The organism is Hymenobacter metallicola (assembly GCF_004745645.1).
GTDB classification, from domain to species: Bacteria; Bacteroidota; Bacteroidia; order Cytophagales; family Hymenobacteraceae; genus Hymenobacter; species Hymenobacter metallicola.
Window position 1 is genome coordinate 402146 of record NZ_SRMB01000003.1, and the last position, 115343, is coordinate 517488.

Here is a 115343-nt window from a genome sequence, read left to right on the forward strand (position 1 = left end):
GGCCAGGCTACCCGGGGGCACACGCTGATTGGCGCGCTGGGCTACTAGTTGCTCGGCATACTCCTGGGCTACCAGCAGCCGCTCCCGGGGCACAGTTCCTAGGGCTAGGTCCATGGTGCGGGCTACGTCCTGCTCCAACGCCAAATCGGGCCGGTCTTCGTTTTCTTCTTCCTCTTCCTCTTCACCTTCGAGGCGCTGCTCGAGGCTTTGAGACGCGGCCGTAATACTACCGCGCTGCCAAAAGAATAAGGTACTGCCAAAAGCGGTGATAATGCCCAGCAATAGCAAGGCCCACCATTGTCGGGTGCGTGAAGGTGATGATTTCACAAGTTAGAGAGTAAAATAGAACAAAAGGAAGGTGATTTGAGCAGTGAAAAACATGGCTAATCTAAGCCTTTACTGGAAATAAATATAATGCTTTTGGTAGTTTTGACGTTCTATGAACAGCTCATTAATTTTTTATTAATACTTGAACAAGCTGATAGCCAATATATTATCTGGTATATTTCACCCGTTACTGATTCCTTCGTATCTATTTTATATGATATGTTATCAGTTGCCGGGCACGATAATACAGCCTGATCCGGCCGACCGATGGGTTGTATTAGCTATAGTTTTTGCTTTTACATTTCTGCTGCCGTCTTTGGGTACAGGTGCCCTCTACTGGTTTGGCCACGTCAATTCTCTACTGCTCCGGGAACGGGCGCAGCGGCCTTTACCCCTGCTGCTGGGGGCTTTCAGTTTTGGGGTAGCTACTACGGTACTCTACCAGCCCCGCATATTCGATGTGTTGCTCAGCCAGATTATGGTTGGGATGACGCTAGCCGTATTCCTGACCTTTCTTATCTCCCTGCGTTGGAAAATCAGTGCGCACGGGGTAGGTATGGGCGGGGCCCTAGGGCTCGTGCTGCTGTTTCATCTGACGGGCCCTAGTACGTATACCGTCTGGGGTTTACTGGTACTGGTGCTGCTAGCCGGCAGTGTCCTGAGTGCGCGCCTAGCCCTGGATGCGCACACACCAGCTGAGGTCTGGGCAGGGCTGAGCTTAGGCATTGGGCTGGTATTTGGGCTGAGCCTCGGGCTGTGGCTCGCTCATTGACACGCTGACCTCGCCCGGCCGGCCGGTATCTTTCTTCCAACGGTGTAGAGCCTGGAGTTGGGAGCCAACGGCTACTACTACCTGCGCTGAGCCATTTCCTGGTGCACTAGTGCCTGTACTTCGGGCCGGTCGTAATCAGCTTCGGTATGAATGTGCGCCATCAGGCGCTGCATGATGCTTTCCTGCTGCTGTCCGCTCTGCCAGGCCTGCGCATACGGAGTGTGGGAGAAAGTCACCTGGGAGTAAAGCGGCGTCCACTTGCCCGGGTACTGAGCGGCAATCTTACTTTCAATCTTCTTTTGCAGCAAAAACCGCGGGTCCCCGACCCGGTCGCGCATTTCCTGGAAGTTATAAACGGCCAGGTCGGCAATGGCGTCGGTATCAGGCTTGCGCTGCTGCTGAAACTGGCTGAATATAGCGTGCCAGTCGGTGCCCAACTGTTCCATCAGCTGATCGAGCACCCGGCAGTCTTCAAAGCCGGCGTTCATTCCCTGCCCGTAGAACGGCACAATGGCGTGGGAAGCATCGCCCAGCAAGAGCACGTCGTCGTCGAAAGCCCAGGGAAAGCACCGGATGGTGACCAGAGAGCCGGTGGGGTTGCGGAAAAACTCGTCGGCCAGCTCCGGCATCAGTGGCACCACATCGGGAAACACGGCCTGGAAAAACTGCTCTACCTGCGCCGGCGTCTGCAGAGTGGCGAAGGAGTGCGGCCCTTCGTAGGGGAAAAACAGGGTACAGTTGAACGAGCCGTCGAGGTTGGGCAGGGCTATCATCATGTACTGCCCCCGTGGCCAGATGTGCAGCGCATTCTTCTCCAGCAGCCACTCCCCTCCGGGACCAGGCTCAATGTTCAGTTCCTTGTAGCCGTATTCCAGGTAGCTTTGGGAGTAGTTGTACCGTTCCGTTTTCTGCAAGGCGCTACGAACGGCCGAAAAGGCCCCGTCGGTCCCGAACAGGCGGCGGAAGGTGAGGTGCTGCTCCTCCCCCGTCGTTGCATCACGCAGGTCCAGTTGCCGGTTCCGCACATCGAGGCCCACGCACTGCTGGTTGAAGTGCAAGCGAATTTGGGGATTTGCCTCGGCCAGACTGAGCAAGGTCCGGTTCAGACCAGCCCGCGACACGGAGTAAATAGCCTGATTATCCTGGCCGTAGGGCTGGTAGCTCAAGTTGCCGTGAACATCGTGCATTACCCGCCGGTACATCGGAATAGCCACCTGACGAATTTGCTCGCCGATGCCCACTTCCTCCAAAGCCCGCCAGCCCCGGTCCGACAAGGCCAGGTTGATGGAGCGGCCTTCCACGGAGCCACTCTGCCGCATGTCGGCCCGGCGTTCGTACACGTCGACCGTATGCCCCCGGCGGGCCAGAAATAGGGAAAGAAGCGAACCGACCAAGCCGGCGCCCATAACGGTAAGTGCTTCAGGAGAAGTGCTATTGGAGGAAGAAAGAGGTTGGACGGGCATACAGGGGTGGAGAACTGGAGCAGACGAGGAGACTAATAAGAACGAAAGTAAGCCTTTCCGATTAGTTGATTGGGCCGGTAATTATCCAGCTTCAACGGGTAAGGACCTGAGGTTGGACGGAAATACGAAAAGTCGAGCTCCCGACGGCAGTACCTTGCGCTGTTTAGCAACGGACAAGTAGGGAGCAGAGCAGTGCGGATGAGTTGCTTCTTGCTCTTCTTAAGTACTGGTAACAGGCTGCTAAAGTATTTCTTGGTAGTGGGCTTGTGGGCTGGTACTAACTTACGCGGACTGTTCAGGCCACTACCGATTTCAGGCGGGGCGCCCTCTACGAGTATAATTGAACTTTTACCTCTCTTCCTTACCCTTGCCGGGAGGCTACAACAAGTCCGCTTGTTGAAATTATTCAACTTCTTCATTCAACAAACCCTAAGATACCCAACATCTTGTTATTTGGATGTTCGGCATGGCTACGTTAATTTTGTCAGATTCTTTGCGCTGTTTTTTCGCTTTCCCCCACCTTTTGCACACTTTTCTATGAAGCAACCTTACCATTTTCTACTTATCCTCTTTGCTCTGCTCTTAACTGGCACCAGCGCCCGGGCCCAGGACGATATTACCGTCAGCGGAGTAGTACAAACGGAAGCCGGCGAAGCGTTGCCTGGCGCTACGGTATTTGTCAAAGGCACTTTTATTGGCAGCAGCACCGACCGGGAAGGCAAGTTTCAGCTGCGTGCCGACTTCAGCACGCCACCGGTAGTGTTATCCGTTTCTTTTGTAGGCTACGAAAGCCGGGAAATTACCCTGCAGCAGCCTGACGCGGCCGTGAAAGTGCAGCTCAAATTAAACTCGGTGCTGACCAGTGAAGTAATTGCTTCGGCCTCGCGGGTAGAAGAAGGTATTTTGCAGGCTCCGGTAACGGTGGAAAAGCTCAACGCCCAGCAAGTAGAGCGCATCACGACGGCCGATTTGCAGGGTGGCCTGAGCCAGTACAAGGGAATTGACGTGAACAGCAGCAGCCTGCTGATGAACTCTATCAGTACCCGGGGCTTTAACTCGGCTAAGTCGGAGCGTCTGATTCAGCTAACCGACTACTTCGATACCCAAAGCCCCAGCCTGAACGTGAATGCAGGTAACCTGACGGGCCTGCCCGAGCTGGATGTGGAAAGCGTGGAAATCATCCACGGGCCCGCCTCGGCCCTGTACGGTGCCAACGCCTTCAACGGGGTGCTGCTGCTGAACTCGAAGGATCCTTTCGTTAGCGAAGGCCTGAGCGTACGGGTGCGCGGCGGTGAGCGGAGCTATTTCGATGGACAGCTGCGCTACGCAAAAAAGCTCGGCGAGAAGTTTGCCTTCAAAGTAGTCGGCTCCTATACCATGGCCGATGACTGGCTGGCTGCTAACTACTCGGCTACGAACACTGTAATAGAACGCCGCAACAACGCCGAGGGCTCAACGCTGGGCTACGATGCAGTAAACCGTTACGGTGACCTGGGCAACACGTTCACCAGCACCCAGCCGTTGCCAGGTGGCGTATCGTCCGAGTTGGTTGGCAAGACAGTATTTCTGCCGGGCTTCACCGAATCGACGCTGATTGCCGACGACAACAAGGCCAAAGCCGTTAAAGTCCATCCCAGCCTTTCGTACCTGCTGACTGACAACGTAAAAATGACGGTAGGCTACTCCTACGCGCGGGGCACGGCCAGCTACCAGAGTGCCAGCCGTTACCGCCTGCGCGACTTCGGCATCAACCAGCTACACGGCGAAATCAAGGGCAGCAAGTGGTTCTTGCGCGGCCAGTCGGTGCAGGATTTCGGCGGCGAATCATACGATTTAACCTTCCTGGGCTCGTTTATTCAGACTTCGCCGGTAGCGGAAGGCAGCTCCGTACGCTACATCGACCAGTATCTGGGCACCTACAATGCCGCCTACAAAGGCGCCCGCAGCCAGGGCCAGAGCATGGAGGCAGCCCAGGCTTTTGCCCAGGCCCAGGCCAATGCCACGCAGCTTGACCCGAGCAGCCCCCGCTTCAACGAGCTTCGGTCGCGCATCATCAACGACCCTCGGCCCGGCCTGGGAGCCAAGCTCAGCCCGAGCTCCTATTTGAATGAAGGCAATGCCCAGTACAACTTTACCCTGGCCCCAAGCACGAACCTGATTGTTGGCGCGGCTTACCGCAAATTCCGCCTGGGCTCGAACGGCAACTTCTTCTCCGACGACAACGCGCGTATTCAGAATGATGAGCTCGGGGGCTATGCCCAGCTGACCCACACCATGCTGGGCGACCGGCTGAAATTAGCCCTGGCCGGCCGCGTGGATGCGTTTAAGAACTTCGATGCCGCCTTCTCGCCCCGAGCGTCGGCCGTGTACTCGGCGGGTGCCAACAAGGAGCATAACTTCCGGGCCAGCTTCGGCCGCGCCTTCCGCTCGCCTACCCAACTCGACCAGTACGTGCGCATCGACGTGGGCCAGGTACTGCTGCTGGGCAACGTCGGTGGTGGCTTCCAAGGCTACACGCTGGCGGCAGCCAACGGCCAGGTAATTGGCGCGGCCCAGTCCAACCCCGGTATCCTGACGCAGTATGAGTACACTGCTGCCCCCCTGAAGCTGGAGCGCCTGGGTACCTACGAAGTAGGCTACAAAGGGACTTTCAAGGACAAGGTGGTCGTGGATGTGAATTACTTCCGCAGCTACTACAACGACTTTATCGGGGCCCAGCGCTTCGTGGGCAACCGCGACGGCAGCCGCCCCTCGGCCCAGCAGCTGGGCGCCAGCGCCACTACCCTGCAAACGCCGGGTGCGGGCAACACCCGGATTCTGCAGGTGTGGACCAACGCCAGTCAGGAAGTACAGACGCAGGGTGCCGCCCTGGGCCTGAGCTACAACGTAACCCGGCCCTTGACCATTACGGCCAACTACTCGCTGAATGTAATTAACGAAGACAAGCTACCCGAAGGCTTCCAGACGTTCTTCAATACGCCCAAGCACAAGTACAACATCGGCGCCAATGGCTTGGTAGCCCGCCACTTCAACTACTCGGTAAACTACCGCTGGGCCCAGAGCCACCTCTACGAAATGCCTTTCGCCGTAGGTACGCTCAATGACTACAGCTCCGTGGACGCTTACGTGGGCTACGTGATTCCCAAGGTTTTCACGACCATTCAGGTAGGTGGATCCAACCTGTTTAATGCCAACAACACGCAGGTATACGGTGGCCCCAACATTGGCCGCCTGCTCTTCGCCGGCCTGCTGATTGACATCAAATAGGCTTGGCTTAGCTTTACAAAAAAGGCTCCTTGCAATAGCAAGGAGCCTTTTTTATGTATTTATAATTCGCCGAAACGTCAGATTTAGCCGGGGGCCGACGGGCTGGGCCGTCTTCGGCACGGCGTGCAGCCACTGCTGTTGGGTAAGGCCGCGCATTACTAGCAGGCTACCCGAAGTCAGCTCCAGCGTGAGAGGCGGGTGCGGCGTCTGCTGGACATCGCGGGGCTTGAGGCGAAACCGGCGCGTGGAACCCAGGCTCACCGACGCAATTACGGGCTCAAGACCCAATTCAGGCTCATTATCAGCGTGCCAGCCCATACTATCCTGCCCCGTACGATAAAGGTTCAGCAACACACTGTTAAACCGGGCATTGGTAGCGGCTTCTACTTGCGTGCGCAGAGCCTGCAGGACGGGTGTCCAGGGTTGAGGTACCCACGCCAGGCCCGAGTAGGTATAGTGCGCTGTCGGTTCGCCGTGCCAGGCCGTAAGGCGGGGTTGGGGCACCGCTTTGCCAAACAGCTTAATAGATTCCTGCCGCCAAGCAATGCTGTGGGTCAGTTCCAGTAACAGCCGCTGGGCTTGGGTGGGAGGCAGAAAAGCAGAATCGAGCAGCACCTCGGCCGCCGGCAACGGAAGCAGGGTAAGCGACATCCCCCCTATTGTTTCATCATCTGCTCCATGTCCTTCTGCATTTTCTGAACCTCCTTCGGCTGCTGCTGCATCAGGTAAGGAAGAGCTTTTTGCAACCCCCAGACAATTAGAAAGCTCACCAGCATGGGAATGATGATGCCGCGGCTCCGGTAGTTGTTGGTATGCACATAGCGCGGCCAAAACCAGCGCAGATACACCAGCAAGGCTGGTACATTAAACAAGAGGCTGGCCAGAAACGGGTGTAAGCCCTGCTGGAAAATCGCCCAGGCCAGTACTTGGGAGGCCACAAAAAAGTAGATGAGTATGAAGCCGATCAGGCCCAATAAGGCCCGCTTGTGCCCCAGCCGGAACAAATTCATTCCCAACAGGACGCCACCGCCTATCATCATGGATATCGGTAGCACGGAAAACAGCACAATGGTACTCTGGGAGTACAGCTCGGGCACAGCCGTCGGCGACTCCGCCTCGGCCTCCTCCCGCTCCATCAGCTGGCGGGCTTCCAACTCGCGACTAACCTGGGCTTGCACGGCCGCCTCCAACTCCGGGCGCACCAAGGCTTCCTCGGGGTGAGGCTGGCCCCGACGGCTTAGCTCGTCAAAAGCCGCCAGTACGGCGTCGTCGCGGTACTGGGCCCGGCCCTCCACGTACTGACGCAGCTCGGCATCGGTTTTGCGGGCCATTTTCTCCGCGTATTCTTCGGCCATGACTAAAGGAAAAGGGAACGTACTAGAAACTACTTCCTGCTTCTACGTAGAACCCGTAATTAAAATTGAATAACTATTTGGCTTTTCCGGCCCACTGCGCCAGCACTTCCCCGGCCCGCTGCACATCAGCAAACGAGTTGTAGAGCGGCACCGGCGCCAGCCGAATCACATTGGGCTCCCGCCAGTCGGCAATGATGCCCGCGCCGGCCAGGTAGTCGAACAAAGCCCGGCCGTTGTGGTGCACCAGCATCGACAGCTGACAGCCGCGGGCGGCCGGGTCGGCGGGCGTAATAATTTCCAGGGTTTGGCGGGGCAGCTCCAGGCTGCGCACCAAAAACTCCAGGTAAGCAGTCAGCTTTTCACTTTTTTTGCGCAGGGCCGGCATGCCCCCGGCCTCGTCCACAATGGCTAACGAAGCCCGGTGAATAGCCATGGGGAAAATCTGGGCATTGGAGAGCTGCCAGCCCGCCGCCCCAGCCATGGGCCGAAAGCCTTTTTTCATCTGAAACCGGTCGGTCGGGTCGTGGCCCCACCAGCCAGCCAGGCGCAGCAAATCGGGGCGGTGAGCAAACCGTTCGTGCACAAACACGCCGGAGGTGCCGCCGGGCCCCGAGTTCAGGTATTTGTAGGTGCACCAGCAGGCAAAATCCACGTCCCAGTCGTGCAGCTGCAGTTCCAGGTTGCCGGCCGCGTGGGCCAGGTCGAAGCCGACGTTGGCGCCCACGGCGTGCCCGGCTTTGGTAATAGCTTCCATGTCGAAAGCCTGCCCGGTATAGTAATTCACCCCGCCCAGAATAATGACGGCCAGGGACTCGCCCAGCTCCCGAATTTTGGCCTCAATGTCTTCGGTGCGCAGCGTATGCTCGCCGGGCCGGGGCACCAGTTCCACAATGGCCTCGTCGGGCGCGAGGCCGTGCAGCTTCACCTGCGACTCCAACGCGTACTGGTCGGAGGGAAACGCCCCGCCTTCCATCAGCACCTTATAGCGCGTGGCCGTGGGCTGATAAAAAGAAATCAGCAGCAGGTGCAGGTTGGTGGTCAGGTTATTCATCACCACTACTTCCACCGGCTTGGCGCCCACCAGGCGGGCAGTGCTGTCGGTCAGGGTTTCGTGGTAGTGCATCCAGGGCGAAGTGCCGTGAAAGTGCCCTTCCACGCCGTGTTTTTCCCAGCTCTCAAACTCCTGCTCCACGGCCGCCCGGGCGGCTTTGGGCAGCAGCCCCAGCGAGTTGCCGCACAGATACACGCTCGGCTGCCCATCCGGGGCCAGCGGAATGTGAAACCGGTTACGAAAATCGCGCAAGGCATCCTGCTCGTCAAGAGCAGCGGCAAATTCGGGCGTGGACTGAAAGTTCATAGCGGTAAAAAGGTGGCGGGCCGGGTTGGGCCACCACACCAGTAAAAGCGGACAGCCCCGTGGGCGGGCTCAGAATAGTCGGGCCGATAGATGCTTCCACTTCTATCTGCGGCCCCTAAAGGTAGACGCAAAACTTACTTGGCAGCCATTATCTTGGCAAAGGAGTGCTGGGGCAGTCCCAGCCAATCCAGGGCATTGGCTCCCAGCATCCGGGCTTTCATCTCATCGGGGAAGGGCATGGACTCAATCAGTTGGCCGGGCTCCAGCTCCCCCAATGGGAAGGGGTAATCGGTACCCAGCACAATCTTATTCGGCCCCAGGGTTTTGACCAAGTACTCGAGCATTAGCGGGTCGTGCACCAGGGAGTCGACCCAAAAACGGCCCAGGTACTCGCGCGGGTTCACCGGATTGTCGACGGCGCACAAGTCGGGCCGCACGTGAAAGCCGTGTTCGATGCGCCCAATGGTGGAAGCAAAGGAGCCGCCGCCGTGGGCCACGGCCACGCGCAGCTTGGGCAGGCGCTCCAGCACCCCGCCAAAAATCAGGGAGCACAGGGCCAGAGTACTTTCGGCCGGCATACCGACCAGCCAGGGCAGCCAGTATTTCGGCATTTTCTGCTGGGCCATCATATCCCAGGGGTGTACAAACACGCAGGCACCCAGCTCCTCAGCGGCCGCAAACACCTCGAACAGCTCGGGCGCGTCCAGGTTCCAGTCGTTGACGTGGGAGCCAATCTGCACCCCGGCCATGCCCAGCTCTTTCACGCAGCGCTCCAGCTCCTTCACGGCCAGATCGGGCGCCTGCATCGGAATAGTGCCCAGGCCCACAAACCGGTCGGGGTAGCGGGCCACCACGCCGGCAATATGGTCGTTGAGCAGCCGGCTCAGGTCCAGGGCATCGAGGGGCTTGGCCCAGTAGCTGAACATGACGGGCACCGTGCTAAGCACCTGCACATCGACGCCGAACTGGTCGTACTCGCGCATGCGCACCTCGGGGTCCCAGCAGTTGTCCTGAATTTCGCGGAAAAACTTGTCGTCCTGCATCATGCGGGCACAACAGGGCTTGTGGTGTTCGAGCCGGATAAAGCCGCCGTAACCGTACCGTTCGCGCAGGTCGGGCCAGGTTTCGGGCAGAATATGGGTGTGAATATCGATTTTGAGCACGGGTGGGATGCTGCAGGTAATAGTAGGTAAAGCCGGCCAGCAGGGGGTTAGTCAGCTTTCACCGGGGCGGGCGGCGCCATCACGGTGCCGCAGTTCGAGCAGGTCCGTTTCTCTTCCGAGGCCCAGAACCGGTTCATGATGGGCGGCAGCTGCTGCACGATGTCGGTAATTTCGGCAAACTCCTCGTAGAGTTTGGTGCCGCAGTTTTCGCAGTACCACTGAAAGCCGTCCAGCTCCCCGGCCGTACGGTAACGCTCCAGCACCAGCCCCACCGTTCCGGCGGGCCGGCGCGGCGAGTGGGGCACGCCCCCGGGCAGCAGAAACATTTCCCCAGCCTTGATTTCGATATCGACCGGTTTGCCATCCTCGATAATCTTGACGACGATGTCGCCCTCAATTTGCAGGAACAGCTCTTCGCCCTCGTCGTAATGGTAGTCTTTGCGGGCATTGGGCCCGCCTACCACCATGACGATAAAGTCTTTGTTGTCTTTGAACACCTGCTGATTACCCACCGGCGGCTTGAGCAGGTGGCGGTGTTCGTCAATCCACTTCTGGAAATTAAAGGGGCGAGCGACGGGCATATGCGGGGCGGTTGGGAGGATAATAAAGCGGCCGGAACCGTTGCCCAACTTACGCAAAACCCCGCAACTGTGGCTAGCAGCCCACGGAAACGACTATTTCCCTACTTTTAACCCGATGCAACTCGACCTCACTTCCCATTACGCCCTGGTAGGCGGCAGCACGCAGGGCATTGGCCGCGCCGTAGCTGAGGAACTCGCCCACCTGGGTGCTACCGTTACGCTGCTGGCCCGCAACGAAGCCAGCCTGCAGCAGGCCGCGGCCGAACTGCCCCGCCCCCAGGGTCAAGCCCACGACTACCTTGTGGCCGACTTCAACGACCCGGCTACGCTGGCCAGCCGCCTGCACGACTACCTGCAAACCCACCCCGCGGGCTTTCACATCTTGGTCAACAACACCGGGGGCCCGGCCGGGGGGCCGATTCTGGCGGCCCCAGTCGACGCATTCCGGGCAGCTTTCGAGCAGCATCTGATTTGCAACCACCTTCTGGCTCAGGCCGTGGTGCCGGGTATGCAGGCCCGGGGCTACGGCCGCATCATCAACGTTATCAGCACGTCGGTGAAGCAGCCCCTGGCCGGGTTGGGCGTTTCGAATACCATTCGGGCGGCGGTGGGCAACTGGGCCAAAACGCTGGCCAACGAGCTGGGCGGCAGCGGTATTACCGTTAATAATGTGCTACCGGGCGCTACCGTAACGCAGCGCCACACGTCGTTAATCGAGAAAAAAGTAGCGCAAACGGGGCAGTCGGTTGAGGAAATTGAGGCCGGTATGCTACGTTCCATTCCCGCGGGCCGCTTTGGGCAGGCCCAGGAAGTGGCCGCCGCCGTGGCCTTCCTCGCGTCGCCAGCGGCGGGCTACATCAATGGGATTAATGTGCCGGTGGACGGGGGGCGCACCGGCAACCTGTAGGTAGATTCTGCTCCTACTACTGCACCTGTGCCGTGGGGCTGGTAAACTCCATTTGCTGCTGCGCGGTAGCCGACACCGTAAAGCACAGCCACATAAACAGCCCGAAGCCAAGGCCAACGAGCAGCAGCTGCGGGAGCTTGACCCGTCGCCAGGTCCATTCCGTTGGCCAGCCAAAGAAAGCTACGGCATAGAGCAGCAAGTGCAGCGGAATCAGAAACCGGCATTCGATAATCAGCGGCACCGAGGCCAGGCAGGTTATCAGAATAGCGGCCAGTAGCAGCCAGTGCCGCGGCTGCACGGCCCGGATGCGCCGAACGATAACCAGCAGCGCCACAAAAAGCACGGTGTACACCACCAGGCGGTTTAGCAACGTAGAGCCGAAGATGTTGTAGATGTAAGGTCCCGAGTACAGCAAGTCCAGGCCGTTGAAGAAGTGCCGCACGTACACCTTCAGCATGCCCACCGGATGACGACCGACAAAGGCGAAATACTCGCCGTAGGTATCGAAGTTGTCCCGGCCTTCCTCAGCCAGCATGGCCTTGCCTTCCGGGTCGAAAAAGGAAACCTGGGGCTTGGGATACGTGGGCCCGACATTGGATTCGTACCGCTGCCGGCTCACGCCCTCTTTCAGCAGAAACAAGTACAGGCTCTGCTTTTTGCCGGAGTACACGTCGCCGGCGCCTTCGGCCAGCACCAAGTAGCTGTTCGAGTTGTAGCTGTTGGTATTAATCAGGTACTGGGGAGCCCCCACCAGAAGAAAGGCCGCGGCAAAGACGAGAATCCGGCTCACTGCCGCTTTCACCAACCCTGGGCTAGTGGCCTGCCGGTGCTGCACCCAGAGTTGCTGTACCAGCAAAGCCAGCACAAAAGGCACGCTCAGCAGATACAACGGGCGCATATAAACCGCGGCGGCCACCAGTGCCCCCACGGCAAAAATGGTCGGTAGGCTTGTGGATTGGTAGAGCAACAGCAGGGCGGTAAACAACACCAGCGTGCTCGGAAAGTCGGTTAGGGTGAAGTTGAAGTAGTCGCGCCACAGGACAAAGCACACCACAATAAAGAGCAGGCGCCGCAGGGCAGTAACGGGCCGCCCGGTGACTTTCTCCCACAACGCCGGGCACACTACGCCAAACAGAGCCCCGGCCCACAGCGCCCCCAGGAACTTGATTACCCCCGCCGACTCTCCTTCCAGCGACTCCCGCACCAGCACTGTGGCCGGGTAATTCAGCAGCGGATACAGGTAGCCGCGCAGGGCGGTGTCAAAATTATAGATGGAAAATTGTCCCCCGCCGTCTACATCAAAGCTTTTGGCAAGTAGCCAGTAGAATTCCGCGTCGTAGTACTGGTCCTCGAAGCGGGAGGTTTGCAGATGGACGGTGAATAGGATGAAGGTCAGTAAAAACCACAGCCACTTGTTGCGGCTTTCCCACCAACGCACCCGCAAGGAGTTAGAATCAGGCATATTGAGGTAAGCTAAAAGCCACTGGCCGCTTTGCCCACTGCAGGAGTGAATAGCCGCCACTGTTTTTGTAATACGCGCCGCAAAAAGCAGCTTCAATTATCTTTCTGCAAGCCGGCACCCGAGCTGCTCATAACTCACAAATGACAGACGGGGCAGCCAGTCAAATTCGGGCAAAGATAGACGGGCCGCCTGATATCCGACTAGCGGTTGCCGGGCTACCTAGCGGCGCAACCGGCCAGGGCAAAAGTGCTGCTGGTAGCTCCTGCTCCCCGGTGCAGAGCAATCCTATAAGCTGAGCGGGCAAAGAAAAAGGCGGATTTCGCTCGCCTTTTTCTTTGCCCGCTCAGTTTGGCTAGCCAATGCTTTTCTATCCCTCGCTGGTAATTTCCAGGTCGTCGAGATAAATGTTCTGGCTGCTATTTGCCCGCCACATGTACACGTTCAGAAAAGAAGTATAAGCAGCAGTAGCCGGGATTTCGATTACTTTCTCAATCTCAACCCATTTATTTACTGTCTTGGTTTGCTTGCCAATTTCCAAGCCTTCCCAAATCAGATTTTTGCCCGTTGCCGGATCTTTAATCTCCGTAACAACGACGCCATTTGATTGCTTGTCGGGCAAATAAGCCCAGCCGTGAATCTTGATTTTTTTAACCCGGTTGGCGCTAAGCTTGCCCAACTGGTTGGAATATCCCAAGCTGTACTCTACAGCCGGCCCCACTTTGATAGAATAGCGGCCGGAATGGGCTTGCTCTTTGGTCAAGGATGGAGCGGGCACACCACTTGTCCAGCCTTCCAGCGACTCGAAGTCGTTTTTAGCCAATAAGTTAGCAGGTGTTTCGCTTTTGTTATCACCGCAGGCAACTACGCCTAAAGTAAAGACGGCGTAAAGCAATTTTTTCATAAAAGTAAGGAAGCTTTAGTTGGGGCAAAATTAGAACATTTTTCAACACTATGCTTAGTACTCTATCATATTTCTCCTATTCTTAATGCCTGCTTAAGGCTAGTATAGACTAGACAGACAGAATGGAATACCACCCATTTCGGCCAGTATCGGCAGACACCAAGTGTTCATGCAAATTGAATTTTTCCTAGTACACTGCATCGTAATCCGCAGGAGTTTGCTTGGCAACGCAGCCCTGCCTGCGGGATACGTCAGAAACCCTCAAGGCCTGCAAACCACGCGCGACGGGAGTTTCTACCAGCAGTTGGTTCATTACCTTTGCTTGTCATTCTATTGTAGGCCCAGCGGTGCTGGGTTTCGTCAAGTCAGTTTATTTTTATCAAGGACTGGATACTAGCTGCTTTGCTACCACTCCAACCCAAGCCGGCGGACCAGAAAACCAGTACCGGCGACTACCGGCTTCCCCTGCTAATGGAGTATCTTGCCACCTTCGCTAGTCCAGCTGCTTTATTTGATGATCCTCGTTTCAGACTGCGCTGGCTCAGGAAGAGTCAGCGGCTTTCTTGGCGTGCTACTTTCTAGTTCTTACCCAGCCATCTTGGCTTTCTCCGGCTACTTTGCTTTCCAATGAATCACCTCACTGCTCCAGACAGGTCTGTAGTAACTACTAAAGCAGAATCCAAGCCCCCCCGCTACCTGCAGCTGCTGCGCGTAGCCGGATTGGGCGTGCTGCTGGGCGTTATCTTGTTTCCGCTGGTGTTTGATTTGCACCGGATTCCGATTCAGACCTGGGATGAGTCGCGCTTGGCCGTAAATGCGCTGGAGATGCATGATTCAGGCAGCTTTCTCGTCACGACTTTCGACCAGAAGCCGGACCTGTGGAATACCAAGCCGCCCCTGCTTATCTGGCTACAAGCCGCCGCAATCGGGCTGCTCGGCCCAACGGAAGTAGCTATCCGAACTCCTACTACGCTGGCCGCTATAGCGACGGTACTGCTTCTGATCGGCTGTAGCGCCCGGGCGCTGCGCAGCTTGGGCGGCGGGCTGGCGGCGGCCTTTATCCTGGTAACTATTCCGGGGTATATGGCCCCGCACGTAGCCCGGACCGGCGACTATGACGCTATGCTCATCTGGTGGCTGGTACTGGGAGTGGCCAGCTTTTTCCAGTACCTGGAAACAAACCGCCCCCGCTACCTGGTGGTGTGGGGCATAGCCTTGGCCGCGGCCATCATGACCAAGGGTGTGGCAGCGCTGCTTGGCAGTCCGGCGCTGGTGCTCTATGTTCTTTTCAGCGGCAAACTGCTCTCTTTGCTGCGGCAACCACGCTTTTGGCTTGTGTTGGCGGCCAGTTTTGCCGTGCCAGCCCTGTATTACACCGCGCGCGAAGCAGTCTTACCCGGCTACTGGCAAGCCGTGATGATGAATGAGTTGGGAGGGCGTTTTTCCGCTGCTCTGGAAAACCACACCGGCCCCTGGAACTTGTACCTGCTCAACCTCTGGGACTATACGTTAGCGCCCTGGACGCTGTGGCTGCTGCCCGCTGTTGGCGTACTGGCCTTCGATTCGCGCCCCGTAGTTCGACGGCTAACGCTGTTGCTGACCCTGTTTATCGTGTGCTGGATGGCAGTAATCAGCAGTGCTCAAACCAAACTGGAATGGTATCCGGCGCCTATCTACCCGATGGCCGCCTGGCTGTTGGGTCTGGCCTTGGAATCGGTTTACCGCCGCGTGCAGCAGTGGCTGCCGGCTCGTACCCGGGCTTGGCAACCCATTGTTGGTATTCTGGCTTTGCTGGCAATGGTAGCCGTGCCGTATCAGAACACGGTAGAAACTATCATCAATCAGCGCACGGACGGCTTTTCCTGGGAAGGTGACCATGCTGCCGGTTCCTTTGTGCGCAACTACCTGCGGGAGCACTCCGACTACCGCCAGGTAACGCTGGTGGTGCCGGGAGGCTACCAGCCAACGATTATCTTCTACATCAAGGCGTTTAGAAGCCGGGGAATCGAGATTTTGACCACTCAGCCCGATGGGCTGCAGAATCTGGCTCCGGGCACTGAGGTTCTGGTATACAGCCCCGAAATGCGGGACAAGATTCTGGCAAGCTACCAAGCCGTTCTGCTTCACGAGCAGGAGCCGGGCACCGCCCTCCTACTTCAGGGGCGGAAGTAGCGCGTACAGCCGAAAAAACAGCTACCGCCGGGTCTTACCATTGTATTGGCACCACCCGGCGGTAGCTGTTTTCGGTCGTAACGGACGGACGCGGCCTTAGGGAGCGACTGTCAGCTCAATGTCATCCAGGTAAACCGGCCCGGTAGCATTGGCCCGCCACAAGTACACCCGCACTTGGCTATTGGGGTCAACCACGGCAGGCAGGGTCAGGTCCTTCTCCACCAGAGTCCAGGCATCTACTTTTTCCAGGTCAATCTTCTCGTAGAAAGCATTGGTGCCGCTCTGGTCCGGATTCATGATTTGAAACACCAAGGCAGCATTGCCGGGCTTGGTCAGAAAGGTCCAGGCTTTGAGGTGAAACTTATTGATACGCGTCGGCGACAGGCGGCCCAGCTTGTTGATATAGGTGACCCCGTATTCAATATTCGAGTCGACCTTCACCGAGTACTTGCCGGTATGGGCTTTTTCCTGCGTCAGGGAAGGATTTTCCGGTAGCCAGCCTTCCAGGCCCTCAAAGCTGGAGGAAAACAATACGGAGCTTTTCGCACTGTCGGCCTCTTCGGTCTTTTTTTGCGAACAGGCTGTGGCTACTACAAGCAGCAGAAAATAGAGTCGAAAGGAGCGCATAAGCAGAAGGAGTTGCGGAAAGCAGGGTTTGGGCAAAGATAGGCTCAGCAGCGAATACCCGAACCATTAGTATGCCGCCAATGCCGTAGTTTTGACTGCGGCATCCTTGGATCAGACCGTCGCGCCTTACTTTTGTCTTTTATCCGCGCCTTGGCCGGAGTTGCTACCTTCTTTATTTCTCGCATGATTTTATTTCGTCGCAACACGCAGCACTGGTTGGGCATGGCCGGCGTTGCCCTGGCGGCTGCGGTGCTGCTGGTAGTGCTATTCTCAGCCGTGCTGGCCAACCCGGATGACTATTTCTTTGCCGCCGGCGGCGACGGGCTGCAGAGCTACTTTGCCACGGCCTACTATGCCTTTTACGATTCCGGGGTGCATTTCTCCGGAATGAACTACCCGGCCGGCGAGAACTTCAACTACCCCAACCTCCAACCCCTCATTGCCTGGGTTATCGGGGCTCTGCAGCGCCTGGGCATCCCGGCCGCGCAGCACACCATCGGCATTGTCAACGTGCTGGCTCTGGTCAGTGTGTTTTTCACGCCGGTTATCCTGTATGCCATCCTGCGCCGCACCCGCATGTCGGTGGGCTATGCCATGGTACTGGCCCTGATTATCGGCTTTTTGTCGCCGCAACTCCAGCGCCTGGGCGACCATATGTCGCTGAGCTACTCCTGCTTTGTGCCCCTGTTGTGGTATTTCATTATCCGGATGCAGGAAGCGCCGCGGCAGCTGCGCTGGTACGTGCTGTTTGTGGTCAGCAGCATGCTCATGGGCCTGGTAATGCTCTACTTCCTGGCCTGCGGCTGCTTGTTTTTGCTGGGCCACGTGGCTATTCTGGCCTTGCGGCGGCAGCGCCCCCTCGACCTGCTGTGGCGCATGGCCGTGGCCGCCATCCTGCCGTTGGTGCTGATGCGAACCTGGCTCTGGGCTACCGACGTCGTCACGGACCGCCCCCCCAACCCGTACGGGTTCTTGGTGTACATGGCGACGCCCCGGGGCGTATTTACGCCCTATCTGGAGCCTTTTCACAGCCTGTGGCAGGCCGTATTCCCGACCGAGGAAATCAGCTTCGAGTCGATGTCGTACGTGGGTCTGGTGTGCACCGGCGTGCTGCTCGTATCGGCGCTGCTGCTGGTGTCGCGCCTGTGGAAGCGGCGGCAGCACCCGAGCCGCCTACTGGGCCGTAGCCTTCCCGACCATCTGCAAACCGGCCTGTGGGCGGCCACCTTGCTGCTGTTCTTCTCCTTTGCCGTACCCTTCATTTTCCCCGGGTTTGCCAGCCTGATTGATTACCTGGGCCCGCTCAAGCAATTCCGGGCCTTGGGGCGCTTTGCCTGGCCTTTCTACTACGCGCTGAGCGTCTACACGGCCTATTACCTCTACCGCCTGCTGCGCTACCAACTGCAGCACCGCGTACCGCTGCTGGCCTTGCCCTGGCTACCTCTGCTGCTGGCTTTCTGGGGCCTGGAAGCCTGGATCAATATTTCCTCCAAAGCCAAAGCCGCGGAGCAAGGGGCGGGAGCTTCTGCCTTTATGGACCCGGCCGCCGGGCCGGTGCAGCGCCTGAGCTGGGCTAGTCGCACGGCCGCCGATTTTCAGGCCATTATGCCCCTGCCCTACATGAACAAAGGCAGTGACCGGATCGACCTGAGCGGCTCGGGCAACTCGGTGTACCAGGCCCACCGGCTGGCCGTCACCATGGGCCTGCCCGAGCTGTCGACCTACGTTTCGCGCCCCTCCATCGAGCAGACGCTGCGCCACGTGCAGCTGCTGAGCAGCCCGTTGGTGGAAAAGCCTCTGCTCCAGCAGTTCTCTTCCGACAAGCCCATTCTGCTGGTAGTAGCCAACGACCCGCTGACCCCGGAGGAACAACGCCTGGTGAGCATTGCCAAGCTGCTGCTGAAAGAAGAAGGCTTCTCCCTATACGAGCTGCCCATTGCGGCCCTGGCCGCTACCACCCTGGAACAGGAACGCGCCAAGGCCGCCACGCTGCTCCCCACCCTGCCCAAACGGGCCGGCGACATCTACACCACCACCGACCGGGGCGTCATTCGGCAGTCGTATGACGACAGCCCGGACCGGCGCGGCCGTCTGGCCCCGGGCGCTTTGTACGAAAAAGCCGAAACGGTTACCACGCTCTACGACGGCCCCCTGCCGGCGCCCGCCGACACCAGCCGCTACGAAGCCAGTATCTGGATCAATGGCAAACTGGACTACGGCTACGGCTACATGCGAGTGCAGCAGTTCAGCAACGGCAGCCAGGTCGATGAGCAAACCTCCGATGGGCGCCTGCTCACCGAAATTCAGGGCGACTGGCTGCGGATGCGGGTGCTGTTCCGGCCGAAGCCAAACGTGGACCGCATCATCGTGCTCTACGGCAGCCGCGACCTGCTGGCCGACGACCTGCTGATCCGGCCGCTGAATACGGATGTGTACTGGTACGACGCCAAGCAGCAACCCGTGCTCAACGGCTACCCCCTGGCCCGGTAGCCCCGGCGGCTCCTCTTTGCCCGCGGCCAAGACCGACATCGTTTAGTTCGTATCTTTGTTGCCCTGCCTAATTTTCAGTCTGTGCATCCAACCTACGAACAAGCCTATCATCAGCTGGAAGAGCAGCATTGGTGGTTTGTGGCCCGGCGTGAAGCTGTGTTTGCGTTAATCCAGCAGCTCAGCTTGCCCCTTGATGCCCGCATTCTGGAAATAGGCTGCTCGGGCGGCCCCTTGCTGCTGGCCCTGCAGGCCGCCGGCTATACCGACCTGAGCGGCATCGACGTGAGTGAAACCGGGATTCAGGTGGCCCGCAGCCGCGGCCTGACCAATGTAGCGGTGATGGACGGCGCCCAGCTGACGTTCAAAGACGCTTCTTTCGACTTGATTATTGCCTCCGATGTGTTAGAGCATATCGAGCACGAGCATCAGGCCCTGAATGAGTGGAAGCGGGTGCTACGGCCCCAAGGCCAGCTGATGGTTTTTGTACCCGCCTTCAATGCCTTGTGGAGCAGCCACGACGACGTGAACTACCACTTCCGGCGCTACTCCGTGCCCCAGCTCAGCCAAGTAGTGCGGCAGGCTGGCCTGCAAGTTACCCGCACTTCCTACTGGAATTCGACGCTGTTTTTGCCGGCAGCTGTGGTCCGGGTATGCAAGCGGGCCTTGCTGGGCAACAGCCAACCCGCCCAGGCCGGGGCCGACCTGGAAATGCTGCCCAACTTCCTGAATAGCACCCTACTTACCTTACTACGAGTAGAAAACCTTATTTTTCGTCGGTTTCGGCTGCCCGTCGGTATCAGCGCCTTCCTGTTGGCGACCAAAACACCCTAAGCCACGCTCTTCTCCGACAGTCTTTTCCTCATCCTTTATCCTACCCCGTGGACCTCTCCGTCGTCATTCCCATCTATAACGAAGAAGCCAACATCCCCGCCTTATATACCCGGCTCGGGGGTGTTTTGGACCCTATGGGTGTGCAGTACGAGTTCATCTTTATCAACGATGGCTCGCGCGATAAGTCGCTGGCCCTGGTGCAGAACCTGGCGGCCCGCGACCCGCGCGTGCGCTACATCGACTTTAGCCGCAACTTTGGCCACCAGATTGCCGTCACGGCCGGCCTCGATTTAGCCGCCGGACAGGCCGTGGTTATTATCGACGCCGACCTGCAGGACCCGCCGGAGCTGATTCCGCAGCTGTACCAGAAACTGCAGGAAGGCTACGAGGTGGTGTATGCCAAGCGCCGTTCCCGCCAGGGTGAAAGCGCCGCCAAGAAGCTTACAGCCAAGCTGTTCTACCGCCTGCTGGCCAGCATCACCAACATTTCCATTCCGGTCGACACCGGCGACTTCCGCATCATTTCGCGCAAAGTGGTGGATGCCCTGAAGCTGATGCCGGAGCAGAACAAGTTTATCCGCGGGCAGATTTCCTGGATTGGCTACCGCCAGACCTACATCGAATACGACCGGGCCGAACGGGCGGGCGGCGAAACGGGCTACACCTACAGCAAGATGATTCGCCTGGCCCTGGACGGCATTACCGGCTTCTCCGACGCCCCGCTGAAAGCGGCAACCGTTAGCGGGTTTATCGTGTCGGGCCTGGCCTTCCTGGTCATGATCTACACGCTCTACGCCCGCTTCGTCAGCCATGAGTACGAGCCGGGCTGGGCCTCGCTGATGGTCAGCATTCTGTTTCTGGGCGGCGTACAGCTGATTGCGGTGGGTATTATCGGGGAGTACATTGCCCGCCTCAGCGCCAACGTGCGGCAGCGCCCCTTGTATATTATTTCCGACACCAACATTCCGGTAACCGAGCGTACCGAGCCGGTACCTGCCCGCTAGGTCGGCGCCAAACCCATTATTGGCAGTTAATCAGCAAGGCCCGAGCAGCGCACGTTGTTCGGGCCTTGCTGCTGTCGGGGGCCGTGGCGCGCAAATTTGCTAGTTTTGACGGCCTGTCTCCGTCTATGCTGCCGCCTTCCTCTTCCCGATCCTCTTCTCCTGCGGTGGCCTTGCGGCGCTGGTGGTGGCTGCCACTATTGCCCGCGGCGTGGCTTGGCCTGCTGTGGCGGCTGGGAGCTGCCCCTCTGCAGATGTGGGACGAGGCTCGTTTGGCCGTAAATGCCGCCGAGATGCTACGCTCGGGCAATTGGCTGGTAACGCACTACGCTGGTCAGCCCGACCTCTGGAACACCAAGCCCCCGCTGCTGATTTGGCTGCAGGCCCTGAGTTTGCACCTGTTTGGCTACTCCGAATGGGCGGTTCGCCTCCCAACGGCACTGGCCGCGCTGGCCCTGGTTGGCTTGGCGGCGGCCTTTGCCCGGCGCTGGCTGGGCGGGCCGCTGGCCGGCCTGCTGACCGGTCTGGCGCTGCTCAGCAGCAAGGGTTTCATCACCCATCACGTAGCCCGCACGGCCGACTACGAAACACTGCTCTTGTTCTTTATGACGGCCCAGTTGCTGGCAGCCTTTGCCTGGCTCCAGACCCGGCAGCGGCGCTACCTCCTGCTGGCAGGCGTGGCCATAGCCGGCGCCGTACTGACCAAGAGCGTGGCTGGCCTGTTTTTCTTGCCCGGTATTTTGCTGGAAGTAACTCGGCGCGGGCGTCTGCTCGACTTGCTTCGGCAGCCTACTGCCTGGCTTGCGGTCTTGCTGGCTGTGCTACCGCCGGCGCTGTGGTATACGCTACGTGAGCAAGCGGCCCCGGGCTACCTGCAGGCCGTCTGGGACAACGAGCTGGGTGGGCGGCTGCTGGGTAGCCTGGAAAAGCACGGGGAGCCCTGGTACTGGTATCTGACGCCCTTTGCCAGCCAGCAGTTTCTGCTCTGGACGCCCTGGGTGCTGGTAGCGGGCGGGCTGCTGTGGCATCGTCCTGCCCGGCGGCCCGCCCACCGTTTTCTTACGCTGGCTGCTTCGGCTGGGGGCGTATTTTTTCTGCTCATCAGCAGTGCCAGCACCAAGCTAGCCTGGTACAGTGCCCCTATTTTCCCGGTGCTGGCCCTGGTGCTTGGCGCGGGTCTCACAGTGCTGTTGCGCAGGGTGTGGCTGGCGGCCCACCGCCGGCGGCAGGGCCAAAATCTGGTTGCAGGTCTTTCTCCGGTAGCAGCCACCTTTTTGCTGGCCGGACTCATCTTCATTCCGTCTCTGGTGGCGCTACAATCCCGCCTGGGCAAAGAGTACCGGCGCCGCTACGACGAGCCCTACCTGACCTACGGGCGTTATCTGCACTGGCAAGCTTCCCAGCCCGGCGCGCCTACCCGCTACGCCCTGGCCCATGCCAGCTCCGACCCCACCGTTCGGGAATACAATGCGCCCCTGGAATTCTACGCCCTGCAAGCCCAGCAGGAGCGCGCCGATACCACGCTGATCCTATACCGCGACATGGCGGGCCTGCAGCCGGGCCAGCGGGTCGTGGTGTGCGGAGCAGCCGCTCGGCAGGCCGTGCAGGCACACTACCGCGTCCAGACTCTGTTGGCTCAAGATTCCTGCGCCACCTTGGTGGTGGATGCCATTCTTCCTTACTAGTGGCGCAAAGGCTGCCAGCTGCTTTTGCTCGGCTCGATCTGGTAACCGGGTCGCCGGGTTTTGTAGCTTTGCTTTCCTCCCACTCAGGCTCTTTTCCGCGCTATGCTCCAACTACAGAACTTTATCAACGGTCAGTTTGTGCCCCCGGCAGCGGGCCGTTACCTCGATAATGTAGAGCCGGCCACGGGCCAGGTGTACAGCCAGATTCCCGACTCCGACGAAGCCGACGTGCAGCAGGCCGTAGCCGCGGCCCAGGCGGCTTTTCCGGCTTGGCGGGCTATGCCGGCCGAAAAGCGGGGGCGCCTGCTGGTGCGCATTGCCGAGCTAATTGAGCGGGACCTGGAGCGGCTGGCACAGGCCGAAAGTCAGGACAATGGCAAGCCTGTGGCCCTGGCCCGCACCGTGGATATACCGCGGGCAGCCAGCAACTTCGCCTTTTTTGGTACTGGCATCAGCCACTTCGCCTCCGAAACCCACTTTCAGGAAGGACAGGCCCTCAACTATACCGTGCGCCACCCCTTGGGTGTAGTCGGCTGTATCTCGCCCTGGAATTTGCCGCTGTACCTGTTTACCTGGAAAATTGCCCCGGCGCTGGCCGCCGGCAACTGCGTAGTCGCCAAGCCGTCCGAAATTACTCCGGCTACGGCCTACTGGCTGGGCGAGCTATGCCAGGAGGCCGGGCTGCCGGCCGGAGTACTTAACATTGTGCACGGCACCGGCCCCCGCGCCGGCCAAGCCCTTGTGGAACACCCGGCCGTGAAAGCCATCAGCTTTACGGGGGGTACCAAAACCGGGGAGCATATTGCGCGCACGGCGGGGCCTATGTTCAAAAAGCTTTCCCTGGAATTGGGTGGTAAAAACCCCAACCTGATTTTCGCCGACTGCGACCTGCCGGCGGCCGTGCAAACCAGTATCCAGTCCAGCTTCAGCAACCAGGGCCAGATCTGCCTTTGCGGCTCGCGCATCTTTATTGAACGCCGTATCTACGAGTCGTTCAAAGAGGCATTTCTGGCGCGGGTGCAAGCCCTGACCGTGGGCGACCCGCTGCTGGAAAGCTCCCGGCAAGGGGCTCTGGTAAGTGAGGCCCACCTCAACAAGGTGCTTTCTTATATTGAGCTGGCCCAGGCCGAAGGGGGCACCCTGTTGGCGGGCGGTCAGCGGGTGCAGGTACCCGGCCGCTGCGCCGAAGGGTATTTTCTGCAGCCCACGGTGTTTGAAGGCCTGGCGCCCGACTGCCGGACCAACCGGGAAGAAATTTTTGGTCCCGTCGTGACGCTTACTCCCTTCGACTCGGAAGAAGAGGTGTTGACCTGGGCCAATGGAACGGAATATGGTCTATCGGCCACCGTGTGGACCAGGGACCTGGACCGGGCCCACCGGGTGGCCCACCAGCTGCACGCCGGCGTCGTCTGGATCAATACCTGGCTGTTGCGCGACCTGCGGACCCCGTTCGGCGGCATGAAAAACTCGGGCGTAGGCCGGGAAGGCGGCCTGGAAGCCCTGCGCTTCTTTACCGAGCCCCAGAACGTGTGCTTGAAGCTGTAGAGGCTTATGTGGCGGCGTCTGGGCTCTGCACCGGCAGGTCAGCTTCTAGGCAAGGCGTCCTAAACGGGGCCTTTCGGGTAAAGGTGAGTACCACAAACAAGGAAGTGAACAGGCTGACCGAAGCCAGATAGGTGTAAGGAATAATCAGGAAGCCGTAAAAGGTAGCCAAGTAGACCTTCAGGCTAAGCAGAGCAGCTACGCGGGGGTCGAAACGGTGGCGAAACAGCCAGAACAGGGTGCCGCTAAGCACCACCACAGCCGTGCAGGCTAGCAGATGTACTAGCTGCAAACGGGAAATCCGCTCGACCAGCGTGCCGGGCAACTCATAGAACCACGGGGCAAACCCAACGCCATTGAACAGGTGCATGGGCACGGCTACCGGCGCCAGGGGGTCAATATGCTGCCACTCGCCCTGGGCTACATCCAGATTTTCGAGTTGGGCCCGCAGAAAAATAGTGGGGTCGTGGAGCAGAAAAGGGCCGAAAACCAGCACCACCCCGGCCAGGGCCAGCGCAATTGTCCGCCAGGCCCGGGGACCATTTTCCCGTAGCAATAGCAGCCCGTAAAGCGGCAGCCAGAGCGCCAGCGAAAAGCGGGACAGCAAGCACAGCACGATGCCCAAGGCCTTGACCCAGGAGCTGGGGCTGAGCGTACCCACGGCCAAGACGCAGTAGTAGCCCACAATCAGGCTTTCTACGGTGTAGCTAAACATGGGCTTGTCCCGAATCACCACGAAATGCAAGACCAGCACGGGCAGCACGGACTTGAGCAGCCACTCCGGCCCCGACAGGCCCAAACGCACCAGCTGCCAGTGGTAGGTGACCAGCAGGACCAGTAGCAGCAACCCCAACGCCCAGAGCCGGTAGTCGAGCCCGGCCAGCTCAGCCGGAACAAACGGCAGCCATTGCAGGGGCGGATAGTTGGGCAAAAAGGTATAGCCGAACAAGGTTATCGGCTGGTATACCGGCTCAGGCCCCAGCAGGCGGGTCACGTAGACCTGCAAAGCCGGCAGAATATCAGAGCTCTTTCCAATGGATGCCACGTCGGCCTGGGCAATGAGCTTGGTGACAACGGGCGTGGTTAGCAGCCAGCTACCTATGGAAAAGCCCAGTCCTACAGCTAACCGGGGCAAAACTGCGCGGGCAGTTGGCAACGGAGGCCAGGTGAAGCGGTAATCGAGCCAGTGACGGGCGGCCAGATAGCACAGACCCAGCCCCAGGGCGTAGAGGACAACCGGGCTCCAGTAGGGGCCCATACTATTGCGCCAGTAGGTAAAGAACAGCACTTCCAGCACAAAAAGTAGACTACAGCCGGCCAGTAGGATGGCGCCTGTGCGAGGCAAGGTGGGAGAGGTCATGAAACAGGGCGGCACGCGCCGCTCCCAGCCCAGCGTAGCAGAGGGCCCAAAGCGGCGCGGAGTGGGAAATAAGCAGTAAAACCTACTGAATTTTTTCCATTGCCCGCTCCAGATCAGCCAGCGTGGTTTCCTGGAAGACTAGTTGCTCCGTCGACGCCTGCCCGGTTACGGTGCGGCGCATAGCCAGGAAAGGCGTGCCGTTGCGGTACTGCACCCCAACCAGCACCACTTTGCGGTTGGCCGGAATTCCCTGAAAGGCATATCCATCGGCCTGGGGCTGGGCTTCCGCAATAGCCAGACAATCCTCGAACACCAAACGGATACTGGTACCCGGTTCCACATCCACGGGCACGGCAAAGTCTACGGGAGAGCCAGCCGCCAGCGGACGGTCGGCATTCAGCCAGCCCAGGCGGCTGCAGGTGTACACGCGCCGGTTGTCGGCGCTTTCTTCATCGGCCTCTTCGCCGCTATGCTGCACCACTGGCGTAGGCACCACCGAATCGGCGGCCGAGGCTGTAGCTGTAGCATCCGAGTTGGCCAGCCCTTCCTGGAAAGAGAACCGAATGGGCAGTACCATTTTCACTTTTACCAATTGGCCGCCGCTGCGAGCCGGCGTCCAGTGGCCGGAAGTTTGGCGCAACACCCGCAGCACTTCTTCGTCGCAGCCGCCCCCAATACCGCGCACAATGGTCGGGGATTCTACCCGCCCGGCTTCGTCTACCAGAAATGAGGCGTAAACAATGCCTTCCGTTTTGTTCTCGACGGCTGACTGGGGGTAGCGTACCAGCTTGTTGATATCGGCCGGACCACTGCCATAGGTCGGCATCTGGTCGGCAGTAGATGGGCGGGCGGCCAGGGGCTGCTCGGCGGCCGGACCGGCGGCTACCCAGCGCACTGGCTGCTGCCCGCGTCCTCCCTGCCCGTAAAACAGCTTGAGCTCACGCCGGCGGGAGGCCGGGCCGGGCATCTCCAGCTGAAACCCTTGCCCGGGCGCCAGGCGCAGCTGCTGTCCTTTGGCCGAGGCCCGCACCAGCACAATGCCCCCCGATTCGAGCAGTTCGCCTTCGGGTGTTACGGTCGAGAGGTTGGAGAGCAGCATATCGGCCACGCTGTAGCATTCTTTCAGCTCGACCCACACGGGGTTGGTAGCGGGCTGATTGCTGCTGGTAACCAGTACGCCCGCCGGAATCCGCACAACGGTGCCCTCCCGGCCGTGTACTTCAGCCGGTTGGGTTGGGTCAATCTGAAAATACTCACTGGCCTTCAGCGTCAGGTCGTGGAGGCGGGCCTCGGAAGGCGGCAAAGAGGTAGTGTCGGCACCCGGAGCCCGCAGCTGCCCGCGGCGGTACACAATCAGGGGGGCATTGCGGCTAGTGCGGCGGGCCAGCTGGTGCCAGTCGCGCCGGCTCCCGACGCTGCCCGAAGCCGGGGTTTCGGGCAAGGAATCAGCTAAGGCCGGGGCTGTTTCGACGGGCCGGGAAGCTTCCGACTGAACAGGTTTTTCGCGCTGGCAGCTGGCGGAAGCTACCAGTAAAAGGGAGTAAAAAAGCAGACGGCGTTTCATTCGGAGCATACGCATAAAATCACTCTACGCGAAAACCGTCCGAAAGAAACGCCGTCAAGCAGCATTTTCTCGTGCTAAGCTGGTGTTAGCGGTGCGTAGCACCCGCTATTTACAGGTTTTTTAGCACGAAATCAGTCATTTGGCGATATAAGTGCAGGCGGGTATTGCCGCCATAAATGCCGTGGTTGCGGTTGGGGTAGTATAAGGTCTGGTAGTCCTTATTGGCTTTTACCAAGGCATCCGTCCAGGCCACCGAGTTTTGAAAGTGCACGTTGTCGTCGCCCGTGCCGTGCACAAGCAAGTATTTGCCTTTCAATTGCTGGGCAAACTGTACCGGCGAATTATCATCGTAGCCGGATGGGTTTTCCTGGGGCGTTTTCAGGAAACGCTCGGTGTACACCGAATCATAATAGCGCCAGTTGGTAACGGGAGCCACCGAAATTGCCATCTTAAACAGGTCGGCATTCTTGGTCATGGCCAGGGCCGTCATGTAGCCCCCGAAGCTCCAGCCCCAGATACCGATGCGCGACTTATCCACATAAGGCAAGGTGCCCAGGTACTTGGCGCTTTCGCCCTGGTCAATGGTTTCGAGCTTGCCCAGGTTGGCGTAGGTGCTCTTCTTAAACTCCGCGCCCCGGGCTCCGGTGCCTCGGTTGTCCACCGAAACCACGATATAGCCTTGCTGGGTCAGCAGCTGATGCCACAGGTAGTTGGTGAGAGCAATGCCGCCCCCAATGTCGTCCTTCACGGTCTGGGAGCCGGGGCCGCCATACACGTACATCAGCACCGGGTACTTTTTGTTGGGGTCGAAGTCGGCGGGCTTCAGCATCGAGCCGTTCAGGGTCACCCCTTCCGACGTTTTAAAGCTGATGAACTCCATTTTGCCCAGGTTGTACTGGCTCAGCGTCTGGCGCAGCTTGGCGTTGTCTTCCAGCACTTTCACCACCTTACCGTCCTTACCGTTGCGCACGCTCACTGTGGTAGGCTCGCCGGCGGCCGAGAAGTAGTTAAGGAAGTAGCGGCAGTCGGGACTCATGTTCACGGTATTGTTGCCGTGGGCCGCCTCGCTCAGGCGGGTCTTGCCCCCACCCTTCAGGTTGATGCGGTAGAGCTGGCGCTGCAGCGGCGAGGCCTCGGTGCTGCTGTAATATACCAGGCCCTTGTCCTCATCAAACCCGTCGATGCTGGTGATTTCCCAGTTACCCTTGGTGAGCTGACGCACCAGCTTGCCCTGCATGTTATACAGGTACAGGTGACGGTAGCCGTCTTTTTCACTGCTAAACAGAAACTGCTTGCCGTCGGAGAGGTAGCGCAAGTCGTCGTTTACCTCCACGTAGGCCTTGTCGGTATCAGTGAGCACTACCTGGGTTTTGCCGCTAGTGGCATCGGCGTGCAGCACGTCGAGCTTGTTCTGCAGGCGGTTCAGGCGCCGGATGCTGAGCAGGTTGGGCGTTTCAGTCCAGATGATGCGCGGAATGTACTGGTTGGTTTCGGGGCCCACGTCCATCTTGGTGGTTTTGCCAGCGGCCACGTCGTGCACCGAAATGCTTACTACCGAGTTCTTTTCGCCGGCCTTGGGGTACTTGTAGCGGTAGTCCTGCGGATATAGCTCGCCCCACACCTGCATGTTGTACTCGGGCACCTGACTTTCGTCGAAGGTATAGAAGGCCAGCTGCCGCGAATCGGGTGACCAGAAAAAGGCCTGGGCAAACTCGAATTCCTCTTCGTATACCCAGTCGGTCGAGCCGTTAATAATTTTGTTTTGTACGCCGTCGGTGGTCACGGCTTTTTCCTGCATAGTGGCCAGATCCGTCACAAACAGGTTGTTGTCGCGCACGAAAGCCACGCGCTTGCCATCGGGCGAGAAGGTGGCGTAGCTCTGCTTGCCGCCGGCGCTCAGGGGGGTCAGCTTCTTCGAATCCCGGTCGTACACGAAGTAGGTAGCCCGGGAGCTGCGCCGGTAAATGGGCTCCTCGGCGGTCCAGAACAGGATTTTCTTCTCATCCGAGTTGAAGGAGTAGCCCTCTACCTGCAGGGGCTGGCCGCCCACTTGCAACTCCTGGCCCGCCACGAGCGTCTGCACGGCCTTGCCGGTCGTCACGTCGTGCTGCACCAGGTCCCCGTTGTCGAGGGCCGAGTAGTAGCGGCCGTCGCGCATCCAGTTGAAGCCGGGCACCGAGCGGGCCTGGAACGTGCCTTTAGCCCAGATATCCTCGAGGGTAATGTTCTGTTTTTGCTGAGCGACGGCCAATGGAGCCGAAATGGGCAGCAAGGCGGGGCTGGCGGTGGCTAGAAAGAAAGCCAGACCAAGAGAGCGAAAATTCATAGAAGCGAAAAAAGTGAACGGCGGAAAGTCAGGTACTAAAGGTACGCACGAAAAGATGGCCCTAAAGTCGAAGTTCAACCCGGGTAGTTGCGCTGGCAAAGCTGGGAAGTATCAAAAAGTTGCTTTCCTGGCCCATCTTTCGAGCTGGCCGTGCATGAATTCACAGACAGACACGTTACTATCAGCAGATTTCTTTCCGGCCCGTCCCTCAACTTAGCAGCCCACTTCCGACCTTTGCCTCCTATGCGTCTTCGTTTGCCCCTGGTTGCTTTTCTATTGCTGGGCCTAGTAGCGGCCTCCTGCTCCGATGATTCCGAATCGGGCCCCAACCCGTATCTGAACCTGGTCGGCAGCAGCCGCTTCGTTAGCACCAACCGGGTCTTGTCCGGCGCCGGCGACACGCTTTCGACCCGCCTGTACACGGCCGTAGCCGATACCAACTCCGCCACCGACCAATTGCAGCGCCTGCGTATTACGGTGGCCTATACTCCCGGTAAGAATCCTGTCGTCTACACTCCTACCTACGACCCGACTACCTATGGCAACAACACAGAGGAGCTGGTATTCCTGGATTCTCTTTTGAGCACCACGAAGCCCAAACAGCAGCTGGCGTTTCAATTCACCTTCAACGCCCGAACTACCTCCGGCCGGGAGCTGTGGAAATTTGAGTCGGAAGACAACCAGCAGCGCACGGCCAGCCGCAGCTACCGCCTCACCCTGCGCAACGGCGACTCGGCCCTGGTCTACCACCGCTACACGGCTCGGCTGCAAGCGCCGCGCGCTATTAGCAGCCGTAGCTTTTTGGCCTTACTGCCCGGCCTAACGCTTCCCAAGTTTACCATCCGCAACAACCCCGGTGCCCAGCAGCTGGTCGACCTAATTTACCAGCCCACCGCTGCCGGAGAGCCGGCCCTGTCCTCTCCCGATTCCTCGGTGCTAAAACTCAGAGGGGCGAAATGGAACGTGAAACGCACTACCCAGCTTCGCCTCGCTAGCGTGGGCGACAGCGCCAGCTTTGGCGGTGCCAACAATATAGCCGCCTTCACGGCTATTTTTAACCGCGGTACGCTTCCCTTAGCCCCAACTACTACTGGCCCGCTCCGAAGACGACAACTTATTGCCTTCCTGACGCAGGACAATAAATACGGCCTGATTCAGGTAGAGAACATCAGAACAACGCCAGTTCCCACGCTGGATTTGCAGATCAGAATCGCAAAATAACAACAGCAAAAAGGGCGGCCTGTCGAAACAGAGCCGCCCTTTTTAGGAGAAGTTCACGGGGTTAAAAGGTCCAGCCTGCCGTGACAGTCGTCGTGTAGCGGTTAGCATCGACGCTTACCACGGGAGTGTTTTCGTTCAGCGTATAAGGGCTGTAAAACCGCTTGCTGGTATGATACACGCCGGCTACGTCGACAAAGAAGTTGTTCTGCCGAATACCGACGCCCCCGGTAAAGAAGTTTTGAGTACGGTCGAAGGTGCTGTTCTTGTACGGGTCGCCGTAGCGGGCGTACCCGGCCCGGAGCCGAAAAATATCAAAGCGCAGTTCGCCTCCCAAACGCACATTCACGGCCGACTGGTAGAGTTGCTGCACATTGTCATTGTCATCACCGAAATCAATATTGCTGTTCAGGGCCGGGTCGCTATTATCGTTGCTCAGGCGGGCTTGGCTGTAGTTTAGGTATTCTACATCGCCACTAATAAAGCCATGCTTGCCGATAATGGCGGCAATGCCGCCCGAAGCGCGGAAGGGCGTAGTCAGGGCGTAGTTGTTTTCCCCGGGGTCAAGGGCGTCAGAAGCCGAGTTATACGTTCGGCCTTCCACTTCAATAGGCCGATCAAACGTAGCGCTCATGGAAGCTCCGTAGGTTTCGGAAAGCGTCATGTACGTAGGCGTCTGGATAGCCGCGCCAACCCGAATAGCATCGTTGGGCCGGTAAATAGCTCCAATACGCGCGTTGATACCCGCTCCCCGCGTCTCTAAGGTTTCCCGATAGGTCAGGCTGCCAAATGCCGTTCCGGGTGTGTTGGGCTCAGCTGGCGCCGGGTCGGTTGCCGTCAGCACGCTGGTAGAATTAAACCGGGTGCTAACGATACCAATGGCCCCACCGATATAGAGCTGGTCACGGTAGCTGGCTCCGTACCCAATATCAAACTGAGTCTGCGAACCGCTTGTTTGCACCGTCTCTTCCTGGTTTAGCTGACCAGTTTTTTCAAAATCCCGCGGAATGTACGTGCCGTTGGCGTCGTCTTCGGTCAGGAAAACATTATAGGCCAGTTCGTCAAGATCCTGGTTTTGGTACTCGCTCAGGCGCTGCAGAATATCCTGTTCCAATGCGGGCTTGCCCTTGTAGCGGAAGTTCTGGTTGAAGTCGTTGATGCGGGTGAGGCCAATAGCCAGCGTACCGCTGCGCCACGGACTATCATCACTATCTGGTCGGCGGGTGGCAAATGCGGCCCCCAAGCTGGCCAAATGAAGACTGTTTCGGGCATCGGTGGAGGAAGTGCCAAAGGCAGTGCTTTGGGTGTTGCCCACACCTATGCCCGGTGAAAAGCTGAACTCCGAACGCTGATACATACCCAGCCCGGCCGGGTTTGTAATCAAACTGCCCAGATCGGCTCCTACCGCTACGTTGGCGCCACCAATACCTAATGTACGCGCCGTACCCCCAAACTGCGTTTGAGAAAACCGCAAGGCATCTACTTCATACTGGGCAAAGCCGTAGCTAGCCTGGCCCATAAAGGCCACAGCAAGCAAATATTTAAGATTTTTCATAGGAGGAAAGAAAGGTGGCCGACTAAAGGCCGGCCACAATAAGATTTCCAGATAAATTATTCGCCTCGGCCTCGGCCACCACCGCTCCGGCCGCCGCCGCCGCCACCGCCATTGGAAGGCGAGGAGCTACGAGATGGCTCGGAATAAGAGCGAGTAGGCGCCTCGTAGGACCGCTGGGGTGCTTCGTAGCTGCGTTGCGGTGACTGTTGGGGAGCGTCATATACACGCTGACGACGTACAGGCTGCTCTACTTGCCCACCGCCATTCTGCCCACCGGAGTTTTGCTGCTCGCTGGTCATTTCGCGGAGCCGGGCCCGGCGCTGCTCAGCAAAGGAAGGCGCAGTAGATTGCTGGCGGCTGCCACCATCATTCGCATTTTCTACTACCCGCCAGCGGCGGCCATTACTTTCCGTTGTGCCCGACTGCCCGGCGGCGTCCTGTCCGCGGGGAGTAACCCGGGAACCGCCTTCGTTTTCAAAGATGGCACTCTTGCGCACTGGCTGCTCACCGGCAACCCCATCACGGCTGGTTGGAACTGAACCACTGCCAGTCGTACCAGCGCTACCTGCCTGCGAGCGGCCTCGCCCGTTCCAGGTAGGATTGGTTGTCGAAGAACCAGTACCGGGACTGATTCCAGTGGCGTTCGACACGTTATCGACCGGAGCTACGATGCCACCTTCCCGGCCGCTGCGGCTACGACCCGCCCCGCTGCCGGCGCTACGATTAGCACTTACTGCTTCGGCGCTGCGGCCAGTCCGGTTTCCATATCGCACGTTGCGAACGGTACCACCAACCGTGCCGCCGTAGTAGCCACCGCCATAGCCGCTGTAAAGCCCGTTGCGGTAGCCATCGTAATAGCCGCGGCCATACCCCCCATAACCGTAGCCGTAGCGCCAAGGATTATAGTAAGGCCGGCCAAAACCGATATTGATAACTACTGCTGAGCCACCGTAGTACGGACCGTAGAAAGGGTCATAGAACGAACCGTAGTAGCCAGGGCCCCAGCCATAAGGAGAGTAGCCACCGTAGTAAGAGTAAGCACTACCTCCATACCAAAACGGATCCGAGTAGATGAAATCATTATAGCCATAGCCAAAGCTGCGGTACACCGGCTGATGAAAACGCCGAATGCGGGCAGAATAGCTGTAGTCATCATCATAGTATTCCGAGCCCCCGCTCTGCGAAGAACTCGAAGACTTGCTGGAACTGGTATAGTCAGGGTTGGCTTCAGCATCGGGAGCAGTGGCCTCCGAAGCCTCGCTTTGCACAGCCGCCGTCGAACGAGCGGGCTCGTTGTAGGTCGTGCGGTCTTTAGAAGAATAATATACCCCGTCGCTCTCCGTAGAGGTAAGAGCCGAGGTGCTTGCGCAGCCACCCAGCGTAAGCAGGGCCATGGCGGGCAAAACGGTATTAAGGATTGATTTCATGGCTGCTGACGCTGAAAAGTAAACCTTGCAAGGAACAGAGTAGAGAAACCTCAAATAGGTTGCCTGACTTAATATAGACTGGCGAGGTGAGCTCCAGTTTAATAACGTAATTTGGCGCCGAAACGGTGCCCTTTTCTTATGACAAATCTTATACCAGATTGGGGAACTATTTCGCTTACCCAAAGATACCTCGAAGATGAGTAAAAGTTTGCCCAAACGCAGCGAAGATTATTCCCTGTGGTACAATGAGTTGGTGAAGCGGGCCGGCTTGGCCGAAAACTCCGCCGTGCGGGGCTGTATGGTCATCAAACCGTATGGCTACGCCATCTGGGAAAAGATGCAGCGGCAGCTCGACGATATGTTCAAGCGCACGGGCCATCAGAATGCGTATTTCCCCCTCTTTGTACCCAAAAGCCTGTTTGAAGCCGAGGAGAAAAATGCCGAGGGCTTTGCCAAGGAATGCGCCGTTGTGACGCACTACCGCCTGCAGACCGACCCCGACAAACCCGGCAAGCTGCGCGTTGACCCCAATGCCAAGCTGGAGGAAGAACTGATTGTGCGGCCCACGTCGGAGGCCATCATCTGGAGTACGTACAAAAACTGGATTCAGAGCTACCGCGACCTGCCGTTGCTGATTAACCAGTGGGCCAACGTGGTGCGCTGGGAAATGCGGACCCGCTTGTTTTTGCGCACCGCCGAATTCTTGTGGCAGGAAGGCCACACGGCCCACGCCACGGCCGAGGAAGCCGTGGCCGAAACCCGGCAGATGCTGGACGTGTATGCCCAATTTGCCGAGGAATGGATGGCCTTGCCCGTTGTAAAGGGGGTAAAAAGCGAGAATGAGCGGTTTGCCGGCGCCCTCGACACGTACTGCATTGAAGGCTTGATGCAGGACGGTAAAGCCTTGCAGGCGGGTACGTCGCACTTCCTGGGCCAGAACTTCGCCAAGGCCTTCGACGTGCAGTTTACCAACAAGGAAGGCCAGCTGGAGCACGTGTGGGGTACTTCCTGGGGCGTGAGCACCCGCCTAATGGGCGCCCTGATTATGAGCCACTCCGACGACGAAGGCCTCATCCTGCCGCCCAAGCTGGCTCCGATTCAGGTAGTGATTGTACCGATTTACAAAACCGGACAATTAGAAGAACTGGCTGAACGCATCCGCCCCATGCAAATGGGCCTGATAGAGCGCGGCATCAGCGTAAAGTTTGATGACCGGGACACCGAACGCCCCGGCTTCAAATTTGCCGAGTGGGAGCTGAAAGGGGTGCCGGTTCGGATTGCCGTAGGCATGCGCGACCTGGATAACGGTACCGTGGAAGTAGCCCGGCGCGACACTAAGGAGAAAATGAACCTGCCGCTGGCCGACATCGTGAACAGCGTAGACCAGCTGCTGACCGATATTCAAACGAATATCTACCAGCGGGCTTTGCGCTTCCGTGAAACGCACACGACCCGCGTAGACACTTACGAGGAATTCAAGCAGGCTCTGGAAGGCGAAGGCGGGTTTGTGGTTGCTCACTGGGATGGCACGTCCGAAACGGAGGAGCGCATTAAGGAGGAAACCAAGGCTACCATTCGCTGCATTGCGCTGAACGAGCCGGATGAGGAGGGAGTCTGCATTCTGACCGGTAAGCCCAGCCCCCGCCGGGTATACTTCGCCCGGGCCTACTAGGCTACACGAAGCTTACGAACCGAAAAGGCCAGCAACGCGCGTTGCTGGCCTTTTTGCATTTGCATAATTCCTCTACTGGGCGGCTTGTATAGCGTTGACCAATTCTTCGTCTGAGAGATTGTCCAGCCAGTCTTTGGCTAGCTCGAGCCGTACGGTTTGTGCTCCGCCGCTGGGTGTGCAGACGACTGGAACCCCACCCTGCTCGGTTTCGCTCAGGTCGGTGGCTTTTTCAGCAGTTTCGTTATCGAGGCCGGCGTAGGCTTGTACGCAGGTCCAGCGGGTTTTATCGGCGGCGGTTACTTCGCGTTGTTTCATCATGCAGCGGCATACGCAAAAAGTCGGTGCCGAGCCGTCAGACTATTAACACGGCCTCTTTTCTCTGCCCTTGCGCCGCTTGGGCCGCCCGCAAGGCCTGTTGCACGTGCCGCTGCTCGTGGGCTACCACAAACTGCAGGGCCTCGCCTACCCGCAGCTTCAGCAACCGGAAAAACTCGATGCGGACGGCTTTCCGATTCAAATCAGTATTGGCCGCCGAAGCCAGCAGCTGCAGCAGGCGCGTTTGGTGCTGCAGAAACTCCTCTACCACCGAGGCCTGCAGCTGACTACCGGCTGGGTTCATGTGCTTGATGGTCTGCTGCTTTTTTCCATTTTCGGGCTTTACGGTGTCGTACGATTTGCGCCCCAGCCACGAGAAGCCGACTTCGTGCGGATGTTGGCCGGGCGCTTGGGTCTGCAAGGCCTGAGCCAGCTCCTGGTTGTAGAAGCGGCTGTAGCGGTTCAGGTGTTCCAGGCACTCAAGCACGCTCCAGCTGTTGGGCCCGGGTTTGAAGTTGAGCACTTGGGTATCCAGGGGGCGAAGCTCAGCGTCGACGGTAGCGTATAGGGCCTCCACTTGGCTGGCTAAGTGGCGTAAAAGGACGGTAGAAAGCATGGCAGTGAGGGTTGTCGTTGGTTTAGACAAAGGTGCTGGCCCCGCTCCTGCCAAACCTTGACTGGAATCAATATTTAGCGCAGCCGGCTCAGGGTTTCGGGGCTCATGCGCAGATAAGAAGCTATGTACTTTTTAGGCACCCGCTGAAAGATGTGGGGACTACGGGCCAGCAGGCGGGCCAGGCGCCGTTCGGGCTCGGGTAGCAGCAAGTCAATTTCCCGCTCGATGCGCCCCACCAGCACCCGCTCCAGCTCCTGGCGCCAGAAGCGGGCAAAGCAAGCATTGCGCTCCACAAAGTCCGTAAAGTCGGTTCGGGAAATGGCCAGCAACTCGCACTTTTTCAGAGCCTGCAGGCAGTAGTCGGAAGGCCGGTTGTCGACAAATGAGGGAAAGGAACAGACCATGTTGTTGGCGTAGCCAAACCCCACGCATATTTCCTCGGCCTGGCTCGGATAGTAAATGCGCAACACGCCGCTGGCCACAAAGTAGAGGTTGTGCTCTACCTGCCCGGCCTGAATGAGAAAGTCGTGGCGCTTGAGCGTCACCAGGCGTTTCCAGAGGGGCAGAAATGCTTCGATATCCTCTTCACTCAGATAAGGCACCTGCCGGAGCAACGTTGCCAGCATAGCAAGACCTTCAGAAAGCACCGCCGCCATGGATAAGCTGGTAAGTATGTAAAGCAAAGTCCAAAATAGCCACTCTGCCCCGGATATGAATGGCAAGGCGGGCGCTTTTCTGCGTATATTTAATCTACTCTATACCTGACCCGACTATGGACTGGATTTCCATTTCCCTCTTGCTCCTATTTGGCTTGCTGTTTTTGCTGGCGGAAGTACTCTTCATCCCCGGGACTACCCTGGTCGGATTGGTTGGCTTTGCCTTGCTGGCGACTGGTATCTGGTTTGGCTATCGGGACTTGGGCAGCACGGCCGGCCACCTCACGCTCATCACCGCGGCCGTGCTGGCTAGCCTGATTCTCTACATTGGGCTTCGACCCAAGAACCTGCACAAGTTTGCCCTCACCGATACGAATACGACCACCGTGCGCGACGCCCGCCGACCCGATATTGAGCCCGGCACGGTAGGCCGTACGCTGTCGGCGCTGCGCCCGGCGGGCACGGCCCTCTTCGACGATGACCGGCGCGAGGTAGTAACCCGGGGCGAGTTTCTGGCCGCCGGCACCGTGGTACGGGTGCTGGGTATCGAGCAAAACCGTATTGTAGTAGAGCAGAGTGCGTAAGCTCTGGTTCAGGCTTTGCCCATGGCGGGAAACCAGCTAAAAACTCGTAACTCGGACCTGGTCTTAGCTCCCAGCCTATGAATATTCCTTTCGCCCCCTTCATTATAGCGGCTATTGCGCTGCTGGTATTCCTGTATTTCTTCCCCATCAGTCTCTGGATTACCGCCATTTTCTCCGGCGTCCGGGTCAGCTTGTTTCAGCTGGTGCTGATGCGGGTCCGGAAGGTGTCGCCGACCCTGATTGTTAACTCCCTGATTACGGCTACCAAAGCCGGCCTGCAGATTACCAGCAACGAACTGGAAACGCACTACCTGGCCGGAGGCAACGTCCCCAACGTCATTAAGGCCCTGATTTCGGCTGATAAGGCCAATATTCCGCTCGATTTCAAGCAGGCTACGGCCATTGACCTGGCGGGTCGAAATGTCTTTGAGGCCGTCACGACTTCGGTGAATCCCAAGGTCATCAACACGCCCAACGTAGCGGCCGTGTCGCAGGACGGGATTCAGCTCATCGTTATTGCCCGGGTCACGGTTCGTGCCAACATCACCCAGCTGGTGGGTGGAGCTGGGGAGGAAACCATTCTGGCGCGCGTAGGTGAAGGCATCGTGACCAGCATTGGCTCGTCGTTGTCGCACAAGGAGGTGCTCGAAAACCCAGACAAAATTTCCAAGCTCGTACTCAGCAAAGGCCTCGATGCGGGCACGGCCTTCGAAATTCTCTCCATCGACATTGCCGACATCGACATCGGTGAAAACATTGGGGCCAAGCTCCAGATTGACCAAGCAACCGCCGACCTAAAAGTAGCCGAGGCCAAGGCCGAAGAGCGCCGGGCCATGGCCGTGGCCGTAGAACAGGAAAATCGGGCCAAAACCCAGGAAGCCAAGGCTCGGGTAGTGGATGCCGAAGCCGAAATTCCGAAGGCCATAGCCGATGCTTTCCGCAGCGGTAATTTGGGCGTAATGGACTACTACAAGATGCGTAACGTACAGGCCGATACCGACATGCGCGACTCCATTGCCAACCCCGGCGGCCAAAACAGCAGCACTAAGCCCGGCCGGGACGAGTCGCGCCTGAGTTGATAGAATAATGTAAAAGACCTGTCATTGCCAAGAGGCACGACGAAGCAATCCGTCCGCTGTGCAGTGCCTAATCCTATTTACCAAAAAGCCCTTTCCCGTTAGTTACAGGAAAGGGCTTTTCGGTTTAGGAAGCTCAGCACATTTCAGAGGACGGCTAGCTACGCTTCGCTGGCACGGGCCAGTCTCTTACACTAGCACCTCAGCGCTTCGCCCGGCATTACTTCTTCGTAATCCGGAATTCTACCCGGCGGTTTAGCTTGCGGGTGTCTTCCTGTTCGTTGCTGGCAATGGGCTTTTTGTCGCCGAAGCCCTCGGTGGTGATACGGTGGCCGCTGATACCCTTCGACACCAGATACTTCTTCACCTCGTTCACGCGGTCCAGGCTGAGCTTCAGGTTCAGAGCCGGGTCGCCCTGATTATCGGTGTGGCCTTCCAGCTTGATTTCTACCGTAGGATAGTCGCGCAGGATGCGCACCAAGCGCAGGAGTTCGGGGTAGGAATTCTCGCGCAGGTAATACTTACTCTGGGCAAAGAAGATGTTGTTCAGCTTGATGGTAGAACCCACCGCAAAAGGCACCAGAAACAGGTCGTGGGTAACCTCCGAGTAGTTTCGGCGGTCGGTTACGTCCAGGTTGTCACTTTCGGCCAGGTAGTTTTCGGCCTCGGCCCGGTAGCCATAGTGCGCACCTGAAGGCAGCACGATGGTGTAGGAACCATCTACCGGGCTGGTTTCGGCCACACCGATTTCCTCTCCCGTCAGCAGGTTTTCATACTTAATAGTAGCTGCTACCGGCTTTTTCGTAGCGGCGTCCAGTACCCGACCCCGCACCAGGGTTACTACTTCGGGCTTAAACTGGGGAGTCAGATTGATGCGGAAAATGTCGCGCGAACCGCCAATACCGTTACGCGACGATACCAAGTAGGCATCTTCACCAGCAGCCGACAAAGTGAAGTAGCCGTCGAAATCGGGCGAGTTAATATTCGGGCCCAGGTTACGCGGCTTCGACCAGTTGGTCCAGCTGTCATCCAAACGCTTTGAGGAGTAAATATCACTCTTGCCGTACCCGCCCAGGCCTTCCGAAGCGAAATACAGCGTTTTGCCGTCGGCGGCCAGAAAGGGCGCAAACTCAGCCTTTTTCGTATTCACCGTGCCACCCAAGTTCTTGGGGCGGGTCCAGGTTCGGCCGTCGGCTTTCAGGAAACTGACGTAAATATCCTGTTCGCCCTTGCCGTCCTTGCGCTGCACGGCCATGAGCAGCACCTTGCCCGAGGTGCCCAGGAAATAGTCGACGTTTTCGTCGTCGTCGTTGTAGAAATCCTCGATTTCAATTTTGACCGGCATGCCCCAGCCCGACTTGGTACGGCGCGAGATACTGGCTCCTTTCGGGTCAAGGCTACCGTCGGGGTTGTAGACGTTGATGAGCACGGCCGTATTGCCATCCGAGGACACGGAGGCCAGGCCATTGGGCCCCGGGGTGTTGATGGGGCCGCCAATATTTTTGGCCTGATTCCAGGTCTTCTTAGCGGCGTTAGCCAGGGTACTGTACCACACGTCCTGCACGTCGTTGCCGCCCCCCACGTTCTGCGGACTTTCCTGCCGGGCAAAGAAGAGTGTTTTGCCATCGGGCGAAATAACCGGGTGCGTATCAACGTACTTCGAGTTGACGTTCTGGCCCAGGTTTACCATGGCCGAGTCGAAGCTGACGCCTTCCGACTCGCCTTTGAACTCCTTTTTGACCATGGTTTCGGCCACGTCGGCAATACCGATGGCGTCAATCTGGTTGACGCCCTCCACGGCTTTGGTATTCATGGATACTACCACGCCAATGGTGCGGTAGGTGCCGGCCGGGAAGGTAATGCTCAGGGAGCGAAACAGTTCCGGAATGGGGCCCGGGCTCTTGTTTTCGTACACCTGGTGCTTGGTGCCGCGCGTGTCAACCAGCTCGATCTTGGTGATAGAGCCCGGATTGAAGTTTTCCACGACGGTGACTTGCTTGGCAATGATGGATTTGCCGTAGCGCACCTCGATAAACTCGTTGGGACCTTCCTTTTTCGGAATCCACGCGTCGTTGTTGATCTGCCCCAGGGGCTGCGCATTCGGCTCGCCCAGTACTTTCTCCGGAGAAAATGCCTCTTTTCCTTCTGCTTTCTGGGAAGACACCTCGACTACTTTCGCCGCCCATATGGCCCGCTGGGCCTGTGCCCAGCTTCCCATTCCAACAATCAGCCCTAAAGAGAGAACAAGTTTTCGAACAATCATAAGCTATATGGCAAAACAAAGGCCTCCGGGAGCATCCGCCCTGTCGGCACGACAGGTTCGAACACTCAAGACGTCCTGAACTGCAAGGAGGTTTCGTGTGAAGCTAAAGCCAAGCCAAAAATACGCACTCCAACTCTTCCGCAGCTTTTTTTTTGTCTAAAACCCAGATTTGCCCGACGGTTGCAGTCCGCTCCCCGATTAGCTACCTTACGCATTGTCAGTGGCCTTTTGTCAGGTCGCCTTTGCGTTATTACCATGCCTTGCTGCCGAGCTTATCTGTCTGCTGCCTGCCTGCTGCTGCTGATTCTGCTGGGCCCGACAGAGCTGCTGCGCGCGCAGGCCCTGACGCCCGGCAGCACTGCTCCCACCGCCGATTCGCTGGTATTACTAGCGTTTCGGGCCCGGCGGGTTGGCGTCAGCACCTATTCCCAGCAAACCGACTTGCGCGGCCGGGCCTCACTCTCCACCCGGCAGGCAATTCAGTACCGTTTGCTTAGCGACTGGATTTACGACGACCGGGGCCAACCGCCCTTCGTGCGGGAAGACTACGCGGCCAATGTGTTGCATACCTGGTCCTTGTCCCGACGTTGGCAAATAGGACAGTTGCTGCACTATGAGCAAAGCCGGGCCAATGCTACGCGAACTGGTGCCTGGCTGGCGCGCCTGAGCTATCAGCATCGGCTGCGCCCCGCCGCAGCCGATACGTTGTCGGTAGCTCGTTACGTTGGCTTCGGCGGTCTGGGCTACGATGCCCGCAACGGCCGCCGCGACGCGGGCCCGTCCTACGGCCTGGAAGTGACGACCCTAATTTACCCGGGCCAGCAGGCCAAGCAGCCCGTAGCTGTGCGCCTCTTTGGGACCCGCTCCCAACTTGGGCCCCGGGTGTGGCAACGCACGCTAGCCGAGGGTTTCTACGAGCGACGCTTCGATGAGCTTTCCAGCGGGGCCCTGCGCCTGGGCTACCGTTCCAACCGGGCCGAAGACTACGTCCCGGGCAACGTGCAACGGATTCAGAGCGACACCATTGCGGCCCAGGCCAGCTGGGTATACCAGTTGGCCGATAAGGTTTCTTTTCGCTCTGACAACCTGCTGGCCTTGCCGCGTCGGGCCTTTGGGTACCGACAACTGGGAGCCGAATCGGACACGATACAAAACCTGGGCTACCAGCAGCTTGAACTTGATACGCGCCAGGAAATGCGCCTGAGCAGTAAAAAGCTGCAGTTTATGGTGTTGTTCAACTACCGGGAGCGAAATCGAAATTACGCCCTCGAGAATAACCGTAACCTCTCGCCCACCAAGCTGAGCGCCGCCACGGAGCGGGAGCAGATCAAGGACATATCCGAAAAAACGACCCTTTGGCAGTCGGAGCTTACCTGGCTGCCGTTGCCGCGCCACTCGGTTTCCCTGCTGGGCTTGGCTCAGCTGCTGCGCGTCGACACGCCCAGCGACGCCAACGACCAGGACCGCGACGAGGCCCAGCACGCCTTGCGGATGGTGTGGGTGGGGCGCTGGGCCGGGGCCTTTCGCACCTCCCTAGCAGTGGGGGCCGAATACCGGCAGTTCGTTTTTATCCGGGCTTCGCTCAGCGCCGAAAACTACACCGACCGGCTGCTGCACTGGGAGCCCTCGTTTACCTGGGCACCGGGGCGGTTCAGCCTGAAGTCGAGCTACCACTTGTGGGTAAGCTACCAGGTGCGCGACCGGCTAAGCGAGCAGCTAAAAAACCGGGCCAGCCGTGTTTTGGAGCAGCAGCAGCACCTCAGCTATCAGTTTACACCCCGCTTGCTGGCAGCGGTAGACTACATCCGGCGCGAAAACCGGATTGGGCTGCTCAACTGGCAGCAGTTCAAGGAAAGCCCCCTGGATACCACCATTACGCATGACCTATCGGCCACCCTGCGCCACAGTTGGAGCGGGCGGCGGGGGCAAAGCAGCCTACGCCTGGGCTACCGGTTTTTGGAACAGCGCACCCACGGCCGCGCCACCTTGCTCGACGATGCCAGCGGGGCCGCGCCCACGCTTATTTATCTGCGCCACCTGACGCGGCAGCAAGGCCCGGAGGTAGCATATGAGCGTCATACCCAGGCGGGCTTTTCGGTTGTTACCAGCTTGTGGCTGCAGCAGTTGCGCACCTTCTACCGCTACCAGCCGGGCCAGGGCACCTACGCCGGCCCCAGCTACGCCACGGAAGACTTACAGCGCCGCACCAACAACCTGTACCCGTACTTTGAGGTAGCCATCAACTGGCGGATCCGCAGCTTTCGGCCGGTGTAGCGTTGGTTGTGCTTTCCTGCGGGTAAAGCAAAATGCCCGGCCACCAGAGAGGCAGCCGGGCATTTTGTGTTTTATCAATCCAAACTGGGCCTTAGGGCTGCAGCGTGAAATTGCGCGTTACCGAGTTAAACGGCCCGGGAATCAGGTTGCCGCTGGCGTCTACCAGCTCCAGCTTCACCGTGTTTTGGCCGGCGGGCAGGCCTTCCATCATGAACGGAGCCCACTGGTCGAGCATGAATTCGGTGCCGTTAATCGTAGCCCGGACCTTGTTGCCCTCCGGCGACAAGGTGGTGTTAACCAGGTAGAAATCGAGCATAACCTTGGCGGCATCCTTGCCCGAGTACGTGTCTTTGGGGCGGCTGTAGAACAAGTGCGGAGCCTGCAGGTCGGCGTTCAACGGCGTAGCGGGAGCCTTGCCAACGGTGATTACCCGTAGGTCGTAGGCACCACGGTGCTTGAGGCTTTCGTGGTAGGAGCGCGACAGGAACGACAGTACCACGTGCTGGCCGTCGGCAATTGGCTTGGTAAATTCCGTCGTGTAATGAGCCGTATAGGGCTCGTTATCAACGATATTATGAATATGCTGACCCTTTTCCGAGTTAGCCATTTCCTCCGAGTGCATCCCGCCCGTCATCTTGGTGAGCTGGAAGTTGGTGATGTCGTAGTCGAACGACACGCTGCCGCTGGGCACCGTAGAGCCCGTGGCGGGAGACTTAAGCTGCAACTGGGCTTCGGGGTTTTTGGGCGAATCCGTGAACGGCGTCAGGCGAATGCCGTTTTTCTCCATGGAAGCGGTAGTAGCCGAGGATACGCGTTCGGCCGTGGCCTGTGAGCCCGACTCTTGTTGTTGTCTGGCCGTGTCGCAGGCAGCCAGACCAAGCAGCATCGCGCTGCTCATTAGTAAAGCAGATGCTTTCATGAGGGAAATGGTGGAAGGGTTAAGATGACCACCGGACCGCTCGTCCGGCCGCGCCCCGACACCGGGACGACGAATGATTTTTTAAGTACCTTGCGCAATACGTAAGGTTTGCTCAAAAGTATATTGATTTTCCGCTATGGAAGAAAAATTGTTGGAAGAAATTCCCTCCCTCGACTTGGCCGATTTTCGTTCCGGTGACCCGGAGCGCAAGGCCCGCTTCGTTCAGCAACTGGGCGCGGCGTATCAGAACATTGGTTTTGTGGCGCTGAAAAACCACGGCCTGAGCGACGAACAGACTGCCGCCCTTTACAATGATGTCAAGGCCTTCTTTGCCCTGCCCGACGATGCCAAGCAACGCTACGAAAACCCCGAGCTAGCGGGGCAGCGGGGCTATATCAGCAAAGGCAAGGAGCACGCCAAGGGTCGCAACACCGGCGACTTGAAGGAGTTTTTCCACGTGGGCCAGGAGGTCGACGATGAGAACGACCCCATCAAGAGCGAGTACCCCGACAATATTTGGCCCGAGGAAATCTCCTCTTTCCGCGAAAGCACGCTCACCACGTATAAGACGCTGGAAGCCGCCGGGAAAGACGTACTGCGCGCCATTGCGCTGTACCTGAACCTGCCCGAAAATTATTTCGACGACAAGGTTCGCAACGGCAATAGCATCCTGCGGCCCATCCACTACTTCCCCATCGAGAACCCCGATGAGGTGCCCGCTGATGCTGTGCGCGCCGCCGAGCACGGCGACATCAACCTGATTACGCTGCTCATGGGAGCCTCCGCCGACGGCCTGCAGGTGCTGCGCCGCGACGGGCACTGGATTCCGATTACGGCCCTGCCCGACCAGATCGTAGTGAACGTGGGCGACATGCTACAGCGCCTGACCAATGGCGTGCTGAAGAGCACGATTCACCGGGTGGTAAACCCACCCCGCGAAAAAATGAACTCTTCCCGCTTCTCGGTACCGTTCTTCATGCACCCCCGCTCGGAAATGAGCCTAGCCGCTCTGGAAAGCTGCATTACGCCCGATAATCCCAAGCAGCAGGAAGACATCACCGCCGGTGAATTTCTGAATGAGCGGTTGATCGAGCTGGGCCTGAAGAAGAAAAAGTAAGTACTCCGTACCGCGTAAGCTGCCGGTTGTTGAAGGTTATGCCCTGGAAGCTCCAGGCACCACTCAGCAACCGGCAGCTTTTTTCTGGCCGGCCGCTGCCCTCGTTAGGAACGCTTGCAAGCAAGCGCCACTATTGCTTTTGCCCCGGCTTTCCGCGTCCTTAAACTGACTACTAAGCATTTGCCTTTGGAAACGGAAGAAATTCAGCTCGCGCCGTCCCCCCGTGGCCCCCGTGGAGCCCGCACGAAGCGGGTGCGAGGAATTATTTTCCTGAAAGATGTGGCGGCCCTAGGCTGCACGGCCTTCGGTGGCCCCCAAGCCCATATGGCCATGATGCTGCGCCTGCTGGTCGACAAGCGCCGTTATCTTACAGCGGCCGAGCTGCTCGAGCTTACCGCCCTGTGTCAGATATTGCCGGGCCCGACTTCCACCCAAACCATTACGGCCATCGGCTTCCGTCTGGGCGGGCCAAACCTGGCGTATCTCACGGTCCTGGTCTGGATGCTGCCGGCCGTGACGCTGATGACACTGGCAGGCCTCACCATCTCTTACCTCGACAAAGACCAGGTAGCGCACGTGGTGCAATACGTGCAGCCCATTGCGGTAGGGTTTGTGGCGTATTCAGCCTACAAGATTTCGGAGAAGGTTATTCATACCAAAACCTCCGTCGCGCTGATGGTGGCAGCCTCCATGCTGGCCTACCGGTTTCAGTTGCCCTCGGTGCTGCCGCTGCTGCTCATTGCCGGCGGAGTCGTCACGACGTTTCGGTACCGCAAAATGCCGGTACTAGAAAAGAAACAGCCCCTGCGTATTGAGTGGGCTAATTTCGCCTTATGGCTGGCCGTGTTGGTTGGCGCCGCCGTGTTGGGCCACTACACCCGGCTGCTGCCCGTGCGTCTGTTTGAGAACTTCTACCGTAACGGCAGCCTGGTGTTTGGGGGCGGGCAAGTACTGGCGCCGCTTCTTTTTGCCGAGTTCGTAGAATTCAAGCACTACCTTTCAACGCAGGAGTTTTTGTCGGGCCTGGGGCTGGTGCAGGCCATGCCCGGCCCGAATTTTTCCTTTGCTTCTTACATCGGCGCCCTGGCCATGCGTCAGGAGGGTGGCGGTATCGGCAGCCAGATTCTGGGGGCAGTAGTGGCTGCGGCCGGCATTTTTATGCCCGGTACGCTACTTATCTTTTTTCTAATCCGCTTCTGGGACCAGCTCAAACAGTATCGGGTTGTGAAGGCATCGTTGGAAGGAATCAATGCCGTATCGGCCGGGCTCGTGTGCGCTGCTACCTTCCTGCTGTACCACCCCTTACCTGATACGCCGGTTAATCTGGCCCTGGTAGCCGCTACCTTCCTGGTGCTGCTCTGGGACAAGTTTCCCTCCTATGTTATTGTGCTGGCGGGCCTGGTGGCCGGAATTATCTTCTGACTGCGGCACTATCAGGCGGTGAAATAGCCTGTGGGTAGCAAGTCCCCGCTTCCAACGCCCAGGCTTTCTCGCACTTGGTGGCACTTAGCTTCCAGCTCCTGGGCGGGCTGCTGGTTGGTGTGGTCGAAGACCTCAATTTCCAGGAACTCGGCTGCATCAGCGGTAGTATCCAGGTGAATCTTGACGTTGCCCAAGCGGTAGATACGGCGGCTTTTTTCCACGACACCCACTACGGTATGCCTGGCGTAGAGGTCGGCAATTTGCTGAGGTGAAGGGTTCAGGTCGTACACGTACACCACGGTTTTTTCAGCGGCCTTATCCGCGACCCGCTCGTAGTGCGTCACTAGGTTTTCAATGGTCCCCTGCCGCAGCTTAAGCTTGCCTGGGCTAATCTCGAAATAAGTGTCACGTTGCTCATCCAGGCCGATATAGGCAAAGCCCAACGCCCGCAACCGCTCTTCCACGCCCGCCCGGTCGCGCAAGTGGGCTTTGAGGGTGAAATCCTGATAAGTCAGGGGCTCCATAGGCAGGGAAGATAATGGCAACAACTTAAAAGTAAAAAGCCTCCGCTACGAATAACAGAGGCTTTTTCGGTACGTGCGAATCGAGGTTACTTCTCCAGCAGCAACGATTCGGGCAGGCTCATCAGGTAGTCGCCGTAGCCGCTCTTGCGCAGCGGAGCGGCAATTTCGCGCAGTTGGTCGGCCGTAATAAAGCCCTGACGGTAGGCAATTTCCTCAATAGAGCCTACTTTGAGGCCCTGCCGCTGCTCAATGACGCGCACAAACTCGGAGGCCTGCATCAGGGATTCAAACGTGCCGGTATCGAGCCAGGCCGTGCCCCGGCCCAGAATGCCCACTTTCAACTTGCCACGGCGCAGGTATTCCTGGTTCACGTCGGTAATTTCGTACTCGCCGCGGGCGGAAGGTTTCAGGTCTTTGGCAATCTGGATTACCTCGTTGTCGTAGAAATACAGGCCGGGCACCGCGTAGTTACTCTTGGGCTGCTTGGGCTTTTCCTCGATACTGAGGGCCTTTTTATTTTCGTCAAACTCCACTACGCCGTAGCGCTCGGGGTCGTGCACGTGGTAGGCATACACCACGCCGCCGTCGGGGTTATTGTTGTTTTGCAGCAGCTCTTCCAGGCCTTCGCCGTGGAAGATGTTGTCGCCGAGTACCAGGGCTACTTTGTCGTTGCCAATAAAATCGGCGCCGATTACGAAGGCTTGGGCCAGGCCATTGGGCACTTCCTGCACCGCGTACTGAAAGTCGCAGCCCAGCTTCTGCCCGTCGCCGAGCAGGCGCTTGAACTGCTCCTGGTCGTGGGGTGTGGTGATGATGAGGATTTCGCGGATACCCGCCATCATCAGAATCGACAGCGGATAATAAATCATCGGCTTGTCGTACACCGGCATGAGCTGCTTGCTGACGGCCAGCGTGAGCGGGTGCAAGCGGGTGCCGGAGCCACCGGCCAGGATAATGCCTTTCATAGTAGGGACTTGTGGTCTTGAAAAAAGCGGGACAGGCTCGGCGCAACCGACGTGTCTCTACGGCCGGAGTACTTTATTCCTACAGCGGCGGCGGAGATACGTCGGCGGCCCTTAGCCTGACGACGGCCAAAATTAGTTGCGCTCGGCAATAAACGCCTGATTTTCCGTAAACCAAGCCAGGGTTTTCTGCAGACCTTCCCGAATACGAATTTGCGGATTGTAACCAAGCAGATTCTGGGCCTTGCTGATGTCGGCCAGCGAGTCTCGGATATCTCCGGCGCGGTCGGGGCCGTACTCGGGCGTGATGTCGGAGCCAGCTTCCTCTTTCAGGATATTGAACAGGTCGTTGAGCGAGGTACGGTCGGCCACGGCCACGTTGTAGACCTGGTTCACCGCTTCCGGGTTGGGTGCCAGCGCCGCCTTGATGTTGGCTTGCACGCAGTTTTCCACGAAGGTAAAGTCGCGGGTCTGCCCACCGTCGCCGTTCATGCGCGGGGGCTTGCCTTGCAGCACGGCATCAATAAAGAGCGGAATAACGGCCGCATACGCACCATTCGGGTCCTGGCGGGGGCCGAAGATGTTGAAGTAGCGCAGGCCAATAATTTCCATGCCGTAGGTTTTGCCAAATACGTCAGCATAGAGCTCATTGGCGTACTTGGTCACGGCGTAGGGCGACAACGGCTTGCCAATCCGGTCCTCCACCTTGGGCAGGGCCTTATGGTCGCCGTAGGTTGAGGAGGAAGCCGCGTACACGAAGCGTTTCACGCCAGCTTCCTTAGCACCCACCAGCATATTGACAAAGCCACCCACGTTCACGTCGTTGGAGGTAATCGGGTCGTTGATGGAGCGGGGCACCGAGCCTAGCGCGGCTTGGTGCAACACAACGTCCACACCCACGCAGGCGTCGATGCAGGTTTGCCGGTCCCGGATGTCGCCTTCGATGACTTCCAGCGCCGGATTACCAGCAAACAGGTTCAGATTTTTGCGGAAGCCGTTGGAGAAGTTATCCAGCACGCGCACTTTTTTAGCGCCGTACTTCAGCAGGTATTCAACCAGGTTGGAGCCAATAAAGCCCGCGCCGCCCGTCACCAGAAACGTCAGGTTATCGAGCGGCTGGTCGTGAAAAGGAGTATTATACATTCTGGTAGTTTGTCATTGCTTCGTCGTTCCTCCTCACAAGGACACGTTTGCGTACCGGCTGCTAGCGGTTGTACTGCTGCTGGTAGTATTGCTGGTAGGCGCCGCTGGTTACGTGCTCGAGCCACTCGGTGTTTTCCAGGTACCAATCCACGGTTTGGGCCAGGCCTTGCTCGAAGGTCACGGAGGGTTTCCAGCCCAGCTCATTCATGATTTTCGAGGAGTCGATGGCGTAGCGCAGGTCGTGGCCGGCGCGGTCGGTTACGTAGGTGATGAGCTTGCGTGAGGTACCCTTTTCGCGGCCGGTCTTTTCGTCGAGCACGTCGCAGAGCAGGTTAATCAGCTCAATATTCTGCCACTCGTTCACGCCGCCAATATTGTAGGTTTCGCCCACTTTGCCTTTGTGGAACACGGCATCAATGGCGGTGGCGTGGTCTTTCACGAACAGCCAGTCGCGCACGTTCTCGCCTTTGCCATACACCGGCACGGGCTGCCCGTGCTGAATGCGGTGAATAGCCAGCGGAATCAGCTTCTCAGGAAAGTGGTTGGGGCCGTAGTTGTTCGAGCAGTTGCTCAGCTTCACCGGCATGTGGTAGGTGTGGTACCAGGCCCGCACGAAGTGGTCGGAAGCCGCTTTCGAAGCTGAATAGGGCGAACGGGGGTCGTAGGGCGTGTCCTCGGTGAACATCTCGGGGCCCATTTCCAAGGAGCCGTACACCTCGTCGGTGCTGACGTGGTAGAAGGTTTTGCCTTCGTAGCCCAGCGGCTTCCACAGGTTTTTGGCCGCATTCAGCAAGTGCACCGTGCCCAGCACGTTCGTTTTCACGAAAGCCAGCGGGTCGGTGATGCTGCGGTCTACGTGCGACTCGGCCGCGAGGTGAATCACGGCGTCGGGCTCTTCGGTAGCAAACAGATGGTCGACGAAGGCCTGATCGGTAATGTCACCTTTCACCAAGCGGTAGTTAGGCGCATGCTCGATGTCACGCAGATTTTCCAGGTTGCCGGCGTAGGTCAGGGCATCCAGGTTCAGAATCTGATACTCAGGATACTTTGTTACGAACAGGCGCACCACGTGCGAGCCAATGAAGCCGGCCCCGCCGGTGATGATGATTTTCATGATTAGGAGGTTTTAATAAGCTGTCCGGCGGCCGGTTGGGGCTACCTGATGCGTTTTGTTATTTTGCCAAAGCCTGCTGCCACTTCCAGGAGCTAGCCAAGGCCTCGTCCAGGGTAGCCGTAGTTTTAAAGCCCAGTTCCTGCGTCGCCTTGGTCACATCGGCGTAAATGGCGGGCACGTCGCCGGTGCGTGGTGGCCCGATGGTATAGTTCAGCTTCTGACCGGTAGCCCGCTCAAAGGCCTGCACCACTTCCAGCACGCTGTTGCCGCGGCCCGTGCCCACGTTAAAGGTTTCTACCGCCTCGCCTGTGGCATCGAGCAGGCGTTGCACGGCCACCACGTGGGCCTTGGCCAGGTCGACCACGTGCACGTAGTCCCGGATGTTGGTCCCGTCGGGCGTGTCGTAGGTATCGCCGTAGATGGTCAGCTTCTCCCGGATGCCGGCGGCCGTCTGGGTGATAAAGGGCACCAGGTTGTTGGGCACGCCCAAAGGCAGCTCGCCAATGCGGGCCGAAGCGTGGGCCCCAATCGGGTTGAAGTAGCGCAGCAGAATGGTCCGGATGGCGCTGTTCGACACGGAAGCCACGTCGTTGAGGATATCCTCGCAGATTTTCTTGGTATTGCCGTAGGGCGACGTCGCTGGCTTGGTCGGGGTCTGCTCGGTTACGGGCAGCTGGTCCGGAATGCCGTATACGGTGCACGACGACGAGAAAACCAGATTAACCACGCCGTAGTCAGGCATCACCTTGAGCAGCGTGATGAGCGAACCGACGTTGTTCTGGTAGTACTTCAGCGGCTGCTGCACCGACTCACCCACCGCTTTGTAGGCGGCAAAGTGAATGATGCCGCGAATGTCCGACTCCTGGTCGAACACGCCGCGCAGGGCTGCTTCGTCGCCACAGTCGATGTTGTAGCAAGGCACGGCCTCCCCCAGAATGTCCTTCAGGCCATCCAGCACCGTTTCCTGGGAGTTGCTGAAGTTGTCGATAATAATCGGCTGGTAGCCGGCCTCAAACAGCTCAACCACCGCGTGGGAGCCAATGTAGCCGGCCCCGCCCGTCACCACGATTTTCGTACGTTCCATTGCTTGGTTTTTTGTTTTTGGTTTTTGGTTTTTGGCCCCGGCCTATCGTAGCCAAAAACCAAAAACAAATAGCTAAAAACCAGATTTACAGGCTCCAGTACTGAATGCCGTTCATCTTGCCGCGGTATAGGCCTTTGATGTCGACCAGCACGGGGTTTTCGGAGGTAATGGACTGGAAGTACGCTTCATCCAGGGCCAGGTAGGGCTGGTGGCTTACGGCCACGATTACCGCGTCGTAGTCCTTACGGATTTCATTTTCGGGAATCAGGCGGAAGCCGTACTCGTGGTGCAGCTCGTCGGAGTCCGCGTGCGGGTCCACGATGTCGACGTTCACCGAGAAGTTCTTCAGCTCCTGAATCACGTCGGCCACCTTGGAGTTGCGGATGTCTTCCACGTTTTCCTTGAAGGTCGCGCCCATCACCAGCACCCGGCTTTTGGCCACGTCCTTGCCCTGCTTAATCATCATCTGCACCGTTTTGCGGGCGATGTAGGCTCCCATGTTGTCGTTAGTGGTCCGGCCGCTCAGAATCACTTTCGCGTCGTAGCCCAGCTCCTTGGCCTTGTAGGTCAGGTAGTAAGGATCTACGCCGATGCAGTGGCCGCCCACCAGGCCGGGCGAGAACTTCAGGAAGTTCCACTTGGTACCAGCGGCTTCGAGCACCTCGTAGGTGTTGATGCTCATGCGGTCGAAAATCATCGACAGCTCGTTCATCAAGGCAATGTTGACGTCGCGCTGGGTGTTTTCGATGATCTTGGCGGCCTCGGCCACCTTAATGCTGCTGGCGCGGTGTACGCCGGCCTTCACCACCAGTTCGTAAAGCTTGGCAATGATGTCGAGCGACTCCTCGTCGCAACCGCTCACCACCTTCACAATGCTGGTCAGGGTGTGCTCCTTGTCGCCGGGGTTGATACGCTCGGGCGAGTAGCCCACTTTAAAGTCACCGTTGGCGAAGCTCAGGCCTGAGAGCTTTTCCATTACTGGAATGCAGTCTTCCTCGGTGCAGCCGGGGTACACGGTGCTTTCAAACACCACGTAGTCGCCTTTCTTGAGCACTTTGCCCACGCTGCTCGAAGCACCCAACAGGGGTTTGAGGTCAGGCATGGCGTGCTCGTCGATGGGTGTGGGCACGGCCACGATAAAGAACGTAGCCTCCCGTAGCACGTCCAGCGAATCGGTGAAGGTGATGTCGCAGCCTTCGAAGTCCTTGGCCTCCAACTCGCCGCTGGGGTCAATGTTATTGCGCATCAAATCCACGCGGGCGGCGTTGATGTCGAAGCCGATAACGCTGAGCTTGCGGGCAAATTCGAGGGCGATGGGCAGGCCCACGTAGCCGAGGCCGATGACGGCCAGTTTGGTCTGTTTCTGGAGGAGTTGCTCGTACACGTTGCGAAATTCAGAGTTAGCGGATGCTAATACGGGAAACCTGATGATTGGTAAGCAAATATTGTTCGCCACTTTCCGGACACGTGGCGTATCCGGCCGGGTCGAACTGCAGCCGGTGCCCAAAGGCGCTTATCCAGCCGTGCTGCCGGGCTGGGTTGCCATATACTAACGCATACGGCTGCACGTCCTTGGTAACCACCGAGCCCGCCCCGACAAAGGCATATTCGCCCAGCCGTACGCCGCACACGATGGTGCTGTTGGCCCCGATGCTCACGCCCTTTTCCAGCACCGTGGGCTGGTACTGGTCGCGGCGCACGACGGCGCTGCGCGGGTTGCGCACGTTGGTAAACACCACGGACGGGCCCAGGAACACGTCGTCGGCACACTCGACGCCGGTGTACAGGCTCACGTTGTTCTGGACCTTCACGTTGCGGCCCAGCTTCACCCCGTCGGCAATCATAACGTTCTGGCCGATGCTGCACTTTTCGCCCAGCTCACAGCCGGGCATCAGGTGGGCAAAGTGCCAGATGCGGCACCCGTCTCCAATGCGGCAGCCTTCGTCGAGGACGGCGGTAGGGTGCGCATAGTAAGCAGGAGCATCCGTCACAGAGGAGAAGCTTGGGGTCAGGTCGGCAGTTTTTGAGCCCGCAAAGGTAGGGCTTTTCAAAGGTTTGTCGGTTAAGATGCGGAGAAGTTTAGCCGCCGGCCCGTAGCACGCGGTTTGGTAGTGAGAAGCTTACCCGTTTTTGGTGGCCCGCACCATCCGGTCTTTGCCAAAAATATCCTGACGCGGCTCAACCGTAGTATAGCCCTGTTCTTGCAGCAGCCCAACCAGCTCAGCGGCGTACTGCTCGTTGATTTCGAAGTACAGGGCGCCACCCGGCCGCAGCCAGCGCTGCCCCAGCTGCCCGATGCGGCGGTAGAATAACAGCGGGTCGTGGTTGGGTACAAACAGGGCCGTGGCGGGCTCGTAGTCCAGCACATTGCGCCGCATCAGGGGCCGTTCATTCTCCAGCACGTAGGGCGGGTTGCTGACCAGCACCGCCACCGAGCCAGCGTCCACAGCCGCCGGCTCCTGGGTTAAGATGTCGGCCTGTACAAACGTTACCGGGCTGTGGTAGCGGGCCGCGTTGCGGCGGGCTACTTCCAGGGCCGCTTCGGAAATATCTACGCCCACGACGCGCTGTGGCCGCAGGGCCTGCTGCAGGGCAATGGGGATGCAGCCGCTGCCGGTGCCAATATCGACTATGGTCAAGTCGGTTTGGCCGTGCTGCTCGGCACTAATCAGGGCCACCAGCTCCTCAGTTTCAGGTCGCGGAATCAGGGTGGCCGGCGTTACTTCCAGCTCCAGACCGGCAAAGTAGGCCACGCCCAGCACGTATTGCACCGGCTCGTGCTGCACCAGCCGCGCCTGCACGGCGGTAACCTGCTCAACCATTGCCGGCGCCACTTCCTCACCGGCCCGCATTCGGCGCTGCAGGGGCGACATCTGGAGCACGTGCTCCATGACCATTGCGGCTATGCTGGCGGCTTCGGCCTCCGGATAAACGGCCTGCAGGGCGGTGGCAAGCGCCGTGGTCAGCTGGCGAACAGTAGGCATAGAAAAAGCAGAACAGATGAAACTCGACCAGTGACACAGCTCGGGGGCAAGTGCGTACCTTCGGCACCTGCAAAGTTACGCGCTAACCCACCATGACCGACTTTGACGCTTTAATGATGCGCCGGGCCCTGGACCTGGCCCGCCTGGGTACCGGCTACGCCCGCCCCAATCCCTTAGTCGGCTGCGTAGTCACGCACGAGGGCCGCATCATTGGGGAAGGCTGGCACCGGCAGTATGGCGGCCCCCACGCCGAAGTAAACGCCCTGGCCTCGGTGGCCGACCAACGCCTGCTCGCACAAAGCCGGGTGTATGTAACGCTGGAGCCTTGCTCCCACTTCGGCAAAACCCCACCCTGCGCCGACTTACTGATTGCCAAGGGCGTGAAGAACGTGGTAGTCTGCAACCTCGACCCCAATCCGCTGGTGGCCGGCCAGGGGCTGGAAAGGCTACGGGCCGCCGGCATCCAGGTCGAAACCGGGGTGCTGGAAACCGAAGGACGCTGGCTCAACCGGCGGTTTTTCACGTTTCAGGAAAAAAAACGCCCCTACGTGGTGCTCAAGTGGGCCGAAACGGCCGACGGCTACCTGGCCGGGCCGTATTTCCAGCCGGTGCGCATCAGTGGGCCTCTGGCCCAGGCGGCCGTGCACCAGTGGCGCACCGAGGAGCAGGCCATTCTCATCGGCACCCGCACCGCCCTGCATGACAACCCCCGCCTCAACGCCCGGGAGTGGCCGGGCCAGAACCCGATTCGTGTCGTTATCGACAAGAACCTGAGCTTGCCGCCTTCCCATCATTTGTTTGACGGACAGCAGCCCACACTGGTCTATACCTACCGGGAGCGGGCCACCAAGGACAACCTGGGCTATATCACGCTGTCGGAGGCCGACGACCTGTTTCCCCAGCTGTTTGCCAACCTTTACCAGCGCAATGTGCAGTCGGTGCTGGTGGAAGGTGGGCCCACGGTACTCAGCTCCCTGCTGCGCGACGGGCTCTGGGACGAAATGCGGATTCTGCGCAGCCGCCACAAGCTCGGCGGCGGCATTGCCGCGCCCAAGCACGGCCTCTCGGGCCTGCACGAGCAGTTCACCCTCGGCGACGACGACGTTTTTGTATACTACAACCGGTGAAATGGTGAACTAGTGAGATGGTGAGTTGGCGTTCAACGAGTGCCCGTGAAACAAAATAAACCTCTGCCATCCTTTTGCCATTTCATCTGTTTTACCCGCGCAATACCACACCAGCCAACTACTCCCTCACCCTCTTACCAGTTTACCACTTCATGGCTGAAGAACTCATCCTCGACACGACACTTACCAAAGCGGAAAAATACCGCCAGCTCCTGCCCCAGATTGAGGCCCTGACTACCGGGGAGCCCGACTTAGTAGCCAACCTGGCTAATACGGCGGCGGCGCTGCGCCAGGCTTTCGGCTTTTTCTGGGTCGGCTTTTACCTGGTTAAGAACGACGAGCTGGTGCTGGGTCCGTTTCAGGGCCCCATTGCCTGCACCCGCATCCGGCACGGCAAAGGCGTGTGCGGCAGCAGCTGGGCCCAGGCCCAAACCCTGCTCGTGCCCGACGTAGAGCAGTTTCCCGGCCACATTGCCTGTAGCTCGGAGTCCAAGTCCGAAATTGTGGTGCCCATTCTCAAGGATGGCCAAGTTGTGGCCGTACTCGACGTGGACAGTGACCAGCTCAACGACTTCGACCACGACGACCAAGCGGCTCTGGAGCAGCTAATGCAGCAGGCCGCCACGTGGTTTTAGGCAAGTAGCACTGCGTAGTTCGTGCGGCTGAACGATTCGACTGGCGCGGGTCATCGAGCCAGACAGTTTGCGCGGCTCCGTGCCACCAAACAAAAAGGCCCGCAGCACGAAGCTGCGGGCCTTTTTGTTGTATAGTAGAAACCGCCTTAGCTGCCGAACAGCGTGGGCTGGCTGGTCTTGAGCTGGGCAATAACCGTTTGGCCGCCTTTTACCTTCTCCCCGATCTGCACTTTCACTTCCGTATCGAGCGGCACAAACAAATCGACGCGGGAGCCGAACTTGATAAAGCCGAACTCCTCACCCTGGCTTACTTCGTCGCCTTCGTTCACGTACCACACGATGCGGCGGGCCATGGCGCCGGCAATCTGGCGGAACAAAACCATGGGGCCGGCTTCGGACTGCACCACGACGGTCGTCCGCTCGTTTTTGGTGCTGCTTTTGGGGTGCCAAGCCACCAGGTAGTTGCCGGGATGATACTTGAAGTAGCGCACGATGCCCGAAATCGGGTTGCGGGTGATGTGCACGTTAATCGGCGACATGAAGATGCTGATCTGCTTGCGCATATCGTCGAAGTACTCGGGCTCGTGCACATCCTCAATTACCACCACCTTGCCGTCGGCGGGGGCAATGAGCAGATCCTCGTGGGTGAGCAGGTTGCGAAACGGGCTGCGGAAAAACTGCAGCAGCAGCAGAAACGCAATAACCGAGGCTCCGACAAAAATGCGGTTGAAAGTAACGGCGCGGGCGTTGAACTGGAACAGCAACAGATTGACGGCCAACAGGGCCAGCAACGTAAAAAATAAGATGCGTCGTCCTTCTTTGTGAATCTTCATATATCGCAGATTAGCGCTGAGTCAGGAATCAAATTTTGCTGGTTCAGACGCTATTATCAGAAACAGAAGCTGGCGAAATAATATCCCCAGCTAAACCATTACGTGTCAAACTACACAAAGATAGCCCGAGCCTCCCGGCCCGGGCTATCCGAAAGCAAATATAGTAGGGAGACCGTGAAATTGTGAACTCGTAAAATGGTGAGCTTTGGTTCTGCTGGCGCAGTTTGCGCAGTTTAAACAAACTCACCATTTGACCATTTCACGAGTTCCGCGCCTAGAAGCCGCCGCGGAACTTATACGTCTGGGCTACTTTGTCGATGGCTACCACGTAGGCGGCAATGCGCATCGGTACTTTATACTTCTGGGAAGTAGCATACACTTTCTCGAAAGCATCGGTCATGATACGCTCGGCGCGCTCAATCACCATGTCCTCGCTCCACTTGTAGCCCAGGCGGTTCTGTACCCACTCGAAGTAGGAAACCGTCACGCCCCCGGAGTTGGCCAGGATGTCGGGCACTACCATGATACCCTTCTCATTAATGATAGGGTCGGCGGAAGCCGAGGTAGGGCCGTTGGCACCTTCCACGATGAGCTTAGCCTTGATGTCGTGGGCGTTGTGCTCGGTAATCACGTCTTCCACGGCGGCGGGCACCAGCACGTCCACATCGGCGAGCAGAAGTTCATCGGCGTTCATGAGGGTAGCGCCGGTGTAGCCTTCGAGACGGCCGTTGTGCACGTTTTTATAAGCAATGGCTTCGTCGATGTTGATGCCATTCTCGTTCCAGTAGGCCCCGCTGATGTCAGACACGCCCTTGATTTTCACGCCTTTCTCGCAGAGCAGCTTAGCCGCCCAGGAGCCTACGTTGCCAAAGCCCTGTACTACGGCCGACGATTCCTCGGGCTTCATGCCCAGCTTGCTCATGGCCGCCAGGGCCGAAACCATTACGCCGCGGCCGGTGGCCTCGGTGCGGCCCAACGAGCCACCCATTACCAGGGGCTTGCCGGTAACCACAGCCGGCGAAGTAGCCCCCACGGTCTTGGAGAATTCGTCCATCAGCCACGCCATTTCGCGGGGGCCGGTGCCCATGTCGGGCGCCGGAATGTCGCGGTCGGGGCCGAAGACGTCTTTCATGGCCAGGGTGTAGCCGCGGGTCAGACGCTCGATTTCGCCGGGGCTCATCGTGGTTGGGTCGCAGATGATACCGCCTTTGGCTCCGCCGTAGGGAATATCAACCACGGCGCACTTCCACGTCATCCAGGCCGCCAGGGCCTTTACTTCGTCGATGTGCACGTTCATGTCGTAGCGGATACCGCCTTTCGAGGGACCCAGGATGGTGTTGTGCACCACGCGGTAGCCTTCGAACACGCGCACCTTGCCGTTGTCCATCGTCACCGGGATGCTGACGATAACCTGCTTGTCGGGCGCTTTGAGGACGTTATACGTTGAATCGTCGAGCCCCAGAATCTCCGCCGCGATATTGAAGCGCGACATCATTGATTCCAAGGGATTTTCACGGTCCATGATTGGAGCCGGCTCTTTGTACACCGTGGTGGCAGCCATACGGGAAGAGTAAATTGTGATGGGTGGGTAAGAAAAAAAGGCGGGGTTCAGCGGTGGGAAGCCGGAACCGGACGCCGTAATTGAGGGGCCAAAGGTACTAGTTTATGCCATACGCAGGAAAGCGGAGCGAGGTGCTCCTTTTTCGGGCTAGGCAAAGAGCAGCTGCAGCAAGGCCAGCACGGGCAGGATAAAGAGAAAGGCGTCGAAGCGGTCGAGCAGGCCGCCGTGCCCGGGCATGATGGTGCCCGAATCCTTGATGTCGACGCTGCGCTTGAGCATGGACTCGGCCAGGTCGCCGAGGGGCCCGAAGACGGCCACGGTGCCGGCCGCGACGAGGCGGTAGGCCAGCGACAAATCCGTGAGCCAGAAGCCCAGGGCCCAGCCCATAAGGAGCGTGAGCAGAAAGCCCCCGATGGCGCCTTCCCAGGTTTTGCCGGGCGAAATAGTAGGGGCCAGCTTGTGCTTGCCGAAAGTTTTACCGGCCGCGTAAGCGCCAATATCGGAGCACCATACCAGGAAGAGCAGGGCGAAGATGCGGCGGTAGTCGTAACTGGCCTGGCCCGCCGCATCGGCGAAGGCCACCGCGCTTAGCAGGCTCATGGGCAAGCTGACATAGAACAGCCCCAGCAGATTGACGCCCACATTGGCAAAGGGCACAACCGACTGATTTTCGCGCGGCCAGGCCGACATCTCGCGCAGCAGCAGCAGCACGGAAAGCAGCAGAGCCAGGCCAATAAGCGTCAGTTCCGCCGCCTGGACAATCCGGTTTTCGGGGCCCCCATCGTACTGCGCAAACTGATTTTCAATAAAAACCGTGAAGAAGATCAGTAGGCTGATGCAGATGCCCAGAATAGCCGCCGGCTTGTAGCCGGCCTCCCGCATCATGCGGTAAAACTCGTGCAGCATCTTGGCCTGCACCAAGGCAAAGAACAGGGCAAACGTCCAGGCGCTAAACCACACCGAGCCCAGCAGCAGTACGGCCCCAATCACGCCGAAGATGACGCGCTGGGCCAGGTTGGACATGGGTTTTCTACCGTCGGCGGGCGGGTCGTTGGTAGCGGTGGGCAAGGGCGAGGACTCTGACAACGGAGACGGAAATTCGGAGCGGAGAAGAAAGATGATGGGGCGGCTACTTGGCTTCAGCCCCTTTACTGCCGAGCGTACGGGTTTCGGTGGGGGCGGTTTCGGGCGAGGCCACGGCCACCCCGCCGCTGCTGAGCGTGTGCATTTCGGAAGGAGCAGCGGCCAGGCGGCGTTGCTGTAAAAAGTAAAGTACCGCCCCAGTGAACAGCGCCGACAGCAGCACGAGGTACCAAGGCATGCTGTCAGTCGAATCGGGGTCGAAGTCGGCACCCGCCCACTGTTGCTGTTGCACGTAAATCAGCAGCAGTTGAAAGGCATTTTGGGTGAAGTGGGCCGCCATCGGCACCAGAATATTACCGCTCCACTCGTAGAGGTAGCCCAGAATCAGGCCCAGCACGAAGCGCGGAATAAAGCCCAGAAACTGCATGTGAATGGCGCTGAAAATAGCGGCGGCCAGGAACACGCCCGCGTGGCGCGACTTAAACAAGTCGACGAGGTTGCGTTGGATGACGCCCCGAAAAAACAGCTCTTCGCTGATGGCCGGCACCACCCCGATAACCAGCAGGGCTACGGCCAGCCGCACCGGCGAGTTGAGCCGGGTCAGGAAGGCCGTAACTCCCTTCAGCTCCTCTTCCTTGGCCCGGGCCCAACGCTCGAAGCCGCCGAAGAAACCGGGCAGATGCATATCGGCATTCCACTGAATAAAGGCCGACATCAGCGGCAGACTCAGAATAATCAGGGCGGCGGCGGCCACCAGCCACAACGCCGAAACGGGCCGGCGGGGCATGAAATAGTCGCGCACCGACTGCCCCGTTACCAGTACCAGGCCCCAAGCGGCTCCGGCCAGCATCACAAACAGCGTGATACCCTGGGTGAGCATGAGCACGGCCCAGCCATTGGGGTGAGCCTGGGGGTTCTGCGTGACGTTGCCCATTTCCCTGAGGCCCACCCCGAAGAACAGATTACTGAATACCGTGGCGAAGAAACCGGCAATGCAAAAAGTGGCCACGGCCAGCCCCAGCAGCAACATCAGGTTTACCAATGGGTGCAAACGGCTGGAGACGAAACCTTTCATAGGGGGCAGGCGGTTACGAAAACTTGGAAGAGTCGTAAATTTGCGCAAATTCCTGTAATAGCTTTTCCTGTGGTACACATCCGCGACCTTGCCCTGCCTGATTTCCCGTTGCTCTTAGCGCCCATGGAGGACGTTTCGGATCCGCCGTTCCGGGCCGTATGCAAGGCCAATGGGGCCGATTTGATGTATACCGAGTTTATTTCTTCGGAAGGCCTGATTCGGGACGCCGCCAAGAGCCGCAAGAAGCTCGACGTGTTCGACTACGAACGGCCCATCGGCATTCAGCTCTTTGGCTCCGACGTGGCCACCATGGGCGAGTGTGCCCGCATCAGCACCCTGGCTGGCCCCGATTTGATTGACATCAACTACGGCTGCCCGGTAAAGCAGGTAGCCTGCCGGGGCGCCGGAGCAGCCTTGCTGCGCGACATTCCGAAGATGGTGGAAATGACCTCGGCCGTGGTGAAAGCCACTCACTTGCCCGTAACGGTAAAAACCCGCCTGGGCTGGGACGAAAACACGCTGAACGTGGAGGAAGTAGCCGAACGGCTCCAAGACATCGGCATTGCGGCCCTCACGGTGCACGGCCGTACCCGGGTGCAGATGTACAAGGGCGAGGCCGATTGGCGCCTGATTGCCAAAATCAAGGAAAACCCCCGCATCAAGATTCCGATTTTCGGCAACGGCGACATCGACTCGCCGGAAAAAGCGGTGGAGTACAAGAACCGCTACGGCGTAGACGGCATCATGATTGGCCGGGCCAGCATCGGCTACCCCTGGATTTTCCGCGAAATCAAGCACTTTGTGGCTACCGGCCAGAAGCTGGCCCCGCCCACGGTAGAGGAGCGGGTAGCTATGTGCCGCATGCACTTCGAGAAGAGCATCGAGTGGAAGGGCGAGCGGTCCGGCATTCTGGAAATGCGCCGGCACTACGCCCAGTACTTCCGCGGCCTGGAAGGCGCCAAGCAGTGGCGCATGCGCCTGGTGGAAACCTACTCGGTGGACGAAGTGCACGCCATTCTGGCCGAAATTTCGGCGGCTGAGCCCGTGCTAGTCGGGTAGGCTGCTCCTTTTTTCCCTTTGGCCGTCATGCTGAGCTTGTCGAAGCATCTCTCCCGCTGATGTTGTGTTGATGCTTCCAACGTCAGCGGCAGAGATGCTTCGGCAAGCTCAGCATGACGTTCTTTTTTATCGTCTTTCTTTCCGCCCCGCATGCCCCCCACCCCTACCGCCCCGGCCGTTACGGCTGCTCCCGAAACCACCCCAGTAGCCTCGCCCCCGCCCCACCGCACGCCGGCCTCGGCCTGGGTGCTGCTCTTCACGCTGGCGACTATATGGGGCACGTCGTTTATTCTGATGAAGAAGGGCCTGGTGGTGTTTTCGGCCATGGAGCTGGGTGCTACCCGCGTCACCGTAGCAGCTTTGATTCTGCTGCCCTTCGCCCTGAAGCATTTGCCGCAGCTGGAGCGGAGCCGCATCAAGTGGCTGGTGCTGAGCGGGGTAGTGGGCACCCTGATTCCGGCGTTTTTGTTTGCGTACGCCGAAACCAAGCTGGCCTCGGGCCTGGCCGGCGTGCTGAATGCGTTGACAGCCGTATTCACGCTGCTGGTGGGAGCCCTGTTTTTCGGGCAGAAGCTGACGCCCCTACGGGTGCTGGGCATTGTGCTGGGCCTAGTCGGGACCGTGGTGCTGATGCTGCTGGGCGGCAGCGGCGGCGAAGCAACGCCCAGCGGCGAGGGCAACGCCTGGTACGGCCTCTACATCGTGCTGGCCACGGCTGGTTACGGCGTGAGCGTCAACGTCATCAAGAACCGGCTGCACGGCATCCCGCCCCTGGCTGTCACGGGGTTGCTGCTGTTGTTTATCGGGGGGCCGGCCCTGGCTTATCTGCTGGTGGGCACCGAGTTCGTGCACAAACTGGCCACGGTGCCGGGCGCCTGGAAAGCCTTTGGCTACATTGCCCTGCTGGCGACGATGAGCACGGCCGTAGCCATGGTGCTTTTCAACAAGCTCATCCACCAGTCGACGGCTCTGTTTGCGGCTTCCAACACCTATATCGTCCCGATTATGGCCCTGGCCTGGGGCGTACTCGATGGGGAAGCGTTCAACCTGTGGCATTTGCTGGGCATGCTTATCATCCTGGTGAGCGTAGCTATTATTCACCGGGCCAAATAGCCTCTTGCAACCTATAAGGGCCTAATACAGCTCTAATAAGTACTAGTCGGCACGTGCGACTACCGGCCAGGTTATGGCTGTAATATACTTCTCACCTAGTTTCTACTGTTGTATGATTAAGTTATCCGGCTTATTAGCGGCCTTCTTGTTAGGCGCTTCCGCGGCTTCGGCCCAAACAACCTACCGCTTGGGCGTGCGGGTGGGCGGCAACTTGGCCACCACCACCGAGAAAGGCCCAACGACCCGCACAGCAGCCAATAGCTCAAGCTCCTACAGCAAGTCGCCCATAGCGGCGGGGCAGGTAGGCCTAGTACTGGAAATTGCGCGGGGCAACTTTGCGTTTCAACCCGCCTTGCTCTTCTCTCAGAAGGGGACTAAGATAGAAGCAACCAACCTGCTAACGGACCCTGCCACGGGTTATGAGTTTCGCCGGTCGGGCCACCGTACCAGCCGCTACAACTGGCTGGAGCTGCCCCTGAACTTCGTGTATACCATGCCCGGCACCACCGGGCTGCAGGTGTTTGCCGGGCCCTACGTGGCAATCGGCGTGGGAGGAAAAGTCAAAACGGCCATCCACAACAGCACCAACGACCCCAGCATCTTAGCGCAGCCCGAAACTCATTCCGAGACTAAAATCACCTACGGCTCGGAAGACAAGGATACCGGCCCTGCTTCCATCAATAATTTCTATTCGCGCCGCTTCGATACGGGCTTCAACGTGGGCCTGGGCTACCGGCGCGGCCCTTTGCAAGTGCAAGCGGGCTACGGCCTGGGCCTGCTCAATCTGCGCACGAGCAAGGCCGAGGGCAATGACGAGCAGAGTGGTTTCAACCGGGTAGCCCAACTCAACGCCACCTACTTTTTCGACTAGCCTACCCTACTGCCGGCCACCTTACAAGGCCGCGCTCAGCCCAAACTGCACCCAGGCATGGGGGCGGCTGCCGCGGAATTCGGGCGTAATCCAGACGGCGGAGGTCCGGAAGCTCAGGCCCGCGTAGGCCGCCACTAAGCTCACCGTTCCCTGACCTACTGCCCGCTTCAGGGCCGAGGCGGGCAAGGTATAGGGGCTGCGGCGGTTGAAAAGCCCTCCCTGCAGAGTGGCATTGTAGCCCACAACCCGGCCCTCGGCCTGCCCGGTGGCATAGAGCTGAAACTGCTGCAACCCCGTCCGGCTAGCCCGCGAGGCCAGGCCCAGGTTTTGAAAGTACGAGTTCATTTTGCCCAGGCGCAGCAGCAGTCCGGCCCCGGCAAAAGTGTGGAGCGTGCCCACCGAAGCCCGCCCCTGGCCAATCAGCTCCGCGGCTTTGCCCAGGGCCAGCAGTTGCTGTTCCAGGGTCGCCTCGTAGCCCAGCACCAGGTCGTTGCGGACTTGGTAATCCCAGCCCCGGGGCGTGGGCGCGTCGAGCAGCTCGTGCACCTTGGTTTGAAAGCCCTTGGCTCCGGCGGCCGGACCGATGAAGCCCAGGTTTAGGCCCGAGGTGAGGCGGCGGTTGCGGCCGGTCGAAATCCGGTACAGAGCGGCATAGATGTAGGAGGCGTAGGGCCGGTCGCCGCGCCGGATGGTATCGTCCTGAATGCGCAGGGGCGTAAAGCCGTCGTACACCAGCTTTACCCCGTGGTGCTGCACGCTCCCGGCCGGCCCAGGCAGCAGGATCCGGTTGACCGGCGACTTGCGGAACACTGGTAGCACCAGGTTCAGCGTCATGCCCTGAGTGAAGTAGTAGTCGGTGCGAAAAAAGGCGTCGTTGGCAAAGGTGTAGGCTAGCAGCCGGTCGGCGCTGACGCTGTCGGCCCGGGGCCCGGATGGTTGGGCAACTACACTTAGAGGCAGCAACAGCAGCAGAGACAACCAATAACGACTAGGCATAGCAGACTTGTAGCAAGAGACGGTGCCTTACCTACGTAGCCCACGGACTGGCAGCTTTACCTAATCTCAACCCGAGCCTTAGAGCAAGGAAATTCGCTGGAGGCTGACTTCCGCGCCAGTAGCCGCCGGCGTGCTGGTGTAGTAGAACTCGTCGCCTACCACGACACCACGGCCCAGGGTAGCGGTGGGTTCCGGGCGGCTCAGTGGTAAGACACCCACCGGTTCCATACGCGCCCCAGCGGCCTCCAGGCGGTAGCGAACTATCTGCGGAGCCGCCGTCTGCTGCTGCACTAGCAGCAGCCCCTTGTATATGTAGAGCCCCGTGATAGTACTTACCTCCAGTTTCGAATCGAGCTCCACGGGAGTTATGTGCTTGGTAGCAGCGTCAATCCGGGCTATACCACCTGCGTGCACCACGTAGAGTGTGCTGCCGTCGGCGGCGAGGCAGATGTGGGTGGGCCGCACAAATGTATCGGCGGGCAGCCAAGCTTCTATTTCTTCCGTCAACGGCATTTTGGTTCGCATCCGATATACACCACCCGATTCGACGTCGGGGGCGTAAACGACACCCGCGGCCGTCACGGCCAGGTCCTGAAATGAGTGCTGTCGAACCGTATCGGTTACAAAAGCCAGTTGCCGTAGCGCCCCTGACCGGCTATCAAACTCCCATAATCCGGTGCGCTTGCCGGCCGGCCCCCAACCACTGGCACAGGCCCAGAGGCTGCGATGCGCATCATCTGCTTGCAGAGCGGTTACTTCGCCCAGCACCGGAAGCTTCTGCTGGGGCCATTCGGCTCCGGCAACCGGAAGTGGAGTGGGGTGCCAGAAATCGGCCACTTTGCCTTTGGCATCTATCCAAACGATTTTGCGCTGCTGCGGCTGCCCAACAAAGTATTTCTTGCTACGCGCATCGTAGGCCAGGCTAGCTGCGGGTGGCTCGCCCGCAGCGACGGAAGCCGATGATTGAGCCCTGGCGGGCAAGACGGCAACAAACAGCAAGGGAAGCAGCTTTTTCATACGGTAAGATAGTTAAGCACTGCTGCAGAAATGACTCTACTTGTAGCAGTTGAATAGATACCTCAGTCAGCCAGCTGCACTACTCCGTTCGTTTCCAGCAACTTGCCCTCATCAAGCAATTGCTGCACGGTGGCTTCCAGTTGCTGGCGCATTTCTTCACTGGGGCGGGCAAAGCCCAGCAGCCGGGCAGTGGGCACTACCACGGCGGCCCGGTCCAGGGCAAAGCTGTGGCGCACAAAAGTCAGCACGGCCCGGGCTACCTCTTGCGGGGCTACAAACCCTGGCTTGCGCGACACGGCCGGCAAGGCGCTCCGGTCGCGCAGGGGCACTGCGTCGGCCGTCATAGCCGGGGCCCACAGAAACTCGCCTTCCTGCCGGATGTGGCGCAAGTTTACCGCTAGTCGTACGGCAGCCGCCACGCTCTTGCGGATTCGAACGCCTACTTGGGTAGCCCCGGTAGCCAGAGCGATGCGGCGCGTTACCTCATCCAGATGAACCGGGCTTTCGATGGCAACAATTTGGGCCACCCAGCCGGCTAGGCGGGCCATGGGGTGCTGGTGCACTTCCTGCTGCCGGGCCGCCGCGGGCAGCTGAGTCAACTGGTAAGGTTCGGCCAGGGGCAGCGGCCCAGCCGGCGCCTCTTCCCGAGCAATGCCCGGTGGCAGGTCATTTTCAGCTTCTGGTTCACCGTCCGCATCATCTGAAGCGGCCGAGCGGCGCGCCTGCTCAATGGCTTGCACGGCCTGCTCGGTTGCGCGCTGCGGGTCCCGAAACCAGTCGGTGCTCCAGATGCGGTGCAAGCGCCAGCCCACGTTTTCGAGCACCTGCTGGCGCAGCCGGTCCCGGTCGCGGGCCGAGCGGGCACTGTGGTACATGGCCCCGTCGCACTCGATGCCCAGCACGTAGCGGCCCGGCTGATCGGGGTCGACTACGGCCAAATCAATATAGAAGCCCTGGGATCCCACCTGAGGCTGCACGGCATAGCCCCGGGCCGTCAGGGCGCGGTGCACGGCCTCCTCAAACGGCGACTCCATTGGTCGGCCAGTGAGCTGGTTCTGGTTGAGCACCCCGTGCTGAGCAAAGCCGAGAAACGCTTTGAGAGCGGCTACTCCCTGGGCCGGGGTACGGGTCAGGTCGAGGTCGTCGGCGGTGAGACTGGTGAATACTTCGCAGCGCTGCTTGGCCCGGGTAATCAGCACGTTGAGGCGCCGCTCCCCTCCTTCCCCATTCAGGGGCCCAAAGCTCATGCTCAGGTACCCTTCCCGCGTGCGGCCGTAGCCGATGCTAATCAGAATCACGTCCCGCTCGTCGCCCTGCACGTTTTCCAGGTTTTTCACGAAAAAGGGCTCGTGGGCATGGCGGCTGAAAAACACTTCGGTTTCGGGGTGTTGCTTGCGCAGCTTTTCCAGCGCATCCTGAATAGCCTGGCGCTGGGCTGTACTGAAGGCAACGACTCCCAGCGTCAGCCCTGGCGTGGTACGGGCGTGGTGCAGCACGGCTTCGGCCACGGCCATGGCTTCCAGCGGGTTGGTGCGGGTGGTGCCCCGTTCGTAGTATGTAGCGGGCAAATGATGGTAGACCAGCCCGAGCTGCTGCTGGTGGTGCCCGCCGGGGCTGGGAAAGACAACCAGCTTATCGTCGTAAAACAGGTGATTAGACGGAGCAATCAGGGACTGATGCTGGCTGCGGTAGTGCCAGCGCAGCATCCGCTCGGGCATCTGCCGGGCCTTGCACAGCTCCAGAATGCTTTGGATATCAGCCGTCACGTTTTCCTCGTCGGCCTCTTCCCCGGCCCCAGTCAGCGAGTCGAAGAAGCTGGTGGGCGGCAGCTGCTTCGAGTCGCCGACTACCACCAGCTGCCGGCCGCGGGCTATGGCGCCCAGGGCCTCTACGGGCTTCACCTGACTCGCTTCGTCGAACACCACCAGGTCGAATTCAACGGCCCCCGGCGGCAGGTAGCTGGCCACCGACAGCGGCGACATCATAAAAATCGGCTTGATGGCCTGAATAGCCTGCCCGGCCTGCTGCATCAGCTTGCGTAGGGGCAGATGACGGGTTTTCTTGGCAAACTCGGTGCGCAGCAGCAGCATTTGTCCGCTGGCCTGCGGGTTGGGCAACTGTTTGAAATGCTGCTCCATGGCCCGGACCCGGTTGTGGTAGAGCGAGTCTTCGTCGGCTTCCCGGAAACGGGTTAGGGTTTCTTCGTGGCTGGCCCGCTCAAACTGCCGCAGGGCCGCATGTTGGGCGTAGGCCTGTTTTTGCAAATGCTCCAGCCACGTTTGGCGCACCGCGGCGGCCAGGTGCTGGGCCGCCGGCTCCCAGGTTTCGGCCAGCAGCAGCAGTTCAGGTAGCTCTTCAGCCAGTACGGCCGCCGCGACGTTGTTCCACTCCGTCGTGAGGTGCAGGGCCGGCACATTGGCCTGCCAGGCACCGATGACCTGCTGCTGCGTAGCCAAGGGCTGAAACTCCAGCCGGCCCTCGGGCCCAAAACGACGGGCCTCGTTGAGCTGCAGGGCTTGCACTAAAGCCGTTACGGCCGCGCGGTGCCGGGCTAGGGCCGCTTCCAGCGCCGCCAATGGAGTAGTTACCGCCTGGGGCTGGGCAGAAGTGGCAAGGTAAGCCAACAGCTCCTGCGGGAGCTGCCCTTGGGCAATGCGCTGCTGGGTGAACAGCAGATAATCAGCCACTTTACCCAGAGCAACCCAGTCGGTGCGCAGGCCTTGCCACAGGCCTCCCCACAGGGCGGTAGCCCAGGTTCCGGCCTCCTGTAGCACCTGGGCCTGGCGGTTGGCTTCCTGCATGGCATCAATTACGGGTAGCACTGCCGCCGCTTCCTCGGGCAGCGGACCGCGCCACAGGCTTTGCAGGCGCTTGCGGGCCCGGCGGTAGTCGCCGCTGAGAAATTTCCACCATTTGTCGCCGTAAGCAAGCAGAGCCGTGCGCTCCTCCAGCCACGGCTGCTTCCAGGCCTCGGGCAGCACGGTAGCATCGTACTGCTGATGCAGCGCCGCGTAGCTCGCCCCAGCCAGTAGCACCTCCCGAACACGCCCCACTTGCTGTACCCAGGCCGAATCCAGCACGGCGACGCCATCCAAAGAAGGAGCCAGCTGCGCCTGACGGGCCGCTGGCAGTAAAGCCTCTACTCCGGCCCGGTCGGTCGGGGCCGCTAGATGCAGATGGGCCGTCAGCGTTTCGACGGCCGTTTGCAGCTGACTTACCGCTTGCTGGGCGGCGGCCAACAGGCGGACCAGCGCATCTTGGTCGGCGGGCAGCAATACTGTTAAGTCGCTACCCCAGAAAAGCAGGTTTCTGGGGCGGCCGATTTTTTGCAGAACCGCTTGTAGTCGGGTAGCCTGGGCTTCGGCGTGGGCTGCGTCGGCGTCGGTCCAGTCGGCCAGGGTGGCAAAGGCAAGGCGCGGCAGCGCTACGGAGCCCCGTAGCTCCTGCAGTTGCAGCAGCTCCCCGGCCACGAGCTGGGCCGTGCGGCGACTACGCCCAATAGGAGCATTCACGGCGGCCGCGTAGTCATTCAGCCCGGCCCGGTAGCGGGGCAATTGGGATATTTGGTCGGCAACAGCTGGCGCCGCGGCCGGGCGGCCCAGGCCCAGGGTGTGCTTCAGCTCGTCGTGCAGGGCCTTTTTATTGGCCTTATGACTGTGCAGCTCCAGGCAGGCCGCGCCCAGACCCAGGCTTTCGAGGCGGCGGTGCACCACTTCTAGGGCGGCCATTTTCTCGGCCACAAACAGCACTTTCTGGCCCGCGCCTATAGCCTCGGCCAGCAGGTTGGTAATAGTCTGGGATTTGCCCGTGCCCGGCGGACCCTGTATCACGAGGTTACGGCCCTCGTGCACAGCCAGCAGGGCCAGCAGCTGGGAGGAGTCGGCGTCCAGGACCTGGTGCAGGTCGTGGGCCGAGCTTTCGGTGTCGAGAAAAGCGGAGTCACTGAGGCTGGGAGCTGCGTCCGGGAAGCCCGTATCGGGACCCAGCAGGGCGGCAACGGCGGGATGCTCGACCAGCGAAGCACCGGCGGGCCAGGAGGCAGGGTCCAGGTCGCGGTAGAGCAGGAATTTACCGAAGGAGAAGAAGCCCAGCGCAATAGCCTCGGGCGCGACTTGCCAGCGCGACATGCCCGCTATGGCCGAGGTTACCGCCGCGAAATACTCGGCGGGCCGCAGCTCGTCATCGGCTTCGGGCAGCGGCAAGCTCAGGCCGAAGGAAGTGCGCAGCTTGGCTTGCAAGGATATGTTGCCCTCGGTTTCAGCCCCAGTGTACCGCAGCCGGAACCGCTCGGCAGCCGTGCCCCGCTCCAGCAGCACGGGCACCAGCAGCAACGGCGCCTGCCGGGATTCCGGGCTGCTGTCGGTTTCGTACCAGGCCAATTGGCCCAGCGCCAGATACAGGATGTTCACGCCCTGTTCTTCCAAGCTAGTGCGGGCGGTATAGTAGGTATTGAGCAGGCGGGCTTCGAGTTTGGCCAGGGGCTCGTTGGTTTGCAGCTTGTTATCAGTCAGCTGACTTTGGCGGTCGGCTTCGCTGAGCACTGGCGCGGCTTCCGGGGATAAAGCCGCGGCGCCTTCGGCCCCAGCGGGCTTGGTTTTAGCCTGTTGGGCTTCGGGCGCGGCCCGGAAATACATGGTTTTGCCCTGACGTACCAGCAGCTCGTACACCGTCGCCGGCTCCTCCCCAATAACGACCACGCCCCGGGTGGGAGAGGGCCGAAAATTCAGCAGCGGATTGCGCAGGCCCAGGTCCAGCAGTTCTTCGCGAGAGGCCTGTAAACGAGTCAATAAGGAGGCCGAGGGCACGGCGGAGGCAGATTCCATAGCGCAAAGTCAATAACCCCAAACGCAAAGCGGGCCTTGCCGGCGGAGCTGATCAACCAAAGTTCTTGGTTAACGCTCCACCAGACAAAGCCCGCGCGGTTTTTTACGGTGCTTAGCGAATTACCGGGGGACGATTGTTGGCCGTGGCCCCGGCGTTGAGCTTGCTGTGCTTGTAGCCGTAGTTGAAATACAGCGCCAGACCAATAATGAGCCAGCCGAAAAACAGCAGCCAGTTGTTGATACCCAGCTGGGTCATCAGGTACAGGTTGGTGAGCAGGCCCAGCGTCGGGAGCAGCGACAGGCGGCGGCGCACCGAGGCCACCGTCAGGTAGATACAGAAGCCGAAGAAGACCAGCATGGGGATGTAATGCTGGAAGCCTTCCACGCCCTCGGCACCCGTCACGACCCGGCCCATTTCGCTCACGGCCGCCCCGTTGTAGACGAACAGCAGCGCAATACCGATGAGCATGAGGAGCGGCAGCAGAAACTGACCGTTGATGTAGGGCACCTTGAAGCGAGCCTCGGAGGTGCCGTGGGGGTCCAGAATCAGAATGCCGCCGCACACCAGGGCAAAGGCAAACAGGGTCCCGATGCTGGTCAGGTCAATTACCAGGTCCATGTTGAGCAGCAGGGCCGGCACGCCTACAAAGAAGCCCGTGACGATGGTGCTGAACGAAGGCGTGTGGAAGCGTGGGTGCACCTTACCGAAGATGGGCGGCAGCAGTCCGTCGCGGCTCATCGACATCCAGATGCGGGGCTGGCCGATCTGGAACACGAGCAGCACCGAGGCCATGGCGAAAATGGCGCTTACGGCCACCACGCCGGCCAACTGGGGCAGGCCTACTTTCTCGAACACAAACGCCAGCGGGTCGCCCACGCCCAGTTCCTTGTACGACACCATCCCGGTAAGCACCATGGTGATGATAACGTAGAGAATGGTGCAGATAATCAGGGCGTAAATCATAGCCCGCGGCAGGTCGCGCTGGGGGTTTTTGCATTCCTCGGCCGTCGTCGAAATAGCGTCGAAGCCGATGTAGGCGAAGAATACCGCTGACACGCCTTTAAGTACGCCGGCCACGCCGTTGGGCGCAAACGGGCTCCAGTTGGCGGGCTGCACATAGAAGGCGCCCACCGCAATAACCACGGCCACCACAATCAGCTTGAGCAGCACCAGCAGGTTAGAAGCCGTTTTGGATTCTTTAATACCGACGTACACCACGGCCGTAATCAGGACGGTAATCAGGAAGGCGGGCAGGTCGCAGACGAGGCGGAAGTCGCCGAAGAGTGCGGGGGCCGTGTTCCAGGTTTTGTAGGCTTCCAGGGTAGCCGGGGCCACGTCGGTCAGGGGCTTGCCGCTCTGCATCAGCTCCAGTACCTCGTGGTAGCCTTTGTAGGCGCTCTGGGTGCCCATGGTCAGGTAGCTGGGTATGTGTATCCCAACCCCATCCATGAGCCCGGTGAAGTAGTCGGACCAGGAAATAGCCACCACGATGTTGCCCACGGCATATTCCATAATAAGGGCCCAGCCAATAATCCAGGCCGTCAGCTCGCCGAACGAGGCGTAAGCGTAGGTGTAGGCCGAGCCGCTAATGGGGATGGTGGCGGCAAACTGGGCGTAGCACAAGGCCGAAAAGGCGCAGGCAATGGCGGTGAAAACGAACAGCAGCGACACGGCCGGGCCGCCGTCGTGGGAGGCATTGCCGATGGTGCTGAAGATGCCTGCCCCGATAACGGCGGCAATGCCCAGGGCCGTCAGGTCGCGCACCGAGAGGTTGCGCTCCAGGCTGCCGTGGCCGTGGCCTTCAACGTCGGCCGGTGGGTTTTGGAGAATAGCGCCGATATCCTTGCGGCGAAACAGATTAGAGAAAGAACTCATTTATGGGTTGTGAGGGAGCGGGGAGTTTCAAGCCCAAAAGATAAAGAATATTGCGGCGGGGTTACCGACTGGGGCCTCAAAACCATTGCATAATGCCCGCACTCCTCCCAAAACAGGGCGGCGCCACGCGCCACCTTGTTCTGGGCCAGAAACTTCCTATACTTGAGGCTTGGGGTCTAACGGCCTGCTTATCTGCTCACCAACCTGCCTGTATTGCCTATGCCCCGCACCGCTACTACGCTTACTATTGCCAAGCCCTGCGCCGAATCGTGGCAGCAAATGTCGCCGGTGACCCCGCAGAGCCGCCACTGCGCCGCCTGCTGCGAGGTTGTAGCTGACTTTACTCAGATGAGCGACGGGGAAATCATGCATTTCCTGCGGCATAACCCGGCCGTATCCTGTGGCCGCTTCACAGAGGGCCAGCTGGGCCGGCAGCTGCAACAGGCTCCGCTACCGGCCCCGCGCTGGCGGACTTGGCTGGCGGCAACCGCCACGGTACTCGGCCTTCGGGAAGCAGCGGCCTTGGAAAGCCGGGCCCAGAAAGCCAATCTGGAAGTGGCTGATATTCCGCGGCCGGTGGCGGCGGGGTCTTGGTCTTTTTCGCCGGCCGATGAGTTGACCAAGCAGGAAACCCGGGAACAGCAGGCCTCCGAAATGGCTACGCCCGAGGGCCGTATCACGGTGCGCGGTACGGTGCACAACCGCTGGGGCCTCCCCCTGGCCAAAGCCCGGGTACGCCTCTACGGTCAACCCGACTACGTGGCCAAAACCAATGCCTTGGGGCACTTTGTGCTCGAACTACCTGCTTCCCTCGTCACGCCCGAAGCGGAATTGTGGGTCAGCCGCCTTTGGCACCGGAGTCAGTCTGTTGGGGTAGCCAGTAGCCCGGCCCGACGCTACCACTTCTTCCTGAAAAGACGCTCCCGTAGAATTATCAGTGGGAAGTTTCGCTGATAATTCTACGGGAGCTATCCGGCCTGCCTGTATTTACGCCACCGATTTGCCCAGCACCCGGCGTAGCACCTGCTCCAGCGCATCCAGGGTCACCACGTCGCCCTGCACCAGAATACGGCCGCGCTGCCAGAGCAACAGCTTGCGGGGGCGCCCGTCTTGGCCCGTGGTGCAAAACATGGGGCCGCCCTGGGCCGGGCTGGTAGTAGGGCGAGTGTAGAAGCCGGGGCGCTGCTGCACAAACCCGTAACGAAGCAGCGTGTCGTGGAAATACTGCATAGTCTAACCAGATAGAAGCTCTAAAAAGCAGATACGCAGTTTACCCGAAAACAGGCAGCCAGGGCAGCTGGCTTTCGGGTAACTAAAACAAGGCACCGCGGCTCAGGTGCCCTTGCGCCGAACCGGCTTCTGCTGCAAGGCCTGAAGCTTCTGCCGGGTTTGGGGGTACTCATTCAGTGTCAGAGCTTTGCTAAACTCCTTTGCCGCCTTCTTTTGGTCGCCCAGGGCCAGGTAGTAGTCGCCCAAAGCATCATACACATTAAAGCTTCCGGGGTAATTCTGCTGGTTGAGCTGGAAAAACGCGTAGGCCGCGGCCAGGTCTTTCCGGCCCAGAAATGTGTAGCCAATCCGGTTGACTAGCCCTTCCGGCGGCAGCACCGCATACCCCAACTGCCGCGAAACCGCCTGGCAGCCGCGCAGCAGGGAGTCGCGCATGGAGGCTGCACTCAGCTTGCTCACGGCGGGCTCCAGCACCGGTACATTATCGACGGACAGAAACCGGTGGGCACTGAAAGCGTGCAGCAGGGCATCGTAGGTGCCGGGCAGGGGCACGGTGTTGTGTCCCTCAGCGCGGTAATACTTACGGGCCCAGCGCAGCCCGTTGGCGGAATGTTGCTGGAGGGCCGCTATAAAATCGGGTACGGCCAGCAAGGCGCGGTGCTCTACTGTGTTGTGGGCGCGGGCGGCCACTGTATCACCCACCTCCTTGAAAGCCGTGGCTACCGGCAGAAACAGTGTCTTGTGGGCAAACTTAGGCTGGGCCAGCAGCGCGTCGGCCTCGCGCACCAGTTTGGTATCGTCCCACCACAGGCTGGGGTCGATGGCGACGTAGCCCTGAAACAGGTCGGGGTGATGCAGCAGGGTATGCACCACAAACAGTCCGCCCAGGGAGGTGCCGATAAGCATGCGGTAAGACGTGGTAGCGTAGGCCGAATCGATATGCGGAATCAGCTCCTGCTGCAGGAAGCGGGTGAAATTTTCCCCGCCGCCCGAGGTAGTGGCACCCCGCCGGTCCATGTAGAGGCCCGATTCAATATGCGTAGGCGTCAGGTCCCGGATTCGGTCGGTGTTGTGAATGGCGACGATAATAGCTTCGGGCACCACCCGCTTCTGGCTTAACTGCTCGAGGATAGTAGCGGTACTCTGAAACTGGCTTTCCCCATCCAGCACGTACAGCACGGGGTAGTGCTGCTTGCCAAACAACGGGTTGCCAGCACTTTCGGGCACGTATACGGAGTACGTGCGCGTCTCCTTCAGAACACGAGAATGCAGCTGCTTCGGGGCAACAGTCGGCAGCCCGGATTGGGCCTGGGCCCGGCCGAAGAAAACATTGCAAACTAGAATTAGAAATACGGCAAGCTTCATAAGACAGGTCAACTAGAATAGGTAGAATCAATACCTGCCCACGGGAGTAAACGGCAGTGCCGGAGTAACTGCGCAACACAGCGAAGGTTACAGAGCCCGTTATGCTTTTCTAAGGAAAACTCCAGGCGCCTGATTTGCAGCCCGAGCCAGCTACCGCCCCAGTTTTAGCGGCCCTGCTCCAAGCGCCGCACCCGCTCCAGCAAGTTCTTCAAATCCGCTTCCAGGGCGGCCACCTTGGGCTCGGCGGCCACCTCGGCAATGGGCAGGTGCCAGCTCAGCCGGCCCTGCACGCTCCACATCTCCAGAATATCGGCCGGGTCTACCTCCCTATCGGCTACGTCGGCAGCCTCCGCCTTGAGCAGCAGTACGCCGGCCGGTTGGGCTGGCCGGAACACGCGCCGCACCAACACGGCATCCCTTGTTATTACTACGCCTAGCCGGCCATTCTCAATAGTTGTGGCACTTGCAAAACGTCCAATTACCCAATCCTGAACCGCCAATGTGGGCAGCATACTTGCGTCGGCCACTTGGAAGCAGCGGAAAGTACCTCCTTGTACTTCCGGCAAGGCCAGGGCCATGACTGGCAGAGCTTGGTAGAATTTTGAATCGGTACGAAGACGCGGGTACTGGTGGAGATGCTCTTCCCCTATCATATGAATAGCAGACGCACCGAGCCTATCCGTGGTTACCACCCGGGGCATCGGGCGCTGCGCTTCCCCATACCGCACCGGACCATCTTCCTGGGCCAGTGCTATTGCGGGGCGGTCTTCTTCAGTTCCGTACTCCTTAACAGTGCTAGAAATCTCAGAAACGGGCTCAGGCTCGTGACTAGGATTGGTAAACAACCAATTCAAGTCGACCCCTCTGGCATGCAAAAAATGAATAAATTCTTTGGGTAAGCCCTCTTTCCGCCCATTTTCCAACTGGCTAATGTCACGTTGGGACAAACCGCTGGCTTGGGCCATTTCTAGCTGAGTCATTTTAAATTCCTGACGAATAGTGCGCAGTTTGCCAGGAATCCACTCCATGTTTTTTGTTAAAAATCACATTCAAAATTTGGATATCATTCTATTATTGAATAGAATTGTATCCTCTACTTGTAACAAATATGCTTATCCCTGTTGCCCAATGCAAGTAATGACTATGTACTGCTAGGTGCTTTATCGGAAGAGGTCTGCTCAATGGACCTTTTCTATTGTCTTTCTCTTATTTGGCAGCTGCCAGGCTTCCAGTAAGCTTTCATATTTAAATCAGTCTTACTTAGCTAGTAAGGCTGCCTAGCCACTGTGTGGCTGCCCCGCCCCTTCCTACTACTATCCTATTTGCGCTACTCTCCTATGGCTTTGTGTCCTAGGCTGCCTTGTTCTGTCCTTTACTGTATATCCTATGAACCCACATTTCTACTCAATCTGTGCTTTTAGATGGCGCTACCCCCTGCTTTTAGTGCTTTTCCTATTAGCGAGGCTTCCTGTTACGGCCCAGTCGACGGAGCGCTTAAGCGTTGGTACCCCACCACCACCGGAAGCGGCTGCACTGGGCAAGTTCTCAGAAATCCCGGTTAGTTTATACTCTGGGGTTCCCAGTATTACAATTCCCATTTACGAAGTACAGCTTCGCGGCCTTACGCTGCCCATTAGTTTAAACTATCATGCTAGTGGGGTGCGGGTGACAGAAATAGCCAGCTCCGTAGGGCTGGGCTGGGCCTTGCAAGCAGGCGGCAGCATTTCCTCGACGGTTCTGGGAAAGGATGACTTTTCTCCCACCGGCTACGCTAATGGCGCCTGGCCTATCCCCAAAGACCGGCCTTTGAGCCCTCTGTATACCAGCAATGACTACCTGTTCTGCATGAGGGCAACGGGTACCTCTCCGGCCGGTACCCCCCCATTTGTGTACACCTCCAGCTTCGATACCCAACCCGACCTATTCTACTACAGCATGTGCGGGCGTAGCGGCAAGTTCTTCCACACCCAAGAAGGCAACACCCACCCCGTGCCCTATGAGCCAATAACGATTGAACGTGGCAATGGCTACACCATCGTGGATGAAAAAGGCAATCGGTTCTTTTTCCAGAGTCAGGAAATAGCCACAACCTACATCATTCGTCACGGCGGCCGCTCATCCCCGCAGGATGACTACGCGCCCAGAGCCACCGTCTTTTACTTATCGCGCGTGGAAACACCTAACCACGAGAGCATTACGCTGGCCTACGACACCTTATCGTATAGCTATAACAGCTTGGGCAGCTACACGCGCTACCGTACGTCGGGCAACAGCCCGGGCTGCGCCGATAAACAGCCGACATCTACCGAGAACCATACTCGGGTAGCAGGCCTACGCCTCAGCGCTATTCGCTCGAGCCGGGGCGACTGGGTAGAATTTCAGTACAGCACCTGCTACCGGACCGATTTGCCGGGAACGAAGGCTCTGAAGCAGATCCGGATTCATAAGGGGACTACGGTTCAAGACTTTCAGCTGGGGTTTGGGTATTTCAACATTCCCCAGGCCAAGTCGGACTGCGACCGGGCAGCGCTGGTTGAGGGTCCGCCGCAGTGCCGCCTAAAGCTTGTCAGTGTCACGGAGACAGGCAAGCCTAGCTATAAGATTACGTATCGGGAAGATTTGCCCTTCCCAAGCCGACTAAGCCAGGCCCAAGACCACTGGGGCTACTTCAATAACAACCAGGGACCGTTGTTACCCGCTGAGCCCGGCAAAGGATTTTACACCGGCGGCAACCGGGAGCCCAACGTAGCGATGATGCAGACTGGCATTATTAAGTCGTTGCGCTATCCCACAGGTGGATGGACGGAATACGAATTTGAACCGAACACCTATCAGCACGCGGCTGGCACTGTTACCCGCGACAGCCTGGTTTCGCCTTTGGCTTTTTATGCCGGCCAAGACGATGACTCGACACCCACTGCCGGCATCAGCAAGGATACACTGTTAACCTTCACCGTGCCGTCGACAGTACAGCCCTACTCTACTGAAGCGCGCTACAAAACGGGATGCGGGTACACCACTCCCCAAGGCTCTCCGCAGTTTTTGGTAGAATTGAGTGGCCCCAATAATTACCGAAGGACCTTCGGCAACTCCCCCAGCACCCTGAATGCAGTAACCGAACCCCTGGAGCTGACACCCGGAGAGTACACATTGAAAGCTACGGTGTATGGCTACTGCCCAGATGACTTTTTTCGTCTCTCCTGGACTGAAGCAGTAACCCGAAATGTGCCCGCTGCCAACCGCCTAGCCGGGGGCCTGCGAATACGGGAAATCAGAAGCTTTGCCAGTAAGCATGATGCCGGGCCGCTACGGCAGCGCTACCTCTACAGCCCCCTGCAAGACTCCACTCTCTCCAGTGGGCGTATCCAGTCTATTCCAACGTATTCTTATAACACAATCGAGAACCGCTATTCCGCCATTAATGCCTTATCAGTGGAGGGCGAGTGCCGCTACATAGCCCAGTCGTCCAGCAGCATAGAGCCATTGGGCAACATCCAGGGTGGTAACGTGGCTTATACCTCGGTGCAGGTCTTCAAGGATAAGCGCGGCGAGCATGGTATGACCCATCATCTGTTCTCTTGGAAAGAAGACGAAGCCTCCTACGGACACGGCTATCCTTTCACGCCACCTACCAGCTTCGACTGGCAACGAGGCCTGCCGCTACAAGTCACCCAGTATGCCCGCAATGATAACATGGACGGCTACCGGCCTCTTCATCGGGTTGTCAACCATTATACGCATAATTATACGCCACCTGGCGGAGGCAACTGTGAGGACTGCAGCAACTATACGCTTCCAACTCGCCCGAACGAAACCCATGCCGTAGGCCTCAACATTATCGTGCAACGACCAGAATTCTTTTTCCAATCAGGTAGTATCCCATCCGTAATTCCGTCAGAATTTATTCTTCAATCATTTAAGTATATATCGGCCTGGAGCTATCTAAAACAGAAGGACGAATATTTCTATCATGCTTCCGATAGTACCAGCTTCCGACTTATCAAAACGCTTTATTCGTACGATAACGCCAAGCATGCTCAGCTAACGCGCATTCAAACCCTAACCAGCGCGGGCGATACGCTAACGACCAAGCATTTGTATGCCTTGGATTACGATACAAGCCACGTTTCTTCAGCCGAAGCAATTGGGGTTCGGTCCCTAGCTCGTCGCCATATGCTAACCGATGTTCTTGATCAGCAACAATGGCTGCAGAAGAACCATACGTCTTACCTCATTAGCGGAAAAATAGTCCAGTATCGCAATGGCTTGCCAAGCCTGGATTTGGCCTTGCAGGTAGCCGCCCCGATACCAGCCCAGTCATTTATTTCTTCTTCTATCACTGCTGGACGCTTCCAGCACGACCCACGCTACCGGCCCACGCTGTTCTATGAGCGGTTTGACAACCTCGGCAACATCCTGCAAGCTCGTCAGGCGCAAGCGGGCCCACAAAGCTTCTTATGGGGCTACTCGGCGACGCAGCCTATTGCCAAGGTTGTGAATGCGGAGTATAGGCAAGTGGCTTATACCAGCTTCGAGCCCAACTGCCCCAGCCGGTGGCGATACGCGGCAACGGCGGTAATACCTGGTGGGCACACGGGCCGCTATGGCTACCAGTTGCTCCACCCGATACAGTGCGACTCCCTCCCGGCTGGTGCATACCAACTCTCGCTCTGGGCCAGTAGCAAACCACAGATTTATCAGAATGGCATCCTTTTACCGGAACTCCATCAACAGGCTCCCAGCGGTGCTGATGCAAATGGTCTTCGACAATTCAGCTATACCCTACAGCTCAACGAAGCCCAAAATAGAATACTGCTGCTAGGTAGCCAGGCGCTGCAGTTGGATGAGCTTCGCCTCTTGCCTGTTGGGGGGCAGCTTACTACCTATACCCACGACCCTTTAACGGGCATTACGTCGCAAACGGATGCGACCGGCCGCACTACCAGCTACGAGTATGACTCACTCGGCCGGCTGGAGCGCACCCGCGATGAGCACGGGAATATTCTTCGCCAGCAGGAATACTACTACGCGCGGCCTTAATTCTCTCATCACTGCTATTCTGGTTTTGTCGCCTACCATTTTACTCTATGGCTTGTATGCGTATGCCCACTGTTTTTGGCTTTTTAGTCATTTTATTACTTGCCCTGGGAGCCAATGTCACGGCTCGAGCCCAGGCATTTGAAGGACAAATCCCCGATTCTACTGAACTGCGGGTTCTGCGCCAATTCTACTATGCAACCAACGGCCCAGACTGGTCCCGGAACGACCATTGGCTGGAAGGAAGCACAGTAGCAAGTGCTGCCACCTGGTATGGAGTGCAGGTCACGGGAGGCGATGTTACCAGCCTTAGCCTGCCCGCGAATAATCTCTCGGGGCAACTCCCTTCTAGTCTGGGGCAACTCTCGAAGCTACTATCCCTGCTACTTAGCGGCAACAACTTGAATGGCCCTATTCCTCTTTCTCTAGGCCAAACCGACCTAAGCAATTTAGACTTGAGTAACTGCCAATTGACAGGCTCAATACCCGCTGAATTAGGCCGATGCAGCAATATGTCGTTCCTCAACTTAGGTTCCAATCAGTTAATAGGCATTATACCTACCAGTCTGGGCCGCCTCCGGTTATATCAACTGATACTATCCAATAATAAGCTAACAGGTATAATTCCTAACGCGCTGGGGCGAATCACAACTCTGAGTACACTCCAGCTGAGCCACAACAATCTGAAAGGCGCCCTCCCCGACTCACTACAGTTTCTTACTAACCTTACTTACTGCTTTCTGGATCACAATGCACTAACCGGAGACATTCCGGCTACTTTAACTCGCTGTTACAATCTCAGTCAATTAGATCTTAGCTATAATAACCTGACGGGAGCACTACCTCACACTTTTACAACTCTGCCACGATTACACGCTTTAGTTTTAACTCACAATAACTTAACAGCTATTCCTTCTTGGGCAGGGGCAGGAAATATTCCCGGTTTTGTGTTGGCCCAAGAAAACTATCTAGACTTTGGCTCGATTGAACCAAACTTTATTCGTTCCGGCCAGAGTTGGCCTTCTCAATTCGACTATAGCGCCCAACGAACCGGCTTACCAGATACAGTGAGGGGTGTGGCTGGTGCCGCGAAAACGCTCCATCGGGGCATGAAGGGCACCCTAAACCACTACCAATGGGAACGTCATATTGGCAATAGTTGGGTGGACGTGCCTGGGGCAACCGATAGCACACTCACCATAAGTCATCTTACAAGCGCGGACGGCGGACTGTATCGGGTTCGAGTCTGGAACGATATGGCCACATCTTGGGGTCATTACACTTATTTGTATACCCGGCCGCAGTATGTGCTAATTGTACCCTACCAGCCCTTGGCTGAAAACTTACCTGTGGACAACGAAACTGGTTATGCAGTTACTGATCTTTTAGCGCCCCATGCTTTTACCGGAAGCACTGATTCACTTACCGTCAACTACGTCCGCACTTTCAGTGCCCGGGCTGCCATACCGCAGGCCAATAGCTTACGCAAAGCAGCCGTAGATTCGGCGCAAGTTAAAACCGAGTACATCGATGGTCTGGGTCGCCTTATGCAAACGGTACTCCGGCAGGAATCGCCCCTGCGGCGCGACATTGTGCAGCCCGTTGCGTACGATGATCTGGGCCGGCAAGGGAAGAGCTACCTACCTTACACAGCCGCCACTACCAGCAACGGCACCTACCGGGCCAATGCAATCCGGGAACAGTACGAATTCTACCATGACTCGCCGCCTGGACCTGGCAGCCCGACTGATGGAATTGCCCGGACTGGCGTTCCGTACAGCGAATCGGCTTTCGACGCTTCTCCATTGAATCGAGTAGTGGCCCAGGCGGCACCCGGTGAAGCATGGCAGCTGTCGACCGACCACGTCGTGACCTTGCAGGAACGGCCTAATACGACAGCCGACGCCGTGCAACGCTACACGGTAGGCTACACAACTCAGGCCGCAGCCCTAACACCCCAGGGCGGGTATGCAGCAGGCCAATTGTGGGTAAAAGAAACCCGGGACGAGCAACGGGTCCGTACCCTGGAGTTTCAGGACAAGCAAGGTCAGATTGTGCTGAAGCGGGTCGAGACGGGCACGCCCCAGCAGCAGTCGCCCCAGTGGCTCGACACCTATTACGTCTTCGATGACCTGAACCGGCTGCGGGCTGTTTTGCCACCGAAAGCGGTGGCTCTGCTTCGCACTCAGCAGTGGCAGGTAACGCCCGCTGTAGAAAATTTGCTATTCCGTTACCGTTACGACGACCGAGGCCGCCTTGCAGCCAGGCAGGTCCCTGGTACGCAGGGTGAAACTCAATTAATTTATGATCAGCTCGACCGAGTTATTCTGAGTCAGGATGCCGCACAACGGCAACGGCACCAATGGTTATTTACCAAGTACGACGCTCTGAATCGACCAGTACTCACGGGATTGTGCGTCCGAAATGCAAGTCAGGACTCACTGCAGGCGGAAGCTGGCCGCACCATGGCTCAATTTGAGCACCGCACTAGCAACAGCCCATATTCTTATACGCTCACCCAGGCCTATCCTCAGCTCACGCCACAAGCGCGCTTCACGGGCGCTCAGGTTCTGACGATAACGCACTACGACGACTACAACTTCGACAATGACGCAGCGGGGCAGCCCGATGCCGCTTACGATGCACAATACGACAGCCAGTTTGCAACGGGGCGGGCGCCCCAGCCGGATACCCGCGTGACCGGGCAAGTAACCCGTACCCGTACGCGCGTGTTGGGAGTGCCAGAGTCCGCACCTGGAGCCTGGCTGACGACCACTACATTTTACGACGACCAATCCCGGCCCATACAGGTGCGCATGACCAATGCCCGGGGCGGGGAAGATATCAGCACTACGCAGCTCGACTTTGCCGGCAAGGTGCTCAAAAGCTATACGGTGCACTCCGACCCGCACACTCTTCCAGTGCCCGTCGCCGTGGCCGAAACCTTTACCTATGATCACACGGGGCGCCTTTTGACCAATGCGCAGCAGATTACTGGCGAAACTACTCCCACTATTCTAGCCCGCCTGCACTATAATGAACTTGGCCAACTCCAGCAGAAACAGTTGGGACTCGGGCAACAGAGTCTGGACTATCAATACAACATCCGAGGCTGGCTCACCCACCTCAACGATGCCGCTCAGCGCGACCCGAATGACTTGTGGGGCATGGAACTCTACTATGACCATGGCTTTACCCGCAACTACCACCAATACAACGGCAACATCACGGGCCAGAAATGGCGCAGCAAAGCGGACACCATAACCCGCGCTTATGGCTACATCTATGATAAGAGCAACCGCCTGCTGCAAGGCGACTTCGTAGCCCGCGCTGTCAATGGCACCTGGACGGCTGAAAAGCAGAACTACGGCCTGCACTACATGAGCTACGACGAAAATGGCAACATCCTGACCATGCAGCGCCGGGGCTTGGTTGCAAATGCCAGTACTACAGCCTCTAAGCAGTATGGCTTCATTGACAAGCTGACCTATGCGTACCAAGGCAATCAGCTGACCTCGGTGCAGGATGCCATTCCGGCCACTGCCCCAGTTGGCAGCTCATCATTGGCCGGCGACTTTCAGGATAACCGCGCTACTGCTCTGTCCCCCGGGCCAGAATATACTTACGACCTCAATGGCAATTTGACGGCCGACTACAACAAGGGCATCACCAGCATTGCCTATAACCATTTAAACCTACCCCGCCGCATTACGTTGGGCAGCGACTCCATTGTATTTCGCTACACGGCTACTGGCCAGAAAGTAACCAAGCTGGTATATCAAGGCCAGAAACCCGTTCAGCAAACCGACTACGCCGGCAGCTTTCAATATGAACAGGATTCTCTGCGCTTCTTTCCCCATGCCGAAGGTCGGGTACTGCGCTTTGCAACCCGCGATGACGCGAACCAGCTCCAGGTGCGCTATACCCGTGAGTATAGCCTGAAAGACCACCTGGGCAACCTGCGCCTAGCTTACCGCACCGGCGACTCAGCCCGCTATGTGGCAACAATGGAAGCAGAGCCAACCTCCGTGGCTCGCCGCGAGGAGCAGCAATTTGACTCTGCTAGTGTCGTTCGCTCCCGCTTCAATGCTGGTGTCGATGCACGCACCGGTACGTACGTGGCGCGCCTCAATGCAGCTTTGGGTCAGCCCCTGGGCCCTATTAAGATTTTGCGTGTACAGAAGGGCGATACTATTCGCGTAACTGCTGCGGGAATGTATCATCAGGAGGTGCGCTCTACCAACTTTACCTTCTCCTTATTAAGCTTCGTAGCCAACTTACTGCAACAGCAGCCCAAGGTATCGTCTGGTGCGGAAACGGCTCCGAAACTTCGCCCCTTACCTTTCTTAGGCCTGAGTCTTTCTTTATTACCAGCTCTACAGCAACATGCGCGCGTTCCGAAGGGCTACGTTCGTTTACTGGCTTTCAACAAAGATTCGGTTCTTGTTCACAACCAAACCCAACAGCTTACCAGCGCTGCACATGGCCACTATGAAACGCTACACACGAAGTTTGTGGCCCCTGCCGATGGCTACGTGCAAGCCTACGTCGGTAACGAAAGTGACACCGATGTTTTCTTCGATGATATAGAGGTACGCTACAACCCTACCCTGCTCGTGCAGGAGAACCACTACGACCCGTGGGGGCTCAACCTAGCTGGAATCGAGCGAGTTGGTGGTGTGTTAGAGAATAAATTTCAGTATAATGGCAAAGAAAAGCAGCTTGACTTAGGACTCAATTGGCAGGACTATGGCGCCCGTATGTATGACGCTCAATTAGGCCGCTGGCACGCTGTGGATCCGTTAGCTGAATCATACATTAGCTGGAGTACATATAATTATGTAAGAGACAATCCTGTTCTTCGACTTGATATTAATGGGAAATGGGATATTACAGTTCATTCATATAGCAATCGGAGTAAATATGGCTACGGTATCGCTGTAGTGACTGACAACAGTGGAAAAGAAGTATATTCTTTCAAAGTTAGGTTAGAAGGAGACGGCGGAAGAGACAGGAAAAAGAAATACGCAGATACTCCTATAGGCACATATGATATTCCAGATAAAGACATGTGGAAAAATGGCGGTAGCAGAGATGCTTATGGCCCTAATGATCGTTTAATTTTAACCCCTGAATCAGGAGAAATAGTAGAAACAGGGCGTGACGATATAAGAATTCATGGTGGTCGCCAAGAGAAATATGATCCTAAACTAAAGAAATGGATTCCCATAGGCAAGCCCAAGTTGGGTGTAACTAATGGATGTTTAAGGGCCTTTGATGAAGATATGAAAGAGCTTAAAATGATAACTACTTGGCTGGAACAAAGCGATGAAGAGGAGAAAGGAGGCAAACTTGTAATTGTAGAGGATTTGCAGGAAACGAACAACTTGTTACCCCTCGGAAAAACATATAATATGAGAACTACCAAAGAGCAAGATGCTCAAAATAAAAAGCAGAAAGCTCAACAAGACTTTATAAACCTCTTAAAATGCTTTAGCATCACACAATGAAACTTACACATGCCCTTTTAATAGTCAGTTCCTCCGCTCTTTTAAATTGTCAAGACAAAACACATGAAGTAACCTCATCAGAAAGCAAAAAAAGCAACACAACTATATTAAATATCGATCGTATTTCGAGCGCTTATAACATTAGCCATAGCAACGACTTACTAGACACCCTTAACAATATTGCTTGTAATGCAGACGGAGAAATCTCGGAACATTTAGATGTGATTTCTACTAAATTATACCGTGAATCTTTTCAACAATTTATTGAATATTTATTTAACAATCCAGGATCCTGTATTGAGAATTCACTTATTAGAGGAACTAGCGCAAGTTTATTCACTGAAGATCTTGAAAACAGGGACACAATAATAAATGACATGAGGAATCAAATCAGCAAAAGCGATAAGATAAATAAAGAGCAGAAGAAATATGTAATCAGCTTATTAAGTAAAGTAAACCTTAAGTCATTGGATTGAATATATAAAGCTATTAAACCAAACTTTTTACCCCAGGAAAGGCTTTTCTTGGGGTATGAAGAATCTCCTGCTCTACACCCTTCTACTCTTCACCACGGCCTGTGCCCTCAAGCCGACCAACAAGCACGATGTCTTCCAGGAACGGGCCCAGCTTCCCCAGGAAGAAGCGCCTCACCTACGAAACTCCCTCGAGTGGTGGTACTTCACAGGTCATTTGAAGGATAAGGCTACCGGAGAAATGTATGGGGTAGAATACGTTTTCTTCCACTTCAATCCGACCGGCAAGAAGGACTGGCAGATGGTGAACTTTGCCCTGACTGACCCGCAGACCAAGCAGTTCCGCTACGACTATAACCTGGTGGGACTGCCGCAGCTGTTGCCCGCTACGCTGCCGCTGAACCTCTCCATGGAGAAGAAAGCGCAGCGCTGGAGCCTGACTGGGCAAGAAGGCAGCTACCATCTGCAGGCCCGCATGACGACGCACGCGGGGCAGGCTATTAACCTAGTTACGACGCCCGCCAAGCCGGTGCTGCTACACGGCGGCACCGGTTACGAGCAGTATGGGCCGGTGGCGAAAGCCGGTTATTACAGCTACTCCCGCCTGGCTACGGCCGGCACCATCGAAATCGAGGGCAAGCAGCGGCAGGTAGAAGGCGAGCTGTGGTACGACCGGCAGTGGAACTGCAACTCGGTTATGGCAAAAGATGCGGGGTGGGACTGGATCAGCATTCAACTCGATGAGCCGCGGGAAGAAATCATGGCCTACCGGCTCCGCAATAATGTCAGCGGGGAAAGCATCAGTGGCGGCTCGCACTACTCGGCCCGCAATGAGAATATTCACTTGGCCAGCACCGACTTCCAGCTCGAGCCGCTCGAGTTCTGGCTTAGCCCCCGCTCCAAGCAGCGCTACCCCATCAAGTGGCGGCTGCGCATTCCCAGTCAGGGCTACGACCTGCTGATTGAGCCCGTCATTCCCAATCAGGAGTTGAGTCTGCGGCTATTCAAGGCCATCAACATGCACTACTGGGAAGGCATGTGCAAGGTCACGGGCACGCACAACGGCAAGCCCGTGACGGGCAACAGCTACGTGGAAATTACCAACCCCGGCACCGTGAAAACAGCCCGTAGCTCGGCTTCAGCCTCCGCTCAATAGCCTTAGCCGTTCAGTACCACCCGGAAAGTGGTGCCTTTCCCTACCTCCGACCAGCGCACGTAGAGGCGGCCCTGGTGGTAGTTCTCAATGATGCGCTTAGCCAAAGCCAGGCCTAGGCCCCAGCCTCGTTTCTTGGTAGTGAAGCCGGGCAGGAAGACAGTTTCAATCTTGCTTTTCGGAATGCCCTTGCCCGTGTCGGTGATATCGAGGGCAATGAGTTGCTTGCCTTTGGCTGCCCGGCGCAGGTGCAGGGTGATATTGCCTTTACCGTCCATGGCATCGACGGCGTTTTTGCAGATGTTCTCAATGACCCAGTCGAACAAGGGCACGTTGATTTGGGCGGGCGTATCAGTAGGCAGGTCAGTCTTGATTTCGAAGACTACCTTTTTCGACACCCGGCTTTGTAGGTAAGCAATGGCATTTTTGGTGGCCTGCAAGATGTTTTCGTCCTTCAGCACGGGCACCGAACCGATGTTGCTGAACCGTTCGGTAATGATTTCCAGGCGGCGCACATCCTTGCCCAGCTCATCCACAATGGGCTCATTCTGCCACTTTTCAGAGTCCTTGAGGTAGGTATGCCAGGCCATCAGGCTGCTGAGCGGAGTACCGAGCTGGTGCGCCGTTTCCTTGGCCAGGCCCACCCACACGCGGTTTTGCTCGGCGCGCCGGGAATAGCTGAAGGAAAAATAAGCCATGACACCCAGGCAGGCAATAACGGCCAGCTGCACCAGCGGGTAGGTCCGGAGCTGGGTAAGCAGTTGAGAGTCCTTGTAGTAAATGTAATTCCGCAAACCCGCTCCTAGCTCCACCACAATGGGCGGGTGCTGGAGCTTCATGACGGCAATTTCCCGGTGCAAAAAGTCCAACGCCACCTTCTCCGACACGCCCTTGGGAATATCCACATTGCGGGTACCCAGAATGTTGGCCTCTCCATCGGTGAAAATGATGGGAATGGTGGTATTGGCATTGATGATTTCTTCGAACACGAAGTTGGTATTCGAGTCGACTTCCGAATTGATGATAAAGCGCTGGGCCTTGGCATAGAGGTCAATCTGCTTCTGCTCCCGCTCCGAAAGGCGCTTCACCAGGATATTGGTATACACCACCGTGGCCGCCGCAATGAGGATGGCGCCCGCCAGGATGCCCAGCTTGATTCGGGACTTTTGGTCGTAAATGGGTAACACTTGCCGGGGAAGGGAAAAAGAGGCCATGAAGCGTGAGCAGAGAAGTTCTTCTCCTGAAGCGAAAGCGAAGGTAAGCAGCGCCCAGCTGTGCCGGCACCTGGGCCTGCTAACGCCAGAACCCGGTCGGGGTTATGCCCGCGCCGCCAACTGTTAATGAAGCACAGTACTTCCGGCCCAGGCAACCCAAGCGCAACGGTAAACGAGTATGCCGGTAGATTTTGTCTCCGCGGGCAAATGATTTTTGTCAGGCAGGCGCAGTACAATATGCCCTTTAAAGCCCGTAAGGCTAGTTTCTGGAATACTCCTACCTTCTCTCGAACCTGGGGAGCGTATCAACTGTTTCAGACTATCGAATTACGCCGTAATTTTGCCTTCTACAATACGCCGTAGCCCCAGCTATGCTCCATCCATTTAAGGCTGTTAGCCTGTCCTTCAAGAAAGCCCCACTCGAAATTCGGGAGTTGATTTCTTTGGACGAGGCCGCCTGCCGCCGCTTCCTGCACACCCTTCACCACGACCTGGGCCTCACCGACCTGCTCGTGCTAAGTACTTGCAACCGTACCGAAGTCTACTACGCCGCCGACCGGGACCAGAGCCCGGGCATTATCGAGGCGCTGGGCCAGCTCAAGGGCCTGACCGACGTAGCTGCGTATTTCCCTTACTTCGACATTCTCGACACCTACCAGGAGTCGGTACAGCACCTTTTCGAGGTAGCTATGGGCCTCGACGCCCAGGTAGTCGGCGACCTGCAGATCAGCAACCAGGTGAAGCAGGCGTATCAGTGGTCGGCGGATGCCGATGCGGCCGGGCCGTTTCTGCACCGCTTGCTGCATACTATTTTCTTTACCAACAAGCGGGTACAGCAGGAAACCAGCTTCCGGGATGGAGCCGCCTCCACCTCGTATGCGACCTTGGAACTGGTAGAGGAACTGACGGCCGACATTGCCAATCCTCGGGTACTGGTAGTGGGCCTGGGCGAAATCGGGGCCGATGTGTGCCGCCATTTTGCTGATAGTAAGTCCTTTACCGACGTCACGCTCTGCAACCGCACCCGCGCCAAGGCCGAGGTTCTGGCCGCCGAGTGCAGCCTACCCATTCTTGACTTCGAGAACCTGGTGCAGGGCATGAAAGATGCCGACGTCGTGATTTCCTCTATTTCGCACGACACGCCCTTTTTTACCCGCGAAATGGTCGAGCGCCTGGATGTGCTGAGCTACAAGTTTTTTATCGACCTCTCGGTGCCCCGCAGCATCGAGGCCGATGTGGAGAACGTCCCCGGCGTGCTGGTATATAACATCGACGCCATTCAGAGCAAGGCTTCGGCCGCTCTAGAGCAGCGTTTGGCCGCCGTGCCCCAGGTACGGGCCATTATTGCCGAAAGCATTGTTGGCCTCTCCGACTGGACCAAGGAAATGATGGTGTCGCCCACCATCCAGAAACTCAAGAATGCCTTGGAGCAGATTCGGCAAGAAGAGATGGACCGGTTCCAGAAGAAGATGAGCCCCGAGGAAGCCAAGCGCATGGACGAAGTCACCAAGTCTCTGATGCAGAAGATCTTGAAGCAGCCCGTCCTACAACTCAAGGCTGCCTGTAAGCGGGGCGAGGCCGACCAGCTCATCGACGTCCTCACCGACTTATTTGATCTGGAAAACCAGCCCACGCACGCATAACGAACCATTTTGTATCGTGGCAAGTCGTTGGCAATCCGTCCGTTGCGCAGTACGACTTGTTCTTGCACTAGAAAGCCCCTTCCTACGCGCGTAGGAAGGGGCTTTTCATATTGAGAAGCCGTATTGACGCCGCTTGGTACGCGGAATGTCCTTGCTCCCTCACCATGACACGAGTGTTAGCGCCTTGGCACATTCCTCCACAGCAGCACATTAACCAAACTTCTTCCCACGAAAAAAGGGCCGTCGGTAGGCGGTCCTTTTTCATTTTTTCGGCGAAAAAACGGCTTGAGTATTACAGCGTGTCGCAGCAATCTTCGAGCGAATCAATTACGTCGAGCAGTTTTGGAATCGACAGGGAGTAATAAATCTTGGTGCCGACTTTGAAGGAAGACAGAATGCCACGGTCTTTCAGCGTAATCAGGTGCTGAGAAGCAATAGCTTGAGGCAAGTCGAGCGAACGGTAAATTTCCGTCACCGTCATCTTATCCTCTTTGCCGAGCAGGTCGACAATGGCGAGACGCTTCGGGTGAGCCAGTACTTTGAGCATGGCTGCAGCCTTGTCTACTTTTTTGGATTCTACGCGCGAGAGCAATGGTTTCATGAGAAAAGTTACAACGGTGGTCCTGCGGGTGGGTCGGGCAGGAATATGCGTAATACGATATTTCTAGGTTTAAGAGTTCCGCTTTCTGAGGATTTTGCCTAGAAAATTTGATTAAAACGTTAATTCCAGCAGCCAAAACGCTTTTTCTTTAACGGCGCCCAAAGACCCCAGCCCCTTGCGCAGGGCTGCTTACCTTTGGGCATTATTTCCACCCACCTCACCAAAAGTATTGCTGCTGATGAAAGACCTGCTGGCCAAATTCGAAAACAAACGCCCTGAAATCGTTTTTGAGTGGAAAGATTCCGAGACGGAAGCCGAAGGCTGGGTTGTGATTAACTCCCTGCGCGGGGGTGCGGCCGGCGGCGGCACCCGCATGCGTAAAGGCCTGGACAAGCGCGAAGTAGAGAGTCTGGCCAAGACGATGGAAGTGAAGTTCACGGTATCGGGCCCGGCTATCGGCGGGGCCAAGTCGGGTATCAACTTCGATCCGCAGGACCCCCGCAAGCGCGGCGTGCTGGAGCGCTGGTACCGGGCCGTAATTCCGCTGCTGAAAAATTATTACGGCACCGGCGGCGACCTGAACGTGGACGAGATTCACGACGTCATCCCGATTACGGAAGACTACGGCCTGTGGCATCCGCAGGAAGGCATTGTGAACGGCCACTACCGCGCCACCGAGCCCCAGAAGATCCAGAAGCTGGGCCAACTGCGCCAGGGCGTAATTAAGGTTATTGAAGATGCGGCCTTCACGCCCGAGCTGAGCCGCAAATACACCATTGCCGACCTCATCACGGGCTACGGAGTGGCCGAAGCCGTGCGGCACTACTACGAGCTCTGGGGTGGCCGCGACGTGCGCGGCAAGCGCGCCATCATCCAGGGCTGGGGCAACGTCGGCGCGGCAGCGGCTTACTACCTGGCTACCCAGGGTGCCCGCATCACCGGCATCATCGACCGGGCCGGGGGGCTGCTCAAGCCCGAAGGCTTTTCCCTGGCCGAAATTCGCCAGCTCTTCCTCGACCGCAAAGGCAATGCCCTGACGGCGGACAATTTGTTGTCCTTCGAGGAAATCAATCAGCAGATCTGGACTTCGGGGGCGGAAATATTCATTCCGGCGGCGGCTTCCCGCCTCGTCACGCGCGACCAGGTGGAAAAAATGGCTCAGAGTGGACTGGAAGTTATCAGCAGCGGCGCCAACGTACCTTTTGCCGACCCGGAAATCTTCTTCGGCCCCACTGGCGAGTACGCCGACCAGCACGTGAGTGTGATTCCCGACTTCATTGCCAACTGCGGCATGGCCCGGGTGTTTGCCTACCTGATGGAAACCAACGCCGAAATCACCGACCAGGCCATTTTCGGCGACACCTCCCGCATTATTCGCCGGGCCCTGGAGCGCACCCGCCAGCAGGGCGACAGCACCACGGGCGTAGCCCAGAAGTCGTTTGAAATGGCGCTGCGGCAGTTAGTATAGTGTCTCGGGGGCGTTAGTACCTACACCCCAAGGCCAAGCTTATCCAAAGAAATGACCATTCAAGAAATTCTGAACTTCCGTTTTCTGGGCAACAACGTTGGGGCTTACCTGACCTGCCTAGGCATTCTGCTGTTTGGCTACGCCTTCAAAACCCTGCTTTCCCGGCTGTTGTCCAAGCTGGTGTTCCGCTTTATCCGCCAGCGCACCGAAGGCGTGAGCGAGCTGCAGTTTCAGGCCCTGCTGATTCAGCCCGTTTCCATCGTGGTGTTCCTGGTCACGGTGTATCTGGCATTTCAGGTGCTCGATTATCCGGTGCACAGCTCCGAGCTAAAACACAACGACCCCTGGCCGCAGGTAGCCTTGTTTCGGCTCTATCAGCTGGGCATTATCTTCGGCATGGCCTGGATCCTGCTGCGCCTGGTCGATTTTCTGGAGCTGGTTTTCCGACGGCGGGCCGAATCCAGCGTGTCGCGCCTCAACGACCAGCTGATTCCCTTCGCCAAAGACCTGCTGAAAGTACTGGTCCTGACCTTCGCCTTTCTGGTTATGCTGGGCCGGGTGTTCGGCGTCAATGTCACGGCTCTGATTGGGGGCTTGGGCATCGGGGGCTTGGCCGTGGCCTTTGCCGCCAAGGAAAGCCTGGAAAACCTGATTGCCTCCTTTACCATTTTCCTCGACCGGCCCTTCGCCGTGGGCGACTTGGTGGAAGTAGGCGGAGTAACGGGCACCGTCGAAAAGGTCGGCTTCCGCAGTACCCGCCTGCGCACGGCCGAAAAAAGCTACGTCACGGTCCCCAACAAGTCCATGATTGACAAGCCCCTGGACAACCTGAGCCTGCGCACGGCCCGGCGCGTTACGTTCACGCTGGCCCTGAGCCACGCGACGACCAGTGAGCAGCTCCGCGGCATTGTGCAGGATGCCCAGCAAACCATTCAGGAGAACCCGATGACCAACAACGACGTGCAAATCAAATTCACGGCCCTCACGCCGGCGGCCAAGGAAGTCACGGTGCAGTACTTTGTTGAAACCACGAATTACGACGAGTACATGAACGTGAAGGAAGAGCTGAATTACCGGCTGGTGGAGCTGGTAGAAAAGCACGGTGGCTCATTTGCCAGCACCGGCACCACCATCGTGCAGGTCGGCAGCCCCGACCGGCTACGCGGCCTGCAATCAACTGAGCAGCCCGTTTTGTAAAAGCTGGCCTAGGCTTGCATATGCAAAAAGCCCCGGCAATGTGTTGCCGGGGCTTTTTGCTTGTATATACGCGGCACCTAGCGGCCGCCGAACAGGCCGCCGAGCAGGCTGCCCATACCGCCACCACCGAGCAGGCCACCCAGGCCGCCGCCGCCCGCGCTGCGCGGAGCCGAGCCGGGCACGCCACCCAGGCCACCCAGGATAGAGGTCAACGAGCCCAGGCCGCCGCTACCGACGTGCGTACCCTGCTGGGGGTAGTTGCCTTGAGCTCCGCCGCCCATTACGCCGCTGAGCAGGCCACCACCGAGCAAGCCCCCGAGCAAACCGCCCATCGTGCCACTGCCGCCCATGGCACCGCCGAGCAGGCCGCCCATCGTGCCGCTACCGCCCAGTACGCTGCCCAGGCCGCCGCCCATACCGCCCATGCCAGCCGAGCGGCCGCCCCGGTTCATCACGCCCGATATTACCATGGGCGCCACCACGCCCAGCAAGCCGGCCATCAGGGCCCCTTTTGGAATGCCAACGCTGCTTAGCTTATCCGTAACGCCGCTGAGGAAACCCTGTTTAGCGGGGTCCTGCGGGTTATGCGGTACCGAAGCAGCCTGGTCAACCACACTTTCCAGGGCCTGGGTCTGCTGCTGGTTGATGCCCAGGTAGGCCGCCATCTTATTTACCATCTCCTCCTCTGTATTGGAGTAAGCCCCGTCGGCGCGGGCGAAGCTGATCAGGTCCGTAATAAGGGAAAAACGCAGGTCGCTGCCGCGCAGCGTATCCAGGTTGTGCTTGATACTTTCATTGGTAGCATCCTTGGCGGCGCTTAGCACCTGCTGGGTCGCCCCGCCGGAGAGGCCAGCCGACTGGGAAAGTTGCTGCAGGAATTCAACTTCCGCGGCTGAAGCTTCCCGGTCGGCGGAGGCCAGGCTGGCAATAACACTTAGATAAGCGGCTTTTTCTTGGTCAGAGTAATTCTGCAAAAGTTGGGTATCTTCCATGGATAGAGGAGCAAAGGGTGAGAGAATAAACCGAAAACCTTAACGTCATTCCTCTGATTAGGTTGAATAAGGGGTAACCACTCCCGCTCTCTACCTGCCGCCCAGCTAGAAGCTCAGCATTGTATGCTTGTAACAGGCCTTACAGAAAATTCTGATTGTAAAACAGTTGGAAGGAACACGGGCAAACTCTGGTAATTTTCTGCTTGAAATTTCAGCAAAAGGGTTGCGTAATCGAAAACGACCTGCCATATTTGCATTCCCAAACGGGACCCCGGGAGATTAGCTCAGCTGGTTCAGAGCATCTGCCTTACAAGCAGAGGGTCACTGGTTCGAACCCAGTATCTCCCACTTTTCTTGCATTACCCCTCGGGAGATTAGCTCAGCTGGTTCAGAGCATCTGCCTTACAAGCAGAGGGTCACTGGTTCGAACCCAGTATCTCCCACCAAAAAAAGCCACTTCGCAGTATTGCAGAGTGGCTTTTTTGTTATTTCCCCGTCTCTTCGCACTCGGGCCCTTTACTTGCTGCTGTCGCGCAGGCGCTGCCAGACGATGAGCGGATAGAGCAGCAAAGCCGGCTCGGCGAAATAGCGCCAACGGAAACCCACAAAAAAAACCAGGCTCAGGAGCCAGACGACCAGCAGTGGCGTGAGCAGCAACACGTCGGCCCGCCGGAAATACAGGCCCCGATACTGTACGAGCGTGAGCAGCACGGCCAGCAGGAAGGCCCCGTGCACGCTGGCAGTAACCGGGTTGTAGCCCGTGCGGGGAGCATCGGCAATAAAGTTTTCGGGGGAGAAAAACAGGAGGGTTTTGCGCAGCCAGAGCCTGGCTTCGGCCGTGGGATGGGCTCGAACCCACTGCTGGGCCAAAGCGGCCCGGGCGCGGCTTTCCTGGTACTGGTCGAGCGAATCGAGACGGGGAATATGCGCCCGCACAAACTGGTCGAAGGCCCCGGCCGGCTCGTCCCAGTCGAACATGAACCGGCCCTGCGTGACGGAGTTGTGCCCCTGCAGCAGTTCGAAACCGGCCTGATTGCTCAGCGTCCAGGCTCCGAACATTCGGTGGTTTTTCAGTAGGATAGGCGCGTGGGCGGCTACCAATAAGGCCAAGGTAAGCAGGGCCGTGCGCCAGGCCGAGAGCTGCAATGGCTTGCTCTGCCGTAGCGTTAAGGCCAGCCACGCGGCAAATAACACGCCGTAGACGGCCAGCAAATAACCACGCAACAGGCAGGAGACAGTCACTGCCGCGGCTACCAGCAGCGTTTCACCCCGCTGCTGGGGTCGCCCGCTCTGCTGCCGCAACAGCTTATACACCACCCATATCAGCAGGGGCAGCGCCAGGTTTTCGTACCACATGTAGGCTCCGATGTAGTAGACGGCCGACGGATAGACAGCCCAGGCCAGCGCCCCAGCCCAGGCCCAGGGTGGGCTCACCCCAAAAAACAACAGCGTGCGGTGCAGATACAGAATCCCAAGTATGTAAGCCGCCACGCTCAAGCCATAGACCAGTAAGGTGAAGTAGTGCTTGGGCAACCCGGCTTGTTGCCAGCCGATATAGACAAAAACCGGAAAGCTGGCGTGGAAGGAGTCGGGGCGCAGTTGCTGCCGTACCGGGTCGAGGCTGACGTAGCCCCGACCGGCCAGGTAATTGTCGGCAATACGGCCGTTGCGCCGCTCGTCGTAGTTCCACTCCAGACCCGGGTTCAAACTGAGCTGCAACACCAGCTTGAGCACAGCCAACACCAGGATTATCAGCCAGACGAAACGAGGAACGGAGCGTAGCACGGGGGCAAAGGTTAAACGCAGAAGAGGCGAAGCCGAAAGCCAAAGGTTATGATTTAAACGTTAGAGCCGATAATCTGCTTGTGGGCTAGGGTGGCTAGTGCGCCCGGCGGGTAGTACCTTTCGCCTTGGCAAGCCTTGTCTTACTTAACCTACCGCTACTTGCTTCGGCCTACTGCTCTTCTGCCCGATTCGCTGCGCCGGCCGCTGGTGCTAAGCTTCTTCCTGCTGCTGGCGGCACTGGGCATCGGGCTGCACCGCGACTATGGCCTGTCGTGGGATGAGCAGCTGGACCGCCTCAATGGCATTATCAGCGTGAAGTATGTGGCCCTGCGCCTCGCCCCCGACCTGGCCCGGCGACAGCCAAGCCTAGCGGCCATTCCGGAGATGAGCGAGAATGAGGACGTAGACCACGGCGTGATTTTTCAGATGCCACTGGTCGTACTCGAGAAGGTACTTGGCTTGGAAGACCCGCGCGACATCTACTTTATGCGGCACCTGGTCACGTTTTTCACCGTGCTGGGCGGGGTGTACGGCTTTTATCGACTGGTTACCCAACGTTTAGGCAGCTGGTTCCTGGGCTTGCTCGGGGCGGCGCTACTGGTGTTGTCGCCGCGCATGTTTGCCGAGGCCTTCTACAACTACAAGGACCTGGTGTTTCTGGCTTTTTTCACCCTGGCTATGTACACGCTCACGCGCCTGCTGCGGCGGCCTTCGTGGCTCTGGGCGCTAAGCCACGCCTTGGCCACGGGGGCCGCGCTGGATGTGCGCACCATGGGCGTATTGCTGCTAGGCTTCACCGTGGGGTTTGCCGCATTGGAAATGTGGTACCGCCCGGCTATCCGCAGGTCCCTGCTGCTGGCGCTGCTACTGTATCTGCCGACTACCGCGGCAATAGTTGTGCTGGGCTGGCCCTACTTATGGGAAAATCCCGCTGGCAACTTCCTAGCCGCTTTTCAGAGCTTCAGCCGCTACCGTTCCGACATGCTGACCCAGTACCTGGGGCAGCAGATTTCGGTGCGGAGCTTACCCTGGCACTACGCCCCGGTCTGGCTGCTGGTCACGACGCCCGCCGCCTACTCGGCAGCCTTTGTAGCGGGCTGCACCACGCTAGCCTATACCATTAGACAGCAACGCTTTTCCTTGCTTCGCCGCCGCACGGGCCGCCAGGATTTGCTGTACATCACCTGGTTTTTTGCGCCGCTAGCCGCGGTGGTGCTTTTACACTCGGTTCTCTACGATGGGTGGCGGCATCTGTATTTTATTTACCCGGCCTTTCTGCTACTTGCCCTGCGCGGGGTGCGGGTAGCCGCTGCCGCCTGGCGTACGCCTTCCGGCCCGGCTGCGCGTCGTTGGTCGGGCGCCGCCTTGCTCGTAGTGCTAGCGGGAGGCATGCTGCACTCCGCTTACCGTATTATCCGCGACCATCCCTACCAAAACGTGTACTTCAGCGTGCTGCCAGGCCCGGTGGCCGAACGGCTGTTCGAGCGCGACTACTGGGGCCTGGCTGGGCGCCGGGGCCTGGAATGGATTCTGGCCCAGGACCGGAAGGCCCAGGTCCTGGTTGGTACGGATGCGCGGGCGGCCCTGGTGCTTCACAACAACCACTTACTTTTGCCCCCGGCCGAGCGGGCCCGCGTGGTGCTTACGTCCGCCGAGCAGGCGCACTACTTTCTGACAACGTACCGCTGGCATCCGGGCGCTTACCCCACCAGCTACGGCCCGGAGGTGTATTCTATTCGGGTAAATGGGGTAAAGATTCTCTCGGTTTTTCGCCGGCCCTGAGGTGACGCACTTCGTGTCGAGCCCTGCGTACTATTTTTAACTCTCCCGGCCACCAACCTTACGTTTTGTTGCTGATGCCCTTACTCGAAGTAACCGACGCCCAACGGGCCCGGCAATTCCTGGACCTGCCTCCCCGCCTCTACCGCGACCAGCCCAACTGGATTTCGCCCCTCGACCACGAAGTTGAGGCCGTGTTTGACCCGCAGAAAAACACCAACTTTCAGCACGGCGAAGCCATCCGCTGGATTCTGACCAACACCAGCGGGGAAGTTATTGGGCGGATAGCGGCTTTCGTCAACCAGAAAACGGCCCTCACCGACCCTACCCTGCCCACCGGCGGCCTGGGCTTTTTTGAGTGCATCGACGACCAAGCGGCGGCCAATACGCTCTTCGACGCTGGTAAAGCCTGGTTGGCGGAGCGCGGTATGCAAGCTATGGACGGCCCCATCAACTTCGGAGAGCGGGACCGGTTCTGGGGCTTGCTGGTAGCGGGCTTCACCGAGCCCAACTACGGCATGTTTTACCATCCGCCGTACTACCAGCAGCTGTTTGAAACCTACGGCTTCCAGGTCTATTTCAAACAGTACACCTGCTACCGCGAAGTGGCCGCGCCTCTGCACGAGGCCTTCCAGCGGGCCGCCGACAAGTACGCGGCCCAGCCCGAGTTCAGCTTCCGGCACGCCGACAAAAGCAATGCCGAGCAGCTGGCCCGGGATTTTCACCACGTGTATAACCTGGCCTGGGCCAACCACAGCGGCGTAGTGGGTATGTCTCTGGAAAAGGCCCGCAGCCTGGTAAAGGAAATGAAGCCCGTGGCCGATGAGCGACTGTTGTGGTTTGCCTACCACAACGACGAGCCTATTGCCTTCTTCGTCAGCCTGCCCGAGCTCAACCAGATTTTCAAGCATATCGGGGCCCGCTTCAACCTCTGGGACAAGCTGCGCTTCCTCTGGCACAAGCGCAAGTACGACCAGCGCCGCGACAAAAAGATGTTCGGCGTCATCTTCGGGGTGGTGCCCGCCTGGCAGGGCAAGGGCATCGAGTCGGCCATGATGGTGCACGCCCGGCAGGAGTTTATGCGGGCCGGCTACACCGAAATCGAGATGAACTGGATTGGCGACTTCAACCCCCGGATGCTGGCCGTGACCCGCTCCATCGGGGCCCGCATCTACAAAACTCACGTTACCTACCGCAAGCTATTCGACGAAACCCGGCCCTTTGAGCGGTGCCCGGTGATTAAGTAGGAATTTAATGAATTCCATTAACTTCACACAGCCTGTCAAGCAGTTTGTAGACAAACTAGTTGATGGAGAGTATGATGCAGCCGTTAAGCTAAGCTTTGACAAAGGACGGCTGAGCGCGCCTCTTGTTGCAGAAGCTATTCGACTCTACCCCGGACATCTGACTCATCCACCTGCACATGCATACGATGCCCTTGAAGTGTATAAGTATGATGATGGCACAGGCTATATGCTAGAATTCTTCCTCTGGATTGACCAAGAACCTAGTGAGCTGATGATTCGAATAGATGCCCGATGGGCCGATACAGATTTGAACTATACTCTCTTCGACATTTTTGTACCATAGACTTCATACTGTCTTCGAGCACTGGTGCGGGTCTGAGGCAGTAACATTGCTGGAAGTCTCGTCTTGGCTTAACCTCGCCGAAACTCCCGGTCCAGCTCCAGCACCTGCGGAATGAGTAGGTGCTCGTCGTCGTTGCGCAGTACGTAATCGGCGCGGCTGAGCTTTTCCTCCTCACTCATTTGCTTGCCGATGATGGCCAGAATGTCGTCGGGGGTGCGGTGCGGGTCGCGGCGCAATACCCGGGCTTGGCGCACGGCCTGGGGCGCGAATACGGTGATGATCTTGTCGAGTTGCTGATAAGAGCCCGATTCGTAGAGCAGAGCGGCTTCCTTCAGGATGTAAGGCACGCCGGCGGCCTGCTGCGCCTGAGCCCACTGCTCAAAGTCGTGGCCTACGCGCGGGTGCACCAGGCCGTTGAGCCGGGCCAGCTGCTCGGGGTTGTTGAAAGCCACCTGGGCCAGATACGTCCGGTTGAGTTGCCCGTCGGCAGCAAAGGTTTCCGCGCCAAAGGCTTCCTGCAGCGCCTCCCGTAGCACTACATCATTCGCCATTACCCATTTAGCCCGGGAATCGGCATCGTACACGGGCACGCCCAGCACGGCAAACAGCCGGCACGCCACGCTCTTACCCGACCCGATTCCACCCGTTATGCCAATTCGAAGCATATTGTAATGTTCTTAAATGTCCTTACGAGCAACGCGAAGCCATAACACGTCTTTTCACTTCTGTGAAACCCGCACGGCGGGCGTAAGCACCCGTACGCCGCGAGCCAGCGTGGGCGCCTGCGACAAGACGGGCTGCAAACTGGAATCGGGGGTGTGAAACTGGCCATAATGCAGCAGCACGTGCACCTGGCTGCGGTCGAGCCGGGCCGAGTCTTCGGGAAAGCACTGCACCTGTACCTGCACGGTGGCCGGCGTCAGCACAAAGTGCTGGCCGGCCGGAAAATCGCGCAGCTCGGGCACCACCCGCAGGGGCAGGGTCACCAGGGGCCGGGGCTGCAGGCGCACCTTCACGTCCTGCACCTGGGTCTGCACCAAGTCGGGGCCACCAATAGGCACAATGATGGCGCCTTCGCTGCTGCCGGCCGGGGCCTGGGGTAAGTGGACCGGGTAGGGGCTGGCCAGGCTATTGACCGTACGCGCCGGGCCGCGGAACACGACGCTTTCGGGCGTAAACACGGCCGCGTAGGGCAGCGCCGAGCCGTCGGCCCGGGGGCTCAGGCCCAGGGGCAGGCGCCGCGTTACGAGCCGGTCAAACTCTAACCAGAGCGTGTCGGCCAGCACGTAATTGAACTGCAGACCTTCCATAGCCGCCTGCAGCGCCGGCCTGAGCGACTGCCCCGTCACGAAGCGGGTAGTCGGTAGCCGGGTGAGGCGCACTTCGGCCGGTTTCACGTCGAGCAGCAGATTCTTGCGCAGCAGCTTCCAGCCCCGCCCCGTCACGTTGACGGCTACTTCGGTAGGCAAGGGCTTCACCGGAATGTAGCGCTGCTCATCGTAGGCCCAGGCCAGCGGGTACGTAATGCGCGTGGTATAGGTCTTGTTCAGCGCGTTGAGCAGCCAAAAAGTGGAAGCCGCCAGAAAACAGGCCGTTACCGCCCGCCAGTAGCTGCGCTCCTGCCCGAAAAACGGGCTGGCAAACCAGCGAACTACGCGAAAAGCACGGACGAGCGGCACGGTTAAGCAGGCTTAGGAATTGGCGGGAGGCGTAGGGGCAACCGCCGCAGCGGGTGTAGTCTTAGCAGCAACTTCGCGGGAAATAGCTGTGCGGTCGAATTTCAGCCGCACGCCTTTGTCGACTTCAATGATAACCGACTCCTCGTGTACTTCCAGCACCTTACCGTGCAGTCCCCCAATGGTTACCACGGTGGCCCCTTTCACCAGCGACTCCCGAAACTTTTTAGCCTCGGAAGCCCGGCGCTGCTGGGGCCGGATCATAAAGAAGTACACCACCACGGCAATCAGCACCGGGAAGATCAGCGAGGTGATGCCTTCGCCCGTCTGGGCCTGTAGAAGAAGCGTTGTCAGCATAATAGTACGTGGGCAGTAGGAAATGCCAGCCTAAAAAACGTCTGTCATCCTGAGCTTACGAAGGACCTTATAAAAGTTGAACGAGTCGTTCGAACGAGGAAAGGTCCTTCGCAAGCCCAGGATGACAGAAGCAAAAGAGAAGTAAAACCAGGAAGCTACTTATTGCTTAACCGGGCCGTTGGTGTTTTCGGGCAGAATGTTGGCGCGGATGGCAATCTGGGTGATGCTGGGCTGGGTGTTGGCCCGCACGGCTACCTCCTTGTTTTGCAGGCCGGCTTTGCCCTGGCTGTTGAACTGCACCTCGATGGTGCCTTTTCCGCCGGGCGCAATGGGGTCCTTGGTCCAGTTGGGGGTGGTGCAGCCGCAGGAAGCCGTGGCGTTTTCAATCAGCAGCGGCGACTTGCCGGTGTTGGTGAACTCGAAGGTGTGCTTTACCACGTCGCCGGGCTTGATGTCGCCGAAGTTATACTCCGATTCGGTGAAGGTCATCACCGGCGCATTGGGGTTGGGGGCTTCGGTTTCGCTGGCGACGTTGGGGTTGTCCACCGTGGGGTTGGCAGCGTCGCTGGCCGCAGTGGCGGCGGCATTCATGCCCTCAGCCCCTACTTCGGCGGGCTTGTCATTGTTGCAGGCGCCAAATAGCAGGGCGCTGGAAAGCAGAAAAGCAGAAAACAGAGTACGTTTCATAGTAGAAAGAAGACGGCCATTTGGAGCCGCTGGATTGGTAAAGTTAAGATGAAGCGCGAGAAAATCAGAACGTCATGTCGAGCCTTGGCGAGGCATCTCGCGTGCTATGGTAAATCTAATTACCACTGCGGTAGAGATGCTTCGACTGCGCTCAGCATGACGCCCTGAGTGTACTTGTGCTGTTACCGCTATTGGGCCAGGCGGCCAATGATGGCCTGGGCGAATTCGCTGGTGCTGGCTTTGCCGCCCAGGTCGCCGGTGCACTCTTCTTTGTGCTTCAGCGTTTCGTCGAGGGCGGCCTCGATACGGTCGGCCAGTTCATGCTCGCCCAGGTGGTGCAGCATCATCAGGCCCGAACGCAGCAGGGCGGTGGGGTTAGCTTTGCCCTGCCCGGCAATATCGGGGGCCGAGCCGTGCACGGCTTCGAAGATGGCCATGTCGTCGCCGATATTGGCGCCCGACACCACGCCCAGGCCGCCCACGAGGCCGGCGCAGAGGTCGGACAGGATGTCGCCGAACAGGTTGGTGGTTACCACCACGTCGAACTGCTCGGGCTTGTTGACGAGCTGCATGCACATGTTGTCGATGATTTTATCCTCGAACACGATTTGCGGAAACTCGGTAGCAGCCTCTTTGCAGGCGTCGAGCATGAGCTTGCCGGCCATTTTGAGGATGTTGGCCTTGTGAGCCAGGGTCACCTTTTTGCGGCCGTGCTTGGCGGCGTAGGCAAAGGCGGCGCGGCAGATTTTACGCGAGCCTGCCACCGTGATGCGGTTAAACGAGTCGGCAATGCCCAGGCGCTCGTCGTACACTTCCAGGCCCGAGTACAGGCCTTCGGTGTTTTCGCGGAACAACACCAGGTTTACGCCCGAGTAGCGCGAGTCGATACCCTCGGTGGTTTTGGCCGGGCGCACGTTCTGGTAGAGGTCGTACTTCTGGCGCAGGGTGATGTTGATGCTGCGGAAACCCTTGCCCACGGGCGTCGTGATGGGGCCTTTCAGGGCCACGCGGTTTTTCTCCAGCGAGTCGAGCAACGACTGCGGAATCAGCTCGCCCGACTGGTCGAAGGTCGTCTGCCCGGCGTTCTGCTCTTCCCACTGAATGGGGGCGCCGGCCGCGGCGAAAATATCCTGAACTGCCTTCGTGATTTCGGGCCCGATGCCGTCGCCGGGGATGAGGGTGATGGTGTGCATTCTGTGACTATCTATTTAGGAGAGGTACTGAGGTTACTCGTCTGAAAGTGAACCGCCTGCCGACTTGCAGGAAGGCGCACTAGGCTGCATGCAGCCATTCCGGCTGCAAAGGTAACACGGCGGGGCAAGGGCAAAATAAAAATGTGCTGCTGCGCTGAAGAGGAATAGGTCTTCAGCGCAGCAGCACATCCTAAACGCATCGGCGGACTTCGTTAGAGGGCTTTGCGCGAGTTGATCTGGTTGATCAGCTGGTCGACGTCGCCGAGCAGCTGTTCGGCTTTGCTCTTGGCGTCCTGAATCACGCGCTGGCCTTCGGTTTTGGCGCTGGACGTGGGCCCCACTTCGCCGCGGCTGGTAACGAGGCTTTCGGTGAGGTCGGCCAGTACTTCGCGGTACTTTTCGAGTTGGTAGCTAAGCCAGCTACGGGTTTCGCGCCCCTTTTCCGGAGCAAACAGAAGTCCAACAGCGGCCCCGGTGAGGGCACCGCCCGCGAAGCACAGAATACCGGTAGTGGTTTTGCTACCCATGGCTAGAAAGGAGTGGCGAGGTGGGAGAATGGATGGAAAATGTGTAGTCAACAACGCACTGGGCGCGGTTCAGGTTGCTCCGGGGCCCGACAGGCCAGTTTACTGGTTGTCGAGCAAGCCCCGGCCCGACTTGCGGATGGCGCCGCTGGCGGTCAAGTCCTGGGCCAATTTATCGAGAATACCGTTCACAAACTGCTTGCTCTTGGGCGTGCTGTACATTTTGCTGATTTCGATATACTCGTTGATGGTGACTTTCACGGGGATACCGCGGAAAAGGTGCATTTCGCAGAGCGCCATTTTCAGCAGAATCTTGTCGGTGAGGGCCACGCGCTCCACGTCCCAGTTCTGTACTGACTCGGCAATGAGCTTCTCGTACCGCTCGTCGTCGGCCAGGGTTTGCTTGTAGAGCGTCTCGGCAAACCCCTTGTCGTCGACCCAGTTGGCCGATAGGGACATCAACTCCAGATTTTCGTCGGCAGCCTCGTCGAGCATCTTCAGGGTCTTGACCACCAGGTTCTTGACCACCGAGCGGTTTTCTTCCCAGTTCTGGTCGTCCTCGTCGAGGTAAGCCGGCAGGGATTCGCCCTTGAAGACGAAGTTCTTGTAGAGGTACTTGAGCAGCTCCTGGTCTTCGGCGTAGTTGCCAGCCGGGGCGGCCAGGTAGCTCTGAAACTCCGCGTCGGGCTTGATTTCGTTGCGCCAGGCTTTGCGCAGGGCTTCCATGTCGTCCTCGCCGGTCCATTGGGCGTTGCGCCGGATGGTCAGGTCGAGCAGCTGCTTATTGCCGACGAGCTTCTGAATTACCTGGTTTTCCTCGAAGCGAGTCGTGTCCAAGGGGGTTTCCTTGGAAGGCGTGAAGCGGCGGGCTTCGCGCTGCTTTTCTTCCTCAATCACGCGCAGCAACGCATCCGGCAGGTTGAGCAGGTGCAAATACTGGGTGTGGATGCTTTCGGCGCCGTGCACCATCTGGCCGGCGTAGAACGTGCCGTCCTTGGCCTTGGCCTTCTGGTAGAAGCTGATGGCGTCGGCTACGGCGTCGTTCACCTCCTTGTCGTCGATTTTCTCGACTTCGGCGGCCGAGCCGCCCTTGTGCCACTCCCGGAAAATAGCCTCGGCCATTTTCTGCTGCCCTTTCAGCAGCTTGCGGTCCTGGGCTTCGGGGGCATTCAGGTCGGGGGCAAAGGCATCCGCAATGCGGTCCTGGGCCAGCATAAAATCAGACCCAACGGCCTGATGATAAGCGTACAAGGCCTGCATAACCTTAATGCGGAGCGTGCGACGATTGAGCATCTTGTTGAGGAATTGAGGCGAAAAGAACGTCATGTCGAGCCTTGGCGAGACATCTTGCAGGCAATGGTAGTCAGATTACTCTGGCAACCTCAGCACGCGAGATTCCTCACTGCGTTCGGAATGACGTTCTTTTCCTCAAAGGTTAATAAGTTGATTTGACTTTACCGAGCGAAGCAATACGCTCCTCGGCCTGCCGGATGGCAGCTTTCTGGGGGTGACTTCCCTCCTGCTCGGCTTTGTTGAGCACCTGGGTGGTGTAGTCGAAAATCTTTTCGGTCTGGGTAAGCGCGGCCTGCCGGCTGCTGCCTACCACTTCGGAATATACGTTAATCAGGCCACCGGCATTGATCAAAAAGTCGGGGGCGTACACGATGCCGCGCTCCACGAGCTCGGGGCCGTGGATGTCCTCGTTCTTGAGCTGGTTGTTGGCGCAGCCGGCAATAACGCGGCACTTGAGCCGGTCAATGGTGTCGTCGTTGATGGTGGCTCCCAGAGCGCAGGGCGAGTAGATGTCCACGTCCTGGTCGTAAATTTCGTCCAGGCCCACAGCTACGGCGCCGAAACGGGCGGCAGCTTCCAGGGCGCGGTCTTCATAGTAATCGGTCAGCACCAGCTTGGCGCCTTCCTTCTGCAGGTACTCGAGCAGGTAGGTGCCCACGTGGCCCACACCCTGCACGGCAATGCGCTTGCCCGAGAGGCTTTCCGAGCCAAACGCTTTTTTGGCGGCAGCCTTCATGCCCATGTAAGTGCCGTAGGCCGTTACCGGCGACGGGTCGCCGGAGCCGCCCATGCTTTCGGGCAGGCCCGCCACGTGCTTGGTTTCCATTCGGATGTACTCCATGTCCTTGGTGGTCATGTTCACATCTTCGGCCGTGATGTACTTGCCGTTCAGGTTCTTGACGAAGCGGCCGAACTTGCGCAGCAGGGCTTCGGTCTTTTGCGTTTTGGCGTCGCCGATGATGACGGCTTTGCCCCCACCCAGGTTCAGGCCCGAAATGGCCGCCTTGTAGGTCATGCCGCGCGAGAGGCGGAGCACGTCGTTCAGGGCTTCCATGTCGGAGGCGTAGTGCCACATGCGGGTACCGCCCAGGGCCGGACCGAGCACGGTGTTGTGGATGCCGATGATGGCCCGCAAACCGGTTTCGTGGTCGTGGCAGAAGACAACCTGCTCGTGCTGATGCTCGGCAATCTGACCGAAGACCGACGTATCGGCCAGCGTTTGGATTTCAACCATTTGAGTAAACTGAAAAAAAGGGTGGGAAGATGGGTGGGGTCGGGTGTTGTATCTTTGAACGAACGGGCGCGTAGTCTGTTCAATTCGGGTGCAAAAGTACCCAATTTTTCCTAGCCGGGCACCCTACCCTTCCGGATTTGCCGGAAAGGTCACGGCTTCTTAACCTGCCCTAACTCCTGCTGCCGTGCGCGCATTATCCGCTACCAATAAGTACCTGTACCGCTACAAATGGCATTTTCTGGGCGGCGTTTTGTTCGTGGCCCTGTCCACGCTGCTCGCCATTTTCCCGGCCCAGATTGTGCGCTACGCCTTCGATTTGGTGGGCGAAGGCATCGACCTCTACCACCTCTACGCCGGCACCCGGGCCCAGAGCGGGGTGTATGAACTCTTCGGCCGCAACGTGCTACTCTATGGCCTGCTCATCGTGCTGATGGCCTTGCTGCGCGGCATCTTCCTGTTTTTCATGCGCCAGACGCTCATTGTAATGAGCCGGCACGTGGAAAACGACCAGAAAAACGAAATCTTCCAGCACTACCAGTCCCTGCCCCTGAGCTTCTACCGCCGCCACAACACCGGCGACTTGATGTCGCGCATTTCGGAAGACGTGGGGCGGGTGCGCATGTACATCGGGCCGGCGCTGATGTATTTTATGCAGCTGGTCATTCTCTTCCTGCTCATCATCCCGCTCATGCTGATGGTGAACGTGAAGCTGACCCTCTACACGCTGATTCCGCTGCCGATTCTGTCGGTAAGCATCTACTACGTCAACAACCTGATTGAGCGCAAATCCGACGAGATTCAACGCTCGTTGGCGGCCATGACGACCTTCGTGCAGGAGTCGTTTTCGGGCATCCGGGTGCTCAAGTCCTTCGTGCGTGAGGACGACTCTCACCAGCAGTTTACCGTGGCCTCCGACAACTACAAGGAGAAGTCGCTGAGCCTGAACTTCGTCAACTCCCTGTTTTTTCCCCTGATTCTGTTCCTTATCGGCATCAGCACCATCGTCACGGTCTGGGTCGGCGGGCAGGAAGTTATCCGCGGCACCATTACCACGGGCAGCATTGCCGAGTTCCTGATCTACGTGAACCTGCTGACCTGGCCCGTTACGGCCCTGGGCTGGACTTCTTCCCTGGTCCAGCGCGCCGAAGCCTCCCAGGCCCGCATCAACGAGTTCATGCACCAGCAGACCGACATCGTTTCGCGCCAGAACATCCGGCGGGAAATCCAGGGCGACATCGTCTTTGACCACGTCTCGTTCACCTACCCCGACACCGGCATTCAGGCCCTGCGCGACGTCTCGTTCCGCATTCACCCCGGCCAGACACTGGCCGTCATCGGCAACACCGGCTCGGGCAAGAGCACCATTGCCGCCCTGCTCTGCCGCCTCTACGACGTCACGGAAGGCCAGATCAGCGTGGACAGCGTGGACGTACGCGACTTTTCCCTGAACTCGTTGCGGGAGCAAATCGGCTACGTGCCCCAGGACGTGTTCCTCTTCTCGGACAGCATCCGCAACAACATCAACTTCGGCCTCGATAACCCCAGCGAGGAGCGGATGCAGCAGGCGGCCAAGGATGCCAACGTCTACGACAACATCATCCGCTTCCCCGAAGGCTTCGACACCAAGCTCGGGGAGCGGGGCATTACGCTCTCGGGCGGGCAAAAGCAGCGCGTCAGCATTGCCCGGGCGTTGGTGAAGGAGCCCAAAATCCTGATTCTCGACGACTCCCTGTCGGCGGTAGATACCAATACCGAAAACGCCATTCTCAACAGCCTGCAGCGCATCATGCACAACCGTACCAGCCTGATTATCTCCCACCGGGTCTCGTCGGTGAAGCTGGCCGACGAAATCCTGGTGCTCGACGACGGCGTGATTGTGCAGCACGGCACCCACGAGGCCCTGATGGAAGACGAAAACGGCCTCTACCGGGCCCTTTACGAGCGGCAATTGCAGAACGAGGAGGCCTAATCAGTTGCTACTACAACCAGCCGTCAGCCCGCGTAGCGTTTTTTATAGACACTACGCGGGCTGACGGCTTTCGTGTGGTCTGCACCCGGCTACTATTCGCAGCGAATAGCCTCGTAATTCGGCGTAACGCCATCCGCTTTCAACATTTTGGTTTTGTATACCCGGATATAGTCTACATCCATCGTGTAGGCCTTCTGCTTACTGGCCTTGATAAACATCTGCATTGTGACCAGGATAGAGTGCCACTTGGGCAGGGTTCTTACGTCGCTGCGGGGCACGGTGAAAACAGCGGTTTCGTTGAAGTAGAAAACGACTTTCTCCGGCGTCCAGACCATGGCGTACGTGTTGTAATCCGTATCAAAGGAAGATTTTCGCCGGAAAAGGCCCCGATGCTTGGGGTCCTGCTGGTTGTAGGGGCTCTGCTGCTTGGTGCCGGGCGTGCCGTTCACCAACTCCGGATAAGCGAAGGGGCCGGCAAAGCAGGTATTGGGCTCCGGCACCACGGTTTTGACGTCAATGTTGTCGATTACGTTGACCAGGTAGGACGCCCGTTTCTGCTTGTCCACCCCGACGCCGTCCAGGATGTCAATCTCCGTTCCGCACGACCACAGCCAGAACGTGGGCCAGGCCTGATAATCCCGGGCCCGAGGCAGCCGGGCCCGCATGATATACGCCCCATAGGCCGGATAGTCCTTCCTTGAACGAATCATAGCCGACTTGTATCTGGCCGAGCGGGGCTGGTCCGCACCCTTGTGATTCAGGCTATGACGGACAGAATCAGCCACGGGGAGGGGAAGAGCCGTCAGGTGCAGCACTCCTTTCACCGTTGGGTCCGATGCGTCATTTGGCGTGATAGTCAGCAGGCGGCTGTCATAATCCGAGTCGCCGGGTTGGGGAAAATACTCGCTCCCCCAGCCGGGGTACTTGCCTTGATAAGGCACCAGCCCGCCGGGAACAGTTGTCCAGAGCGTGTCATTCAACGTGGGCTTGTCAAACTCATCGGCAAATACCAGCTCCCAATGAGGCGCCTGCAGATTCAGGGTAGCACACTGGGCCTGCGCCTCATTGCAGCGGCCCAGGCTCCATACCATTACCACCAGCCCCCACCCAACTGTAGCCACGGCACGCCAGCCGCTTTGCCCCGGAGAAAATCGTAAAAACATTACTAACCAGTCGTATAATACCTTTATTGAATGTATGTCAGGGGTTGCAGCTCGTTCTTTCTACCCGGTGTTCAGCCCAGCATTTCGGCCACTTGCCGGCCCGTTCTGGCCCCCATGGCGACACCCATGCCATTGCAACGCAACGCCCCCACTATACCGGGCGCCAGAGGCCCAATGAGGGGAGCTAGCTCGGCTCCAAAGGCCATGGTGCCACTCCAGCGGTAGTCAATCCGGGGCCGGCGACCAGGCAGAATCACCTCGTGCAACAGACGCTCCAGGGCCGTTTGCACCAGCTCCGTCAGGCCCGAATCCGTAGTAGCTTCCCCGGCAAAGTCTAGGTTGCGCCCCCCGCCCAGCAGAATACGGCTGCCGACCTGCCGGAAGTAATAATAGCCCTTGTCGTAGTGAAACGTTCCGGGCAGCTGTAGCCCCGGCAGGGGCTCGGTGACCAGCACCTGGCCGCGGCCAGGAGTTACATCTAGCGCCGGAAAAAACTGCCGGCTGAAGGCGTTGGTCGCCAGCACTACCTGTTCGGCTTCCAGCAGGGCCCAGGAGGTATGCAACTTCACGCGGGGGGCGCCGGGTTCCAGCTGCGTAACCAGGCAGCCATGCAGCACCACAATGTCGTCGAGCCAGGCCCGTTTGAGTAAGGCCCGCATCATAGAGCCCGTGTTCAAGGCCCCTTCTGCCCGGTTTTCCAGCATCACCTCCACGCCGGCCAGACCCGTAGCGGGTAAGTCAATACTGGCGTCCCGGTAAATAGGCTCGGTACCAATCATGGGGGCCAGCAGGTCGTTGAAATACGGAATATGCTGCCGACAGATGGTAGCCAACTCCATATCAGCCGGTCGAAACAGCTCGTATCCTCCTACTGCTTCGTACTGCAGCGCGTCGTCGCCCACCAGGGTGCGCAACAGCTCCAACCCTTCCCAGCGCGCCTGCACTACGGCCAGCAATGCCGCCGTACCGCTTTTCTTTTCCTGCTCTAGCAGTTCCGATATGCTACCAAAGCAAGCAAACCCCGCATTCTTAGTGCTGGCCCCGTCGGGTAAGCTGGCTCGTTCCAGCACTGCTATGCGAGCTTTGGGCCGGCGTTGCCGGGCATAGATGGCCGCCGTAAGCCCCACGATACCGCCGCCGACAACCACGATGTCGAAGCCCTGCAGAAAGCTCTGGTGCTCCCAATACGAAAGATTAGATGGGCTTGTCATGGGTTCATACGAGTGAGTAAAGCCTGACTGCTGGTAGCCTAAGCTAGCCCGCTACTCAAACAAAAGCCCTTGCGAGTCAGATTCGCAAGGGCTTGTACTAGCTGAATTTTCTGAGTTACTGACCTACCATCACGCGGCGCATGCCACTGCGGGTGCCCGAAGTACACTGCACGATGTAGTAACCGGCCGGCAGCTGACTTACGTCTAAGGTCGTAGCCTCGTCACCGGCAATCAGGTCGCGGGTGATAACGGGACGACCGTTAGCGTCGTTGACTTCTACCCGCGTCGGACCCGTGGCATTGGTGCGCACGATAAGGCGCTTGGTCAGCGGATTAGTATCAACGCGCACCTTGATGGCATCCGTCGAGGGCGCGGCAGTTTCCATCTTACTGGTGATCAGCTCCGGCGGGGCCGGCTTGTCGGCCTCGGGCTTTACGGACGCCGCTGCACCAGCCGCGACGGGCTTCGCCGAAGCTGGCTTCACCGCCGCCGCGGGAGCTTTGGCCGGAGCCTTAGCTGCCGGCTTTGTTTGGGCCTGCGCTGAGTTCAGCCCTAGTAGCATTCCTAAGCCAAGAGTTACAATAACCGTTTTCATACCCGCCCCAAACGTAGACATCGACATTTCATTATGTAAGTAAAGGTAAAAAATCCTCAGTGGTTTCTATCACTCTCAACCGTTCCCGAAGTCGTATCAGCCTCATTTTCACCCGCTACTTGCTCAAGGCAAGTAGCAATAGACCGATGCAAGGTCGTCGGCAAACCGTATGCCTAACCCCAAAGCCTACCCTTGACTTGGTAAAGCCATAAAAACCTGAGCAAATAAAGTCCCTTATACTCAAGCTGCTATCAGAACCGAGGCGGTTTTTTCAAAAAAGATCTGGTCGGATATTGCTTGCCATTAAAAATCTCTCTTACCTTTGTGACTCGATTCCTCGGGGTGTAGCGTAGCCTGGTATCGCGCCAGCATGGGGTGCTGGAGGTCGTAGGTTCGAATCCTGCCACTCCGACGGAACAGTTTACTGTTCGAAAAGCCTCCAGACTTCGGTCTGGAGGCTTTTTTCGGCGGTAATTTTACTGAATACTGGATTTTACGCAGTCCGGAATTCGGGGTGTAGCGCAGCCCGGTAGCGCGCGTCGTTCGGGACGACGAGGTCGTAGGTTCGAATCCTGCCACCCCGACTCGCAGTTTTTCAACGCCTCGTGGAAGCAACTCCACGAGGCGTTTTTCTTTTGTGCCAACTCAGCAGAATTTATTTATACAACCTATACTATATCCGGTCTGTAGTGCCGTTATAGCCACAATTCGCACACCTACCTGTATTTTTCTTACTTCATTACCATGCACAAACTTCTTATCAGCGCTATTGGCCTGAGCCTGTTGTCAACCGCTGCCCACGCCCAGATTGGAGCCGGCACTATCTACCTGGGCGGCTCGGTGGGCTATTCCCACGAAACGACGGAATCTACGTTTCCCGGCGCCGGCAGCTCCCAATACGAAACCGGTAAAATGAGCTCTTTTACTATCAGACCCACCGTTGGCTACTTCGTGGCCGAGAATCTGCTGCTGGGCTTGAGCCTGGGATATGGGCGGAACAAAGCGACGAGCCCGATCTACAGCCTCCCGACCAGCGGCACTGGTACTCCCCGAAAGGTTGACGAGCGGGAAAACACCCAGCAATCATTTGCTATTGGCCCCGTAGCGCGCTACTACAAGTTTGTGGGTGAGCACGCCGCTTTCTTTGGGCATCTGGCGGGCGGGTATCAGAGCCTGAAGTATTCGTACTCCGACCCTACCACTATTCCCAACGATGCCGAGCAGAAAGGCCATGGCTTCTTTGGGCAGCTCTCACCAGGCTTTGCTTATTTTCCCAGCAACAAGATTGGCTTGGAAGTTAGCCTGCAGGGCCTGACGTACTCCCGCAACACTCTTGAAACGCCCGGGCGGGGGAGCATGCCTGATGTAGAGTCTTCCCAAAGCCGCTTCGAAGTTGGCCTGGGGCTGGCCAGCCTAAACCTGGGAGCAGCCTTCTACCTGGGCCGCGACTAACCGCTCTTTGTCAGAAACGCCAAAAAGGCCCGTGGTGCATGCACCACGGGCCTTTTTGTTTTAGTCTACACGCTTCCTCGCCTATTCCACTACGGCCAGCACTTCCGATTCGCCCTGCTCCGGGAACCGCTCCAGGTATACGTGGCGCGGCGTGAGCTTCTGCTGCTTCACGGCGTCCGTTATGGCGGGGTAGAGCTTGTTGGGCGCTATCAGGTAGCTAGCCGTAATGCGGGCCTGCACCACGCGCTGCCCGGCGGCAAACGCGCGGTACCGGTAGCCGGCCGGCAGCTGCTGCGACACGGTATCGGCCACGACCATACCAATGAAGGCTCGCACGGTGTCGCGGGCCTTTTCGGGGTCGTTGTAGTAGATATTAGCCAGCTCGCCGCGTAGCTTGCCTTGGTCTTTGGCTTCTTTTACACTGCGAAACAAGGGGCCGAATTTTTCATCGTTGGCAGAGCCATAAAACGACTGACCGGCTAAAAAGACGGGGGCTTTGGTGGTCGTAAGCGTTACCACGGGCTCCTTGAAGCCGCCCACGTAGGCGTAGACGATGGCAGTGGCAATGGTAAAAAGGAAAATCAGCAGGAAAAGCCAGCGGGTCATGATACGAGGTTATTCGGCGGGAGTATTGAGGGCGTCTTTGTACTGCATCTGGTAGAGCTGCTGGTAGAAGCCGCCGTGGCGCAGCAATTCCTCGTGGGTGCCGGCCTCCTTGATTTCGCCCCGATCCAGCACAATGATCCGGTCGGCTTTCTGGATGGTGCTCAGACGGTGGGCAATAACCAGGGAAGTGCGGCCCTGCATCAGCTTCTCAATGGCCTGCTGAATCAGTTCTTCGGTTTCGGAGTCGACTGACGAGGTGGCTTCGTCCAGGATAATGATGCGGGGCTGGTAGACCATGGCCCGCACAAAGGAAATCAGCTGGCGCTGCCCCACTGACAGCGTGGCGCCCCGTTCCATCACCGGGTACTGCAGGCCGCCGGGTAGGCGCTCAATAAACCGGCGGGCGCCGACTAAGTCGGCGGCGGCCCATATCTGCTCTTCGGTGATGTCCTGGTTGCCCAGGGTAATGTTGTCCTGAATGGTGCCGGCAAACAGGAACACGTCCTGCAGCACCACCCCGATATGACGGCGCAGCTCTTTGAGGTCGTACTCGCGCAGGTCGTGGCCATCGACGGAAATCGTGCCCTTGTTGATTTCGTAGAAGCGGCTGAGCAGGTTGATGATGCTGGTTTTGCCCGCGCCCGTAGCACCGACGAAGGCTATGGTTTGGCCGGCTTTTACTTCAAAACTCACGTCGCGCAGCACGTATTCCTCGTCATTGTAGGCAAACCAGACCTTGTCGAATTCCACATCCCCGCGAATCGTGGCCGGGGCGTAGGTGCCGTTGTCGGCAATGAGTTCCTTGCTGTCGAGCAGCTTCAACAACCGCTCCGTGCTTACCAGGCCCAGCTGCAGGGTGTTGAACCGGTCGGCAATCTGGCGAATGGGCCGGAAGAACAAGGCATTATACATGATGAAGGCAATGAGAGCCCCTTTGGAAATCGTGCCTTCAATCTGCCCCTGAGCGGCGTACCACACCAGCAGACCGACACCCACGGCGGCCAGCACTTCGGCCACCGGAAAGTACACGCTGTAGTAGAGTACCGAGCGGATGTTGGCCCGGGTATGCTCCTGATTGATGGCCTTGAACTTGCGGTATTCGCGCTCCTCATTATTGAAAATCTGCACCACGTTCATGCCCGTCAGGTGCTCTTGCACGAAGGAGTTGAGGTTGGCCACGGCCGTGCGCACTTCCTGAAACGAGGTTTTTACTTTCTCCTTGAACACGTAAGTGCTGTAGAGCAGGGGCGGAATTACCGAAAGGCTGACCAGCGTGAGGCGCCAGTCAATCCAGAACATGAAGCCCATGATAAAGAGCAGCTGCAGAATGTCGCCAATCATGGCGGCCAAGCCTTCACTGAATACATCCGAGAGAGTTTCCACGTCGGAGATATTGCGCGTGACGAGCACGCCGATGGGTGTGCGGTCGAAGAACTTCAGCCGCAGATCCAGAATGTGCTTGTAGAGGTCGACCCGAATATCGCGCACGATGTACTGACCAAGCCAGCCCCCGAAGTAGGTTTGCAGGTAGCTGACCAGGGAATGAACCACCAGCAGCACCAGCAGCAGGATAAACATTTTGTTCAGCCCCAGCATGTCGCCCTGCTCGATGCTAACATCGACCATGCGCTGAATCAGAAACGGCCGCAGCGTGCCCAAAGCCGCCGTAGCGACGGTCAGAAATATCAGGAAGTAGAAAATCCGCTGGTAGGGCCGCACGTACGTCATCAGGCGCCGCAGCACTTGCCAGTCGAAAATATTGCCGGTTTTGGTGGCAGTAGTAGCTTGTTCCACGTAGGGCGGGTTTTGAGAGAGGAAGCGGCGAACAGCACTAACCACGCCAGCCACCGGAAAGTTACGGCGCCGGTTTGGCTAGCTTACCGCGTCACAAAATACGGCGTTTCAACGGGCAAGGCTGGCGTTGGCACCAACTCCGGCGGGTACTCTACCCGGCTCAAAAACAACCCTTGGGCGGGGGCCGCCCCACCGGCATCAACCCGGCTCTGCGCCAAGAGAATGGCTTTGAACTCGGCCGGCGTGATCTTGCCGCGGCCCACCATCAGCAGAGTTCCCACCACCAAACGCACCATACCGCGCACGAAGCGGTTGGCCCGAATGCGGAACACTAGGCCGCCGGGCGTAGGGTGCCAGCCGGCTTCGTAGCAAACGCAGACGTAGTGATTTTCGCCGCCCTTTACT

Annotated in this window: 91 protein-coding genes and 4 tRNA genes (2 of these 95 running past the window's edge); 38 read left to right on the forward strand and 57 right to left on the reverse strand. The window is 58.3% G+C overall.

All coding sequences use genetic code 11. From position 1 onward, the window contains the following. Nucleotides 1-327 carry the 5' end (the start) of a T9SS type A sorting domain-containing protein gene (locus tag E5K02_RS16935; protein WP_135396394.1) on the reverse strand. 2322 nt of this gene lie to the left of the window's left edge, so the window shows 327 of its 2649 coding nt (coding positions 1-327); the start codon lies at nt 325-327; its stop codon lies beyond the left edge, outside the window. Nucleotides 328-643: 316 nt separating this feature from the next. Between E5K02_RS16935 and E5K02_RS16940 the strand changes: the two genes are divergently transcribed. Beyond that, on the forward strand, nt 644-1099 hold the full coding sequence (locus E5K02_RS16940) for a hypothetical protein (protein WP_135396395.1): 456 nt from the start codon (nt 644-646) through the stop codon (nt 1097-1099). A 77-nt stretch (nt 1100-1176) separates the two neighbouring features. Here E5K02_RS16940 and E5K02_RS16945 read toward each other — a convergent pair whose 3' ends face one another. Then, on the reverse strand, nt 1177-2562 hold the full coding sequence (locus E5K02_RS16945; RefSeq protein WP_135396396.1) for an FAD-dependent oxidoreductase: 1386 nt from the start codon (nt 2560-2562) through the stop codon (nt 1177-1179). Nucleotides 2563-3099: 537 nt separating this feature from the next. Between E5K02_RS16945 and E5K02_RS16950 the strand changes: the two genes are divergently transcribed. Then, nucleotides 3100-5829, forward strand: a complete 2730-nt coding sequence (locus E5K02_RS16950; RefSeq protein WP_167856460.1) for a TonB-dependent receptor — start codon at nt 3100-3102, stop codon at nt 5827-5829. A 51-nt stretch (nt 5830-5880) separates the two neighbouring features. Here the strand turns inward: E5K02_RS16950 and E5K02_RS16955 are convergent, their stop codons facing one another. The 5 genes from E5K02_RS16955 to E5K02_RS16975 all read right to left on the reverse strand — a co-directional run bounded on the left by E5K02_RS16955 (nt 5881) and on the right by E5K02_RS16975 (nt 10285). Further along, nucleotides 5881-6480 carry an alpha-ketoglutarate-dependent dioxygenase AlkB family protein gene (locus E5K02_RS16955; protein WP_135396398.1) on the reverse strand — a complete coding sequence of 200 codons (600 nt, stop codon included), beginning with the start codon at nt 6478-6480 and terminating at the stop codon, nt 5881-5883. Nucleotides 6481-6485: 5 nt separating this feature from the next. Further along, entirely contained in the window at nt 6486-7184 is a 699-nt protein-coding gene (locus tag E5K02_RS16960) for a hypothetical protein (RefSeq protein ID WP_135396399.1), read from the reverse strand. A gap of 73 nt (nt 7185-7257) precedes the next feature. Next, nucleotides 7258-8541 (reverse strand): kynureninase, encoded by a 1284-nt coding sequence (kynU, locus tag E5K02_RS16965; RefSeq protein ID WP_135396400.1) that lies wholly within the window; start codon nt 8539-8541, stop codon nt 7258-7260. 134 nt (nt 8542-8675) lie between these two features. Then, the gene (locus E5K02_RS16970; protein ID WP_240737329.1) at nt 8676-9704 is read right to left on the reverse strand and encodes an amidohydrolase family protein; all 1029 of its coding nucleotides are present in this window, start codon (nt 9702-9704) and stop codon (nt 8676-8678) included. A gap of 47 nt (nt 9705-9751) precedes the next feature. Further along, nucleotides 9752-10285, reverse strand: a complete 534-nt coding sequence (locus E5K02_RS16975) for a 3-hydroxyanthranilate 3,4-dioxygenase (RefSeq protein WP_135396402.1) — start codon at nt 10283-10285, stop codon at nt 9752-9754. Nucleotides 10286-10400: 115 nt separating this feature from the next. Here E5K02_RS16975 and E5K02_RS16980 point away from each other — a divergent pair, with 115 nt between their 5' ends. After that, the gene (locus tag E5K02_RS16980; RefSeq protein WP_135396403.1) at nt 10401-11192 is read left to right on the forward strand and encodes an SDR family oxidoreductase; all 792 of its coding nucleotides are present in this window, start codon (nt 10401-10403) and stop codon (nt 11190-11192) included. 16 nt (nt 11193-11208) lie between these two features. Here the strand turns inward: E5K02_RS16980 and E5K02_RS16985 are convergent, their stop codons facing one another. Both E5K02_RS16985 and E5K02_RS16990 read right to left on the reverse strand, forming a co-directional pair. Beyond that, complete coding sequence (locus tag E5K02_RS16985) at nt 11209-12654, reverse strand: hypothetical protein (RefSeq protein ID WP_135396404.1); 1446 nt, start codon at nt 12652-12654, stop codon at nt 11209-11211. A gap of 367 nt (nt 12655-13021) precedes the next feature. Next, on the reverse strand, nt 13022-13555 hold the full coding sequence (locus E5K02_RS16990; RefSeq protein ID WP_135396405.1) for a carbohydrate binding domain-containing protein: 534 nt from the start codon (nt 13553-13555) through the stop codon (nt 13022-13024). A gap of 627 nt (nt 13556-14182) precedes the next feature. On the opposite strand from E5K02_RS16990, the gene E5K02_RS16995 reads away from it, so the two are divergent. Beyond that, nucleotides 14183-15727 (forward strand): ArnT family glycosyltransferase, encoded by a 1545-nt coding sequence (locus E5K02_RS16995; RefSeq protein WP_135396406.1) that lies wholly within the window; start codon nt 14183-14185, stop codon nt 15725-15727. Nucleotides 15728-15823: 96 nt separating this feature from the next. Here E5K02_RS16995 and E5K02_RS17000 read toward each other — a convergent pair whose 3' ends face one another. Beyond that, complete coding sequence (locus E5K02_RS17000) at nt 15824-16354, reverse strand: hypothetical protein (RefSeq protein ID WP_135396407.1); 531 nt, start codon at nt 16352-16354, stop codon at nt 15824-15826. 183 nt (nt 16355-16537) lie between these two features. On the opposite strand from E5K02_RS17000, the gene E5K02_RS17005 reads away from it, so the two are divergent. The 5 genes from E5K02_RS17005 to E5K02_RS17025 all read left to right on the forward strand — a co-directional run bounded on the left by E5K02_RS17005 (nt 16538) and on the right by E5K02_RS17025 (nt 23906). Beyond that, nucleotides 16538-18844: a hypothetical protein gene (locus E5K02_RS17005; RefSeq protein WP_135396408.1), complete on the forward strand. Its 2307-nt coding sequence runs from the start codon at nt 16538-16540 to the stop codon at nt 18842-18844. Between the two features lie 81 nt (nt 18845-18925). Continuing rightward, on the forward strand, nt 18926-19675 hold the full coding sequence (locus E5K02_RS17010; protein WP_167856461.1) for a class I SAM-dependent methyltransferase: 750 nt from the start codon (nt 18926-18928) through the stop codon (nt 19673-19675). Between the two features lie 47 nt (nt 19676-19722). Further along, entirely contained in the window at nt 19723-20679 is a 957-nt protein-coding gene (locus tag E5K02_RS17015) for a glycosyltransferase family 2 protein (protein WP_135396410.1), read from the forward strand. A 125-nt stretch (nt 20680-20804) separates the two neighbouring features. After that, nucleotides 20805-22361, forward strand: a complete 1557-nt coding sequence (locus E5K02_RS17020) for an ArnT family glycosyltransferase (RefSeq protein WP_135396411.1) — start codon at nt 20805-20807, stop codon at nt 22359-22361. A 102-nt stretch (nt 22362-22463) separates the two neighbouring features. Beyond that, nucleotides 22464-23906 carry an aldehyde dehydrogenase gene (locus E5K02_RS17025; protein WP_135396412.1) on the forward strand — a complete coding sequence of 481 codons (1443 nt, stop codon included), beginning with the start codon at nt 22464-22466 and terminating at the stop codon, nt 23904-23906. A gap of 4 nt (nt 23907-23910) precedes the next feature. Here E5K02_RS17025 and E5K02_RS17030 read toward each other — a convergent pair whose 3' ends face one another. The 3 genes from E5K02_RS17030 to E5K02_RS17040 all read right to left on the reverse strand — a co-directional run bounded on the left by E5K02_RS17030 (nt 23911) and on the right by E5K02_RS17040 (nt 29153). Then, on the reverse strand, nt 23911-25263 hold the full coding sequence (locus E5K02_RS17030; protein ID WP_135396413.1) for a hypothetical protein: 1353 nt from the start codon (nt 25261-25263) through the stop codon (nt 23911-23913). 82 nt (nt 25264-25345) lie between these two features. Then, complete coding sequence (locus tag E5K02_RS17035) at nt 25346-26827, reverse strand: energy transducer TonB (protein ID WP_167856462.1); 1482 nt, start codon at nt 26825-26827, stop codon at nt 25346-25348. A gap of 109 nt (nt 26828-26936) precedes the next feature. Next, on the reverse strand, nt 26937-29153 hold the full coding sequence (locus E5K02_RS17040; RefSeq protein ID WP_135396415.1) for a S9 family peptidase: 2217 nt from the start codon (nt 29151-29153) through the stop codon (nt 26937-26939). Between the two features lie 243 nt (nt 29154-29396). Here E5K02_RS17040 and E5K02_RS17045 point away from each other — a divergent pair, with 243 nt between their 5' ends. Further along, nucleotides 29397-30374 (forward strand): hypothetical protein, encoded by a 978-nt coding sequence (locus E5K02_RS17045; RefSeq protein ID WP_135396416.1) that lies wholly within the window; start codon nt 29397-29399, stop codon nt 30372-30374. A gap of 61 nt (nt 30375-30435) precedes the next feature. Here the strand turns inward: E5K02_RS17045 and E5K02_RS17050 are convergent, their stop codons facing one another. Both E5K02_RS17050 and E5K02_RS17055 read right to left on the reverse strand, forming a co-directional pair. Continuing rightward, nucleotides 30436-31926: an OmpP1/FadL family transporter gene (locus E5K02_RS17050; RefSeq protein ID WP_135396417.1), complete on the reverse strand. Its 1491-nt coding sequence runs from the start codon at nt 31924-31926 to the stop codon at nt 30436-30438. A 56-nt stretch (nt 31927-31982) separates the two neighbouring features. Then, nucleotides 31983-33353, reverse strand: a complete 1371-nt coding sequence (locus tag E5K02_RS17055; protein WP_135396418.1) for a hypothetical protein — start codon at nt 33351-33353, stop codon at nt 31983-31985. A gap of 196 nt (nt 33354-33549) precedes the next feature. On the opposite strand from E5K02_RS17055, the gene proS reads away from it, so the two are divergent. Beyond that, nucleotides 33550-35025 carry a proline--tRNA ligase gene (gene proS, locus E5K02_RS17060; RefSeq protein ID WP_135396419.1) on the forward strand — a complete coding sequence of 492 codons (1476 nt, stop codon included), beginning with the start codon at nt 33550-33552 and terminating at the stop codon, nt 35023-35025. Nucleotides 35026-35097: 72 nt separating this feature from the next. On the opposite strand, the gene E5K02_RS17065 is transcribed toward proS, so the two are convergent. The 3 genes from E5K02_RS17065 to E5K02_RS17075 all read right to left on the reverse strand — a co-directional run bounded on the left by E5K02_RS17065 (nt 35098) and on the right by E5K02_RS17075 (nt 36582). After that, complete coding sequence (locus E5K02_RS17065) at nt 35098-35343, reverse strand: hypothetical protein (protein WP_240737330.1); 246 nt, start codon at nt 35341-35343, stop codon at nt 35098-35100. 34 nt (nt 35344-35377) lie between these two features. Next, nucleotides 35378-35956: a DinB family protein gene (locus E5K02_RS17070; RefSeq protein WP_135396421.1), complete on the reverse strand. Its 579-nt coding sequence runs from the start codon at nt 35954-35956 to the stop codon at nt 35378-35380. A 74-nt stretch (nt 35957-36030) separates the two neighbouring features. Continuing rightward, nucleotides 36031-36582 (reverse strand): Crp/Fnr family transcriptional regulator, encoded by a 552-nt coding sequence (locus tag E5K02_RS17075; RefSeq protein ID WP_167856463.1) that lies wholly within the window; start codon nt 36580-36582, stop codon nt 36031-36033. A 146-nt stretch (nt 36583-36728) separates the two neighbouring features. Between E5K02_RS17075 and E5K02_RS17080 the strand changes: the two genes are divergently transcribed. Further along, nucleotides 36729-37196, forward strand: a complete 468-nt coding sequence (locus tag E5K02_RS17080; protein ID WP_167856464.1) for an NfeD family protein — start codon at nt 36729-36731, stop codon at nt 37194-37196. A gap of 77 nt (nt 37197-37273) precedes the next feature. Next, nucleotides 37274-38275 (forward strand): flotillin-like protein FloA, encoded by a 1002-nt coding sequence (gene floA / locus E5K02_RS17085; protein WP_135396424.1) that lies wholly within the window; start codon nt 37274-37276, stop codon nt 38273-38275. Nucleotides 38276-38492: 217 nt separating this feature from the next. Here the strand turns inward: floA and E5K02_RS17090 are convergent, their stop codons facing one another. Further along, nucleotides 38493-40490 (reverse strand): OmpA family protein, encoded by a 1998-nt coding sequence (locus E5K02_RS17090; protein WP_167856465.1) that lies wholly within the window; start codon nt 40488-40490, stop codon nt 38493-38495. Nucleotides 40491-40790: 300 nt separating this feature from the next. Between E5K02_RS17090 and E5K02_RS17095 the strand changes: the two genes are divergently transcribed. Next, nucleotides 40791-42809, forward strand: coding sequence for a hypothetical protein (locus tag E5K02_RS17095; protein ID WP_135396426.1), 2019 nt, complete (start codon nt 40791-40793; stop codon nt 42807-42809). A 91-nt stretch (nt 42810-42900) separates the two neighbouring features. Here the strand turns inward: E5K02_RS17095 and E5K02_RS17100 are convergent, their stop codons facing one another. After that, complete coding sequence (locus tag E5K02_RS17100) at nt 42901-43728, reverse strand: hypothetical protein (protein ID WP_135396427.1); 828 nt, start codon at nt 43726-43728, stop codon at nt 42901-42903. Nucleotides 43729-43864: 136 nt separating this feature from the next. Here E5K02_RS17100 and E5K02_RS17105 point away from each other — a divergent pair, with 136 nt between their 5' ends. Then, on the forward strand, nt 43865-44845 hold the full coding sequence (locus E5K02_RS17105; protein ID WP_135396428.1) for an isopenicillin N synthase family dioxygenase: 981 nt from the start codon (nt 43865-43867) through the stop codon (nt 44843-44845). A 186-nt stretch (nt 44846-45031) separates the two neighbouring features. Next, nucleotides 45032-46267 (forward strand): chromate efflux transporter, encoded by a 1236-nt coding sequence (gene chrA, locus E5K02_RS17110; RefSeq protein WP_240737331.1) that lies wholly within the window; start codon nt 45032-45034, stop codon nt 46265-46267. An 11-nt stretch (nt 46268-46278) separates the two neighbouring features. On the opposite strand, the gene E5K02_RS17115 is transcribed toward chrA, so the two are convergent. The 8 genes from E5K02_RS17115 to prmC all read right to left on the reverse strand — a co-directional run bounded on the left by E5K02_RS17115 (nt 46279) and on the right by prmC (nt 54078). Beyond that, nucleotides 46279-46791, reverse strand: coding sequence for a class IV adenylate cyclase (locus tag E5K02_RS17115; protein ID WP_135396429.1), 513 nt, complete (start codon nt 46789-46791; stop codon nt 46279-46281). Between the two features lie 86 nt (nt 46792-46877). Next, the gene (rfbA, locus tag E5K02_RS17120) at nt 46878-47756 is read right to left on the reverse strand and encodes a glucose-1-phosphate thymidylyltransferase RfbA (protein WP_135396430.1); all 879 of its coding nucleotides are present in this window, start codon (nt 47754-47756) and stop codon (nt 46878-46880) included. Nucleotides 47757-47888: 132 nt separating this feature from the next. Continuing rightward, nucleotides 47889-48896: an SDR family oxidoreductase gene (locus tag E5K02_RS17125; protein WP_135396431.1), complete on the reverse strand. Its 1008-nt coding sequence runs from the start codon at nt 48894-48896 to the stop codon at nt 47889-47891. A 61-nt stretch (nt 48897-48957) separates the two neighbouring features. After that, entirely contained in the window at nt 48958-50010 is a 1053-nt protein-coding gene (rfbB, locus tag E5K02_RS17130) for a dTDP-glucose 4,6-dehydratase (protein ID WP_135396432.1), read from the reverse strand. 58 nt (nt 50011-50068) lie between these two features. Then, the gene (gene galE / locus E5K02_RS17135; protein WP_135396433.1) at nt 50069-51094 is read right to left on the reverse strand and encodes a UDP-glucose 4-epimerase GalE; all 1026 of its coding nucleotides are present in this window, start codon (nt 51092-51094) and stop codon (nt 50069-50071) included. Nucleotides 51095-51179: 85 nt separating this feature from the next. Beyond that, nucleotides 51180-52478 carry a nucleotide sugar dehydrogenase gene (locus E5K02_RS17140; protein WP_135396434.1) on the reverse strand — a complete coding sequence of 433 codons (1299 nt, stop codon included), beginning with the start codon at nt 52476-52478 and terminating at the stop codon, nt 51180-51182. Nucleotides 52479-52494: 16 nt separating this feature from the next. Next, a complete protein-coding gene (locus E5K02_RS17145) occupies nt 52495-53085 on the reverse strand; it encodes an acyltransferase (RefSeq protein ID WP_135396695.1) in 591 nt (196 codons plus the stop codon). A 129-nt stretch (nt 53086-53214) separates the two neighbouring features. Next, nucleotides 53215-54078 carry a peptide chain release factor N(5)-glutamine methyltransferase gene (gene prmC / locus E5K02_RS17150; RefSeq protein ID WP_135396435.1) on the reverse strand — a complete coding sequence of 288 codons (864 nt, stop codon included), beginning with the start codon at nt 54076-54078 and terminating at the stop codon, nt 53215-53217. Between the two features lie 92 nt (nt 54079-54170). Here prmC and ribD point away from each other — a divergent pair, with 92 nt between their 5' ends. Beyond that, nucleotides 54171-55205, forward strand: coding sequence for a bifunctional diaminohydroxyphosphoribosylaminopyrimidine deaminase/5-amino-6-(5-phosphoribosylamino)uracil reductase RibD (gene ribD, locus E5K02_RS17155; protein ID WP_135396436.1), 1035 nt, complete (start codon nt 54171-54173; stop codon nt 55203-55205). 152 nt (nt 55206-55357) lie between these two features. After that, nucleotides 55358-55840 (forward strand): GAF domain-containing protein, encoded by a 483-nt coding sequence (locus E5K02_RS17160; protein ID WP_135396437.1) that lies wholly within the window; start codon nt 55358-55360, stop codon nt 55838-55840. A gap of 146 nt (nt 55841-55986) precedes the next feature. Here the strand turns inward: E5K02_RS17160 and E5K02_RS17165 are convergent, their stop codons facing one another. The 4 genes from E5K02_RS17165 to E5K02_RS17180 form a co-directional block, all read right to left on the reverse strand. Next, nucleotides 55987-56673 carry a phosphatidylserine decarboxylase family protein gene (locus E5K02_RS17165; RefSeq protein ID WP_135396438.1) on the reverse strand — a complete coding sequence of 229 codons (687 nt, stop codon included), beginning with the start codon at nt 56671-56673 and terminating at the stop codon, nt 55987-55989. 274 nt (nt 56674-56947) lie between these two features. After that, on the reverse strand, nt 56948-58234 hold the full coding sequence (locus tag E5K02_RS17170; RefSeq protein ID WP_135396439.1) for a Glu/Leu/Phe/Val family dehydrogenase: 1287 nt from the start codon (nt 58232-58234) through the stop codon (nt 56948-56950). A gap of 147 nt (nt 58235-58381) precedes the next feature. Then, nucleotides 58382-59320, reverse strand: a complete 939-nt coding sequence (locus E5K02_RS17175; protein ID WP_135396440.1) for a phosphatidate cytidylyltransferase — start codon at nt 59318-59320, stop codon at nt 58382-58384. Nucleotides 59321-59363: 43 nt separating this feature from the next. Then, nucleotides 59364-60392: a CPBP family intramembrane glutamic endopeptidase gene (locus E5K02_RS17180; protein ID WP_135396441.1), complete on the reverse strand. Its 1029-nt coding sequence runs from the start codon at nt 60390-60392 to the stop codon at nt 59364-59366. A gap of 69 nt (nt 60393-60461) precedes the next feature. On the opposite strand from E5K02_RS17180, the gene dusB reads away from it, so the two are divergent. The 3 genes from dusB (at nt 60462) to E5K02_RS17195 (ending at nt 63435) form a co-directional block, all read left to right on the forward strand. Further along, a complete protein-coding gene (gene dusB, locus E5K02_RS17185) occupies nt 60462-61451 on the forward strand; it encodes a tRNA dihydrouridine synthase DusB (RefSeq protein WP_135396442.1) in 990 nt (329 codons plus the stop codon). Between the two features lie 150 nt (nt 61452-61601). Beyond that, nucleotides 61602-62564: a DMT family transporter gene (locus E5K02_RS17190; protein ID WP_135396443.1), complete on the forward strand. Its 963-nt coding sequence runs from the start codon at nt 61602-61604 to the stop codon at nt 62562-62564. A 112-nt stretch (nt 62565-62676) separates the two neighbouring features. Then, nucleotides 62677-63435 (forward strand): outer membrane beta-barrel protein, encoded by a 759-nt coding sequence (locus E5K02_RS17195; RefSeq protein ID WP_167856466.1) that lies wholly within the window; start codon nt 62677-62679, stop codon nt 63433-63435. Nucleotides 63436-63456: 21 nt separating this feature from the next. Here the strand turns inward: E5K02_RS17195 and E5K02_RS17200 are convergent, their stop codons facing one another. The 4 genes from E5K02_RS17200 to E5K02_RS17215 all read right to left on the reverse strand — a co-directional run bounded on the left by E5K02_RS17200 (nt 63457) and on the right by E5K02_RS17215 (nt 72147). After that, nucleotides 63457-64431: a lipid A deacylase LpxR family protein gene (locus E5K02_RS17200; protein WP_135396445.1), complete on the reverse strand. Its 975-nt coding sequence runs from the start codon at nt 64429-64431 to the stop codon at nt 63457-63459. 78 nt (nt 64432-64509) lie between these two features. After that, nucleotides 64510-65448 carry an SMP-30/gluconolactonase/LRE family protein gene (locus tag E5K02_RS17205; RefSeq protein ID WP_135396446.1) on the reverse strand — a complete coding sequence of 313 codons (939 nt, stop codon included), beginning with the start codon at nt 65446-65448 and terminating at the stop codon, nt 64510-64512. A 62-nt stretch (nt 65449-65510) separates the two neighbouring features. Beyond that, nucleotides 65511-70271 carry a DUF3320 domain-containing protein gene (locus E5K02_RS17210; RefSeq protein WP_135396447.1) on the reverse strand — a complete coding sequence of 1587 codons (4761 nt, stop codon included), beginning with the start codon at nt 70269-70271 and terminating at the stop codon, nt 65511-65513. A gap of 112 nt (nt 70272-70383) precedes the next feature. Then, a complete protein-coding gene (locus E5K02_RS17215; RefSeq protein WP_135396448.1) occupies nt 70384-72147 on the reverse strand; it encodes an amino acid permease in 1764 nt (587 codons plus the stop codon). A 219-nt stretch (nt 72148-72366) separates the two neighbouring features. Between E5K02_RS17215 and E5K02_RS17220 the strand changes: the two genes are divergently transcribed. Further along, nucleotides 72367-73101, forward strand: a complete 735-nt coding sequence (locus tag E5K02_RS17220) for a hypothetical protein (protein ID WP_135396449.1) — start codon at nt 72367-72369, stop codon at nt 73099-73101. Between the two features lie 33 nt (nt 73102-73134). Here E5K02_RS17220 and E5K02_RS17225 read toward each other — a convergent pair whose 3' ends face one another. The 3 genes from E5K02_RS17225 to E5K02_RS26180 all read right to left on the reverse strand — a co-directional run bounded on the left by E5K02_RS17225 (nt 73135) and on the right by E5K02_RS26180 (nt 75770). Next, entirely contained in the window at nt 73135-73377 is a 243-nt protein-coding gene (locus E5K02_RS17225; RefSeq protein WP_135396450.1) for a hypothetical protein, read from the reverse strand. 102 nt (nt 73378-73479) lie between these two features. Continuing rightward, complete coding sequence (locus E5K02_RS17230) at nt 73480-74742, reverse strand: alpha/beta hydrolase-fold protein (protein WP_135396451.1); 1263 nt, start codon at nt 74740-74742, stop codon at nt 73480-73482. 164 nt (nt 74743-74906) lie between these two features. Next, on the reverse strand, nt 74907-75770 hold the full coding sequence (locus tag E5K02_RS26180) for a helix-turn-helix domain-containing protein (RefSeq protein WP_135396452.1): 864 nt from the start codon (nt 75768-75770) through the stop codon (nt 74907-74909). A gap of 358 nt (nt 75771-76128) precedes the next feature. Between E5K02_RS26180 and E5K02_RS17240 the strand changes: the two genes are divergently transcribed. Genes E5K02_RS17240 through E5K02_RS17255 form a run of 4 tightly spaced genes read left to right on the forward strand, consistent with a single transcriptional unit; the run spans nt 76129 to nt 86918 of the window. Continuing rightward, the gene (locus E5K02_RS17240) at nt 76129-79782 is read left to right on the forward strand and encodes an RHS repeat protein (RefSeq protein ID WP_135396453.1); all 3654 of its coding nucleotides are present in this window, start codon (nt 76129-76131) and stop codon (nt 79780-79782) included. 56 nt (nt 79783-79838) lie between these two features. Further along, nucleotides 79839-85289 carry a DUF6443 domain-containing protein gene (locus tag E5K02_RS17245; protein ID WP_167856469.1) on the forward strand — a complete coding sequence of 1817 codons (5451 nt, stop codon included), beginning with the start codon at nt 79839-79841 and terminating at the stop codon, nt 85287-85289. Then, complete coding sequence (locus E5K02_RS17250; RefSeq protein WP_135396455.1) at nt 85286-85765, forward strand: hypothetical protein; 480 nt, start codon at nt 85286-85288, stop codon at nt 85763-85765. Before E5K02_RS17245 ends, E5K02_RS17250 begins: the two co-directional genes overlap by 4 nt. A gap of 55 nt (nt 85766-85820) precedes the next feature. Further along, nucleotides 85821-86918, forward strand: a complete 1098-nt coding sequence (locus E5K02_RS17255) for a lipocalin family protein (protein WP_135396456.1) — start codon at nt 85821-85823, stop codon at nt 86916-86918. A 2-nt stretch (nt 86919-86920) separates the two neighbouring features. Here E5K02_RS17255 and E5K02_RS17260 read toward each other — a convergent pair whose 3' ends face one another. Continuing rightward, nucleotides 86921-88129, reverse strand: coding sequence for a sensor histidine kinase (locus E5K02_RS17260; protein WP_135396457.1), 1209 nt, complete (start codon nt 88127-88129; stop codon nt 86921-86923). Between the two features lie 371 nt (nt 88130-88500). On the opposite strand from E5K02_RS17260, the gene hemA reads away from it, so the two are divergent. Beyond that, on the forward strand, nt 88501-89772 hold the full coding sequence (gene hemA / locus E5K02_RS17265) for a glutamyl-tRNA reductase (RefSeq protein WP_135396458.1): 1272 nt from the start codon (nt 88501-88503) through the stop codon (nt 89770-89772). A 292-nt stretch (nt 89773-90064) separates the two neighbouring features. Here the strand turns inward: hemA and E5K02_RS17270 are convergent, their stop codons facing one another. Then, on the reverse strand, nt 90065-90373 hold the full coding sequence (locus tag E5K02_RS17270) for an ArsR/SmtB family transcription factor (RefSeq protein ID WP_086594744.1): 309 nt from the start codon (nt 90371-90373) through the stop codon (nt 90065-90067). A gap of 238 nt (nt 90374-90611) precedes the next feature. Here E5K02_RS17270 and E5K02_RS17275 point away from each other — a divergent pair, with 238 nt between their 5' ends. Both E5K02_RS17275 and E5K02_RS17280 read left to right on the forward strand, forming a co-directional pair. Then, entirely contained in the window at nt 90612-91841 is a 1230-nt protein-coding gene (locus E5K02_RS17275; RefSeq protein ID WP_135396459.1) for a Glu/Leu/Phe/Val dehydrogenase dimerization domain-containing protein, read from the forward strand. A gap of 51 nt (nt 91842-91892) precedes the next feature. Beyond that, nucleotides 91893-93038, forward strand: coding sequence for a mechanosensitive ion channel family protein (locus E5K02_RS17280; RefSeq protein ID WP_135396460.1), 1146 nt, complete (start codon nt 91893-91895; stop codon nt 93036-93038). 77 nt (nt 93039-93115) lie between these two features. On the opposite strand, the gene E5K02_RS26080 is transcribed toward E5K02_RS17280, so the two are convergent. Continuing rightward, nucleotides 93116-94030, reverse strand: coding sequence for a TerB family tellurite resistance protein (locus E5K02_RS26080; RefSeq protein ID WP_135396461.1), 915 nt, complete (start codon nt 94028-94030; stop codon nt 93116-93118). 273 nt (nt 94031-94303) lie between these two features. Between E5K02_RS26080 and E5K02_RS17290 the strand changes: the two genes are divergently transcribed. Beyond that, nucleotides 94304-94378: transfer RNA gene (locus E5K02_RS17290), tRNA-Val, on the forward strand. 20 nt (nt 94379-94398) lie between these two features. After that, nucleotides 94399-94476, forward strand: a tRNA-Val gene (locus E5K02_RS17295). A gap of 70 nt (nt 94477-94546) precedes the next feature. Here the strand turns inward: E5K02_RS17295 and E5K02_RS17300 are convergent. Further along, entirely contained in the window at nt 94547-95815 is a 1269-nt protein-coding gene (locus E5K02_RS17300) for a hypothetical protein (RefSeq protein ID WP_135396462.1), read from the reverse strand. Between the two features lie 135 nt (nt 95816-95950). Between E5K02_RS17300 and E5K02_RS17305 the strand changes: the two genes are divergently transcribed. The 3 genes from E5K02_RS17305 (at nt 95951) to E5K02_RS17315 (ending at nt 99184) form a co-directional block, all read left to right on the forward strand. Then, entirely contained in the window at nt 95951-97597 is a 1647-nt protein-coding gene (locus E5K02_RS17305; protein ID WP_135396463.1) for a phospholipid carrier-dependent glycosyltransferase, read from the forward strand. Nucleotides 97598-97671: 74 nt separating this feature from the next. Further along, nucleotides 97672-98841: a GNAT family N-acetyltransferase gene (locus E5K02_RS17310; protein ID WP_135396464.1), complete on the forward strand. Its 1170-nt coding sequence runs from the start codon at nt 97672-97674 to the stop codon at nt 98839-98841. 7 nt (nt 98842-98848) lie between these two features. Further along, nucleotides 98849-99184: a DUF7668 domain-containing protein gene (locus E5K02_RS17315; RefSeq protein ID WP_135396465.1), complete on the forward strand. Its 336-nt coding sequence runs from the start codon at nt 98849-98851 to the stop codon at nt 99182-99184. Between the two features lie 68 nt (nt 99185-99252). Here the strand turns inward: E5K02_RS17315 and coaE are convergent, their stop codons facing one another. The 8 genes from coaE to E5K02_RS17355 all read right to left on the reverse strand — a co-directional run bounded on the left by coaE (nt 99253) and on the right by E5K02_RS17355 (nt 106148). Next, nucleotides 99253-99849, reverse strand: coding sequence for a dephospho-CoA kinase (gene coaE, locus E5K02_RS17320; RefSeq protein ID WP_135396466.1), 597 nt, complete (start codon nt 99847-99849; stop codon nt 99253-99255). Nucleotides 99850-99903: 54 nt separating this feature from the next. Further along, entirely contained in the window at nt 99904-100863 is a 960-nt protein-coding gene (locus tag E5K02_RS17325; protein ID WP_135396467.1) for a YbbR-like domain-containing protein, read from the reverse strand. A gap of 12 nt (nt 100864-100875) precedes the next feature. Then, the gene (gene yajC, locus E5K02_RS17330) at nt 100876-101217 is read right to left on the reverse strand and encodes a preprotein translocase subunit YajC (RefSeq protein ID WP_135396468.1); all 342 of its coding nucleotides are present in this window, start codon (nt 101215-101217) and stop codon (nt 100876-100878) included. Between the two features lie 159 nt (nt 101218-101376). After that, complete coding sequence (locus tag E5K02_RS17335) at nt 101377-101904, reverse strand: DUF1573 domain-containing protein (protein ID WP_135396469.1); 528 nt, start codon at nt 101902-101904, stop codon at nt 101377-101379. 188 nt (nt 101905-102092) lie between these two features. Further along, nucleotides 102093-103097: an isocitrate/isopropylmalate dehydrogenase family protein gene (locus E5K02_RS17340; protein ID WP_135396470.1), complete on the reverse strand. Its 1005-nt coding sequence runs from the start codon at nt 103095-103097 to the stop codon at nt 102093-102095. 212 nt (nt 103098-103309) lie between these two features. Next, complete coding sequence (locus E5K02_RS17345; protein ID WP_135396471.1) at nt 103310-103624, reverse strand: YtxH domain-containing protein; 315 nt, start codon at nt 103622-103624, stop codon at nt 103310-103312. 99 nt (nt 103625-103723) lie between these two features. Further along, entirely contained in the window at nt 103724-104914 is a 1191-nt protein-coding gene (gene nusB, locus E5K02_RS17350) for a transcription antitermination factor NusB (RefSeq protein ID WP_135396696.1), read from the reverse strand. A gap of 142 nt (nt 104915-105056) precedes the next feature. Beyond that, nucleotides 105057-106148 carry a Glu/Leu/Phe/Val dehydrogenase dimerization domain-containing protein gene (locus E5K02_RS17355; RefSeq protein WP_135396472.1) on the reverse strand — a complete coding sequence of 364 codons (1092 nt, stop codon included), beginning with the start codon at nt 106146-106148 and terminating at the stop codon, nt 105057-105059. 184 nt (nt 106149-106332) lie between these two features. Between E5K02_RS17355 and E5K02_RS17360 the strand changes: the two genes are divergently transcribed. Then, the gene (locus E5K02_RS17360; RefSeq protein WP_135396473.1) at nt 106333-108117 is read left to right on the forward strand and encodes an ABC transporter ATP-binding protein; all 1785 of its coding nucleotides are present in this window, start codon (nt 106333-106335) and stop codon (nt 108115-108117) included. 92 nt (nt 108118-108209) lie between these two features. Here the strand turns inward: E5K02_RS17360 and E5K02_RS17365 are convergent, their stop codons facing one another. The 3 genes from E5K02_RS17365 to E5K02_RS17375 all read right to left on the reverse strand — a co-directional run bounded on the left by E5K02_RS17365 (nt 108210) and on the right by E5K02_RS17375 (nt 111086). After that, nucleotides 108210-109238 carry a glycoside hydrolase family 16 protein gene (locus E5K02_RS17365; RefSeq protein ID WP_167856470.1) on the reverse strand — a complete coding sequence of 343 codons (1029 nt, stop codon included), beginning with the start codon at nt 109236-109238 and terminating at the stop codon, nt 108210-108212. Nucleotides 109239-109351: 113 nt separating this feature from the next. Beyond that, nucleotides 109352-110491: an NAD(P)/FAD-dependent oxidoreductase gene (locus E5K02_RS17370; protein ID WP_135396475.1), complete on the reverse strand. Its 1140-nt coding sequence runs from the start codon at nt 110489-110491 to the stop codon at nt 109352-109354. Nucleotides 110492-110606: 115 nt separating this feature from the next. Next, on the reverse strand, nt 110607-111086 hold the full coding sequence (locus E5K02_RS17375; RefSeq protein WP_167856471.1) for a T9SS type A sorting domain-containing protein: 480 nt from the start codon (nt 111084-111086) through the stop codon (nt 110607-110609). Between the two features lie 338 nt (nt 111087-111424). Between E5K02_RS17375 and E5K02_RS17380 the strand changes: the two genes are divergently transcribed. The 3 genes from E5K02_RS17380 (at nt 111425) to E5K02_RS17390 (ending at nt 112538) form a co-directional block, all read left to right on the forward strand. Beyond that, nucleotides 111425-111498 (forward strand) — tRNA-Pro (locus E5K02_RS17380). A gap of 98 nt (nt 111499-111596) precedes the next feature. Further along, nucleotides 111597-111670 (forward strand) — tRNA-Pro (locus E5K02_RS17385). Between the two features lie 160 nt (nt 111671-111830). Continuing rightward, nucleotides 111831-112538, forward strand: coding sequence for an outer membrane beta-barrel protein (locus E5K02_RS17390; protein ID WP_135396477.1), 708 nt, complete (start codon nt 111831-111833; stop codon nt 112536-112538). An 81-nt stretch (nt 112539-112619) separates the two neighbouring features. Here E5K02_RS17390 and E5K02_RS17395 read toward each other — a convergent pair whose 3' ends face one another. From E5K02_RS17395 to truA, 3 genes are all read right to left on the reverse strand, one after another. Next, a complete protein-coding gene (locus E5K02_RS17395) occupies nt 112620-113144 on the reverse strand; it encodes a hypothetical protein (protein ID WP_135396478.1) in 525 nt (174 codons plus the stop codon). Nucleotides 113145-113153: 9 nt separating this feature from the next. Beyond that, nucleotides 113154-114872, reverse strand: coding sequence for an ABC transporter ATP-binding protein (locus E5K02_RS17400; RefSeq protein ID WP_135396697.1), 1719 nt, complete (start codon nt 114870-114872; stop codon nt 113154-113156). A gap of 149 nt (nt 114873-115021) precedes the next feature. Then, nucleotides 115022-115343, reverse strand: the final stretch of a protein-coding gene (truA, locus tag E5K02_RS17405) for a tRNA pseudouridine(38-40) synthase TruA (RefSeq protein ID WP_135396479.1). Its footprint extends 470 nt past the window's final position; only the last 322 of its 792 coding nucleotides appear in the window; the start codon falls outside the window, past its right edge; it ends in the stop codon at nt 115022-115024.

Excerpts from the sequence above, each read along its gene's own strand:
- prmC (WP_135396435.1), bottom strand. The coding sequence starts at position 54,078 with ATGCCTACTGTTCGCCAGCTGACCACGGCGCTTGCCACCGCCCTGCAG.
- E5K02_RS17035 (WP_167856462.1), bottom strand. The coding sequence starts at position 26,827 with ATGAAACGCCGTCTGCTTTTTTACTCCCTTTTACTGGTAGCTTCCGCC.
- E5K02_RS17370 (WP_135396475.1), bottom strand. The coding sequence starts at position 110,491 with ATGACAAGCCCATCTAATCTTTCGTATTGGGAGCACCAGAGCTTTCTG.
- E5K02_RS17250 (WP_135396455.1), top strand. The coding sequence starts at position 85,286 with ATGAAACTTACACATGCCCTTTTAATAGTCAGTTCCTCCGCTCTTTTA.
- E5K02_RS17375 (WP_167856471.1), bottom strand. The coding sequence starts at position 111,086 with ATGAAAACGGTTATTGTAACTCTTGGCTTAGGAATGCTACTAGGGCTG.
- E5K02_RS16990 (WP_135396405.1), bottom strand. The coding sequence starts at position 13,555 with ATGAAAAAATTGCTTTACGCCGTCTTTACTTTAGGCGTAGTTGCCTGC.
- E5K02_RS17065 (WP_240737330.1), bottom strand. The coding sequence starts at position 35,343 with ATGATGAAACAACGCGAAGTAACCGCCGCCGATAAAACCCGCTGGACC.
- E5K02_RS17335 (WP_135396469.1), bottom strand. The coding sequence starts at position 101,904 with ATGAAACGTACTCTGTTTTCTGCTTTTCTGCTTTCCAGCGCCCTGCTA.
- E5K02_RS17045 (WP_135396416.1), top strand. The coding sequence starts at position 29,397 with ATGCGTCTTCGTTTGCCCCTGGTTGCTTTTCTATTGCTGGGCCTAGTA.
- E5K02_RS26080 (WP_135396461.1), bottom strand. The coding sequence starts at position 94,030 with ATGGAAGATACCCAACTTTTGCAGAATTACTCTGACCAAGAAAAAGCC.
- E5K02_RS17000 (WP_135396407.1), bottom strand. The coding sequence starts at position 16,354 with ATGCGCTCCTTTCGACTCTATTTTCTGCTGCTTGTAGTAGCCACAGCC.
- E5K02_RS17115 (WP_135396429.1), bottom strand. The coding sequence starts at position 46,791 with ATGGAGCCCCTGACTTATCAGGATTTCACCCTCAAAGCCCACTTGCGC.
- E5K02_RS17025 (WP_135396412.1), top strand. The coding sequence starts at position 22,464 with ATGCTCCAACTACAGAACTTTATCAACGGTCAGTTTGTGCCCCCGGCA.
- E5K02_RS17345 (WP_135396471.1), bottom strand. The coding sequence starts at position 103,624 with ATGGGTAGCAAAACCACTACCGGTATTCTGTGCTTCGCGGGCGGTGCC.
- E5K02_RS17400 (WP_135396697.1), bottom strand. The coding sequence starts at position 114,872 with ATGACGTACGTGCGGCCCTACCAGCGGATTTTCTACTTCCTGATATTT.
- E5K02_RS26180 (WP_135396452.1), bottom strand. The coding sequence starts at position 75,770 with ATGGAGTGGATTCCTGGCAAACTGCGCACTATTCGTCAGGAATTTAAA.
- E5K02_RS17220 (WP_135396449.1), top strand. The coding sequence starts at position 72,367 with ATGCCCCGCACCGCTACTACGCTTACTATTGCCAAGCCCTGCGCCGAA.
- E5K02_RS16975 (WP_135396402.1), bottom strand. The coding sequence starts at position 10,285 with ATGCCCGTCGCTCGCCCCTTTAATTTCCAGAAGTGGATTGACGAACAC.
- E5K02_RS17315 (WP_135396465.1), top strand. The coding sequence starts at position 98,849 with ATGAATTCCATTAACTTCACACAGCCTGTCAAGCAGTTTGTAGACAAA.
- E5K02_RS17260 (WP_135396457.1), bottom strand. The coding sequence starts at position 88,129 with ATGGCCTCTTTTTCCCTTCCCCGGCAAGTGTTACCCATTTACGACCAA.
- E5K02_RS17230 (WP_135396451.1), bottom strand. The coding sequence starts at position 74,742 with ATGAAGCTTGCCGTATTTCTAATTCTAGTTTGCAATGTTTTCTTCGGC.
- nusB (WP_135396696.1), bottom strand. The coding sequence starts at position 104,914 with ATGCTCAATCGTCGCACGCTCCGCATTAAGGTTATGCAGGCCTTGTAC.
- E5K02_RS17095 (WP_135396426.1), top strand. The coding sequence starts at position 40,791 with ATGCCTTGCTGCCGAGCTTATCTGTCTGCTGCCTGCCTGCTGCTGCTG.
- E5K02_RS17340 (WP_135396470.1), bottom strand. The coding sequence starts at position 103,097 with ATGCACACCATCACCCTCATCCCCGGCGACGGCATCGGGCCCGAAATC.
- E5K02_RS17245 (WP_167856469.1), top strand. The coding sequence starts at position 79,839 with ATGCGTATGCCCACTGTTTTTGGCTTTTTAGTCATTTTATTACTTGCC.
- E5K02_RS16945 (WP_135396396.1), bottom strand. The coding sequence starts at position 2,562 with ATGCCCGTCCAACCTCTTTCTTCCTCCAATAGCACTTCTCCTGAAGCA.
- E5K02_RS16985 (WP_135396404.1), bottom strand. The coding sequence starts at position 12,654 with ATGCCTGATTCTAACTCCTTGCGGGTGCGTTGGTGGGAAAGCCGCAAC.
- floA (WP_135396424.1), top strand. The coding sequence starts at position 37,274 with ATGAATATTCCTTTCGCCCCCTTCATTATAGCGGCTATTGCGCTGCTG.
- E5K02_RS17030 (WP_135396413.1), bottom strand. The coding sequence starts at position 25,263 with ATGACCTCTCCCACCTTGCCTCGCACAGGCGCCATCCTACTGGCCGGC.
- E5K02_RS17390 (WP_135396477.1), top strand. The coding sequence starts at position 111,831 with ATGCACAAACTTCTTATCAGCGCTATTGGCCTGAGCCTGTTGTCAACC.
- E5K02_RS16995 (WP_135396406.1), top strand. The coding sequence starts at position 14,183 with ATGAATCACCTCACTGCTCCAGACAGGTCTGTAGTAACTACTAAAGCA.
- E5K02_RS17125 (WP_135396431.1), bottom strand. The coding sequence starts at position 48,896 with ATGTATAATACTCCTTTTCACGACCAGCCGCTCGATAACCTGACGTTT.
- E5K02_RS17075 (WP_167856463.1), bottom strand. The coding sequence starts at position 36,582 with ATGCTGGCAACGTTGCTCCGGCAGGTGCCTTATCTGAGTGAAGAGGAT.
- E5K02_RS17005 (WP_135396408.1), top strand. The coding sequence starts at position 16,538 with ATGATTTTATTTCGTCGCAACACGCAGCACTGGTTGGGCATGGCCGGC.
- E5K02_RS17020 (WP_135396411.1), top strand. The coding sequence starts at position 20,805 with ATGCTGCCGCCTTCCTCTTCCCGATCCTCTTCTCCTGCGGTGGCCTTG.
- E5K02_RS17225 (WP_135396450.1), bottom strand. The coding sequence starts at position 73,377 with ATGCAGTATTTCCACGACACGCTGCTTCGTTACGGGTTTGTGCAGCAG.
- E5K02_RS17055 (WP_135396418.1), bottom strand. The coding sequence starts at position 33,353 with ATGAAATCAATCCTTAATACCGTTTTGCCCGCCATGGCCCTGCTTACG.
- E5K02_RS17355 (WP_135396472.1), bottom strand. The coding sequence starts at position 106,148 with ATGGTTGAAATCCAAACGCTGGCCGATACGTCGGTCTTCGGTCAGATT.
- galE (WP_135396433.1), bottom strand. The coding sequence starts at position 51,094 with ATGGAACGTACGAAAATCGTGGTGACGGGCGGGGCCGGCTACATTGGC.
- E5K02_RS17255 (WP_135396456.1), top strand. The coding sequence starts at position 85,821 with ATGAAGAATCTCCTGCTCTACACCCTTCTACTCTTCACCACGGCCTGT.
- E5K02_RS16980 (WP_135396403.1), top strand. The coding sequence starts at position 10,401 with ATGCAACTCGACCTCACTTCCCATTACGCCCTGGTAGGCGGCAGCACG.
- kynU (WP_135396400.1), bottom strand. The coding sequence starts at position 8,541 with ATGAACTTTCAGTCCACGCCCGAATTTGCCGCTGCTCTTGACGAGCAG.
- E5K02_RS17395 (WP_135396478.1), bottom strand. The coding sequence starts at position 113,144 with ATGACCCGCTGGCTTTTCCTGCTGATTTTCCTTTTTACCATTGCCACT.
- E5K02_RS17100 (WP_135396427.1), bottom strand. The coding sequence starts at position 43,728 with ATGAAAGCATCTGCTTTACTAATGAGCAGCGCGATGCTGCTTGGTCTG.
- E5K02_RS16960 (WP_135396399.1), bottom strand. The coding sequence starts at position 7,184 with ATGGCCGAAGAATACGCGGAGAAAATGGCCCGCAAAACCGATGCCGAG.
- E5K02_RS17080 (WP_167856464.1), top strand. The coding sequence starts at position 36,729 with ATGGACTGGATTTCCATTTCCCTCTTGCTCCTATTTGGCTTGCTGTTT.
- E5K02_RS17105 (WP_135396428.1), top strand. The coding sequence starts at position 43,865 with ATGGAAGAAAAATTGTTGGAAGAAATTCCCTCCCTCGACTTGGCCGAT.
- E5K02_RS17190 (WP_135396443.1), top strand. The coding sequence starts at position 61,602 with ATGCCCCCCACCCCTACCGCCCCGGCCGTTACGGCTGCTCCCGAAACC.
- E5K02_RS17195 (WP_167856466.1), top strand. The coding sequence starts at position 62,677 with ATGATTAAGTTATCCGGCTTATTAGCGGCCTTCTTGTTAGGCGCTTCC.
- E5K02_RS17170 (WP_135396439.1), bottom strand. The coding sequence starts at position 58,234 with ATGGCTGCCACCACGGTGTACAAAGAGCCGGCTCCAATCATGGACCGT.
- E5K02_RS17165 (WP_135396438.1), bottom strand. The coding sequence starts at position 56,673 with ATGAAGATTCACAAAGAAGGACGACGCATCTTATTTTTTACGTTGCTG.
- E5K02_RS17210 (WP_135396447.1), bottom strand. The coding sequence starts at position 70,271 with ATGGAATCTGCCTCCGCCGTGCCCTCGGCCTCCTTATTGACTCGTTTA.
- E5K02_RS17160 (WP_135396437.1), top strand. The coding sequence starts at position 55,358 with ATGGCTGAAGAACTCATCCTCGACACGACACTTACCAAAGCGGAAAAA.
- E5K02_RS17180 (WP_135396441.1), bottom strand. The coding sequence starts at position 60,392 with ATGAAAGGTTTCGTCTCCAGCCGTTTGCACCCATTGGTAAACCTGATG.
- E5K02_RS17205 (WP_135396446.1), bottom strand. The coding sequence starts at position 65,448 with ATGAAAAAGCTGCTTCCCTTGCTGTTTGTTGCCGTCTTGCCCGCCAGG.
- E5K02_RS17040 (WP_135396415.1), bottom strand. The coding sequence starts at position 29,153 with ATGAATTTTCGCTCTCTTGGTCTGGCTTTCTTTCTAGCCACCGCCAGC.
- E5K02_RS17310 (WP_135396464.1), top strand. The coding sequence starts at position 97,672 with ATGCCCTTACTCGAAGTAACCGACGCCCAACGGGCCCGGCAATTCCTG.
- proS (WP_135396419.1), top strand. The coding sequence starts at position 33,550 with ATGAGTAAAAGTTTGCCCAAACGCAGCGAAGATTATTCCCTGTGGTAC.
- E5K02_RS17270 (WP_086594744.1), bottom strand. The coding sequence starts at position 90,373 with ATGAAACCATTGCTCTCGCGCGTAGAATCCAAAAAAGTAGACAAGGCT.
- rfbA (WP_135396430.1), bottom strand. The coding sequence starts at position 47,756 with ATGAAAGGCATTATCCTGGCCGGTGGCTCCGGCACCCGCTTGCACCCG.
- E5K02_RS16955 (WP_135396398.1), bottom strand. The coding sequence starts at position 6,480 with ATGTCGCTTACCCTGCTTCCGTTGCCGGCGGCCGAGGTGCTGCTCGAT.
- yajC (WP_135396468.1), bottom strand. The coding sequence starts at position 101,217 with ATGCTGACAACGCTTCTTCTACAGGCCCAGACGGGCGAAGGCATCACC.
- ribD (WP_135396436.1), top strand. The coding sequence starts at position 54,171 with ATGACCGACTTTGACGCTTTAATGATGCGCCGGGCCCTGGACCTGGCC.
- E5K02_RS17280 (WP_135396460.1), top strand. The coding sequence starts at position 91,893 with ATGACCATTCAAGAAATTCTGAACTTCCGTTTTCTGGGCAACAACGTT.
- E5K02_RS17050 (WP_135396417.1), bottom strand. The coding sequence starts at position 31,926 with ATGAAAAATCTTAAATATTTGCTTGCTGTGGCCTTTATGGGCCAGGCT.
- E5K02_RS17070 (WP_135396421.1), bottom strand. The coding sequence starts at position 35,956 with ATGCTTTCTACCGTCCTTTTACGCCACTTAGCCAGCCAAGTGGAGGCC.
- hemA (WP_135396458.1), top strand. The coding sequence starts at position 88,501 with ATGCTCCATCCATTTAAGGCTGTTAGCCTGTCCTTCAAGAAAGCCCCA.
- coaE (WP_135396466.1), bottom strand. The coding sequence starts at position 99,849 with ATGCTTCGAATTGGCATAACGGGTGGAATCGGGTCGGGTAAGAGCGTG.
- E5K02_RS17275 (WP_135396459.1), top strand. The coding sequence starts at position 90,612 with ATGAAAGACCTGCTGGCCAAATTCGAAAACAAACGCCCTGAAATCGTT.
- E5K02_RS16950 (WP_167856460.1), top strand. The coding sequence starts at position 3,100 with ATGAAGCAACCTTACCATTTTCTACTTATCCTCTTTGCTCTGCTCTTA.
- E5K02_RS17200 (WP_135396445.1), bottom strand. The coding sequence starts at position 64,431 with ATGCCTAGTCGTTATTGGTTGTCTCTGCTGCTGTTGCTGCCTCTAAGT.
- E5K02_RS17090 (WP_167856465.1), bottom strand. The coding sequence starts at position 40,490 with ATGGGAAGCTGGGCACAGGCCCAGCGGGCCATATGGGCGGCGAAAGTA.
- E5K02_RS17240 (WP_135396453.1), top strand. The coding sequence starts at position 76,129 with ATGAACCCACATTTCTACTCAATCTGTGCTTTTAGATGGCGCTACCCC.
- E5K02_RS17215 (WP_135396448.1), bottom strand. The coding sequence starts at position 72,147 with ATGAGTTCTTTCTCTAATCTGTTTCGCCGCAAGGATATCGGCGCTATT.
- rfbB (WP_135396432.1), bottom strand. The coding sequence starts at position 50,010 with ATGAAAATCATCATCACCGGCGGGGCCGGCTTCATTGGCTCGCACGTG.